Here is a 115343-nt window from a genome sequence, read left to right as displayed (position 1 = left end):
TCGGCATCCGCAGCGCGCAGATCCTGCTCACGCTCGCCCTCGTCTCCGTGGTCGTGATCGGGCTCGTGCAGCTCAAGCTGGTCGTCATCCCGGTGCTCATCGCGCTCATCCTGGCCGCCGCGCTCTCGCCCGTCATCGGCTGGCTGCGCCGCCGGGGCCTCTCGGCCATCCTCGCCACCTGGATCACGCTCATCGGCGGCATCGTCGTGTTCGGCGGCGTCGTCACCCTCATCGTGTTCGCCGTGCGCGGCCAGTGGGAGGAGCTGTCGAGCTCGGCCGTCGAGGGCATCGACCACATCGCCGACTTCTTGCAGTCGGGCTCGCTCCCGATCTCGCAGGAGCAGATCGACGGGGCACGGGATGCGCTGCTCGGCTTCGTAACGAGCAGCCAGTTCGGCACGGGGGCGCTCGCGGGGGTGTCGGCCGCGGCCGAGGTCATCACGGGTGCGCTGCTGGCCGTGGTGGTGCTGTTCTTCTTCCTCAAAGACGGCGACCGCATCTGGGCCTTCTTCCTCCGCCCGTTCACCGGCCGCGGGCTCGAGCGGGGCCGGCGCATCGGCTCCACCGCCGTGCGCACCCTCGGCGGCTATGTGCGCGGCACGGCGATCATCGCGTTCGTCGACGCCGCGGGCATCGGCATCGGGCTCGCGATCCTTCAGGTGCCGCTCGCGCTGCCGCTGGCGGTCATCGTGTTCATCGGCGCGTTCATCCCGATCGTGGGTGCCACCGTGGCGGGCATCCTGGCAGCCCTCGTCGCCCTGGTGGCGAACGGGCCGGTCGTGGCATTGATCGTGGTGGCCATCGTCATCGCGGTGAACCAGCTGGAGGGCAACTTCCTCCAGCCCGTGGTGCAGGCGAAGTCGCTCAAGCTGCACCCGCTCGTCATCCTGGTCGCCCTCACCGCGGGCACCATCCTCGGCGGCATCATCGGCGCCGTCATCTCGGTGCCGATCGCCGCCGTCGCCTGGGCCATCCTCAAGGCCTGGAACCCGCCGACAGAGGCCGCACCGCCCTTCGCCGAGCCCTCGCCCGACGAACGCACCACCACTACCGCATGACTGCCACGCCCTCCCGATCGCCCGAGGTCGACGCCCTCCTCGCCGAGCGCGCCCACCCCCTCGCCGAGAGCATCGACGTCCTCCGTCGTGAACTGCTCGCCCTGCCCGGCGTGGTCGAGAACGTCAAGTGGAACTCCCCGAACTACGCGCTCGCCGACGACTTCGCCACGCTGCAGCTGCGCCGCCCCACCGCCGTCCAGCTCGTGCTGCACACCGGCGCGGCCGCCAAGCCCGATCACCCCGAGATCGTCGTCGACCCGCTCCCGGCCGGCGCGAAGTGGGCGGGCCGCAACCGCCTCGTCGTGACCCTCACGAGCTCGCCCCTCCCCGCCGACGACCTGGCGACCCTCCGCACGACCCTCGCGGCCTGGGTCGCGCAGCTCCACTGACGCCGCAACGCCACGCCTCCCGCGCACCGACCCGCTCCACGCCCCGATCGCGCTCTCGCGTGGCGAAAGCGAAGCGCCGCGCCGACGCGCCGGCGCTCAGAACTCCTTCAGCGTCTCCCGCAGCGTCGCGTGCGGGTACCCGTCGCGGATGAGACCGCGCGCCCGCAGCGCCGGCGCCAGCCCGTCGGTGACCTCCGCAATCGTGCGGCGCGTGAGCGGCAGGCTGATGAGGAACCCGTCGCCGCCCACCTCCTCGGCCACCTCCCCCATCCGCTCGGCCACCGTGTCGGGCGAACCGATCAGCTCCACGCACGAGCGCACCGGATGCGAGGCGTACTCCCGCAGGGTCTGCCCTGCACTCTGCTCCTTGGTGTGCGCGATCGTGCTGCGGCTGGCGTTGGTGGACAGGTGCGGGATGGGCGCGTCGAGGTCGAGCGTGGAGTAGTCGATGCCCGAGTAGTAGGAGAGGAACGCCAGGTTCGCCTCGAGGTTCTGCTCGGTGGCGGCCACCATGCGGTCCCAGCGGCGAGTGGCCTCCGCATCCGTCGCCCCCAGCACCGGCGAGACCAGGAAGACGATCTTGATGTCGTCGGGGTCGCGGCCGAAGGCGGCTGCCCGGGCACGGATGTCGTCGCGGTACTCCTTCATCGCCTCGATGCCCTGCACGTTGCTGAGCAGGATGTCGGCGTTGCGCGCCGCGAAGTCACGGCCCCGCGGCGACCCTCCGGCCTGGCAGAGCACCGGGCGCCCCTGCGGCGACGGCGCCGTGTTGAGCGGCCCGCGCGAGCGGTAGAACGACCCCTCGAAGTCGACGCGCGACACCTTCGTGTGGTCGGCGTAGACGTGCGCCTCCTCGTCGAGCACCAGCGCATCCGGCTCCCAGGAGCCCCAGAGCCGGTTCACCAGCTCCACCCACTCGTCGCCCATCTCGTAGCGGTGGTCGTGCTCGGCCTGGCCGTCGAGCCCGAAGTTCTGCGCGGTGCGGTCGTTGTGGCTCATCACGAGGTTGGCGCCCACCCGCCCCCCGGTCACGTGGTCGAGCGTGGAGAGCAGGCGCGCCGCCAGGAACGGCGGGTAGAACGAGGTGGTGACGGTCGGGATGAAGCCCAGGTGCTTCGTGCCCGCCGCCATCACCGGCACGTAGGGCATGGGGTCGTGCTTGGGGGCCATGAACGCGTTCGAGAGGGTGAACTCGGCGCTGCCCTTGTAGATGTCCTGCACGAACAGCGCGTCTTCGATGACCATGCAGTCGAAGCCCGCCCGCTCCATCGCCTGCGCGGCCTCGACGAACATGTCGGGCGTCATCCACTCGGTGGCGCCGTCGCTGCCCGACCAGGTGCCGTTCCAGGACTGCACCTGGAAGCCGTAGAACCAGCCGAGATGGAACATCGGATGCCCGCCTTTCGTGAAATGAGGGAGTCAGAGGGGTGTCGCGCTCAGAACGCGAGCAGGTTGTCGCGGAAGTGCTCGTGCTCGTAGGCCGACCGCACGGCACCCGCCTTCTTCAGCTGCGGCACCAGCCCGTCGGTCACCGCGGCGATGTGCCGGCGGTCGAAGCCGGCGCTCGTGAAGAGGTAGCCGTCGCCGCCCACGTGCTCCATGGCCTCGGTCATCTGCGCCGCCACCGTGGCGGGCGAGCCCACGAGCCGCAGCGACTCGACGGTGTCGTGCCCGATCACGAGCTGCCGGAGCGTGCGGCCGTCGGCGCCGTCCTTGGCGTAGCGGGTCATCGAGCTCTGGTGCCCGTTCACCTGGCCCGCGAGGTCGGGCATGGGCTCGTCGAGGTCGAACTGCGAGAAGTCGATGCCCGAGAAGTACGACATGGTCGCGAGGCTCGACTCGAGATAGGCCTCGCTGTCGCGCATCGCCCAGCGCCGGGAGTACTCCTCCTCGGCGTCGTCGTCGGTCTCGCCGATGACGGGGTTGACCATGAACATCACCTTGCAGTCGCGGGGGTCGCGGCCGAACCGCCGCATGCGCTCCGAGATGTCGTCGCGGTACTCGCGCATCCCGTCGATTCCGAGCGGCACCGCGATGATGGTGTCGGCGTGCTGCGCGGCGAAGTCGCGGCCCGCGGGCGAGCCGCCGGCCTGGCAGATGACCGGCCGGCCCTGCGGCCCCGGCGGCGTGTTGAGCGGCCCGCGCGAGCGGTAGAACTCGCCCTCGAAGTCGATCTCGTGCACCTTCGTGTGGTCGGCGTAGGTGTTGCTCGCCTCGTCGAACACCACCGCATCCGGCTCCCACGAGGCCAGCAACGCCTCCACCAGCTCCACCCACTCGCCCGCCATGCGGTAGCGCAGGTCGTGCTCGAAGTGCTGGTCGAGGCCGAAGTTCTCGGCGGCGCGATGGCTCGACGAGGTCACCAGGTTGCCGCCCGCGCGCCCGTGCGTGAGGTGGTCGAGCGTGGCGAGCATCCGGGCCGCCATGAAGGGCGGGTAGAACGAGGTGGAGAGGGTCGGGATGAGGCCGATGCGCGAGGTGTGCTGGCTGAGCACGGCCACGAGCGCGGTCGGGTCGTTGCGCGGGCCCTCGAGCGCGTGCTTGAGGTAGGCGCGCATGCTGCCCTCGTAGGCGTTCGGGATCATCAGCCCGTCTTCGAAGATCATGTAGTCGAAGGATGCGCGCTCGAGCGAGCGGGCCAGCTGGATGTAGTTGGAGGCGTCGGTCCAGCTGCGGTCGAAGCTGCCCGCCCAGTCGGAGCCCCACGAGTTGAGGCCGTAGCCGTTGCCCACGAACCAGCCGAGATGGAACATCCCGCTCCCCCTTCATCTGCGCGTCTCGTTTGCGAATCGCCCACCGCGCATCCGCGGGGACCTTCGTCGTGAGACCACCCTGGAGGCGCCGTGTTTCAGCCGCATTCCTCCCCCGTGTCTCCCCGATTACGCCACCTGTTACGTTTGCGAGTCGATTCGCTGGGAGCCGTTGCCTGAACGTTTCCTTTCGTTAACGTGAAAGAGCAGAGCCGTCATCCGTGCACCTCTTCTCCCGAAGGATCCACCCTTGAGCGAGCACCTGAACCACTACCGCCCCTCCGTCTTCCACGCCCGGCGCGAACGCGTGCGCCGTCAGGAGTTCTACGGCCATCGCGCCGAGGTCACCCCGGTCTCCTCCCCGGGCGAGACCTCGGCGCGGCGCGCCTACGAGATGCTGCGCACCCTCCTGCGCTCGGGCGAGCTCACCACGCGCGACGCCCTGGCAGAGGACTCGCTCGCCGTGACGCTCGGCGCGAGCCGCAACGCCGTGCGCAAGGCGCTGCAGCAGCTGGCCGACGAAGGCCTGCTCATCCGGCAGACCAAGAGCGGCACGCGGCTGGTGCACGAGATGATCCACGTCGACGGCGGGCAGGTGGTGCCGCGCGGTATGGCGCTCGGTGCCGACCGGGGGCGGCTGTGCATCGAGCAGACGCGCACCGAGCGGGTCATCCTGTCACCGGTGGTGCGCAAGCGGCTCGAGACCGAGGCGCGCATCGGGGTGCTCTCGGAGTCGCGCTTCCACGTCGACGACGCCCCGATCTCGTTGCGGGTCGGTTACGTGGCCGGCGACCCCGACCTCGTGCAGAAGGCGTTGCGGGCCTTCGGCACCGTCAATCCGCCGCCCTACGAGGAGGCGTTCCGCCAGCTGTACGGCGCGCCGTTCGGGTCGAGTCACTCCACCATCGAGGCGATCCGCTGCGAGGCGCGCACCGCCGCCATCCTCGGGGTGGACGAGGGGGCGCCGATCCTGCTCAACGAGGTGCTGGTGCGGGATGTGGACGGCGTCGCCCGCGAGCTCAGCTACACCTACTACCGCAGCGACCGCGTCGCCATCTCCTCCATGAGCAGCTCCCTCCCCCACGCGGTCTGAGCCCCGCCCTCCCGCGCTGCCCGCCCGTTTCATCTCGATCGGCCCGTCAGTAAGTGCCCCGTCAACAGCATCAGGGGGCACCTACTGACGGGTCGATCGCGGCCAGGTTCTCCGGATGCGCGGGTTGTGCTTTAATCTGCGTATGAATGCAGATAGCGGTAGAGGTGAGGACGGGTGCGCGGGGCGGTGCGGGCGGCTGCCCGACAGCGAGTACGTGGAACTGGCGGTCGAGGTGTTCTCGATGCTCGCCGACGCGACGCGGGTGCGCATCGTGATGGCGCTGCGGGATGCGGGTGAGCTGCCCGTGAACGCGCTCGCCGAGATCGTGGGCAAGAGCCCCGCGGCGGTCTCGCAGCACCTCGCGAAGCTGCGGCTCGCGCGCATGGTGAGCACTCGCCAGGACGGCACGCGCATCATCTACCGGCTGGCCAACGAGCACGCCCAGCAGCTCGTCGCCGACGCCATCTTCCAGGCCGAGCACTCGCTCGGCGGCACGCCCCACCACCACCGCGAGGCCGACAGCGCACCGGATGCGGAGCACCGGCGGGGAGAGGTGACGTGACGGCGCCCGCGGGTCGCGCATCCGGAGTCCAGACCGACGCGAGCGACGCGCCCCCCGCGAGCCCCGTGCGCGACGGCGGGCGTGTGCTCCCCAAGCCGCCCTCGCTCGTGCGGACGGGCTCGCGACTGCCCGAGGTGCGCTGGGCGGCCCTCGCGCTCGCGCTGTTCCTCGTGGCCTGGCCGCTGCAGCTCGCCGGTGCACCCGACTGGACGTGGTGGACGCTGTACCTCGCCTGCTACGCGGCGGGCGGATGGGAGCCCGCTCTCGCCGGCTTGCGGGCGATCCGCGAGAAGACCCTCGACGTCGACCTGCTCATGATCGTCGCCGCGATCGCCGCCGCGAGCATCGGCCAGGTGTTCGACGGGGCGCTGCTCATCGTCATCTTCGCCACCTCGGGCGCGCTCGAGGCGATCGTCACCCAGCGCACGGCCGACTCGGTGTCGTCGCTGCTGACCCTCGCGCCCGAACGCGCCGAGCGGATCGTCCAGACCGAGGTGAGCGCGGAGGGCGGACGCGACGAGACCACCGAGTCCGTCCTCTCGTCCTCTCTCACCCCAGGCGACCTCATCCTCGTGCGTCCCGGCGAGCTCATCAGCGCCGACGGCACCGTCGTGCGCGGCGAGTCGGAGGTCGACCAGGCCGCGATGACCGGCGAGTCGACACCCGTGCGCCGTCGCGCGGGCGACACCGTGCTCTCGGGCACCGTGAACGGAACCGGTTCGCTGCGCATCCGGGTCGACCGCCCGGCCTCGGAGTCGGTGATCGCCCGCGTGGTGGCGCTGGTGGAGAGCGCCTCGGCCACGAAGGCCCGCACGCAACTGTTCATCGAGAAGGTGGAGCAACGGTACTCGATCGGGGTCGTGGTGGCGACCCTGCTCGTGTTCGGGGTGCCGCTCGCCCTCGGCGACGAGTTCCAGGCGGCGCTCCTGCGCGCCATCACCTTCATGATCGTGGCGTCGCCCTGCGCCGTGGTGCTGTCGACGATGCCTCCGCTGCTCGCCTCGATCGCGAACGCCGGACGGCACGGCGTGCTCGTGAAGTCGGCGACCGTGATGGAGCGCCTCGGACGCACCGGCCTCGTCGCGTTCGACAAGACCGGCACCCTCACCGTCGGCGCCCCGGAGGTGCGCTCGGTGCACGCGGTGCCGCCGTTCGACGAGGTCGCCGTGCTGCGGTTCGCGGCTGCCCTCGAAGCCGAGAGCGAGCATCCGCTGGCCAAGGCGATCGTGCGCGCGGCCGCGCCCCACGGTCACCCCGCCGCCACGGGCTTCACGGCCCTGCCGGGGCGCGGGGTCGAGGGGGTGGTCGACGGATGCGCGGTGTCGGTCGTTCAGGAGGCCATGGAACACGAGGAGGACGGCACCGTCGTGGTGGTGACGGTCGACGGGATGCGCGCCGGCACCATCACCCTCCACGACGCCCTCCGTCACGACGCCCCCGCGGCGGTCTCGGCGATCGCCGCCCTCACCGACCACCCCGTGCATCTCCTCACCGGCGACAACGAGTCGACCGCGGCCGCGGTGGCCGACGCGACGGGTATCCGCGAGGTCCACGCACGTCTGCTGCCGGCCGACAAGGCGGATGCGGTGCGCCGCCTCGAGGCCGACGGCACCGCCGTCATGGTGGTCGGCGACGGCGTCAACGACGCCCCCGCCCTCGCGGTCGCGAGCACCGGGGTCGCGATGGGCCGGCACGGCTCCGACCTCGCCCTCGACACCGCCGACGCCGTCGTCATCCGCGACGAGCTGACGGCCATCCCGAACGTCATCCGGCTCTCGCGCCGTGCCCGCCGATTCGTGATCGCGAACCTCGTGGTGGCTGCCACCTTCATCACGGTGCTCGTGGCATGGGACCTCGTCGGCACCCTGCCACTCCCCCTCGCCGTCGCCGGGCACGAGGGCTCCACCGTCATCGTCGCCCTCAACGGCCTCCGTCTCCTCCGCCGACGCGCCTGGGAGCGCTGACGCGGCGGCGCCCACACACCTCATGCCGGCTCCGGCCGGGGGTGACCCCGAGGGGATCACGACACCGGCCGCCGGGGCGCATAGCGTGGGGGAGGCCACCTCCCATTGGAAGGAACCACGCCATGCCCGCTCCCACCATCGTCCTCGTCCACGGGGCCTTCGCCGACTCGGCGAGCTTCGCGCCCGTCACACGGCAGCTGCTCGACCAGGGGTACACCGTGCGCGTGCCCGCCGTGCCCAACCGCAGTCTTCTGGGCGACTCCGCGTACATCCGCTCGGTCGTCGAGCAGATCGAGGGCCCTGTGCTGCTCGTGGGCCACTCCTACGGCGGCGCGGTCATCACCGTCGCCGGGGTGGCGGAGAACGTCGTCGGACTGGTGTACCTCTCGGGCTACGCGCTCGACAAGGGCGAGAGCCTCGGGCAGCTGCAGGGCGGGTTCCCCGACTCCGACCTCGCGGCGAATCTCGTCTACACGCCGTTCCCGGTCGAGGGCGGCGAGCCGGGCACCGACGTGTCGGTGAAGATCGACGCCTTCCCGTCGGTGTTCGCCGCCGGGGTCGACATCGCCGATGCCGAGGTGCTCGCGGTGTCTCAGCGCCCGCTGGCCGCCCTCGCCTTCGGCGAGGCGGCGCCGGTCGCGGCCTGGAAGACGAAGCCTGCCTGGGGCATCGTGTCGTCGGCCGACCACACCATCAACCCCGACGTGGAGCGTTTCGGCTATCAGCGGGCGGGCCTCCGCACCGTCGTCGAGATCGACGCCCCCCACCTCGTCATGCGCTCCCACCCGGCCGAGGTCGTCAAGCTCATCACCGACGCGATCGCCGAACTCGGCTGACCGCCGCCCCGACAGCGGTCAGCGCGGAGTGAGGTTGAAGTTGTCGCGGAAGAGGTTGGCCGGGTCGTAGCGCGCCTTGAGGGTACGGAGCCGCGCGAGGGTGGCGGGCGGGAAGGCGTCGGCGACGCGTTCTGGGCGGAGGTCGGTCTCGAAGCTGAGGTACAGGCCCGAGAAGTGGGGGGCGAGCTCGTCCCAGAGCGCATCGAGGCGCGAGCGGTCGGAACCGAACGCGATCACGGAGAAGTTCGCCGACCGGTTCGCGTAGGCCGTGGCCGAGGGGTCGACGTCGGAGACAGCTCCTCCCACCGACCGGATCTGGAAGAAGTACACCGCCCCGCTCTCCAGCAGGCGGGCGATCGCCGCCGCGAACTCCGGGGTGATGTGCTCGACGAGCCCCGAGCGTGCCGCAGGCTCGCCCTGGGCGTCGTGGTCGCCGCCCTGCGCGTTGGCCATCAGCGCCGCGTAGGGCACGAGCTGCACCGACTGGTCGACGAGCGGCGCCGTCTCGGCCAGCGGCTGCAGGCGCTCCACGATGACGGCGGGGTCTGACGAGTCCACCACGGCCATCACCTGCGCCACCGGCGGACGGCCCGGCCGGGAGCCGCCCATGAGCAGGAAGCTCGTGAGGTCGCGCGGCGCCCCCTCCACAGTGCGCCCCCAGCGCTCGAGGAACCCGGTCGTGTCGCTCGCGTCGAAGGCGAGCTGCGCCCAGCCCACCTCACCCACCTCGTCGACCTCGAACTCGAACGCCACCACGACCCCGAAGTTGGCGCCGGCTCCGCGCACCGCCCAGAACAGCTCGCTGTTCTCGGTGTCGGAGGCGCGCACCACCTCACCCGAGGCGAGCACGATCTCCACCGCCCTCAGGTGATCGATCGTCAGACCGTGCTCCCGCACCAGCCAGCCCACACCGCCCGCGGTGGCGAGCCCGCCCACGCCGACTCCGCCGTAGTCGCCCGAGCTCAGCGCCCAGCCGTGCGCGGCGAGCTCGGCCGCCACGTCCATCCATCGCGCCCCCGGACCGATGCGCACCCGCCGCGTGCTCTCGTCGAGCACCTCGATCGTGTCGAGCGCCGACAGGTCGAGCACGATGCCGCCGTCATTGGTCGACCGCCCGCTGATGCCGTGCCCGCCGCTGCGCACCGCGAAGGCGACCTCCGGATGCGCGCGGGCGAACCCGAGCGCGTCGACGACCTCCTCCACCGACCGCACCCTCAGCACGATGCCCGGCGACCCGCCTCGCAGATAGGTGCTGCGCACCCGGGCGAAACCCGCGTCCCCCGGCTCGACGGCCCGCGCCACGAGCGAGTCGGGCAGGGAGTCGTAGTCGATCCCTCCGCGCCGCTTCGCGAGGGAGATGGAGTTGCGCACCGGCCGCTCGACCCCGTCGACCGCGATCCCGGATGCGCGGAGGGCGAGATCGGCCTGCTCCCGCACCGCGGGCATCACCTCGTCGGCGAAGCGCCGCAGCTGACCCTCGTCGTCGGAGCCCAGGATGAAGGTGCCGATCCCCTCCTCCACGACGAGCTCGACCAGGGTGTCGATCCAGAATCCGCTCGGACCCTCGAGCGGCCCTCCCGAGTACGGAGCCGTCGGGGCACCGCCGCCGACCGTGAGACGACCGCCGATGTTGAGCAGGCGCCTGATCTCGCGCGGGTCGCGTCCGGCCGCCCTGGCCGCCTCGTCGATGGCCGCGTTCCCGCGGGTGAGATCGCCCGGCTGGAGATAGCTGAGGGAAGGGAGCCACCCGTCGCCCTTGCGCCCGGTGAGCCGCAGCATCCGGGGTTTGTAGGCGCCGATCCAGAGCGGGATGTCGTGGGCCGGCGCCGGCCCGCGCTTGGCGCCGTCGACACGATGATGCTCACCGCCCGCGTGGAGCGGCGCCCGGTCGGAGACGTCCCAGATGCCCCGGATGACGTCGATCGCCTCCCCGAGGGCGTCGACGGCCTGTCCCGGCGTGAGGCGAGAGCCGCCCATGGCGACGATCGCGTCCCAGAAGGCTCCCGCACCGAGACCGAGATCGAGGCGGCCTCCGCTCAGCAGGTCGAGGCTCGCCGCCGAACGGGCCAGGACGGCGGGCTGCCGCAGGGGGAGGTTGAGCACGTTGGGGGCCAGATGGATGCGGTCGGTGCGCGCGGCGATCCAGGTGAGCAGGGTCCAGGTGTCGTGGAACGACGGCTGGTAGGGGTGGTCCTGCAGCGTGACGAGGTCATACCCCAGCTCCTCGCTGAGGATCGCACGATCGACCGCTGCCGCGACCGGGGAGTTGAGAGGCGTGACGAAGGTGCCGAAGCGCAGAGCGTGGCCGTAGTGGGGCATGACAGCCATGCTGTCGCGGTCCGGAGGCGGAGGCAACGCCTCCGTGAGTGGCTTATCATGGGTAAGTGACTTCCCCCTCGATGGCTCCAGCGCCCGCCGGCCCTGCCCCCAGCCGCACCCCCGGCCCCGCCCCCCACGACGAGCTCGCCTGGCACCGCATCGACGACGACGCCTGCCGCACCTTCCAGGGCTCGCTCGAGCTGGTGGGCCGCCGCTGGAGCTCGGGCATCCTCCTCGCCATCGCGCGAGGCGCCCACAGGTTCAGCGAGATCGTCGCCTCGGTGGCCGGCCTCTCCGACCGCCTGCTGTCGCAGCGCCTCAAGGAGCTCGAGCTCGCGGGCCTCGTCGAGCGCACGGTGATCGCCACCACCCCCGTGCAGGTGCGCTACGCCCTCACTCCCCGCGGTGCCGACCTCATGCGCTCGCTCCAGCCCCTCGTCGCCTGGAGCCATCGCTGGGACGAGCCTTCGCCCGGATGACGACCGCGGTGCAGGGGCACCTCGCGATCGGCGTCAGCGGGAGCGGGCGGTCGAGGTGATGCCCAACGCCAGCAGCACGCAGCACGCAGTGACCGCGGCGAGCGCCAGCGGGTTCGAGACGGGGAAGAGCCCCACCACGGGCCCGATCGCACCCCCGATGGCGAACTGCCCGAGGCCGAGCAGCCCTGAGGCGGCCCCCGCCCGCTCGGGCTGCGAGCGCATCGCCCAGGTCATGCCGAGCGGCATCACCACGCCGAGCGAGGTCACCATCACGAACAGCGGCGCCGCGAGCGCCCACCACTCCCCCACCCCGGCAAGGCTCAGGATGCCCATGGTCGCGCACGCGGCGAAGGTCACCGGCAGCGTGGTCACCACCACGCGCACCACCCCGAACCGCAGCGCGAGCCGCGAGCCCAGCTGGCTCGCCACCGCGAACCCGGCACCGTTGACCCCGAACAGGATGCTGAACACGGCCGCCGGCACCGCGTACGCCTCGCGGAAGACGAACGACGACGACAGCACGTACGAGAACATCGCCGCGTAAGCGAACCCCACCACGAGCGTCGGCGCCACGTACGACCACGACCCGAGCAACGCCCGGTAGTCGGCCACGAGCCGCCGGAGCCCCGGGGGCCGGCGGCGCGACGCCGGCAACGACTCGCGAAACCGCACCAGCAGGTAGACCAGCAGCGCGCATCCGCCCACCGCCAGCGCCACGAAGATGCCCTGCCAGGGCGCCACGAGCATCACCAGGGTGCCGAGCGACGGCGACACCACAGGTGCCACCCCGGAGACGAGGGCGAGCCGGGAGTACTGCCGCACCAGCTCGTCGCCGTCGGCGAGGTCGCGCACGACAGCTCGCCCGATGGCCATGCCGACTCCGCCGGTCAGACCCTGCACGAGGCGCAGCGCGATCATCACCTCGACCGTCGGGGCGAAGGCGCAGAGCGCGGTCACGACGGTCCACACCGCAAGGCCCACGAGCAGCGGCAACCGCCGCCCGACCGAGTCGGAGAGCGGCCCGGCCACGAGCTGACCCACGGCGAGGCCGATGACGCAGGCCGACAGCGACACCTGTACGGCGCTCTCGGTGGCACCGAGCGACACCGCCATCTCGGGCAGGCCCGGCAGCACGATGCTCATCGAGAGCGGGCCGAGCACCGAGATGGCGCCGAGGAAGACGAGCAGCCCCGGGCCGATGGCCCGCACCCGGGGCTGCTGCGAGTCGATCACGAGTCGATCACGAGGTCGATTCCCGACCGGCTCAGAACGCCAGCAGGTTGTCCTTGAAGTGCTCGAACTCGTACTCCGAGCGCACCAGCCCCCGGCGCCGGAGCGCGGGCACCAGGCCGTCGGCGATGGTGGCGACGCTCCGCCGGTCGATGCTGTTGGCCAGCAGGAACCCGTCGCCGCCCACGTACTCCATCGCCTCGCCCATCTTCTCCGCCACCTGCTCGGGGGTGCCGACCAGCTCGATCGACTCCACGACGTCCTGCCCGAGGGCGAGCTCGCGCAGGGTCTTGCCCTCGCCGTCCTTCGCGTAGCGGGCCATCGAGCTCTGGTGGCCGTTCACCTTGCCGGTGAGGTCGGGCATCGGCTCGTCGGGGTCGAACTGCGAGAAGTCGATGCCCGAGAAGTACGACATGGTGGCGAAGGCCTGGTGCAGGAAGTCGTCGGACTGCCGGGCGGCACGGCGCGCGTCGTAGATCTCGCGCGCCGCCCGCTCGGTGTCGGCGACCACGGGGTTCACCAGGTACATCACCTTGCAGTCCTTCGGGTCGCGCCCGGCCTCGACCATCTGGCGCGAGATGTCGTCGCGGTAGTCCTTCATGGCCTCGAGGCCGAGGGGCACGCACACGATGGTGTCGGCGTTCGCCGCGGCGAACTTGCGCCCGGCCCCCGAGCCTCCCGCCTGGCAGATGACGGGCTTGCCCTGGGGCCCGGGCGGCGTGTTGAGCGGCCCGCGCGACTTGTAGTACTTGCCCTCGAAGTGGATCTGGTGCACCTTCCGGTAGTCGGCGAACACCCCCTTCTCGTCGTCGAACACCACGGCGTCGGGCTCCCACGACGCCAGCAGCTGACTCACCAGCTCGATCCACTCGCCCGCCATGTCGTAGCGCAGGTCGTGCTCGTAGTGCTGGTCGAGCCCGAAGTTCATGGCGGCGCCGTGGTTCGACGAGGTGACCAGGTTGGCACCCGCCCGACCGTCGCAGAGATGGTCGAGCGTGGCGATCATCCGGGCCGCCATGAACGGCGGGTAGAACGACGTCGACATGGTGGGGATGAGACCGATGTGCTTGGTCTCACGCCCCAGGATGCCGATGAGCGCGGTGGGGTCGTTGCGCGGGGTCTCCATCGCCTTGCCCAGGTAGTGCTCCATCGACCCCTGGTAGGTGTCGGGCACGAGCAGGCCGTCCTCGAACATCATGTAGTCGAAGCCGGCGCGCTCGAGCGAGCGGGCCATGTCGATGTAGAGGTCGGCCTTCATCCATTCCTTGCGGCCGACACCCGACCAGGTGTCGTTCCAGGACTGGACGCTGAAGCCCGATCCGACGAACCATCCCAAGTGGAACATGTGGTGCTCTCTCTTTCTGCGTTTCTGCTGTGGCTACTCGACGAAGGTGACGTTCGAGAAGTCGATGACCGCATCCGACCGGTTGGCGTAGCCCGTGATGGTGTTGCTGAAGGCGGGCGACGGTTCGATGAACGCGATCGGCACGGCCGGCGACGCGGCCTGCCAGATCTGCTGCGCCTTGTTCCACGCGACCCCGGCGGCCTCGGAGAGCGCGTCTCCGGCCTCGACACCCTCGGCCACGGCGGCGTAGTACTCGTCGCTGGTCCAGCCGGAGTTGTTGAGCGGGGAGTCCTTCGTGTACGACAGCAGCAGCTCGTAGGGCGGGGACTGGCTGATGGCCTGGTCGCGCTGGATGTACGCGTCGAAGTTCTTCGAGTAGTACTTCTCGTTGGCGGTGGCCACGGGCACGGCGTCGATCGACACGTCGAACCCGGCGTCGGCGGCGTAGGTCTGGATCTGCACGGCGACCTCCTGCGCATCCGGAACCCCGTTCGAGGTGAGGATCGTGATCGGCACCGGCTCGGTGTAACCGGCCGCTTCAAGCACCTCCTTGGCCTTCTCGGGCTGGTAGCTGCCGGGCTCCAGGCCCTCGAGCGTGCCACCCGGGTAGTTCGGGTTGATGAAGCCGGTCATGGCCTCGGCTCGGCCCTTGTAGACCTCTTCGATGATCTGCTCGTAGGGCATGGCGTAGCGGAACGCGGTGCGCACGGCCTCGTCGGCGAAGGGCCCCGAGGTGGTGTTGAGGATGGCGGTGGAGTAGTTGATGGAGTCGGCCAGGAAGGTCTGCGCCGCGCCAGACTCCTCGAGCTCGACGAGGTCGGCGGGGCGCAGCTGCACCGCCACCTGCACGTCGTCGTTGCGCACGAGGTTGGTGCGGGTGCCGGCGTCGGCCACTACGCGCTGGATGACCTTCTTCACCTCGGGCTCGCCGTCGTAGTAGTTCGGGTTCGCCACCAGCACGAGCTCCTCGCCCGGGGTCATGCTCTCGAGCATGTAGGCGCCGAAGCCGTAGTTGCCGTTCTCGGCCGACCAGGCCACGGCGTAGGGGTCGTCGGCCGACTCGTGCTCCTTGAGCAGGGTGCTGTCGAAGATGTCGGCGCTCACGTTGGCCAGCAGAGCCAGCAGGGTGAAGCCGTCGCCGGCGCGGTCGACCGTGATCTGCACGGTGTAGTCGTCGATCTTGCTGAACTGCCGGGCAGGGTCGACGATCGCGGGCGAGGAGAGCAGCGGGGCGACGGAGGCGGTGTTCCACTTGCGCTCGTACGACCAGAGCACGTCGTCGGCGGTGAGCTCGTTGCCCGCCTGGCTGAGCACTCCCTCGCGCAGGTGGAAGGTGTAGGTGAGTCCGTCGTCGCTCACGTCGTAGCTCTCGGCGAGCTCGCCCTCGAAGCTGAAGTAGTCCTGCTGCAGGTCGCCGTCGGCGTTCTCGACGTAGGGGTTGCGGATGAGCTGCGCGTTGGTGTTCACCTGGAACTCGAAGCCCGCGTAGGTGAAGTCGCCGTCGTCGTAGGCGAACGAGGTGGGCAGCGACGGCACCGCCTCGATGACGGTGGCGGTGGCCGGCGTGGCGGCGTCGCTCGAGGCTGAGCAGGAGGCCAGGAGGAGCGCGGCCGCCGAGGTCGCGGCGAGGGCGGCGAGGGCCCGGATGCGCGGGGTGCGCCGTGCGCGCCGGGCGCGGGGTGTGGTCGGGCTGTGTTCGGGCATGACGTTGTCCTATCGGTGAGGGCGCGGCACGGGGCCGCGCGGGCATGACGGCATGGAGCGAGGGAGGTGGAACGGGAGGAGGAGAGTGAAGGTGCAGGGGGTGGATCGATCGGATCGCCGCTCAGCGCCGGGAACCGGCCCGCGGAAAGGCACTGAAGGCGAGCGACACGGCGGCGACCGCGAGCACGAGCGCCAGGGCGGGGAAGGCGCCGGGCCACCAGCGGCCGACCGCCGCATCCGTCGCCCCTCGCGCGATCATCGCGCCCCACTCGGCCGTGGGTGGCGGCAGGCCGGCGCCGAGGAATCCGAGTGCCGCGGTGAGGATGACGCTGACGCCGAAGAGCACCGACATGTTCGCCACCGCGGGGCGCACGGAGTTCGGCAGCACGTGCCGCAGGGTGAGCACCAGCTCGCTGGTGCCCGCCATGCGTGCGGCGTCGAGGTAGGCCTCGCCGCGCACCCGCAGCACCTCGGCGCGCACGAGACGCACCTGGATGGGGGCGAGGATGACGGCGATCGCCACGACGATCGTGCCGATGGAGGCCCCGAAGAACGACACCAGCACGAGACCCACGATCACCGAGGGCACCGCCTGCACGAAGTCGACGATGCGCCCGGTGCCGCGTGCCGTGAGGCCACCCGGGCCGGGGCGTGACTCGTTCATCCCGATGGCGAGACCGAGCACCACCCCGATGAGCGTGGCGAGCAGCACCACGCTCACCGCGATGAACACGTTGAGCTGGGTGGCGGCGAGGGTCTGCGAGAACACGTCGAGCCCCGTGGAGTCGGTGCCGAACCAGTACTCGGCCCCGGGCGCGGTCCCCGAGGTGCCGGAGACGCGGGTGGCCGGGTAGGGGGTGATGAAGGGTCCGATGAGGGCGAGCACGGCGAGCACGGCGGCCGGGACGAGGCGCCACCAGATGACGCGGCGGCGCGGGCGCGCATCCGTGGTCTTGGTCGTGACGGTCGCCTGCGGCGTGGTGGTGGGTGCGGTCGTGGCCGTGGGTTCGGTCGTGGCGGTCATCTCAGGCCTCCGTCTGCGCGCCGGGTCGGCGCCTGGGGTCGAGGAGCATGGTGACGATGTCGACGACGAGGAAGACGACGAGCGACACCGCGGCGATCGCCACGAGGAAGCCCTGCATGGCCGTGAGGTCGGCCCCGGCGAGCGCCTCGGTGAGGTATTGGCCCATCCCTCCGAAGGCGAAGAGGGCCTCCACGATGACCGCGCCGCCCACGAGGTAGCCGAACATGGTGCCCGCCATCGTCACGGCAGCCGGCAGGGACCGCCGGAAGACGCTGAGGGCGACGGTCGCGTGGGAAGCGCCGGTCGAGACCCGGAACAGGGTGGACGGCTTCTGCAACTCGTCGTCGAGCTGACCGACGAGGAGCTTCAGCACCACGGCCGAGTGGGCGATCACGAGCACCCCCACGGGCAGGGCGAGGTGCCAGAGCATGTCGGTGGTGCGTGCCGGGTCGCCCGCGAGGAGGGTGTCGACGAACGGAAGGCCGGTGACCGTCGGCGCGGTGGAGAGCAGCGGCGACAGCCTGCCGAGCGGTGCCGGCGAGAGGTGCAGGGTGGCGTAGAAGAGGAAGATGCCGAGCACGCCCACCGCGAAGTCGGGGATCGCCCCCGCCGCCCGCGCATATCCGCGGATCGCCGCGCTCAGCACCGGTACCGGACGGATCACCGCGAAGTAGGCCGCCACGCCCACGAGCAGCAGCGACACCACGAGGGCCATGGTGGCGAGCTCGAGCGTGGCGGGCAGTCGCTGCCCGAACTCCTCGAGCAGCGGGCGCTGGGTGAGCAGAGAGGTGCCGAGGTCGAAGCGCAGCAGTTGCGCGAAGTAGGCGACGAGCTGGTCGCTGAGGCTGCCCGAGAGCCCCATCTGCTCCTGGATGCGCGCGTACTGCTCGTCGGTGGCCTGATTGCCGGTAACCGTGAGAACGGGGTCGCCGGGGATGAGCCGCACGAGCAGGAAGGCCACGAGCGCGAACAGCAGCAGCTGGAAGGGCAGCGCGATCACCCGCAGCAGCCACCAGCGCTGACGGCGGAACCAGTCGGCCGTGCGCACCGTGGCCGAGCTGCGGCCGTGCTCGGCGGCGGTGCTGCCGGAGAAGGCGGCGGTCGTCATCGGGTCACCTCCCGGGCGATGCCGGCGGACGGCTCCGATGCGGGCACGAGGGGTTCGCTGCCCGCCAGAACCTCGGCGCGGTGCTCCTCGAACCCCGGTCCGCGGTGGGCGTTCAGCAGGTGGCGGGTGTACGGATGCTCGGGCTCGGCGATCACGCGCTCGGTCGGCCCCTGCTCCACCACGACCCCGCGGTACATCACCACCAGGCGGTCGGAGATGAAGGCGGTCGCGGGGAGGCCGTGCGAGATGAAGGCGAGGCCGGCCCCGGTCTGGGCGCAGTAGCGCTTGAGCGAGTTGAGCACCTGCCCCTGCACCGATACGTCGAGTGCCGAGACCACCTCGTCGCACACCACGAATCCCGGTCGCACCACGAGCGCGCGGGCGATCGCGAACCGCTGACGCTGTCCGCCCGACACCTCGTGCGGGTACCGGTCGGCGAAGGCCGGATCGATGCCGAGCATTCCGAGGGTCTCGGCGATGCGGGCATCCGCCTCGTCGATGCTCAGCCCGACGAGCTGTCGGGCGGGGGTGCGGAGAGCGTCGCGCAGGGTGCGCAGCGGATCGAACGACGAGGAGGTGTCCTGGGCGATGAGCTGCACCTCGCGGCGGAACGCGCGGCGACCGGCCTGGGTGCGCATCCGGGGCGCCAGGTCGTCGCCGTCGACCAGCACGCGCCCGCCATTGGGCCGGTCGAGCCCCACCAGCATGAGGCCGAGGGTGGACTTGCCCGAACCCGACTCCCCCACGATGCCCGTGCGCGATCCGGCCGGAAACTCCACGTCGACGGCGTCGACCGCGGTGTGCGCGCGGCGGCCGTGCCCGAAGCGGCGGGTGAGCCGCTCGGCGGCGAGCGCCGTCACCAGGCGCCCGCCTCGCGCAGCCCGGCGAGGGTGGGCAGCTCGTCGAGGCCGGCCGACTCGAGGGTGGGCACGCACTCGATGAGGCCCTTGGTGTAGGGGTGGGTGGCCCGTGCAGCCGCCTCGGCGGCGGGCACGTCGTCGACGATCACCCCGCCGAGCATCACCAGGATGCGGTCGGCGTACTCCTGGCAGAGGTGGATGTCGTGGCTCACGACGAGCACCGAGGTGCCGAAGTCCTCGGTGAGGTCGACCATCAGGTCCATGATCTCGCGGGCGAGGGAGGCGTCGAGGGCGCTGGTGGGCTCGTCGGCGATGAGGAGGCGCGGGCGGCTGCAGAGGGCGATGGCGAGCATGGCGCGCTGGCGCATGCCGCCGCTCAGCTCGTAGGGGCGGGCGCCGAGCACGCGCTCGGTGTCGTGCAGCCCCACCATCCTCAGCCAGTGCTCGGAGCGCTCTCTCACCTGCGACCGGCGCAGCCCCTCGGCGCCGCGCAGCACGGCGGCGAGCTGACTGCCGATGGTCCATACCGGGTCGAGCGAGGTCATCGCATCCTGGAACACCATCGTGATGCCTGGGGTCTTCTGCGGCAGACCCTTCACCGAGCCACGGCGGAGCGGCTCACCCCCGAGCTCGAGGCCGGCGTAGTCGATGGTGACGGCGTCGCCGAGCAGGAACCCGGCGATGGCCAGGGCGAGCGTGGTCTTCCCGCTTCCCGACTCTCCGACGAGGGCGACCCGCTCGCCGTGCGCGATGCGGAAGGTGGCACTGTCGACGGCCCGGTGGGCCGACTCCCCGGAGCCGTAGGTCACGCTCAGCGCGTCGACGGCGAGCACCGTCGAGGCGTGGGCGAAGTCGACCTCGAGCTCGGAGGCGGGGGCGACGGAGGCCTGGGTGGCGGGCATGCGTCGAGTCTCACAGCGCCGTGTTACCGGAGAGGGCGAGAGGTGTAACAGAGCCATTACGCCGACTCGTCACACCGCGACCGCCCCGGAATCACGGGGTGGGGAACGGATGCGCGGGGCCGCGCCGACCGCTATTGCGCCACCCCTGGACCGGGAGCACGGGGTGCCCTCCCCGGAGAGGACTACACGGCTTCGAGCAGCACCGCGGCGCCCTGACCACCGCCGCCGCAGATACCCGAGGCGCCGAGGGCACGGGGCCCGGTCTGGTTCAGGATGCGGGCGAGAGTGCCCACGATGCGCGTGCCCGAGGCGCCGATCGGGTGCCCGAGGGCGATCGCGCCGCCGTGGCGGTTCACGATCTCCGGGTCGACCCCGAGCAGCCGGGTGGAGTGCACCGCCACGGCGGCGAAGGCCTCGTTGATCTCGACCGCGGACAGCTCGCCCGCGCTCCGGCCGGCCCTCGCGAGAGCCGCGGCGATGGCCTGCGCGGGCTGGGCGTGCAGGGTGACGTCGGGGCCGGCCACGGTGGCGGTGGCCACGATGCGGGCCAGGGGTGTGAGGTCCGTTCGCTCGGCCGCGATCCGCTCGCTCATCAGCACCACGGCGGCGGCGCCGTCGGTGATCTGGGACGAGTTGCCGGCCGTGATGGTGCCGCCAGAACCGAAGGCCGGCCGCAACGCGGCGAGCGTCTCGATCGTGGTGTCGGCCCGGAGCCCGTCGTCGGTGTCGATCGTGGTGACGGCGCCCCGTCTGCCGGCCAGTTCGAAGGGCGCGATCTCGCCGCGCTGGAACTCGGCCGAGGCGGCGAGGCGCGCGTGCGACGCGGCGGCCCACGCATCCTGGTCGTGGCGGGAGAGCGACAGACCGTCGTTGCGCTCCTCGGTGGAGACGCCCATCGACCTGCGTTCGAAGGCGTCGGTGAGGCCGTCGTGCTCGAGGGTGTCGATGAACTCGATCGCGCCGTAGCGCATGCCGGCCCGGGAGCCTGGCCAGGCGTGCGGCGCGAGCGACATCGACTCCTGGCCGGCAGCCACGACGATGTCGGCCTCGCCGGCCTCGATGAGCCGGGCGCCGGAGATGATCGCCTCCGTGCCGGAGAGGCACACGGCGTTGAGGGTGAGGGCGGGCACCGTGAGCGGGATGCCGGCGGCGACGGCCGCCTGCCGGGCCGGGTTCTGGCCCGCGGCGGCCTGCAGCACCTGGCCGGCGAGCACCCGGTCGACGTCGCCCGGCTCGACCCCGGCGCGGTCGAGGGCGGCACGGATCGCCGCCGCGCCCAGCTCGGTCGCCGGGACGGCCGCGAACCGGCCGCAGTACTTCGCGAACGGGGTGCGGGCATACCCCGCGATGACGACGCTCATGCCGGTGCTCCTTCGCTGGCGGGCCGGGCGGCGGTGGCCGCGCCCACCCCAGTCTCGTCCATCTCGGCGGTGAAGACGGCATCCGTCTTCGACTCCAGTTCGGCGAGTGTGACGCCGGGGGCGAGTGCGCGCAGCACGAGGTGCGCGGCGACGACGTCGAAGACGGCGAGGTCGGTGATGATGCGGTCGACCACGCCCGCGCCGGTGAGGGGGAGGTCGCACTCGGCGACGATCTTGGGCGAGCCGTCCTTAGCCACGTGGTCGGTGATGACGATGACTCGGGGCGTGCCGGCCACCAGATCCATGGCCCCACCCATCCCCTTCACGAGCTTGCCGGGGATGGTCCAGTTGGCGAGGTCTCCGTTGGCCGCCACCTGGAGCGCGCCGAGGATCGCCTTCGCGACGTGGCCGCCCCGGATCATGCCGAAGCTCGTCGCCGAGTCGAAGTAGCTGCCACCCTCCCGGAGGGTGACGGTCTGCTTGCCCGCGTTGATGAGATCGGCGTCCTCCTCCCCTTCGACGGGGAAGGGGCCCATACCGAGGAGTCCGTTCTCGCTCTGCAGGGTCACGTCGACGCCCGGCGGGAGGTGGTTGGCGACGAGGGTGGGGATGCCGATGCCGAGGTTCACGTACTCGCCGTCTCGGAGTTCGGCGGCGGCGATGGCCGCCATCTGGTCTCGGGTCCAGGGCATGGGGGCTCCTTAACTGTTCGCCATGGTGCGCGGTCGCACGGTGCGCTGTTCGATGTCTTTGACGCGCGGTGCGGCTGCGATGAGGTGCTGTACGTAGATTCCGGGAGTGACCACCGCGTTCGGGTCGAGCCAGCCGTCGACCACCTCCTCGGCCTCGGCCACGGTCATGCGCCCGGCGGTGGCGACGAGCGGGTTGAAGTTGCGGGCCGTGTGACGGTAGACGAGGTTGCCCTCGCGGTCGGCCCGGTAGGCGTGCACCAGGGCGAGATCGGCGACGATCCCGCGTTCCAGCACGTAGCGCTCGCCGTCGAACACCTCGACGGGCTTGCCGTCGGCCACCGGTGTGCCCACCCCGGTCTTGGTGTAGAAGCCCGCGATGCCGGCCCCGCCCGCTCGCAAGCGTTCGGCCAGGGTTCCCTGGGGCACGAACTCCACCTCGAGCTCGCCACGGAGATACTGCTCGGCGAACAGCCGGTTCTCGCCCACGTACGACGCGATCACCTTGCGCACCTGGCGGCTCTCGAGCAGCAGGCCGAGTCCCTTTCCGTCGACGCCCATGTTGTTCGACACGATGGTGAGATCGATCGCACCGAGCTCCCGCACGGCCTCGATGAGCTCGGTGGGGTTGCCGCTCAGGCCGAAGCCGCCGACCGCGATCACGGCGCCGTCGTGGAGGCTGCCCTCCAGCGCGTCGATCGCGCCATGCCTGATCTTGCCCATGGACGCTCCTTCGAGTCACGAGTCGTGGTGTCCAATAGGTGGACACCGAGACAGTAGGCAGGTCGTTCGCCGTCGGTCAACCATCGCGCACCTACAGCCACCACTGCGCGGACGCCACGCGCCGATATGCTCACAATATGGACAAGTCGACATCGGGTCGTGGCGAGGGTGCACCGGGGACCCAGGTGGTCTTCCGGGTCGCGAGCGTTCTGAGAGCGGTCGCCCAGCATCCGGACGGCGCCACCACGCTGGCCGTCTCGCACGCCGCGGGGCTCACCCGGCCCACGGCCCATCGGCTGCTGGCGTCGCTCGCGCGGGAGGGGTTCACCGATCACGACAGCGCCCGGGGCCTCTGGTTCCTCGGGCCCGAGCTCTACCTCCTCGGGGCGCAGGCGGCCGACCGCTATGACGTGTCGGAGGCGGCGAGGTCGAGCGTGCGCGCGCTCGCCCGGGAGACCGGTGAGAGCGCCTTCTTCTCGGTGCGGAGGGGCGATCAGACGGTGTGCCTGCTGCGGGAGGAGGGGAGCTTCCCGATTCGCTCGTTCGTGCTCTACGAGGGCAAGCGGTTCCCGCTCGGGGTCGCGTCGGCCGGTCTCGCGATCCTGTCGCACCTCGACGAGGCGGAGGTCGACGCGTACCTCGACCGCGCACACCTCGAGCGCGAGTGGGGTGCGTCGCACTCGAGGGCGGAACTGCGCGACCGCATCGCCCTCACGCGCGAAGCGGGCTACGCGGTGAACCCGGCGCTCATCCTCGAGGGCAGCTGGGGCATGGGCGCCGCCGTCTTCGACGCCACCGGCCGACCCGCCTGGGCCCTCAGCCTCACCGGCGTCGAGTCCCGCTTCCGCCCCGACCGCCGCCCCGAGCTCGGCCGCCTCCTCCTCGACCACGCCCACACCCTCACCAAGGCCCTCCGCACCCCTCACCCGCGCGGCTGACCCCTCCCGCACAGCTGATTATCCATCCGCGCAGCTGATTTCCATCCGCGCAGCTGGGCCCACCCCGCACCAGGCACCGGCCCACCTCACCCGCCCCCGGCGGTTTGCCACGCGTGACGGTCTTCGGCCCGCCAGAAACGGTGATGTCAGCCAGGAGTGGCGAACCTCGCCCACGATTCGGAGGACGGGCCGCCACGCCCGTGGTGCGTGCAGTTCGCCACGCCAGACGGCCTCCGCCCCCGCTCCGTGCGCCGACTCGCGTCTTGCGTGGCGTTGCGCGCCGCAGCGGGCGGCGGAGGGGTGGGTGTCGGAGGTGGACTCGGGGTGAGCGGAGCCGTACGGGGCAGGGCGCGGTGCCCGACGGGGCAGGGCGGTGCCGAACGGTGCCCGACGAGGCAGGGCGGAGGCGGGGCCTGGCGGTGCCCGACGAGGTGGGACGGAGCAAAGGTCAGCTCAGCGCCGGAGGAGGTCAGCTCAACGCGGGCAGGATGGCGAGGTGGGGTGGGAAAGCGGGGTGGCGCGGCGGGGGTCAGCCCTGGGTGGTGGCCCAGGCGGCGACGCGGCTGGCGCTCTCGGCGGCGGAGAGGTCTTCGACGCGGGTCATGATGGACCAGCGGATGCCGAAGGGGTCGAGCACCGAGGCGAAGCGGTCGCCTGAGACGAAGGTGGCGGGCTGCTCGCGCACGGTGGCGCCGGCCGCCTCCGCCGCGGCCGTGACCGCGTCGACCTCGGGCACGTAGAGCGCCAGCGAGTAGGGATGACCCACCGCGGGATCGAGGGCGACGAGGCCATACTCCTCCAGCGGGTCGCTCAGCGTGAGCATGCCGTGACCGAAGTCGAGCACCGCGTGTGCGACGACCTCGCCGCCGCCCTCGGAGGGGAAGCGCGTGACGTCGACGACGGAGGCCCCGAACACGGAGCGGTAGAACTCGATCGCCTCGGCCGCGGGCGAGACGACGATGTGCGGGGTGAGTGAGGTCGAGCCGTGCGGGAGCCCGTCGGTGGTGTGGTCGCCGGTGACACCGGTCGTGCGTTCTGTGGTCATGGCGGCCACGTTAGGCGGTGGCACGGGCGGGGGTCTTGAACAAGTGCGACACTGTGGAGAAGTCGTCGGGGATCGGGTTCGGTGGAGGAGGAGTCGCCGTGACGCAGCCGCAGTCGCGAGGCCACCTCAACCCGGGCGACCCCTCGGTCGTGTTCGACCGCTTCGAGCTCGGCGCCGGTCTTGAGCACCTAGTGCGCCACGTCTGGGTCGTGAGCTGGGCCCTGCCGGTCGGCACGGAACGCCCCCAGCGCGTGCTCAGCTACCCCGCGGTGAACGTGGTCTTCCAGCCCACCGGCACCGTGCTCGCAGGCCCCGACCCACGCGTCTCCATCACGACGCTCCGCGGCACCTCCTGGGGCGTGGGCGTGCTGTTCCGCCCTGCGGCCACCCTTCTGCTGCAGCAGCAGGAGGCGAAAGAGCTCCTCGGCGCGATCATCCCGTTCCCGGTCCCCGGCACGGATGCGGCGGTGGCGTCGGCCATGCACGGCACCGATCCGAGCACCCGGCGCCTCGCCCTCGTGGCGGCGCTGCGGCGATGGCTCGCCCCGATCGCCGCGCGGATGGGAGAGCGCGGGCTCCTCGCCAACGAGGTGAGCCGCCTCGCCGAGACCGACCCGGGCATTCTGCGCAGCTCAGAGCTCGCCGACCGCTGCTCTCTCTCGGTGCGGTCGCTCGAGCGACTCGTGCGCGAGCAGATCGGCGTGACACCGAAGTGGCTGATCGAGTGCCGCAGACTGCAGGAGGCGGCGACGACGCTGCACGCGCATCCGGAGACCGACCTCAGCGCGCTGGCGGCCGAACTCGGCTACGCCGATTACCCGCACTTCTCGCGGCGCTACATCCGCTTCGTCGGCGAGCCGCCGACGCGCACGACCCTGCACGCGCACGCCCGCCCGGCCTGACGGGCGGCATCGGGCTCAGTGCTCGTCGTACTTGCCCTCGAAGAGGATCTCGGAGACCTCGTTGAACCGGTAGGTCGCCGTGGCCGGACCCTCGGCGCCGTCGGTGGCCGACACGAAGTGGTACACCAGCTGGCCCTCGCTGTAGGGCAACACCAGTTCTTCGGGCGCTCCGTCGTCGAGGGGGATGGTCTGCCCGTCGAGGGGGCCGCCGGACAGGTGCGCGAGCGCGGGTGTAGTCATGCCCCCAGGGTACTCGCGTCGACGGCCGTTGCCGATGTCGGGGGCATGCTCCAGGATGAACGAAGGAGGCCCCATGACAGACACCCGCGAGCTCGCCGCAGCGGCGCCCCGCGGGTCGTTCACCATCGAACCGCGAGGTCCGTTCTCGTTGCGGTCGAGCATCCGCTTTCTCGAGGGCTTCGGCCCGGCGTCGTTCGGCGGGGCCGACGACGACACGGGGCGGCTCGACCTGGCGTTCGCCCTGGAGGGGTCGTGGCGCACGATCGGCGCCAGCCTCGACCAGTCTCCCGACGGCACGGTGCGCGGGCGGCTCTTCGCCGGCAAGCCGCTCACGCGTCCGGAGCTGTCGGCCGCCCGGGCCCAGGTGGAGCGCATCCTGTCGCTCGACGTCGACGGCTCCGGGTTCGAAGCGGTCGGCGAGCTCGATCCCGTGGTCGGCGAGCTGCAGCTGCGCTATCCGGGGCTCCGGCCGGTGTGCTTCTGGTCGTGGTACGAGGCAGCGGCCTGGTCGATCATCGGCCAGCGCACGCGCATGACGCAGGCCGCCGAGGTGAAACGGCGCATGGCTGAGGAGCTCGGCGTCGGGGTGGAGATCAACGGGGTCACGCACTGGGCGTTCCCGTCGCCGTCGGTGCTCAGCGGCCTCAGCGGGTTCCCGGGGCTGACCGGGGCGAAGGTCGAGCGGCTGCGCTCGCTCGGCGAGGCGGCGCGGCGCGGCGCGTTCGACAGCGCCTCCCTCCGCGGCATGCCCCGCGACGAGGCCTTCGCCCTGCTGCAGGAACTGCCCGGCATCGGTCCCTTCTCGGCCGAGCTGATCCTGCTGCGCGGCGCGGGCGACCCCGATCACGCCCCGGTGGGCATGCAGCGCTTCGCCGAGGCGGTCGAGTTCGCCTACCGTCTCCCGCACCGGCCGGGGGCCGAGGAGCTCACCGACCTCTCCGAGTCGTGGGCGCCGTACCGCACGTGGGTCACGCTGCTGCTGCGGGTGGAGTTCGATGCGCACCAGAAGCGGGTGGCGGATGCGCGGTGAGGCGCTTCGAGGTGTGGCGCGTCGCGGGCAGGGCGTCCGCGGTCAGGCCGAGGCCACGTAGGCGAGCGCGAACACTGCGAAGGGAACCCACTCGTCTCCGGAGTCGACCGGGAGGCTCACCCAGTCCTTGAAAGGGCGCTTGGCCCCGCCCGGGTCGAACAGTTCGGCACCGGGCACGGCGAGGGCACCGCTGTGCTCGGGGGTTCCGGCGCCCAGCTTGAGCCCGATCGACTCGCCGTTCAGGCACGCGAACATGGTGCCGGCCCGGCTGAGGATCGGCCGCCCCATCATGCGCCCGCGGGTGATGGCGGGGTCGCCGAGTTCGGCCGCCACCCGGTCGAACAGCGCGAGCGCCTGCTCGGAGGGGACGGGTGCCGCCATGGTCGCTCCTCACGCGGGCCGGTCAGCCCGCGTAGCTCCCCACGAGCCGCACCGCACCGCCGTCGACACCCTTGGCGCCCTGCTCGAACGCCACGTCGCCCGCATCCGGGAGCGCCGTCGTCGACACCGTGCCCACCGGCCAGGTGCGGATGCCCTCGGCCTCGATCGCCGCCGTCACCGCATCCGCCGCCTCGGCCGCCACGACCGCGAAGAACCCGATACCGAGGTTCCAGGTGCCTTCCGCGCTCTCGAGCGAGGTGCCCGCGATCGACGACAGCACACGGAACACCGGCGCCGGCGACCAGCTCGACCGGTCGACCTCCACCCACGACCCGCGCGGCAGCACGCGAGCGAGGTTGGCGGCGATGCCACCGCCGGTCACGTGCGAGAGCGAGTGCACCGCCCCGGCGAGCTCGAGGCGGGCGAGCACGCGCACCAGCGGGCCCGTGTAGAGCCTCGTCGGCTCGAGCAGCACCTCGCCGATCACGCCGCCGAAGTCGTCGGAACGATCGGTGTACGACAGGCCGGCGCCCGCGAGGATGTGCCGCACCAGCGAGAACCCGTTCGAGTGCAGGCCCGACGACTCCAGAGCCAGCACCACGTCGCCGTGCCGCACGCGGTCGGCCCCGAGCACCGCGTCCGCCTCCACCGCGCCGACGGCGGCGCCCGCCACGTCGTAGTCGTCGGGGCCCATGAGGCCGGGGTGCTCGGCGGTCTCGCCGCCGACCAGCGCGGTACCGGTCTCGGCGCACGCTCTGGCGATGCCGGCGACGATCGTGGCGATGCGCTCGGGCACCACCCGGCCGCAGGCGATGTAGTCGGTCATGAAGAGGGGGCGGGCGCCCACCACGACGATGTCGTCGACGACCATGCCCACGAGGTCTTGCCCGATGGTGTCGTGCTTGTCGAGCGCCTGTGCGATGGCGATCTTGGTGCCCACGCCGTCGGTCGAGGTGGCGAGGAGCGGATGCGCGAACGAGCGCAGCGCCGACACGTCGAAGAGTCCCGCGAAGCCGCCGACCCCGCCGAGCACCTCGGGGCCCTGGGTGCGCTGCACCGCGGCCTTCATCAGTTCGACGGCGCGGTCGCCCGCTTCCGTGTCGACCCCGGCCTCGGCGTAGCTGTTGCTCATGCCACCATTCTCGCGGACGCGCGCGGCGAGCACAGCCATTCCCTACGTCGAGCCGGAAGCCCGCCCGGCCCTTCCGGTCACTCCGACTCGAGCAGAGCCACCGCGTCGGCCACCTGGCCGAAGAACCCCGTCTGATCGGCGAGCGCCGCCGGGTCGTCGCTCGCACTCTGGATCGACACGGTGAACGCGCGACCGTCGTCTCGCTCGAGGTACCAGCTGCCCGCCAGCACCCCCACGGAGCTGCCGCCCTTGAAGGCGACGTACGGCCACCTCTCACCGAACACCGCGTCGCCGAGCCCGTCGTTCACGGCGAGGATCTCCCGCACCGGGGCGCCCACCTCGCCCGCCGCAGCCCGCTCCTGCAGACCGCGGTGGACGGCGGTGAGGTCGTCGGCGGTCGTGAACCAGTCGAGGCCCTCCTGCCACACGAGGGTGGTGACAGCCGAGGCCTCCACGTCGATCGGGCCCGTGGGAAGGGCGGCCAGCAGTGCGCGCCGCTGCGTCTCGTCGGCGTGGTTCCAAGCCTCACGCGCTGCGGTCTCCTCCTCGGAGGCTCCCCAGCCGAGCTGGAACAGCGCCCGTGTGGTGAGCAGGGGCACGTTCGCCGACGGGTCGGCCTGACCGAAGTCGGCGAAGGCGCGCTCCACCGCATCCGGGCCCACCGCCTGCACGAGCAGGTCTGTGGCGGTGTTGTCGCTGATCGAGATCATGGCCTCGGCCGCGTCGCGCACCGTCACGACGGTGCCGGCGGGCTCGTTCTGCAGCTCGCCAGAGGGGAGGCTCTTCACGTCGTCGGTGAGCGTGAGCTCCTGGTTCCAGGCGAGCTCGCCCGCCGCGACGGCGTCGGCGACGGCCCCGAGCACGTAGAGCTTGAAGACCGAGCCGGAGGGGAGTGGGTCGCCCGGATCGGTACCGGCGGAGAACACCGGCCCCGATGCGGCATCTGCAGCGCCTGCGGCGGCCACCTCGGTCACCACCAGCCGCGTGGGCGCGGCGAGCGCCTCGACGGCGGACTCGAGCTCGCCCCAGCTCGTGGCGGCGACGCGCTCGGCGGCGGACGGCACGAAGAGCAGCCCCGTGATGCGGTCGTCGGCGTCGAGCACGAGCTGCAGGTCGAGGGCGTCGGCGGTGGGCGAGTGGAGGGTGACGACCGCCTGCGACCCCACCGCCTGCACGGCCGTGGGCGTCCAGGGTCCCTGCGCGGCGAGCTGCTCGAAGACGTCGGCGAGCTCCTGCGGCGAGATCTCGTCGAGCGCGACGCGGGCCAGCCGGTCGGGAGCGGCGATGCGCACCTGGTCGGCGTCGAGCTCGCCGTTGAGAGCGGCCACGACCCAGGCGGCGTGCTCGCCGACCGGGGTGTCGGGGAGGGCGACCGGGTCGAGCACCGCCGTCGCGGTCGTCTGCCCCACCCCTCCGGTCGAGGTGCATCCGGCCAGCACGAGCGCGAGCGCGGTGGCGGCTCCGGCGAGCGCTGCGCGCATCCGTCGCGGTGCCACCGGCCTCGGCCGGGCGGATGGGGCGACAGGCACGGTGTCTTGGGTCATGCCTCCAGCCAAGCGGCGAGGCGAGCAGCGGGCATCCCGCTCGGGTCGGAACCGCCTCCCCCTCGGGAGGGATACCGGCCGCGTGGGGGTGCCGCACGGTTCTGCATAAGAATCCGGGGTGGCATCCACACTATGGAGACGCCACCCCGGATTCTTATGCAGAACTGAGGCTCCTACTGCGAGGGCGGGCCCCCGGAGAAGCCGGAGCCGCCACCCGGGCCGCCCTGGAACGTCATACCCGAGCCGCCCATGGTGGACGAGTCGCCGCCGAGTCCGCTGAGCCCGGTGCTCTCGGTCTCGGAGTCGTCGCCGAGCACGTCGGCGTTGAGGTCGGCGAGCACCACCACGGCGCCCTCGTCGAGGCCCGACGCGATCTCCGTGCGCTCGTCGCCCATGGCGCCGATCTCCACCGGCGTGGACTGCACCTCGCCGCCGGAGAGCACGTCGACCGTGTAGTCCGCGCCCGACCGGTGCACCGCCGAGGTGGGAACGGTGAGCACCGCCACCTGCGAGGCCACCGCCACCTCCACCTGCGCCGAGGCACCGATGAGGAGGGTCTGGTCACCGGTGTCGTCGATCGCGACGGTCACGTCGTAGGAGGGCGTCGAGGAGTCGGTCGACACGTTCAGCACGCCGATCGAGCTCACCACGCCGGTCAGCTCGGCGTCGCTCGAGGCGAGGGACACCGTCGCGGTCTGGCCGACCGCGAGCTTGGACACGTTGGCGAGGGTGACCGTCGAGGTCACGATGTACCCGTCCTCACCGAGGACGGTGACGACGGCCGAGGTCGAGCCCGCCGAGACGGTGTCGCCCGCCGCGATCGAGACGGCCGCGACGGTTCCGGCGATCGGGCTGGTGAGGGTGGCGAGGGTCAGCTCCTGCTGGGCGATGGCGAGCTCCGCCTCGGCGAGGTCGATCGCGGCCTGGTCGGCGACGATGGTCTCGGCCGTGATGGTGCTGCTCGTGCCGCCCGACGACGAGCCGCCGGTTCCGGAGGTTCCCGAGCCGCTGCTCGTGTCGACCGCGGTGACGGATGCGGCCAGCACGATGGTCGTCGCGCTCGACGTCCGCGAGGCGGTCGCCGAGGTGGTGGTGGCCACGGTGTCGCTGTCGTCCGAGTCGGAGTCCGAGTCCTCGGTGCCGGAGTCCTCCGTGCCCGAGTCGTCGGTGGTGGTGTCGTCGGTCGTGGAGTCGTCGGTCGTGGTGTCCTCCGACGTGGTGTCGCCGGACTCTCCGGCGACGGCCGCCTGCAGCGCGGCGACGGCGTCGTCGAGCTGGCTCATGAGGTCGAGCAGGGTGCTCTGGGCGTCGTTCGCCGCGACCTGCTCGGTCTGCACCTCGGTGATGGCCGCCTGGCAGGCCGCGAGGTCCGCCTTGATGGCGTCGAGCGTGGACGTGCCGTCGGAGACCGACCCGTCCGAGGAGCCGTCACCGGCACCCTCGTCGGTCGCGTCGCCCTCGGCGGTCGCGTCCGTCGCAGCGGTCGCGTCGCCGGTGGCGTCACCCGAGTCGTCGCCCGCGGTGATCTCGTCGAGGGTCGCCTCGAGGAACGGCTGGCACGCGGCGTCGCTCGTGGCGATGGTCTCCTGCGTGGCCGCGACGGCCGCGGACGCGGTGTCGTACTGGGCGAGGAGCGCCTCCTGCGCCGCGGTCACGGCCGCGACGGCCGCCTCGACGGCCTCGGTGTCGATGTCCGACCCTGAGTCGCTCGATCCGCCCGAGCCCGACCCGGAGCCGCTCGATCCGCCCGACCCCGAGCCGCCCGACCCCGACGACCCGCCCGACCCCGAGCCTCCGGCGGATCCGCCCGAGGCCGCGCCGCCGGCCGACCCGCCCGAGCTCGACGACGAATCCGTCGTGCTGGTGCTCGACGTCGACGACTGGGCCTCCAGGTCGCTCTCCAGCTGCTCCTCGGCCTCGGTCACCGCCTCCTGCGCGGCGTCGACCGCGTCTTGCAGATCGGTGGTGTCGAGTGCGGCCAGCTGCTGCCCCGCCGACACGGTGTCGCCCACGGCGACCGAGACCGACGACACGGTGCCGCCCACCTGGAACGCGGAGTCGCTGCGGCTCGCCGCCGCCACGGTGCCGCTCAGCGCGAGCGTCTCGTCGACGCCGCCGAGCTCGGCCACCGCGGTCCGGTACTCGCCGCCCGAACCCCGGGTGAGCGCGAACGCCGCTCCGCCACCGGCCGCGACCAGCACGACCGTGGCGGTCACGGCGGCCAGGATGCGTCGGTTGCGCCGCCGCCTGGCCTTCGCCTTCGCGACGCCGCCGGGCTTGGCCAGTGCGGTCTCACCGTCCTCGTCGGCATTGTCGGCCGCTCGGGCGAGCACGCCGCCGCCGGTGGCCTTCGCGACCTCACCCGTCGCATCCTGCCTCGCGAACAGCCCCCCGATCGCGTCGTCGATGGCTTTCGACCGGGCGTCGTCGTCGCGCTCCGCCACGGTCAGCTCCCGCTCGTGGTGCCGTCGGTGCCGGTCGAGTCTCCGGAGCGACCGGGGCCGCCCTGGCCGCCCTCCCCGCCGAAGCCGCCACCGCCGGGGCCGCCCGACCCTCCACCGAACCCGGTGGAGCATCCCTCGTCGCCGGCCTCGGAGACCGCGATCGTGGTGGCCGTCACGGCACCGCTGTCGTCGGACTCACCGCGAGCGGTGACACAGGCGCCCACGACGAGCGCGGAGGAGTCCGCGGTGGTGGTGCGGGTGTAGCTCGTGCTGTCGTCGACCGTCACATCGGCGGTGCTGGTGGCGCCGTCGGCGTCGGTGGTCTGCACGGTGATGGTCGACCCGGAGACCGCGGTCACCAGGCCGCTCGTGGCACCGCCGAAGCCGCCGCCCTGCATGCCGCCGCCCGAGCCGGCGTCAGCCCCGTCGGGGGCGTCCGTGGGCATCCCGCCCTCCGGTGCGCCGCTCGGCGGGGTCGCGTCGGAATCGCCCGAGCCCCCGTCGGCCATGTCGCTCGGCGGGCTGCCGCCGCCCATCGCGCCGCCCATGCCGCCGAAGCCGGCCGAGTCGCACGCGCCGTCGACCGCATCCGAGATGACCACCGACGTCGCGGCGGCGGAATCGGTGTCGGTGCTGGAGTCCGTGCCCGAGTCGGAGTCCGACGAGTCGCCCGGCATCCCCGAGAACGACAGCGTCGTCACGCACACCCCCGCCGTGACATCGCTGAGCGCCGCCGCCACGGTCGAGGTGATGGTGGTGCTGTCGGTGTAGCTGACCGCCGTCTGCGAGTCGGTGTCCTGCACCTGGAGGGTGGTGCCCGTGATCGCGGCGATCTCTCCCGAGACCCCGCCACCGCCCGACTCCTGCATCTGGGGTGCGGCGGTGGCCGCCGGGGTGGAGGTCGACGAGGCCGTCGTGGAGGAGGAGCAGGCCGAGAGGGCGAGTACGCCGGCCGCGGCGAGCACGAATCCCGTTCGGATGGACAGGGTGCGGTTGAGCTTCATGGTGTGGTCTTTCTGAGTGGGGACGGAGGAGGTCACTCGCTGCGGAGCGCGTCGATGGGGGCGAGTCGTGCGGCCCGGGTGGCGGGGTAGACCCCGAAGACGAGCCCGATCGCGATGGCGACGCCGATGGAGACGCCGACCGCAGCGGGCGAGATGACGATGGAGGAGCCGATGACGCCGGGCAGCACCAGGGCCGCACCGATCCCGAGCAGGGCTCCGAGCACGCCGCCGGTGAGGCCCAGGATGGCGGCCTCCGCGAGGAACTGCCTCCGGATGGCCCAGGGCGGTGCGCCGAGGGCCTTGCGCAGGCCGATCTCGCGAGTGCGCTCGGTGACCGACACCAGCATGATGTTCATCACGCCGATGCCGCCGACGAGCAGCGACAGCCCGGCGATGCCGGTGAGCAGCACAGTCAGCGTCTGGTAGATCGAGGTGGCCGTGTCGACCAGCGCATTCTGCGAACTGATGGTGAAGTCGGCCGAGTCGGCGTCGGTGATGGCGTGGAGGTTGAGCAGAACCGACTCGACCTCTTGGTAGGCCGCGGCGAGCTGGGTGTCGGACGCGGCCTTCACGTAGATGGTGGAGACCGAGCTGGAGTCCGTGCCGCCGATGAGCTGGTTCGCCGCTGTGGAGAGCGGCACGATGGCGATGTCGTCGAGGTTCGACGACGAGTCCGAGCCCGCCGAGGCGAGCACACCCACGATCTCGAAGGTGCGCCCGTCGATGGTGACCGACTGCCCCACCACGTTGGTGGTGCCGAAGAGCTCCGTCGCCGTCTCCGAGCCGAGCACGGTCACGGCGGCCGACGACAGCTCGTCGTCCTCGGTGATGAACGATCCCGCCGACAGCTCGCGCGAGCGCACGTCGAGCCACGACTGGGTGGTGCCGGTCACGCTGGTGGTCCAGTTGGTGTCGTTCGCCTCGAGCGAGAGCGAGGTGGTCTTCTCGGCGGCGACACCGGCCACGTCGGGGGCGTTCACGGTGGAGGCGAGCGCCGCAGCGTCGGCCGCGGTGAGCGTCGATCCGGTGCCGAACCCGCCCCGCACACCGGAGCTGTCGGTACTCGACCCCGGCGAGACGATGAGCAGGTTGCTGCCGAGCGAGCTGATCTGCTCGCTGACGTCTTTCTGCGTGCCGAGGCCGAGGCCCACGGTCATGATGACGGCGGCGATCCCGATGAGGATGCCGAGCACCGTGAGCAGCGAGCGCAGGCCATGCGAGCGCACCGCCGCCCAGCTGGTGCCGAGCGTCTCGGTCCAATTCACGCGGCACCCGCCGATCCGACCAGGTGCTTGGCGTCGCCGGAGGGGCCGTCGTGCTTGATCGCGCCGTCGCGCACCCACACGATGCGGCGGGCGCGCTCGGCGACCTCCTGCTCGTGCGTGATGAGCACGATCGTGCGGCCGAGCTCGTGCAGTTCGTCGAACAGCCCGAGCACGTCGGCGGTCGAGACGGAGTCGAGGTTTCCCGTGGGCTCGTCGGCGAGGATCATGGTGGGCTCGCCCACGAGCGCTCGGGCCACGGCCACGCGCTGCTGCTGGCCACCCGAGAGCTCGCCCGGCTTGTTCGCCAGCCGCGACCCGAGGCCCACTCTCTCCAGCGCCCGCTCCGCCCGCTTCCGCCGTTCGGCGGCGGGCACCCGCGCGTACATCAGCGGCAGCTCCACGTTGCGCCACGCCTCGAGCGAGGGCAGCAGGTTGAACTGCTGGAACACGAAGCCGATCTCGCGGTTGCGGATCTCGGCCAGGTCGACCTCGTCGAGGTCGTCGACGTCGTGGCCGGCCAGCCGGTAGTGACCGGTGGTGAGGGTGTCGAGGCAGCCCAGGATGTTCATGAGGGTCGACTTGCCCGAGCCCGAAGGGCCCATGATGGCGACGTACTCACCGCGCTCGATGGAGAGGTCGACGCCTTTCAGCGCCTCGAACTCGATCGTGCCGGAGCGGTAGACCTTGCGCGCGCCGGTCAGCTCGATGACGGGGCGCATCAGTTGCCTCCCGTGGTGCCGCCGGTGCCGCCCGGGAAGCCGCCCTGGCCGCCGCCCATCTGACTCGGGTCGAAGCCCTCCGGCAGCTCGCCGCCGCCCGGGAACTGGCCGGTGCCGCCCTGCTCGGTCGAGCCGTCGGTGCCGCTGTTGCCCGAACCGGGAGTGAAGGTCTCCACCTTCACGAGGTCGCCCTCGGCGAGTCCCTCGGTGATCTCGACGAGAGTGCCGCTGGTCTCACCCACGGTCACGGTGGTGACGGTCTCGGTGCCGTCGTCGGCGACCACCGTCACGGTCGAGGCGCCGTCCGCATCCGTCGTCACCGCCGCGCTCGGCACGGTGAGCACGTCGGTGCGGCGCTCGTAGACGATCGAGGCGGTCACCGAGATGCCGTCGTAGAGGCCCTCCGGCGAGCCGGTGACCGCGACGGTCACGGGGTAGGTCGCCGCACCCGAGGTGGTCGACGGAAGCAGACCGACCTCCGAGACGGTGCCGAAGAAGGCGGTGCCGTCGTCGGTGGAGAGCTCGACCTGGTCGCCCACGGCGACGTTCGCCACGTCGGTCTCACCGACCGAGAGGGAGACCTGCCAGGAGTCGGTGGAGACGATGGTGAACTGCGAGGTGCTCGTGGTGGTGCTCGAGGTCGACCCGCCCGTCGATCCGGTCGCGCCCGACGATCCGCTGCCCGAAGACGACGACCCCGACACCACGTCGCCCACCTCGAGGTTCACCGCGGTGACGAGCCCGGCGACAGGAGCCACCAGGGTCGCGTCGGCGATCGCCGCGGTGGCCTCGTCGGCGTCTGCCTGGGCCACCGCCACGGCCGCCTCGTCGGCGGCGATCTGCGCGGCCGACTCGTCACTGCCGTCGTCGTCCTCCTCGGCGGCGGCGAGGGTGGCCTGAGCCTTGGCGAGGGTCGCCTGAGCCGAGAGCGCCTCGGCGTTCACGGTGAGCGTGTCGACGGTCGCCAGCACGTCGCCCGCGGCGACCGTGGTGCCCGCCACCACGTTCACACCCGTGACGGTGCCCGACACCGCGAAGTCGACGTTCTCCTGCACCGTGGGCGCGAGCGTGCCCGAGGTGTCTATGGTCTTCTCGAGCGTCTCGAGCGCGGCCGCCACCGAGGTGCTCACGGTGGGGGCGCTGGCCTGGGCAGACGACGCGGTGGCCGCGAGGACGGCCCAGGTGGAGCCACCCCCCACGACCACGACGGCGGCGACCCCGGCGATGATCCAGGTGCGGGTTCGGATGCGCCTGAGGCGCGAGGCGAGCTTCATGATCCCCGACGCTAGGAACGCCGGTTATCAGGACCATTGCGCGAACCTTGGACGAGGCTATGAGTGCCCCGCCGGGCACTCCGCGCTCATGCGCTCACCGCGCTCACCGGCAGGCGGTCAGCGACGCCACCCCCGCACCGAGCGAGTTCTGGCCACCGAGCAGCACGACCGTGGTCGCGCCGAGCGAGCGGATGCCGTCGAGCACGCCCTGAGGCACGCAGTCGCCGGGCACCACGTAGAGCGGCGCACCGTTCGCGCCCGCGAGCACACCGCCGGCGAGTGCGTCGGGGAAGTTGGTGCCCGTGGCGAGGTAGACGGTGTCGCTCTCGGTGAAGGCGTCGTCGTTCAGCGCGATCGAGGTGAGATAGCGGTCGGCCGCCGCGACCCGGTCGACGGATGCGGGCACCGCCTTCAGCGAGTCGGCAACACCCCTCGAGACCGAGTTCAGCCCGCCCACGACCGTGATGTCGGTGGTGCTCATGGCGCGGAGCACGTCGAGCGTGGCATGGTCGGCCGACGACGCCGGCCCGTTCACCAGCACCACGGGTTCACCCGCCGCACCCGCGGCGCCCCCGGCCGACAGCGCATCGGGGAAGTTGGTGCCCGTGGCCGCATAGGCGTGCCCGATCACCTGGCCGCCGAAGACCGACTCGACCACGTTCTGACTCGCCACGTACCGGTCGGCGCCCGACAGACGCGTCACCTTCACGCCCTTCACGAGCTTGCCGAGAGCGGTCTGCACACCCGACGACACCGAGTTCGGCCCGCCCACGATCACGATCCGCTCCGGAGCGAGTCGCTTGATCTCGTCTGACACCGAGGTGGGGATCGACCCCTGCGTCACCAGCAGCAGCGGCCCGTCCTCGGCCACGGCCGCGGGGCCCGCGCTCAGCGCATCCGGATAGTTCTGCCCGGTCGCGATGTAGACCACCGGAGCCGTGCCCGGGAAGCCCGCCTGCGAGATCTTCACCGCCCCTTCGTACCGGTCGGCCCCCGCGATACGGTCCACCGTGCCGACGAACAGCGAACCGCTGACCGTCGAGGAGCGCGAGATCGCCTCGCCGAAGCCGAACACGGAGTAGGCGGTGTAGCTGTGCAGGCCCGGGGTGAGCCCCGTGGGCGACAGCTTCCAGCTGCGGTCGCTCGCGACATCGGCGAACTGCACCTCGTCGCCATCGATGCTGATGGCCACGGCGTAGTTGCCGGTGCCGTTCGGGAGGGTTCCCGACACGGTGCCCGAGGTGACGACCGTCGTGTTCACCACCGGCGCCGGGGCACTCACCGAGAGGCCCCAGTTCTCTTCGAGGGTGACGATCGAGCCGTACTGGAAGCCGGGCTCCGAGCCGCCGATCATGGGGAAGATCGCGGTGATCGCGGTGCTGCCCGAGTCGCACGAGCCCTCCTGCCCGCCGGAGATGAGACCCACCGCGTACCCGCCCGACACCACGGCGCCGCCGCTGTCGCCCTGCTTGGTGCACATGCTGCGCACGACGTCGGCGTTGACCTCCTGCCCGCTCACGTTCACGAGCTGATCTACGTCCTTCACGGTGCCACAGCTCCACCCTGTGGTGCGCCCCGACTTGCACACGCTCTGGCCGATGATGGTGTCGCCGTAGTCGCGCACCGCCTGGGGGGTGCCCGCCGTGACCGGTCCGTTGTTGGCGCCCGAGTTCCAGGTGCCCACGGTGCCCTTCGGAGTCCAGCCCGAGTTGGTGGCGATGAGGCCGCCGTCGTACTCGTTGCCGAACTGGAAACTGCCCGAGACCACCGTGCCGAGCAGAGCGCCCGCCGCGTCGACCACGTTCGGCCGTGGCTGCACGGCCTCGAACACGCGGCTGTCGCGGCCGTCGAAGTCGCAGTGGCCCGCGGTCACGAACTGCGCGGCGCCCGAGTCGCGGTCACGGCCGTTGAACGCCGTCGAGCACAGGCCCTGCTCCGAGCTGTTGCCGAAGATGTAGCCCTGTCCGCCCACCAGGTCGGCCAGCGCCTCGAACTCCACGTCGGCGTAGGCCTCGCGGCCCGGCGCCTCGCCCACCTCGGCGGTGGCGTCGACGGCCTCGACCGCCGCCACGTCGGACTCGGACGCGACGGTCACCACGAGCTCGGTGCCCTCAAGGCGCGACGACGCGACCGCGACGCCCGACTCCTCGAGCCCGGCCACCACCTCGACCGCCACGGCGGCCGCATCGGCACCCGCGAGATACTCCTCCGGGGTCTCGCCGAGGTCGTTCGCGATCGCGGTGACGAGTTCGGCCGGCAGCTCGGCTGCCGCGGCGACGTACGACTCCGGCTGGAACTCCGGCATCACGACCCGGCCGTCACCCGCATCCGGGGTCACGGTCGCGGGCACCGAGCCCGACGGCGTGGCGGCAGACGCGGGAGCCGCCGCCGCGAGGCTCGACAGCACGAGGGCCGCGCCGGCCAGCGCGGCGACGGAGGCGCGGCGGGCGCGCGGAGCGGAGCGGGGCATCGGTGCCTCTCAGGTAGGGAACGACGGGTCGGGGCGCCTACGTCGGAACCCCCTCGACCGGCTCAGCATAGAGCACGGAGGCATCCGATCTCGACAACGGTCGAACACCGGATGCGCACCGCCCGAGCAGGGCTGCACAGGCGGTAGACTGGCAGCAATGTGCGGCATCGTGGGCATCGTTTCGGCTGAGCCCGTCAACCAACTCGTCTACGACTCCCTCCTCCTCCTGCAGCACCGGGGGCAGGACTCGACGGGCATCGCCACGGCCGAGGGCAGCATCTTCCACATCGTGAAGGCCAAGGGCCAGGTGCGCGAGGCCTTCCGCACCCGCGACATGCGGTCGCTGCTCGGCACCATGGGCCTCGGCCACGTGCGCTACGCCACGCAGGGCAAGGCCTCGGCCGAGCAGGAGGCGCAGCCGTTCTACGTGAACGCGCCCTACGGCATCATCCTGGTGCACAACGGCAACCTCACCAACACGCGCGAGCTCACCAGCGAGCTCTACAACGTCGACCGCCGCCACCTCAACACGAGCTCCGACACCGAGGTGCTGCTCAACGTCTTCGCCAACGAGCTGCAGTCGCAGATCACCGGCCTCTCGCTCGACCCCGACCAGATCTTCACCGCCGTCTCGCGCGTGCACGAGCGGGTCGAGGGCTCCTACGCCACCATCGCCATGATCGCCGGGCACGGCCTGCTGGCGTTCCGCGACCCCTTCGGCATCCGGCCCCTCACCATCGGCGGCCGGCTGCTCGACAGCGGGCAGATGGAGTACATCGTGGCCAGCGAGTCGCTCGTCATGGAGAGCCTCGGCTTCGACGTGGTGCGCGACGTCGAGCCCGGCGAGGCCGTGTTCATCACGATGGACGGCGAGCTCATCGCGAAGCAGTGCGCACCGAACCCGCGCCTCGTGCCGTGCTCGTTCGAGTACGTCTACCTCGCTCGGCCCGACTCGGTGCTCTCGGGCATCTCGGTGTACGAGGCGCGGCTGCGGCTCGGCAACCGCCTCGCCGACACGGTGGCGAAGTACACGCCGATGGGCGACATCGACGTGGTCATGCCCATCCCCGACTCCTCCCGGCCCGCGGCCATGCAGGTGGCCCAGAAGCTCGGTGTGGAGTACCGCGAGGGCTTCTACAAGAACCGCTACGTGGGCCGCACCTTCATCATGCCCGGGCAGGCGGCACGCAAGAAGTCGGTGCGCCAGAAGCTCAACGCCATGTCGGCCGAGTTCAAGGGCAAGAACATCCTCATCGTCGACGACTCGATCGTGCGCGGCACCACCTCGAAGGAGATCGTCGACATGGCCCGCGCCGCCGGCGCCAACAAGGTCACCTTCGCCTCGGCCGCGCCGCCCGTGCGCTACCCGCACGTGTACGGCATCAACATGCCCTCGCGGCATGAACTCGTGGCGCACGACCGCAAGATCCCCGAGATCGCGGCGGCCATCGGCGCCGACCACCTCATCTACCAGGAGGTCGACGACATGCTCGCGGCCATCACGCAGGGCTCGCCCTTCGTGAAAGACCTCGAGATGAGCTGCTTCACGGGCGACTACGTCACGGGCACGGTCACTCCCGAGTACCTCGCCTGGGTCGAGGCCAACCAGCTGAGCTGAACGCGCATCCGATGGCGGCGACCGGCGGCGACACCAAGACCGACTTCAAGAAGTCGCTCGACGCCTACCGGCCGGGCCGCCACCACGAACTGCGGATGCTCACGGTGCCGCCGACGCGCTACCTCATGGTCGACGGCCACGGCGACCCGAACGACTCGCCCGAGTTCGGCGCAGCCGTGGAGGCAATCTTCCCCGTGGCCTACAAGCTCAAGTTCGCCAGCAAGAAGCTGCTCGGCCGTGACTACGTGGTCATGCCCCTCGAAGGCCTGTGGTCGGCGCCCGACCTGGCGTCGTACACCTCGGCGCGCGACAAGTCGCAGTGGGACTGGACGCTGCTCGTGATGGTGCCCGAGTGGACGACCGAGACGATGGTTCAGGATGCGCGAGCCGCGGCGGCCGGGTCGGGTTCGGGCTCTGCTTCTGGCGCGTCGGTCGCCGGTTCAGCCCCCGTCGTGCGCCTCGAGACCCTCGACGAGGGCCTGTGCGCCCAGACCCTGCACGTGGGCCCCTTCGACGAAGAGGCCTCGATCCTCCAGGAGATGCACGACCGCTTCATCCCCTCCTCCGGCTACACGATGCGCGGCCGCCACCACGAGATCTACCTCAGCGACCTCCGCCGCACCGCCCCCGCCAAGCTCCGCACCCTCCTCCGCCAGCCCATCGCCCTGCTCCCCCGCGGGTAGGCTCGGGGCATGCCGACCCCTGAGTTCGTCCTGGCCCTGCGCGAGAAGATCGGGCACGACCCGCTGTGGCTGTGCGGGGTGACCGCCGTGGTGGCCAGGGGCGACGAGGTGCTGCTCGTGAAGCGCAGCGACAACGCGGAGTGGACGCCCGTGACCGGCATCATCGACCCGGGCGAGGAGCCCGCCGTCGCGGCGGCCCGCGAGGTGCTCGAGGAGGCCGACATCGTGGCGGAGGCGCAGCACCTGTGCTGGGTGCACGTCATCCCGACGGTCACCTACCCCAACGGCGACCAGACGCAGTACATCGACATCACCTTCCGCATGAGCTACCGCTCGGGCGAGCCGTTCCCGGCCGACGGCGAGAACACGGATGTGCGGTGGTTCCCGCTCGACGCCCTCCCGCCCATGAGCGACGAGATGCGCGCCCGCATCGCCCACGCGCTCGACGGGGTGGAGGCGGCGCGCTTCGTTCGCTGAGAAAGCGTCGCGGCACCCCGTCGTCGGCCCACCGCCACCGGCTCAGTCCTCCGCGGGCAGCAGCCCCCGCACGAACGCCGCCTGCCCGGCGTGCTGCAGGTCGTCGCTGATCACGCTCACGAGCCGCACCGCCATCGTCACCGGCGGCGTCCACGACTCGTCCACCACCCGCTCCAGCTCGGCCGCGGCGGCCGACCCGTCGAGCGAGCGCAGAAAGCCGACCGTCGCGGTGTAGACGGCCTCGTGGTAGCCGATCAGCGCATCCGCCGTCACCCCCGGCCCCGCCACCTGCGTCACCTCGGCCGCCGTCTGCCCGTAGCCCGTCGCATCCGGAGCGAACGGCAACCCGAAGCGCTCGCGCCACCCGCCCGACTCCCACACCTGCTCGGTGCCGGCGAGCTCGGAGACGTGGTCGTCCTGCACCCGCGTGAGGTGCCACACCAGCCACGCGATGGTGTTCGCCTCGAGCCCCACCCGGTGGCCGAGCTGGTCGGGGCCGAGGCCTCCGGTGGCTCGGCGAACGGTGTCGCGGATGCGCGTGAAGGCGTCTTCGAGGATGTCGATGCTCTCGGTCATGGGCTCACCCTAGGCACAGCGGCCCCGCGTCGCACGGGTGTGCCGCATGGGGTGTTTCGGCGGGGTGCTCCCAGGCACTTCCCCAAGACCCGCCGTACGCTGGCGCATATGCCCGAAAGTCCCCACCGTCTCGTCAGCTGGTTCCAGCGGCTGATCGACGGCACGAAACGCCCGGTCGGCATGATGCTCGCGCTCAGCATGGTGGCCGCCCTCCTCGTGAGCGTGATGGCCATCCCGGCCGTCGCCGTGACCGGCGTGTACGCATCCCGCTCGGTCGACGTGCTCGACACCCTGCCCGACTCCATCCGCCCCGGCACCCTCGCCGAGGCGTCGCAGATCTACGCCACGAACGCCGACGGCACGAACACCCTCCTCGCCACCGTCTACGACCAGAACCGCCAGGAGGTGGGCTGGGACCAGATCTCGCAGTTCGTCAAAGACGCCGTCGTCTCCACCGAAGACCCGCGGTTCTACGAGCACTCCGGCGTCGACATCGCCTCCACCCTGCGCGCGGCGCTCGGCAACGTGGCCTCGGGCGGCGTGGAGAGCGGGGCCTCGACCATCACGATGCAGTACGTGCGCAACATCCTCGTGCAGCAGGCCGAGATGATGGACACGCAGGCCGAGCGCGAAGCGGCCTACGAGGCGGCCACCACCGAGTCGATCGACCGCAAGCTCTCCGAGATGCGGCTCGCGATCGCGCTCGAGAAGCAGTACTCGAAAGACGACATCCTGCTCGGGTACCTCAACATCGCCAACTTCGGCGGCTCGGTCTACGGCATCGAGGCGGCGGCGCAGTACTACTTCGGGGTGAGCGCGGCGAACCTCACGCTCGCGCAGGCCGCCACCCTCGCCGCCACGGTCAACGAGCCGAACGGCCTGCGCATCGACGAGCCCGAGAACCTCGACGCCAACAAGGCGCGGCGCGACGAGGACATCCTGGCGTCGATGCTGCGGGAGAACTCCATCACGCAGGCCCAGTACGACGAGGCCGTCGCCACCCCCATCACGCCCAACATCACCGAGCCGACCACCGGCTGCCAGGCCGCGGCCGACGGGGCCGCCTACTTCTGCGACTACGTCACCTGGATCGTGAAGAACGACCCCACCTTCGGCGACACCGCCGACGAGCGGTGGCAGCACTTCAAGCAGGGCGGCTACGAGATCTACACCACCCTCAACACCGCTCTGCAGGCCAACGCGAACGAGACCATGCAGGAGTACATCCCGGCGACCTACGAAGACGTCGACCTGGGCTCCACCATCGTCACCGTGCAGCCGGGCACCGGGCGCATCCTCGCGATGGCGCAGAACACCAGCTTCGACGACGACCCGTCGACGGCTCAGCCCGGTGAGACCGCGGTGAACTACAACACCGACATCGACTACGGCGGCTCGTCGGGCTTCCAGGTCGGGTCGACCTACAAGGTGTTCGCGCTCGCCGAGTGGCTGAAGCAGGGGCACACCCTCTCCGAGCGGGTGAGCGGCAACGAGCGCGAGTGGGACATGTCGACCTTCACCAACAGCTGCCAGCAACTGGGCGGGATGTGGGAGCCGGCCAACGACGGCAGCTCACGGCCCGGCACCATGTCGGTGCAGTCGGCGCTCACGAACTCGGTGAACAACGCCTTCGTCGAGATGGCGCAACAGCTCGACCTGTGCTCGATCCGCTCCACGGCCGAGTCGCTCGGGGTGCACCGCGCCGACGGTGCCGAGCTCGACACCCAGCCCTCCTCGGTGCTCGGCACCAACGAGATCGCGCCCCTGACCATGGCGGCCGCCTACGCCGGCATCGCCGCGAGCGGGGTGTTCTGCTCGCCCGTCGCGATCGACCGCATCCTCGACTCCACCGGGGCGGAGATCGCCACGCCGCAGGCCGACTGCCACCAGGCCATGGATGCGAACATCGCGGCCACGGTCGCCTACGCCATGCTCGGCCCCATCCAGAGCGGCACCGCGACGGCGTCGAACCCCTACGACGGCATCACCCACATCGGCAAGACCGGCACCACCGACAACGAGAAGGACACCTGGATGGTCGGCGCGTCGACCGCCGCCGCCACCGCGGTGTGGGTGGGGAACGTGTCAGGCAACGTGTCGATGACGGAGGTGTACCCCAACGACTGGACGGGGTCGTCGGTGCGGCACCGCATCTGGCGCTCCGTGATGACGGCGAACGACGAGGTGCTCGGCGGCGGGGACTTCCCCGACCCGTACGAGCCGCTCGTCAACGGGCGCTCGACGTCGGACGACGATGACGAGCCGACCCCGACGCCCACCCCCACGGCCACCCCGACGCCCACGCCCACGCGTGAGGCGCCGGCTCCCGACCCCGAGACCGATCCGGAGGAGGGCGACGACACCCCGGCCGAGCCGACACCGACGCCCACCCCCGCCGCGGGCACGGGCGGCAGCAGCGGCACCGGCGGCTCGAGCGGCACGGGCGGCGCGGGCGGCGGCACCGGGGGCACGGGCACCGGCGGCTGATCCCGGCTGGCGCGGCCACAACGCCACGCCTGCCGTCGACCGCGCCGCTCTACGCGTCGGTTCGCCGGAGGCGTGGCGTTGTCGCCGTCGCGCCGTCGGGTTGAGAGCGGGCCGGCGGATGCGGGCGCTCGGTGGCGCGGCGCGTCAGGCGGCGGAGAGCTCCGCGAGCTTCTGCTCGATGACGGTGGCGGCGTCATCGATGAGGGCTTCCGAGATGACGACGGAGGGCAGGAAGCGCAGCACGCTGTCCCAGCTGCCGGAGTCGAGCACGATGACCCCTTGCGACGCGGCGTGCTGGATGATCGCCTTCAGCGCCTCGGGATGCGGCTTCTTCGTGCCGGGCAGCACCAGCTCCACGCCGAACATGGCGCCCTTGCCGCGCACCTCGCCCACGATCGGGAATCGCGAGGGCCAGTCGCCGATGCGCTCCACGAAGGCGCGCTCGACGCGCTGCGCCTCGGCGATGAGCCCGTCGCGCTCGATGATGTCGAACACGGCCAGCGCCGCCGCCGTCGACACCGGGTTGCCGCCGAAGGTGCCGCCGATGCCGCCGGGCTGCACCGCATCCATGATCTCGGCGCGACCCGTCACCGCCGCGAGCGGGAACCCGCCCGCGATGCCCTTCGCGCTGGTGACCAGGTCGGGCACCACCCCGTGGTGCTCGATCGAGTACCACGCGCCCGTGCGGGCGATCCCCGCCTGGATCTCGTCGGCCACGAACACGATGCCGTTCTCGGTGCAGAACTCGCTGAGCCGCTTGAAGTAGCCGGGTGCCGGGATGACGACTCCGCCGTCGCCCTGGATCGGCTCGACGAACAGCGCGGCCAGCTCGGTGGCGCCGATGTGGGTGACGATGTAGTCGATGGTGCGCTCCGCTGCCTCTTCGCCCGTCATGCCCTCGGGGTCGCGGAAGGGATAGCTGATCGGCACGCTGAAGATGTCCCCCGGCATCGGGCCCATGCCCGCGCGCTCCGGCCAGGGGCGGTAGGTCATGGCCATGGTGAGGTTCGTGCGCCCGTGGAAGGCGTGGTCGAGCGTGGCGATCACGCGACGGCCCGTGTACTTGCGCGCGATCTTCACCGCGTTCTCGACGGCTTCGGCACCGGAGTTCACGAGGATGGAGTGCTTCTCGAAGTCGCCCGGCGTGATCTCGGCGAGCTTCTCGGCCACCTTCACGTAGTTGTCGTAGGGCGTGACGGTGAAGAGCGTGTGGGTGAGCTTGCTGGCCTGGGCGGCCGCCGCCGCCGCGACCTCCGGATGCGCGTGACCGATGGTGGTGACCCCGATGCCGCAACCGAGGTCGATGATCTGGTTGCCGTCGACGTCGACGAGGATGGCCCCGGAGCCGTGGTCCATGTAGATGTCCGCCAGCGTTCCGGCGCCGCGCGACACGGCCGCGCGGCGGCGTTCGTGCAACTCACGCGACTTCGGGCCGGGCAGCTCGGTGACGAGCTTGCGCTCTTGCGGAACGGAGAATCCAGTCGAGGAGGCCATGCTCCGAGCCTAACCGCTCCCCTGTTTCAGGCCCGTTTCGACTTCGCCGGGCAGCTGTCGACGTGGTCGTCGACCACGCCGGTGGACTGCAGGTAGGCGTAGACGATGGTGGAGCCGACGAAGGTGAAGCCACGCTTCTTGAGGTCTTTACCGAGGGCGTCGGAGAGCGGCGTGGTGGCCGGCAGATCGCCGAGACCGGTCGGGTGGTTGACGATCGGCCCACCGTCGGGCGCCCACCCCCACAGGTAGGAGTCGAAGCTGCCGAACTCCTCCTGCACCCGGCCGAAGGCGAGCGCGTTCTTGCGGGTGCCGAAGATCTTCAGCCGGTTGCGGATGATGCCGGGCTCACCCATGAGCACCTCGAGCTCGTCGTCGGTCATGGCGGCGACGGCCGCGCGGTCGAAGTCGTGGAACGCGGCCGCGTACCCCGCACGGCGGCCGAGGATGGTGGCCCAGGAGAGACCCGCCTGCGCTCCCTCGAGCACGAGCATCTCGAACAGGTGCCGGTCGTCGTGACTCGGCACGCCCCACTCCGCGTCGTGATAGGCCCGCATGGCCGCGGAGCCGTTGGCCCAGCCGCAGGTGCCGTCGTGCGGGTCGAAGGCGGGGGACTCTGAACTCATGGAGGCAGCCTGCCAGACGCCACCGACATCGGCGGCCGGAGACCCCGTCGCACCCTTACTCCACCACGCCGAGCCGCACCGTCCCGTCGGCCTCCACGCTCCATCCCGGGTTGTGCGCGACCTCCCACAGCACCCCGTCGGGCCCGGCGACGTGGGCGTGGTAGCCGCCGAACGCCGCCGCCTGCGGGCTCTTGCGCACCTCGCCGCCGGCCGCGCGCATCCGGTCGACCACCTCGTCGACCTCCTCCGCAGAGTCCACGTTGTGCGACAGCGTGAACCCCGCCGGCCGAGCCGCGGATGCGCGGGGCCCGCTACCCACCCCGGTCGCGTCGTCGCCGAGGTCGCGAGCGAACGCCTCCGCGTCGAAGAGCCCCAGCACGAGGCCGTGCCCCACCTGGAAGAACACGATCTCACCGGGCACGTCGAGCAGCGGCTGCCAGCCGAGACCGTCGCGGTAGAAGGTCCTCACCACATCGAGGTCGGCGGTGGACACGGTGAGGAAGTCGACTCTCTGCTCCATGCCGCCAGTCTCGTCCCGGTGGCGCGGGTGCGCACCTCCACCTCACATCCGGCGGGGCTGCGTCGTCGAGGATGCGACGGCGCGTGTGCGCCCGGACGGACAGGCGAGAGGATGACGGCATGAGGATCGCAGTGGCGGGCGGACGGGGAACCGTCGGGAGGCACGTGGTGCGCGCCGGCGAGGAGCGCGGGCACGAGATGGTGGTGATCTCGCGGCGGGACGGACACGACGTGGTCACGGGGACGGGTCTCGCCGCGGCACTCGCGGGGACGGATGCGGTCATCGACGTGTCGAGCGTGATGACGACTTCGGGGAAGGCGGCGGTGCGGTTCTTCGGGTCGGCCACCGGATCGCTGCTCGACGCGGGCGAGGCCGCCGGGGTGGCGCACCACGTGGCGCTCTCGATCGTGGGCATCGACGGCGTCGACGCCTCGTACTACGCGGGCAAGCTCGCGCAGGAGCGGATGCTCGGGCCGACACTGGCCGTGCGCACGACGCTGCTGCGCGCCGCACAGTTCCACGAGTTCGCCGAGCAGGTGCTCGGCCAGGCGTCGATCGGGTCGCTCTCCCTGGTGCCCAAGGCGCTGATCCGCCCCGTGGCCGCCAGGGAGGTGGGTGCCCGGCTCATCGAGCTCGCCGAGGGCGGCCCCGCCGGGCGCGCGCCCGACCTCGTGGGTCCGCGCGACGAACGCCTCGCCGAGCTGGTGCGACGGATGCTCGCCGCCGACGGAGCGCGCCGCCGGGTTCTCGAGCTGGCTCTGCCCGGCACCTACTGGCGCGCCCTCGCCTCGGGCGCCCTCCGCGGCACGGCCGGCACCCCGCACACCACCGGCACCCTCACCTTCGACGCCTGGCTCCACTCACCCGACCACACCCCCACCCCCTGACCCCTGACGAAGGTCTCCGGCCAGTCGGCGCCGCACGACACCGCAGCTGTGCGCCGCACGCGAAAGCCCCGTCGGCCGACCGGCACGACGACAGTCATGAGCTGTGCGGGTGAACCGACGCGGTCACGGACCGGGAGTGCGTGGCGGGGGCGTGCGCGGCCCGGGAGGACGTGACGACGACCGCGGCGACCACGAGGGCTGCGGTGACGAGGGCGAGGAGGGCGACGAGGAGGAGCGGGAGGTGGCGGCGGAGCGGACGGCGGAGACGACGGTGGAGCATTCGGTGAGCTTACGTCAGGTTCCCCGCACGATGCTACCGTCGAGTCGTGGCTGGGGATGACCGCTCGTTCGAGGTGCTGCTCGCCGAGGGTGGGTCGGTGCCCGTCGACGGCTGGGACTTCGCCTGGTTCGACGGTCGTGCCACGGAGCAGCGGCCGAGCTGGGGATACGCGCGGCTGGCGGCGGCCCGTGTGGCCGACCCCGGCGTCGCCGTGGTCCTCGACCTCCAGACCGGGGGCGGAGAGGTCTACGCCGAGGTGCTGGAGCGCGCGACCCTGTTGCGCGGGAGCCACCCCGCACCGGCCCCCCTCACCGCGCTCGCGACCGAGGGCTGGCCCCCCAACCACGCCCTCGCCACACGCCGCCTCGCCCCCTTCGGCGCCGAGGTAGCCCTCGTCGAAGCAGCCCCGGGCATCCCGCTCCCCCACCCCGACGCGAGCGTCGACCTCGCGCTCTCCCGCCACCCCGCCTACAACGACTGGGCCGAGATCGCCCGCGTGCTGCGCCCCGGCGGCCGCTCGCTGTCGCAGCAGGTCGGCGCGGGGTCGAACCGGGGCCTCTACGAGTTCTTGATGGGCCCGCACCCCGTGGGCGAGAACGACGCCCGCAGCGACGCCAACCTCGCCGCCGGCGCGCGGGCCGCGGGGCTCGAGGTGCTCGACCTGCGCCACGAGTCGACCGCCGTCGAGTTCTTCGACGTCGCCGCCGTCGTGCATTTCCTGCGCAAGGTGCTGTGGACCGTGCCCGACTTCACCGTCGAGCGCTACCGCGAACGCCTGCGCGCACTGCACGCCCACATCGAAGAGAACGGCTCGTTCGTGTGCTCCAGCGAGCGCGTGCTGCTCGAGCTGCGCCGCCCGGCCGAGACGAATTGACCATCGGGCAAGATCCGCCGATCTTGCCACCGCACATCCGTGAAACACCACCCGAAAGACCCGAGAACCTGCCATCCTGACCGCATGGACGACAGCGTCACCCTCCGCTTCCTCGCCGCCCCGCAAGACACCTCGGCGGGCGGCACCACCGTCGCCGCCGGGCGCGTGCTCGAGTGGATCGACAAGGCCGGCTACGCCTGCGCCGTCGGCTGGAGCGCGAGCTACTGCGTCACCGCCTACGTGGGCAACGTGCACTTCACCGGCCCGATCGCCGCGGGCGACATGATCGAGGCGCACGCCCGCATCATCCAGACCGGCCGCACCAGCATGCAGGTGCTCGTGACCGTCTCCACCTCCGACGTGCGCAGCCGTCGCTTCGCGCCCGCGACCCACTGCATCCTGGTGTTCGTCGCCGTCGACGCCGACGGCCGCCCGCGCGAGGTGCCCCCGTGGATCCCGCTCTCCGACACCGAACGGATGCTGCACGAGCGCGCCGAGGAACGCCTCGCCCCGCGCCGGGCCATCCGCGACGCCATGCTCGCCCAGTCCTACACCGCCGAGGGCACCACCCCGCGCACGGTGTTCCGCTTCCTCGCCGCACCGGCCGACGCGAACTACGGCGGCAACGCGCACGGCGGCACGGTGCTGCGCTGGATCGACGAGACCGCCTTCGCCTGCGCCGCCCGCTGGAGCTCGGAGGCCGCGGTGGCGGTGTACTCGGGCGGCATCCACTTCTTCCGCCCCATCCGCATCGGCCACATCGTCGAGGTGGACGCGCGCCTCATCCACACCGGCGAGCGCAGCATGCACGTGGCGATTCACGTGCGCTCGGGCTCTCCCCGCACCCCGCACGAGCTCGAGGTCACCACGCAGTGCATGAGCATCTTCGTCGAGCCGGGCGACGACGGCCGGGCCCGCCCCGTGCGTCCGCTCGAACTGCTCTCCGACGAAGACCGGAGGCTCGACGCCCACGCCGAGGAGCTGATCCGGATGCGCGGGGCGCTCGAGCAGATCCCCGTCGCCTGAGCAGAGGGCAGGGAGCGGGGGCCGTCCGAGGGCCGGGCCGTCCGGCGCGCCGCCGCGTTCTGAGCGCGCTCATAGGCTCGGCCGGATACCCTCGACCCCATGACTCCCGCCCAGTCCGACAAGAGCCTCTACGACGGTCTCAGCAAGAAAGACCGCCAGGCGCTCTCGCGCGAGCTGGCGCGCATCCGCCGCGAAGAGGAGCAGCGCCGTCGCCGCCGCAACCGCGCCATCGCGATCGTCAGCGTGGTTGTGGTCGGCGTCGCCGCGCTGGGTGGCGTGGGCTGGGCGGTCTACAGCGGCATCCGCGCCACCTACACCGGGCCCCTCAACATGCTGAGCGACGGCATCGTGTTCACGGGCGACGGCTCCACCACCACGGCGATGACGACCGCCGCGATCGAGCCGGGCGGCACCCCGATCGCGAGCGAGCTCGACGAGTCGACCGTGCTGCGCATCACCGAGTACGTCGACTACTCCAACGACGACCTCTCCACCTTCGAGACCGCGAACGGCGCCGCCCTGCAGGGATATGTGACGGCGGGCTACGCGAGCATCGAGTTGCACCCGGTGGCGCAGGGCGGTGAGGGGAGCTACGGCGCCCGGGCAGCCAACGCCCTGGCGTGCGTGGCGAACACCCTGCCCGACGCCGCACTCGTGGTGCACAACGCCCTGGTCGCAGCGCAGCCCGACCTGCCCGAGGGCGGCCTCGACGACGAGGCTCTGGTGACCCTGGTCCAGGATGCGGGGGTCACCGACGAGACCATCGCGTCGTGCATCCGCGGCCACGAGTTCTCCGACTGGGTGACCGCGGCCACCGATCGCGCCGAGGCGGGCATCCCGAACTCCGACGTGACGGCGCTCACGACGACGCCCCTCATCATCATGGACGGCACGGCGTACACCGGCGCGCTCGACGACACCGACGCCCTGAACGCCTTCATCACCGAGGTGTTCAGCGCGGCGACCGGGGCCACCGACGACGGCACCTCCACCGACGGCACCGGCACGACCGACGGCACCACCACCGACGGCACCGAGGTCACGCCGAGCGAGTAGCCCCCGCCCGCCGCCGCTGCACGAGCACCGCCGCGGCCAGCACCCCCGCGCCGAGCACCACGTGCACCGCGAGCCCCACGTACCAGAGCGGCGCCCCGAGCTGCGCCACCGGATGCTCGGGCAGCGGCCCCGTGGCGTTCTCGCCGCACTCATCGTCGAGTCGCTCGATCGGCACCGGCGTGTGCGCCTGACGCAGGTCGGTGGCGACAGTGCCGAACCAGTCCCGCGGCTGCCCGTACTCGTCGACGTCGCCCGCCGCGGCGTCTCCCACCACCACGAAGGGGTTGAGCACGAGCACCACCCAGTTCGGCAGCGCCGTGGCGGTGACCTCGGTGGTCACGACCGGGTCGAGGCACACCACGGTCTCGCTCTCCTCGTCGTATTCCGAGGGGATGGTGGTGACGGTCTCGGTGACGTCTTTCACCGTTCCCACCAGGGGCGCGGCCACCAGTGTCACCACGGCGAGCACCGCGACGGCGGCGTAGCCGAGCAGCACGCCGAGAGCCGTGCGCGCGGCGAGCACCGCGAGACCCACCACGAGCGCCGTGAGGACGGCCAGCTCGAGCACGACGACCCCGAGCGCCACGACGAAGGTGCCGATCGACACCCCACCGGCGAGCGCCGCGATCGCGAGCACGGGGAAGGCCGCCGCCACGAGTCCGAGCGTGAGCACGAAGCGCACCATCCAGAGCGCGAGCACGCCCGTGCTGCCGCCACCCGGCACCGTGAGCCCGGCGAGCTCGGCACCGCGCACTCTGCCGAGCAGCGGCACCACGACGAACGCCGCACCCAGCACCAGGTACACGACCCCCGAGAACACGAGCCCCGCCATGTGCCCCGACGAGAGGCCCTCGAACATCCACAGCACCACGGCCGTCACCAGGGAGGCCGCGAGCACGACGCCGTACACCACGTACCATGCGGGCCTCCGCAGTGCGCGCGACAGCCCGCCCGACACCCCGCCCGCTTCTGTCTCCACCGTCGCCGGCCTGCTCATCCGCACCCCTTTCGCCGGCCTCCAGCATAGGGAAGACCCGGATGCGGGCCACGGCGGCCCAGCGACCCGACGGCCCAGCGACCCGACAGCCCAGCGACCCGACGACCCAGCCGCCCGACGACCCAGCCGCCCGACAGCCCAGCCGCCCGACAGCCCAGCCGCCCGACAGCTCAGCCCCTCAGCCCGAGACGCGCCACCGCCGACTCCGCCTCGAGGCGGTTCGACACCCCGAGCTTGCGGTAGGCGCTGCGCAGCTGCGACTTGACGGTGTTCTGGCTCACGAACAGGCGCGCGGCGATGGCCCCGAGCGAGTCGCCGGAGGCGAGCTCGGCGAGCACCGACCGCTCCCGCGGTGTGAGCGCAGCGAGAGGCGCGACGCCGACCGGCTCGGGCAGGAACAGCGGCCGGTCGCCGACGACCTCGCGCGCCCAGTCCGCCTCGGGGCGATCCCGGTTCGCGGCGACCAGAGCATCGAAGTCGGCCCGGGTGAGCACGCGGAAGGCTCCCAGCAGCCCCTCCGCCCTCATCACCCCGGCCGCCTGCCGGAAGTCTTCGGCGGCTTCAGCGGCCTCCCCCAGCCGGATGCGCACCGCGGCCCGCAGCACGAGCGCCTCGCTCACGACACGGGGAGGCGGCGAGGGCTGAGCGGCGAGCAGTGCGTCGAGCGATCGCGCCGCCCCTGCCGCGTCTGCCGAGAGGGAGGCGACGACGGCTCGCGCGAGGTCACGGTAGCTCGCCGCGATCGGGATGTCGGGCACCTCCGACAGGGCGGTGACCGCTCGGGCGGTCTGGTTCAGCTCGATCGCCAGTTCGGCGCGTGCCAGGGCCAGGTAGTAGGCGTTCGCCCCCTGCCGGCTCGCCGCCTCGGTGCGGCTCTGCACGGTGGCGTCGAGCTCGGTGAGCACCTCCCGCGCGTCGCCGCGGTGGCGGGCGAGTCGCGCACGCACGAGGAGGATGGCGGCCCAGTACTCCGGGGCCAGCTTGACGTCGAGCACGCGGTCGGCGAGTTCCGCCGCCGCGTCGAACTCGAGCCGGTCGAGGTGGCCGACGACGCGGCTGAGGTGCGCCGCCATCCCGTATCGGGTGTGCGCCCAGCCCTCTCCGCCCGCCGCCCGCGGCACCCGGGCGAGCCACTCCAGCGCCTCTCCCGATCGCCCGGCGAGCGTGTGCAGCCAGGCGATCCCACCGGCGGCGTTGCGCGCGATGAGCTCGTTGCCCGTGACGACCGCGAGGTCGTAGGCGTCGAGGTACTCCCGGAAGGCCGCGGGCGAGTCGCCGGCGAACTCCCGGGCCTTCGCCCACTGGCAGTGCAGGTCGGGCAGGTTCGGCTGCAGCTCGACCAGGGCCTCCTCGGTGGCCTCGCCCAGGAGCCGGCGCGCATCCGACACCCACACGACGGCGCGCTCGGTCTCACCCGCGTCGCGCAGCGCCGCAGCCCGGCTGGTGTGCTGCACCAGCACGTCGAGCAGTCCTCCCCCGAGCGCGGGCGGCGCGCTGTCACGATAGCGCAGCGGCCGGAGCGCACCGTCGACCGGGAGGTAGGCGAGGTAGTTGCGCGCCGACACCCAGCGCGGCCGGGCGAGCACCACCTCTTCGGGCAGCGCCATCACGGCGGAGAGCAACGCGTCGGGGGCGTCGAGGATGAGTGCCGACCAGTGGCGCTCGATGAGACGTTCGACCTCGGCCCACCCACCCGACTCCGGGGCCGCCGACACAGCCGCGTGAAGGCTCTCGGCGGGTCCGGCACCGCCTCCCCCGCTCGCGTCCACGCGACGAGTGTAGCGCTGGCCCTGTGAGCCGGATGAGGAATGCCACGTTTGACTAGGTAAGCCTTACCTAAATAAGCTCGAAGAGGCTCTGCCCGAGCCCGTACCGCTCGACCGTTCGGACCCATGACCTCGCACACCCGACCCACACCCCGTCTCCGCCGCGCACTCGCCGCCGCCCTCGCCCTCGCCGTGGCCGCCACCCTGGCCGCGTGCACCCCGGGCGCCGGGCACGCGAGCGCCGAGCTGCAGTGCACCTCGAGCGACGTACCGCTGGCCGAGCTCGACCTGGCACCCGACCCCCGAACCCACGTGGGCGAGTCGACGGCCTGCCTCGAAGACACCGGTATCGAGGCGGTCTCGGCCGACGAGGTCGAGGGAGGCGACGCCGCGCCGGTCCTCCCCGCCACGGTGGTCGACAACCAGGGCACCGAGGTGACCGTCACCGACACCAGCCGCATCCTCGCCCTCGACATCTACGGCTCCCTCGCCGCCACCGTGTTCGGCCTCGGCCTCGGCGACCAGGTCGTCGGCCGCGACACCTCCACCAGCTTCGAGGGTGCGGAGGACCTGCCGCTGGTCACCCAGAACGGCCACGAGCTGAACGGCGAGGCCATCCTCGAGCTGGCCCCCACCGTGGTGTTCACCGACTCCTCGATCGGCCCGTGGGACGTGGTGCTGCAGCTGCGCGACGCCGGCATCCCGGTGGTGGTCACCACCCCCGAGCGCAACCTCGACAACTTCGGCGACATCGCGAACCTCGTCGCGGCGGCCCTCGGCGTGCCCGAGCGGGGCGCCGCGCTCACCGAGCGGGTGAACGCCGAGATCACGGCCGAGATGACCGAGATCGCCGCCGTCACGCCGGTCGATCCCGCCGACCGGCCGCGCATCCTCTTCCTCTACGTGCGCGGCAACGCCGGGGTGTACTACATCTTCGGCGAGGAGTCGGGGGCCGATACCCTCATCGAGGCGCTCGGCGGCGTCGACGTGGCGGGCGAGATCGGCTGGATGGGCATGCGCCCGATGACGGCCGAGGCCCTCGTGAAGGCGCAGCCCGACATCCTGCTCATGATGACCAAGGGCCTCGAGTCGGTGGGCGGCGTCGACGGTCTGCTGGAGCGCATCCCGGCGGTCGCCGAGACGCCGGCCGGCCAGAACCGCCGCATCGTCGACATGAGCGACTACGAGATCATGAGCTTCGGCCCGCGCACCGCCGCGGTGCTCGATGCGCTCGCCCGCGCCATCTACGCCCCGGATGCGTCGGGCCCGGTCACCACCGAGGACGCGGTCTCCCCGTGACCCTCACCGAACGGAAGGCCGAGCCGGGCACCGGGGGCGCGAGCAGCGAGCCCCGGAAGGCCACGGCGAAGAGCCGGATGCGCGTGCGCCGCGCCGTTCTCTTCACCGTGCTCGGCGCGCTGCTGGTGGTCGCGGCCCTCGTGGCGGCCGGCACCGGTCAACTCGGCGTAGCTCCCGACGAGGTGCTCGGCTCGATCATGAACCGCTTGGGCATCACCCTCTGGCCGATGCCCTCGCACCCGAACGGCGACAGCGCGCTGTGGACCATCCGGTTCCCCCGCGTCGCCCTCGCCATCCTGGTCGGAGCTGCGCTCGCGGCGGCGGGCATGATCATGCAGGCGATCTTCGGCAACCCGCTCGCCGAGCCCGGCGTGGTGGGGGTGAGCTCGGGGGCGGCTCTCGGCGCCTCGGCCGCCATCGTGTTCGGCGCGAACTTCCTCGGCGACTGGAGCATCGCGGTCGCCGCGTTCGGCGCGGGCCTCCTGGCGACCCTGCTCGTCTACGGGGTGTCGCGGGCCAACGGCAAGACCGAGGTGGTGACGCTGGTGCTCACGGGCATCGCGGTCAACGCCTTCGCGGGCGCGGGGCTCGCGCTGTTCATGTTCCTCGCCGACACGCAGTCGCGCGAGGCGATCGTGTTCTGGCAGCTCGGCAGCCTCAACGGCGCCCGCTGGCCCGACGTGTTCGTGGTGCTGCCCGTGGTGGCCGTGGGCGTGACCGCGGCGCTGCTGCTGTCGCGCCGCTACGACCTGCTGTCGCTCGGCGAGAAGTCGGCCAGGCACCTCGGCGTGAACGTGGAGGCGCTCCGCATCGGCTCCATCGTGCTGGTCGCGCTGCTCACCGGCGCGGCGGTGGCGTTCTGCGGCATCATCGCGTTCGTCGGGCTCGTCATCCCGCACCTCATGCGCATGATCATCGGGCCGGCGCACCTGCCCCTGCTCATCGCCTCCACCCTCGGCGGCGCCCTGCTGCTGGTCTCGGCCGACCTGGTGGCCCGCACCGCCGTGCCCATGGCCGACCTCCCCATCGGCATGCTCACCTCGCTCATCGGCGGGCCGTTCTTCTTCTGGCTGCTGCGCCGCACCCGCAAGCGGGCGGGGGGCTGGGGATGAGCGGGGCCGGCACCGCTCCCGCGCTACGGGTGAGCGCGGCGGGCGTCGAGATCGACGGCACCCGCATCCTCACCGACGTGTCGTTCTCGGCCCACGCCGGCGAGGTGGTGGCGCTCATCGGCCCCAACGGGGCGGGCAAGTCGACGCTGCTCTCGGTGGTCACCGGCGACCAGGCCTCCACCGGGTCGGTGGAGATCGCGGGCCGCGCCCTCGGCGACTGGAGCCTCAAGGAGCTCGGCCGCCGCCGGGCGGTGCTGCTGCAGCAGACCGGGGTGTTCTTCCCCTTCACCGTGCGCGAGGTCGTCGAGATGGGCCGGGCGCCGTGGCAGGGCACGCCCCGCGACCTCGACGACGACCGGGTGGTGGAGGAGTCGATCGAGCTCACCGAGATGACGCGGTTCCGCGACCGTGCCGTGCCCTCCCTCTCGGGCGGCGAGCGCGCGCGGGCGTCGCTGGCGCGCATCCTGGCCCAGGAGACCGGCATCCTGCTGCTCGACGAGCCCACCGCCGCCCTCGACCTCCGGCACCAGGAGGACGTGCTGCGCATCAGCCGCGACCGCGCCCGCGCGGGCGACTGCGTCGTGGTGGTGCTGCACGACCTCTCGCTCGCGGCGGCCTACGCCGACCGCATCGTGCTCATCGACGGGGGTTCCGTCGTGGCCGACGGGCCACCGGATGCGGTGCTCACCGCGCCGCTGCTGAGCCACGTCTACGAACTGCCGGTGGAGGTGATGCGGCACCCCGTGACGGGTACCGCCATCGTGCTGCCGCTGCGCGCCGCGCCCGACGCGGTCGGCGCGCCCGCCCCCACCGTGTCCGCATCCGTTCCACCCCGGGAGACCGCATGACCGCCACCGCATCCGCCACCGCCCCCGCCCGCTTCGCACGCCGCTCGGGCCGCCGCGCACTACGTCTCGTTCTGGCGGCCTCGGTCGCCCTCGCCGCGGCGGCCGTGTCGCTCGTGGCAGCGCCGGCCCCGGCCGCGCACGCCGCGGGGAGCGTGTCGGTGACCGTGAAGGACCAGCCGGAGCTCGTCGGCGTGGCCGACCCCGACTACCTCACCGAGGTCACCGTGACGGGCACGGGGTTCCAGTCGATCCCGAGCGGGTTCGGCGGCATCTACGTGTTCTTCGGCTGGGTGTCGGGCGACGGCTGGGCGCCGAGCCAGGGCGGCGCCACCGGCTCGACCTACCGCTACGTCTCCGACGACGAGACCAACCCCGTGGGGTACCAGCTGTTCGTGTCGTTCCCGGGAAGCTCGACCGAGTACGCCGCGAACGGCGGCGAGGTGGCGGCCGACGGCACCTGGTCGGCGACCATGCGCATCCCGGGCGCCGTGTTCGAGTCGTACGACCGCGAGGGCAACGTCACCACCGTCGACTGCCTGGTGAGCCAGTGCGGCATCATCACCATCGGCGCGCACGGCGTGGTGAACCCGAGCAACGAGACCTTCACGCCGATCAGCTTCCAGAGCCTCTACTCCGACGACGCCGCCGCGCAGGCCGCAGCCGCCGCCCAGGCCGCGGCCGACGCGCAGGCGGCCGCCGACGCGCAGGCCGCAGCGGATGCGGCCGCCGCCGACGTTCCCGCCCCGGTCACCACCACCGTCATCGCCGCGCCGGCCGCTTCGCCCGACGACACGAACCTGGTGCCCATCCTGCTGGGCGCGGTGGCCGGTGTGGGCGTGCTGGCGATCGCCGCGATCGCCTTCCTCGTGTGGGCCGTGCTCAGCTCGCGCAAGCGAGCCCTGGCCGCTGCAGCGCCCGCTACCGGGCCCGCCGCCGCCACCGCACCTCCGGCCGAGCCGAAGGCCTGACGTGACGAGCCCGCTCAGAACGAGGCGACCCCGGATGCGCGGGGCGGCGACGGTGATCGCCGCGGCCGTGCTCGCCGGTGCGCTTCTGCTCCCGGCCGCTCCGGCGCTCGCGGCCGCCGGCGAGATCACGCCGGAGCCCACCGCCACCTCGGAGCCCGCCTCGACCCCTGAGCCGTCCGCATCCGCCGAACCCGTCTCGCCGGAGGGATCCGAGCCGGAGGGATCCGAGCCGGAGGGATCCGAGCCGGAGCCCGAATCCACCGCCCCCTCGGAGCCGGTCTCCACGCCCGACCCGACGGCGACTCCCGCACCCACGGCGACTCCGGAGCCCATCCCCTCGGCCTCCCCCGCCCCCGGCGAAAACCCTGCGCTGCCCGCGATCGACCCCACCCCGCTGCCCGCCTCCACCTGGCAGGCCACCACCGCCCCGACCGCGGGCACCGTGCTCCTGCAGAGCGACCCCGCGGGCATCGACTACGGCGTCGACATCGCCTGGGCTCCCTCCGCCGAGCAGTCCTCGGAGGCCGTCGGCTACCGCGTCGAGCTCTTCTCGGGCCGCAACCCCGACAACGCGAACACCCTCATCTCCCGGGTCGAGGTGGATGCCGACACCCTGAGGTACCGCGTGGAGGGCGTCGCCTTCGGCTCCGCCACGGTCGTCGCCCGGGTCACCGTGCTCGACGGCGCCGCCGCCGTGGGCGACCGCCTCGTGAGCACACCCCTCACCCTTCCCCCGTCGAGCACGGGGGTGCTCTCCTCCGTCGGCGTCGACGCGCCCACCCTCTCCGGGCCGACCGCGGACGGCCTCACCGTCACCTGGAACGCTGCCGACGACAGCGCCTCCCCCGCTCCCGCCGGCTACGCCCTGCGCGTGCTGGAACGCCGCCACGACCAGCTGGCCACGAGCGCGAACTCGTACCTGGTCGGCACCTACGACGTCGGCACCCCCGTCACGGGCGGCGACGGCACGCTCTCAGCCGAGCTCACGGGCCTCGAAGGCTCGAGCCGCTACCTGGTGGCGGTCGTGCCCTACGACGTGGTCGACGGCGTGCTGCGCTTCCGCGGCAGCTCCGCCACCAGCACGCCCCCGCCGTCGTGGGCCGCCGACTACCTGGCGCAGACACTCGGCTCGCGGGCACCGCTGACGGAGTTCTCGAACCGGCCCGCGACGCCCGAGGCCACCTCGGCGCGCGTGGTCTCCTGGAGCGGCACGGCCACAACCGGGCGTTACACCGGGGGCTCGCCCGTGACCGGCTACGTGGTCGAGCTGCACGCCGCCGGCACCGGCCTCGTGACGAGCCAGACCGTGACCGTGACCGACGCCGCCGAGGCGCCGGCAACCGTGTTCCGGGGCCTGCAGCCGGGTGCCCGCTACTCGGTGCGGGTCGCCGCGGTGAACGCCGACGGCGTCGGCGAGCTCTCCGACTTCAGCGCCACCGTCACGACACCGACCGCCTCCGACCCTGGGAGCCGACCGCCGGCCTACGCCGACCGCGCGGCGGTCGCCGCCGCTGTGGGCGACGGGTCGCTGCAGGAGGCCGCGTCCGTCACCGTGCAGAAGGGCACCGCGCTCGCGGTCGACGTCCCTTGGACCGGTGCGCAGTCGGGCGAGGCCTGGTGGTACGGCGACGCCGTCTTCGCGCGCACGGTGACCACCCCCGTATCCGGCACCACCTCCGTCGAGGTCGACACCTCGGCACTCGCGGTCGGCACCCAGTGGCTGCTGCTCGTGAGCGACGACGAGCTCGACGGCCGCGCCGCGCCCACCGGGGCGCCCCCGGTCGTGGTGCGGGTCGAGGTCACCGCCCCCGCGAACAGCACGCTGCAGCTCGAGAACGCGGTGCTGCGCTGGGGCCTCAACGACGAGAGCAACAACGGCGCCTACTTCGGTGGCTGCAACTTCCTCTCGGCGGGCCTCACCCCCGACCCGGGTGGCTCGGCGCTGTTCGCTCCGGCGCAGTACTCGGCCAAGAGCGGCACCGTGAGCATCGAGAAGCCGGATGCGAGCGGCGCGTACGTGCCCGCATCCTGGGACACCAAGTGCCTCGACCGCACAGGCACACCTCTCAGCTCGGGCACCTCGACCCCCTACGGCGGCAACCAGTTCGTCATGACCGGCGGCACCGGCGAGGTCGACCGCGCCACCGGTTCGGCGAGCATCCGCTGGGACGGCGACGTGACCGTGGTGTACTACGGCGGCCTCACCTTCTGGTACCTCAGCGACCCGGTGCTGACCGTGGAGAACGGCGTCGGCACCCTCACGGCCACGGGCAGCGGCTTCGGCACCGACATGGACGACCAGACCAAGTGGCAGCCCATCGCGCCCCGCACCATCACCCTCGCCACCTTCTCGGGTGTGCAGGTGGGTGCCGACGGCTTCACGGTCACCCCCGACTACCGCGGCGTGGCGGTCTCCCTCCCGGCCGACGCCACCCCGCAGTCGCGCACCGGTGCCGACTGGGGGTCGTTCCCCCAGTCGTTCGTCGACTTCCAGCGCGCCACCGGCCAGGCGGCCTACTGGTACTCCAGCGGGGGACAGGCGGATGCGGCCAAGCCGGCCACCCCGTTCGTGGTCGGTTACGACGCGGCCACCTTCACGGCCCCGGCGGCCGAGACCCCCGCGGCCACCGAGCAGGCCGGGGCCCGTGTGCCCTCGGCGAAGCTGCCTCCCGCGCGCGTTCCGGTGGTCGTGGCACCCGTGACCGCGGCGACGGCGCTGGCGAGCGGAGCGGCGACGGCGGGAGCGTCGGTGGTGATCGTGGAGTCGGCCTCGGCGAGCGCCCTCGGCGAGACGGAGCTCGTTCTGCTGCTCGCGCTCATCGCGGCGCTGGGCCTGATCGTCGTGGTGGTGGGCGCCGGTGGAGGCGCCGTGGTGCTGCTGGAACGCAGGAACCCGGGGCGCTGACGGACCGCATCCGATCGGACCGCGCAGAAATAGTTAGGTTCTGCTTACCTTAATAAGGATAGGCTGACCTTATCCCTTTCTGACGTGATTCGGAGTTTCCCGTGATACAAAAACGCTCTCGTGCGCGCAGCTGCGCCGCGCTGGCGGGCGGCCTGACGGCCGCGCTCGCCCTCTCGGCCCTCGCGGCCGCCCCCGCCTCCGCGGCCACCGTTCCCGCGGCGGCCGCCGCCGAAGGCTCCTCGATCACCGGCGCGGTGTTCACCTGGAGCCTCACCGACGAGGCCAACGCCAAGGCGTTCGCCCCCGGCACCGTGAACATGCTGAGCGCCGGCAAGGTCGCGAAGACCAGCGCCTCCGACTCGATCACCGAGGCGGACTGGATGGCCACCGACGGTGACGTCACGATCCAGAAGGAGCAGGCTGACGGCAGCTACGCGACCGGCACCTGGGCCGGTCTGTTGACGACACCCGACGGGTCACCGCTGAGCGGCACCAAGGTCGGCACCCCGAGCGGCAACCGGGTCTCGATCGCGGCCGGGAGCGGCACGGTCGACCCCGACAACGAGAGCGCCGACATCACGTGGACCGGCGATTTCACCGTCGCGCTCTACAGCGGCCTCACCCAGTACTCCGTGAGCGACCCGCACCTCGTCGTCGAGGACGGCGAGGGTACCGTGACCGCCACACTCAGCGGGTACGGAACCGAGATGGACGACCCCGAGGCGTTCGTGGTGCTCCCCGACACCGAGGTCACGCTCGCGACCCTCAGCGGCGTCGACGTCACCGCCACCGGCTTCACCGTCGACCCCGAGTACCTCGGCGTGAGCGTCGACCTTCCGGCCGGCGCCACGGCGCAGGTCACCTCCGGCGACACCTGGGGCTCGTTCCCTCAGAGCTTCGTCGACTACCAGCTCCTCACCGGGCAGTCGTCGTACTGGTACTCCAGCGGGGGCCAGACCGACGCAGCCAAGGTCGCCGAACCGATCGGCGTGAGCTACACCGTGGCCACCACCCCGACCGTGACGGTCTCGAAGACCGAGGGACTGAACCCCGACGGCGAGACCATCACCATCACGGGCACGGGCTTCCTCCCGAGCCCTCCCGCCACCACGGGCGTGTACCCGCCGCTGGCGGGCCAGTTCACCGGGGCCTACGTGACCTTCGGCTCGTTCCTCGACACCTGGAAGCCGTCTGACGGTGCTCCCGGCAGCGCTCGGGCCACCGACCGCTCGGCCACCAAGTGGGCCGTGCTGGCCGAGCAGCTCCCCGTCATCGACCCCTCGGGATCGGGCGCGGGCATCGAGCTGAGCGCCGACGGCAGCTTCAGCACCACCATCACCGTGTCGAAGAACTTCGCGGGCTCGCTCGCCGACGGCAACTACGGCATCTACACCTACGCCGCCGGCGGCGCGGTGTACGCCCCCTTCGAGACCTACACGCCGATCGAGTTCACCACCAACGTCGACCGCCTCGCCGGCGCCGACCGGGTGGCGGGCGCCGTGGCCGTCTCGCAGGAGGCCTACCCCGAGGGCACCGACGTGGCCTACGTCGTCTCGGGCTACACCTTCGCCGACGCCCTCTCCGCCGCTCCGGCCGCGGTGAGCGAGTCGGCTCCGCTGCTGCTCACCACGCCCGACTCGCTGCCGGCCTCGGTCGGCGACGAGATCGAGCGCCTCGGCGCGTCGACGATCGTCATCGTGGGCGGCCCGAACTCGGTGAGCACCGCGGTGCAGTCGAGCCTCGAAGACCTCGCCGACAACGTGACCCGCGTCACGGGCGCCGACCGCTACGCCACCTCGCTCGCGGTCGCCGACTACGCCTTCGGTGAGGAGGGTGCCACCAGCGCCTACGTCGCCACCGGCGCGAACTTCCCCGACGCCCTGTCGGCGAGCGCCGCCGGCGGCGCGTACGGCCGCCCGGTCGTGCTCGTGGCCGGTTCGGAGAACACCGTGAACAAGGCCACCTCGAGCCTGCTCAGCGATCTGGGTGTGGAGGAGGTGCTGATCGCCGGCGGGCCGAACTCGGTCTCCACGGGCATCCAGACCTCGCTCGGCACGGTCTCGGGCGTCACCGCCGTCGAGCGTCTCGCCGGAGCCGACCGCTTCGCCGCGTCGATCGCCATCAACAACGACGCCTTCGACCGTGCGGCCGAGGTCTACCTCGCCACGGGCCTCAACTACCCCGACGCCCTCGCCGGCGCGGCCCTCGCCGGCCTGCGGGGCGCCCCGCTCTACGTGGTGCCCGGAGACTGCGTGCCGACCGGCGTGCTGAGCGCCATCGACACGCTCGGCGCGGGGACGGTCACCCTCCTGGGCGGGCCGAACTCGCTGAGCGCGGCGGTCGAGAGTCTCACCGCCTGCTCGTTCTAGCAGCACCCCGCACCACCTCGTGGGCCGCCCGGAAGGGCGGCCCACACTTCTCCATCCGCACCATCACTCAGGAGCATCTGTGACACAGAGACATCGAGCGCGCCTCGGGGCCGCTCTCGGGGCCGGACTCGCGTCGGCCCTCGCCTTCTCGTGCCTGGTGGCCGCCCCCGCGACGGCCGCCCCGGCACAGACACCCGCAGTCACCACCACGGACACCACCTCCGACACCGTGGCCGTCGACGGCGCCCAGCTCGAATGGGCCTACAGCCGCTACGCGCAGTACGGCGTGTTCGGCGCCTGGTCGATGACCGCCTCCGGCGACCGCGTCTCCACCGGCACCGTGAACGGCCAGACCGTCACGGGCCTCGACGCCGACGCCGCGAAGGAGTTCAACGTCGGCCGCTTCGAGGGTGGCACCGGCGAGCTCGACGCCGTCACCGGCGCGGGTACCGTCACCTGGGCCGACACCGGCGACTGGGTGCTGAACGCCTACAACGGCCAGTACGGCGCCCCCGACGAGACACTCCGCGACCCGATCCTCACCATCGACGACGACGGCACCGGCGAGCTGAGCTTCGAGGTGTTCATCCCCGAGGGCCTCGACATGTCGGGCAACCCGGCACCGGCCGCGGGCCCCGACCGCATCACGCTCGCCACCTTCTCCGAGGTCTCGCTCGACGACGGTGTCATCACCGCCGTGCCCGAGTACGCGGGCCGCGAATACGTCGTCTCCGACACCACCACCGGCAGCCCCTGGGCGGCCTGCGACGGCGCGGGCGGCTCCTGGCCGCAGGCGTGGATCGACTTCCTGCCGAGCTCGGTGCGCGCGCACTACTACTCCACCTCGTGCTCGGGTCTCAACCTCATGAAGCCCCCGGTGAACGTGACCGTCTCGCTCGGCGAGATCGACGCCGCGTTCGTCACGCAGCCCGTCGGCGCCTCGGTCGACGCCGGCCAGACCGCGAGCTTCTCCGTCACCGCCACCGGCAACCCGCTCGCCTACCAGTGGCAGCGCAGCACCGACGGCAGCACCTGGACCGACATCGCGGGTGCGACCGACTCGCGCCTGCAGCTGCCGACCGTCCCCTCCGACGACGGCGTGAAGATCCGCGCCCTCCTCAACGGCGAGCTGGCCTCCGACGAGGTCACCCTCTCCGTGCGCTCCGAGGCTCCCGCCCTGCTCTACAGCGGGCAGGACACCGTGGCCTACGAGGGCTCCTACGTCGCGTTCGGCACTTACGCCAGCGGCGTGCCCGAGCCCACCAAGCAGTGGCAGCTCAGCCGTGACGGCGGTGCGACCTGGGTGGCCAGCGGCGAGCCCGTCGGCGTCTCCGAGCAGTTCGCCCTCGTCCCCTCGCTGAGCGACGACGGCCTGCTCGCGCGCACCGTGTTCAGCAACGGCGTCGGCGACGACGTCACGAGCGACCCCCAGGAGCTGACCGTGGTCGCCTACAGCGGCCCGAGCACCATGTGGGTCGAGGGCACACCCGTCACCGAGCAGCAGATCGCCGACTGGAACGTCAACCTGCGCGCATCGTTCGCCGGCTTCACCGTGCCCGAGGGCTCCACCACCGACATCCAGGCCGTGCTGGTTCCCGAGAGCGCCCTCGAGGGCACGAACACGCCCGACAAGGCCGACGCCGTCTGGTACGAGACGCTCTACGCCTCGAACCTCGGCCCCTCGAACGGTCACCAGCCGAACCAGCTGGTGCAGCCCTGGGCCCAGCTCGACGCGAGCCAGCGCTACTACCTCGTGACCTACTCCACCGACCTCACCGACCGCTCCTACGACTCGCGCCTGCTGGTGCCGATCGAGGGGCAGAGCGACGTCGAGGGCGAGATCACCGCGGCCACGATCGAGTTCGGCTTCAACGCCGTGCACCAGGGCGCCTCGCCCGCCGGCGGCTGCAACTACTTCGTGGCGGGAGCCGTGACCGGTCTCGGCGACGACTACCAGTCGGTCGACGGTGACGTCTACGTCATCAAGAAGCACAGCGACGGCACCTCACAGGTCGTCGACGTCGCGAGCCGCTGCACCCCGGCGGAAGGCTCCTCCGACTCCATCAACCAGCGCTTCCTGTTCACCGCGGGCGAGGGCAGCTCGACCGAGGAGGGAACCACCATCCAGTGGACCGGGGCCGGAACGGTCAACGCCTACGGCGGTCTCGTGAGCTGGTACTTCGAGAACCCCGAGCTCGTGCTCGACGAGAACGGCGACGGGCAGATCACCGCCCGCGTGGGCGGCTTCGGCAGCTCGATGGAGGACCCCACCGTCAAGGTGCCGCTCGACCCGCGCGAAGACGTGGTGATCGCGGATGTGCAGGGTGCGCAGGTGGTCGACGGCCGGATCGAGATCGACCCGGTCTGGGCGGGTGTGGACTACTTCCCGCTCACCGACCCGCTGAACCCCGATTCGGAGCGCAAGAGCGTCTCGGCGGTGCCGCAGGCGGCCAAGGACGCCAACCCGGACTGGGGTTCGTGGCCGGAGTCGTTCGTCGACTTCCAGTACGCCACCGGGCTGTCGAGCTACTGGCACACCAGCGGGCTCTCCGCAGACCCGCTGAAGCCGCCGATGGCGATCGACGTGGCGTTCTCGGGCTCCGCGCCCGAGTACGACGTGCTCATCTCCAGCCAGCCCGCCTCCGCCTCCATCGTGGAGGGCCAGGACGTGACCTTCACCGGTGGGGCGACCGCCGCATCCGGTGACGTGTCGTTCCAGTGGCAGGCGAAGAAGGCCGGCGGCGACTGGGCCGACATCGAGGGCGCGACCGACAGCTCGCTCGTGCTCACCTCGGTGCTCGCGGCCGAGTGGAACGGCGCCGCGGTGCGGTTCGTGGCCGGCTCGTCGGTGAACAGCGTGGTGTCGGCCGAGGCGACCCTCACGGTCACCGCGTCGGCCGCCCCCGTGTTCACCCAGCAGCCCACCGACTACGAGGCGCTGGTCGAGCAGGGCTCCTACTTCTCGGCGATCGCCAGCGGCTACCCGCTGCCGACGATGCGCTGGGAGATCAAGGGCGCCGACGGCAGCTGGTCGCCGGCACCCGGCGACTCGAACTCGTGGGCCGAGAGCAGCCAGTCGGTCTACGGCTACGCCACCCCGCCGGCGACGCTCGGCGACTCGGGCTCGGTGTTCCGCGCCGTGGCCGAGAACGACTACGGCGTCGCGTACTCCGACGAGGTGACCCTCACGGTGGTCACGCAACCGGCCGGCATCAACTACCAGCCGAGCGACGTGCCCGTGTTCGAGGGAGCCTCGAGCTACCTGCTCGTGGGCGTCGAGGGTGCTCCCTACCCGACGGTCGTCTGGGAGACCAGCACCGACGGCGGGGCCACCTGGAGCGAGTCGGAGTACACCGGCGAGATCTTCGAGTTCACTGCGACCGCGGAGCTCGACGGCGTGCAGTACCGCGCCGTGGTCGAGAACGAAGGCGGCCGCGTGGTCTCCGACGTCGCGACGATCCACGTCGTCCCCGCCTCCGAGGGCCCGATCTACGCCATGCCCGGCCTGATCGACCCCTCGGTGGACAACGCCATCACCTGGACCCTCGGGCAGCAGCCCGAGATCTCGTGGAGCGAGCCGGGCGTGTTCCTCAGCGGACTCGTCGACGCCTCGGTCTGGCAGCCGGGTGAGGACTCCGTGACGGCCGACGACTTCGTCGCGGGCACCGTCAACCGGTGGGGTGCGGGCGACTGGTCGTTCCGCCGCGACACCGTCACCGTGCCCGCCGGCACGCTCGACCCGTCGAAGCAGTACGGCTTCGCCTGGCTGTGGAGCCCCACCGACGGCGGCCGCGAGCTGCGCGAGTTCGACGGGTTCGCCCCGATCGCGCTCGGCAGCGCGCCCGTGATCGACGCCCAGCCGGCGGCGGTCTCGACCTCGGTCGGCGGCACCGCGACGTTCACGGTGAGCGCCTCGGGCAGCCCCGAGGTGGCCTACCAGTGGCAGTCGCAGCCCGCGGGCGGCGAGTGGGCCGACCTCGAGGGCGCCACCTCGGCGAGCTACGAGGTCACCGCGAGCTCGGCCGCCTCCGGCTCGCTCTACCGGGTCGTGGTGTCGAACGGGCTCGGCTCGGTCGTCTCCGCCGAGGCCGCTCTCACGGTGTCGGCGCTCCAGCCGACGGTCACGGTCTCGAAGACCGAGGGCCTCGACGCCGACGGTGAGACGATCACCGTCACCGGCTCCGGGTTCCTGCCCGACGGGGCGGCCACCACGGCGGTGCGACCGCCGCTGGCCGGGTCCTTCGGCGGCGTCTACGTGGTGTTCGGCCGTTTCGACTCCACCTGGAAGCCGAGCGAGGGCGCCGCGTCGTCGGCGCGTTCGGGTCTGTCGACCGTGTGGGCCGTGAACGCCGCCGACATGGCCACGATCGGCGGTGCCGAGCGCGGTGCCATCGAGCTGGAGCCCGACGGCACCTTCACCGCCACCCTCACGGTGGCCGGAGGCGCCTACGACAAGGCCGGCGAGTACGGCGTCTACACCTACGCCGGTGGCGGTGTGGTGTACGCGCCCTACGAGACGGCCACGCCGGTGACACTCGACGAGAGCGCCCCAGCGCTCTCCGGCCAGCCGGCCGACCTCTCGGCGCCGATGGCCGCGGGCACCCCGACCGCCTCGTTCACGGTCCAGGCGACGGGCTCGCCCACGCCCACCGTGCAGTGGGAGCGCCAGGGCAGCGACGGCGAGTGGGCCGCCCTCGACGGCGCGACGGAGTCCACGCTCCGGCTGCCGTTCGACGAGTCGGACTCCGGCGCCGTGGTGCGTGCGGTGGTGACCAACGGCCTCGGCTCGGTCACCTCCGACGAGGCGGTGCTCACGGTCGTCGCCCCGGTGGACGCGCTCACCCCGCTCACCGACGAGGAGCTCGCCGCGGCCGCGGCGGGCGACGCGACGGTGCTCTCGGTGGACGGCTCGGTCGTGACCGTGTCGCTCGGCGACGAGGACCGGGCCGCCGAGCTGGCGGGCAGGTTCGTGGGCGCCGAGGTGCACTCCGATCCGGCCTTCCTCGGCTGGCAGCAGGTGAGCGCCTCCGGCACCGTCACCGTCACGCTGCCGACCGGGCTCGCCGCGGACACCCACCACCTCGTGGTGCGCGCGGTCGACGGATCGGTGATCGGCTGGGTGGCCGTGGAGGTCGCCGCGACCGACGGCGGTGTCACCCCGGCTCCGTCGGACGGCGGCAGCACGGGCGGCACCGACACCGGCACGGGCACGGCCGACGGCACGGACGGCACCTCGGTCGCCGCTCTGCCGAACACGGGCTACGAGCTCGGCGGCTGGCTGGCCGGCGCTCTGCTCCTGCTCCTCGCCGGCGCGGGCGTCACCCTCGCCACGAGCCGCCGGGCACGCCGGGGCTGATCGCCCAGCACCCCGCAACCTGAAGGGGCCCGGATGCGCACCGCGCGCATCCGGGCCCTCGTCATCACGGCACCCGGTGCAGCCGCCGAAACGCGGCGTTCGCCACCACGAAGCCGAGCGCCATGGCGAACACGGTGAGCACGGCCTGGGTGGCATCGTCGACGGCACCCACGAGCAGCAGAGGCGCCTCGGCGGGCGCGGCGGAGGGCAGCTGGGTGAGAGCGCTCAGCGCCCGGAACACCAGCACGCCCGGCATGAGCGCCACCACCGAGGCGAAGCCGATGGCCGAGAACGGCAGGTCGAAACGCTCCGCGACGGGCAGCAGCACCGACGCGGCCACGAGGCACGCCACACCGGCCGAGAGCGCGGGCGGGACATGCCCGAGCTCGACCGCGATCCAGTGCAGCGCGTGCACGCCCGCCCCCACGACGAACGGCCAGTACAGGATGCGCAGCGGCGCGCTGTAGAACACCCCGTAACAGACCGCGGCGAGGCCCGCGCACAGCGCGTCGAGCCAGAGCGGCGCAGCCTCGGCCGGCGGGTCGACCGGCAGGCTCGCGCCACCGAGGGCGAGCCCCACCACGAGTCCGGCGCCGACCGAGAAGAGCACCACGCCCGCGAACGCGAGGCGGGCGAGGCCCAGCGGGATGCGCAGGGCGGCCAGGTCGAACGACCCGTTGAGCAGCTGCGGGCCGGGCACCAGCACCATGCAGGGGCACACGGCGGCGAGAACGAGGGCGGAGTGCAGGCCGAGCCCGAGCGACACGGCGCCGACGAGGCCGGCCACGAGGGCGGCGAGCGCCACCTGCGCGAACACCGATCCGCCGAGTCGGCCGACACCGCGACGCAGCAGAGCCCCGGCGCCCGCCGCCAGCGCGACGAGCGCGAGCTCGAGCGGGTCGTCGGCTCCGAAGATGACGGCCAGCGACGTCGCCCCCACCGCGCAGGCCAGCACGAACAGCCACAGCCGCACCGGCGGGAGCGCCGCCGCAGCCCGCAGAGCGGCTCGCGCCGCGGCGAGGTCGAGAGTGCCCCGCACCACCCCTGCCACCGCACGGTCGACGGCATGCACCCGGTTCATCCCGATCGCCGCGGGCACGCCGCGCACCACGAACTCGGCCCACCGGCCCACGCCGCCACCATCACCGCCGCCACCGTCACCGCCGGCCGACGACCTCACACCCACGATCGACCGCCCCCAGCCGAGATCGAGGCGCACCTCGCGGCCGAGCGCGGCGGCGAGCCTGCCGACGCGCAGCGCCGTGCGATCCGCACCCGCCCCGTTCAGGTGCAGGGCGGTCACCGCCGCCACGATCAGTTCGTCCGCGGCGCCTCCGTCGCCCGCGGGCCCGCCCTCACCGCGCATCCGCACCCCCTCGCCCAGATGCTACCCGCGACGGGCGGGATGCGCGGCCACCGGCGGGCGGGCGCGGGTCAGAACTCGGTGAGCGTGCCGCGCACCGTCGGCTGGGCGTACTCGGTGCGCACGCGGCCGAGGCGCTGCAGCTCGGGCACGAGCCCGTCGACCACCTCTGTGACGTAACGGCGGGTGGGGTTGAGCGAGGTGAGCAGGAATCCGTCGCCGCCCACCTCGTCCATGAGCCCTGCCATCTTGGCGGCCACCGTGGCGGGGGTGCCCACGAGGTCGGCCTCGTCGGAGCCCGCCCACGCCCCCACCGCGAGCTCGCGCAGCGGCCGGCGCGAGCGCACCATGTCGGCCAGCTGGCCCTGGTGCCCGTTGGTGGTGAGCCCGAGCGGCAGCGGCTCGTCGGGGTCGAAGGTGGAGAAGTCGGTGGCCGTCACGCTCGCGAGCGAGCTGAGCCCGAAGTCGAGCAGCCGGTCGCGCTCGGCCGCCACGCGCTGCTGCCTGGCCCGCGCATCCTCGTCGGTCTCACCGAGGATCGGCTCGACCAGGAAGAGCACCTTCACGTCGTCGGGGTTCCGCCCCGCGTCGGCGGCGTGCTGCTTGATGCTGGCGCGCAGCTCGCGCATCCCGTCGATGCTCGACCCGGTGGCGATCACCGAGTCGGCGTGCCGCGCCGCGAACTTCTGCCCGCGCGGCGACACCCCCGCCTGCACCAGGATGGGGTGCTTCTGTGGCCCCGGGATGGTGTTGAGCGGCCCGCGGGTGCGGTAGTAGGTGCCCTCGAAGTCGACGTCGGAGACCTTCGAGGCGTCGACGTACACGTTCGACTCCACGTCGGCGATGACGGCGCCGTCCTCCCACGAGTCCCAGAGCGCCCGCACCGCCTGGATGAACTCGTCGGCCATGTCGTAGCGCTGGTCGTGCGGCGGCTGCGCCTCGAAGCCGAAGTTCTGCGCGGCGCGGTCGTTGCTGCCCGTCACCACGTTCCAGCCGATGCGCCCGCCCGACACCCCGTCGAGGGTCTGCATGAGCCGCGCCAGGCGGAACGGCGAGATCTCGGTGGTGGCGAGGGTGGTGATGATGCCGAGGTTCGAGGTGGCGGCCGCGATGAGCGTGGCCAGCACGGCGGGGTCGTGCTTCGGCGCCCGCTGCCCGTACTTGAGGTAGACCTCGGTGCTGCCGCCGTAGACGTCGGGCACGTAGTTGGAGTCTTCGAGCATGATGTAGTCGAAGCAGCCGCGCTCGAGGTCGCGCGCCATGTCGACGTAGAAGCGCCCGCTCACCCAGTCCTGGGTGGAGGTGCCCGACCAGTCGCGGTTCCAGGCCGGAACGCGGAAGCCGTCGACGAACCAGCCGAGGTGGAACTTGTCGCTCATGGGTGAGGTCCTTTCAGAGGGGTCGAGCGGATGCGCGGGGCGCGCGGTGCGGGCGGTACGCGCGGCTCAGAACGCGAGCAGGTTCTGGCGGAAGGTGGGCTCGTCGTACGACTCACGGATGAGCCCCCGGCGGCGGAGCGCGGGCGCCAGCCCGTCGGTGATCTCGGCGATCTTCGTGCGCCGGGTCGACCCGAAGATGAGGTAGCCGTCGCCGCCCATCTCCTGCATCACCTCGTCCATCTGCGCCGCGACGGAGTCGGAGGAGCCGATGAAGTCGTACCCGTACTTGTTCGGGCCCATCACCCGGTCGCGGAGCGTGACGGTGCCCGCGCCCTCGAGCAGCGCCTTCATGGTGGTGGTCTCGCCATTGCCGAGGGTGTCGGGCAGCGGCGCGTCGAGGTCGAGTGTGGAGTAGTCGACCACGCCGCCGCTGGCGTAGCTCATGGTCCAGAGCTGACGCACGATCCCCTCCTCCGAGAAGCGCACGGCCTCTTCGGCGGCGTGGGTGCGACGGGCGTCGTCGTCTGTCTCGCCGAGGTAGACCTGGCACATGAAGAAGATCTTGAAGTCGTCGGGGTTGCGCCCGTAGCTGCGCAGCCGCCGGTGCATGTCCTCGCGGATCTCCTTCATGCCCTCGGGGGTGTTGGCGAGCGCGAGCATCATGTCGGCGTTGCGGGCGGCGAGGTCGCGCCCCGGGCCTGAGTTGCCGGCCTGCGCCACCACCGGGCGGTGCTGCGGTCCCGGCACCGTGCTCAGGGGGCCGCGGGTGCGGAAGTACGTGCCCTCGAAGTCGACCGTGTGCACCTTCGTGTGGTCGGCGAACATCGGGGTCTCCTCATCGAGCACGAGGGCGTCGGGCTCCCACGAGTTCCAGAGCGCCCCCACCGCGTCGAGCCACTCCTCGGCCATCGCGTAGCGCTCGGCGTGCGGCAGGTGCTCGTCGAATCCGAAGTTCTGGGCCACCCGGTGACTCACCGAGGTCACCACGTTGAAGCCGAACCGACCCTCGGTGAGGTGGTCGAGTGTGGCGCCGAGACGGGCGGCGAGGAAGGGGTGGTACTGGATGGTCGAGACGGTGGAGACGAGCCCGATGTGCTTGGACTGGTGCGCCAGCAACGGCACCAAGGGCATGGGGTCGTTCTTCGGCGCCATGATGCCGTACTTGAGTGCGGCCTCCATGCTGCCGCCGTAGGTGTCGTCGATCATCGTGGTGTCCTCGATGAACAGGGCGTCGAAGCCGGCGCGCTCGAGCGAGCGGGTGAGGTCGACATAGAGGTCGGGTTTCGCCCACTCGGTCTTGTTGATGCCGGCGTAGTGACCGTGCCAGTGCGACACGGAGTACCCGTTGAGGAACCATGCGAGGTGGAACATTGACACCCTTTCCCGATCAGTCGAGATGAATTTACATAATCGATGTTTCCAGCGCGTTACTTTTGCACATGTGCCGTAACTGAAGCCGACACTTCCGGGCGATGGGCTATCGTCGAGGCGAAGGAAGGTTGCTAAGATCGCCGCTACACTGATGCGCGCGCCGCTGGGCGCGCCCGCTGCGAGGGGTGCCGTGGAGCGCTATCTGGTCGACGACACCGATCTGAAGATCCAGGCCCTGCTGCGCGACGACGGGCGCATGGCGTTCGCCGACATCGGCATGGCCGTCGGGCTCTCCGCCGACGCGGTGCGCACGCGCGTGGGCCGGCTCGTGAGCGACGGGGTGCTGCGCATCATCGGCGCCGTGCATCCGAGCACCCTGGGCTACTTCGCCATCGGCACCGCCTGGCTGAGCTACCCCGGCCGGGTCTCCGAACTGGCGCTCCGGCTGCAGCGGATGCCCAACATCACCTACATGACCGAGGTGCTCGGCCCCTACAACGTGCTGCTGGAGATCGCCGGGCACGACGACGACGAGCTGGCCCGCACGCTGCAGGAGATCACCGACCTCAACCCCGACATCCGTGTGCGCGACGTGTGGCGCACGCTCGAGTACCACAAGTGGCACAGTCAGGGCCGGCCCGACGAGCCCGGGCCCGACTCGAGCTCGGCCATCCCCCACGACCAGCTCTCGGAGTCCGACATCCGGCTGCTCCGGGTGCTCGTGCAGAACCCCAGGGCGAGCTACCGCGAACTCGCCGCCGAGGTCGACGAGTCGTACTGGAACGTGCGCCGCCGCGTGCAGCAGCTGTTCTCCACGCACACCATCCGACCCACCGCGATGCTCGACCGCACCGCGACGGGGCGCGCCGTGGTGGGCAACATGGGCATCCGCCTCGCGGGCGACGTGGACTCCGCGCTCCGCACCATCGCCGACATGGACGAGGTGAACATCGTGTCGTGGCAGACCGGCATGTTCAACACGCTCGCCGAGTTCGCCTGCCGCAGCCAGGAGGACGTGGGGCGGCTCAGCCGCGCCATCGCCTCCATCCCGAGCGTCACCGAGGTGCAGGTGTGGCCCTACGTGCGCACGCACATCGCGGCCACCCCGTGGCTGCTCGAGGACTCCGTCACCCGCTGACAGCACTCCGGTCCCTCAGAGCCGTTCGCCCAGATCGCCGGTCGTCGGCAGCACCCACTCGTATCCCCGCGCGGTGGTCACGTATTCGGGCCACGGCAGGTCGACCGGCGGCGCGAAGTCGGCCGGCAGCATCGGCGCGCGGTACTCCTCGGGCGCCGCACCGAAGCGGGTCGCGTACTCCTCGGTGGCGGCGGCCAGCAGGGCGGGGTCGTCGATGAGCCGCAGTGCCGTGGCGGCGATGATCTTCGCGCCGTAGACCCAGGTGGGGTCGATCGCCTCGGCCAGCCCGTTCATCGCGTTGTTCGACCAGTGGCTGAGCTCGGGCACCTGCTTCAGCAGGGGCTTCGCGGTGAAGAACCGCACCGTCGGCGCGTGCCAGCTGTACTCCGAGTAGTCGTCGGCTCCGGTGCAGTCCTGCCACGGCGGGATGGTCTCGCGGATGCGCGCGTCGCGCACCTCGATCGGGGTGATGGTGTCGAGCACCCCGAGGAAGGGCTGCTCGCTCACCGGCAGCCCGAGCGCGCGCTCGAGGTCGCGTCCGAACTCGGCCACGCTCTCGTCGCGGGCGGGCGGGCCGAGCGAGGTCATGATCTCCTCGGTCGCCCTGGCGAGCTCGAGGTTGGGCAGGGCGGGCCGGATCTTGGTGACCCAGCGCACCGACGCCACCGTGTTGGTGATGCCGGCGACGTGCTTCGCGCAGCGGGCGAGCACGTCGTAGATCTGCTCCTGGATGCCCACCAGCGGCGAACGCCACGAGAACTGGATCTGCGAGATGCGCGGCGCCTGGTTGTCGGCCGTGGCGTTCGCGCCACCGAGCACCACCTCGTTCAGCGACCACAGGCCCGTGCGCGGGAACATGTTCTCGCGCGTGGCCTTCGTGGTGGAGATCATGAGCGCGAGCGCATCGACGGCGCCGGGTGAGCGCACCGAGTTGTGCTGGCTCGCCTCGGCCGAGTCGAAGCGGTCGACGGTCAGCCACGGCTCGTCGTCGGTGCACTCGAAGGTGAACACGGCACTCCAGTAGAGGCAGCCGCCGAGCTCACCCACGACGGTGTTGTCGGAGAGCGGGTGGAACGAGATGGCCGCGTCGAGCGGGTCGTAGTAGCCCTTGGCCGCGTGCACCGACTTCGAGCCGCACACCTTCTCGGCGGGTTCGCCGAAGAAGTGGATGGTGGCGCCGCCGCCCGCGCGCTCCAGCGTGCGCTTGAGCGCCACCGCCCCGGCGAGCGCGCCGACCCCGAGGGCGCTGTGCGCATCCGTGAAGCCCGGCGCCCACGGATGCAGGCCCTCACGGGGCTGCCGGTAGGGCACGGTCTCCTGCGAGGCGCCCGGCGAGGCGTCGTACTCGGCGTAGAGCCCGATGCTCGGCCCGCCCGAGCCCCAGGTGGCGTGGAACGCGGTCGGCATGTCGCCGGAGCCCTCCTCCACCTCGAAGCCCTCCTCGCGCAGCTTCGCCACGTAGGCGGCCACCGAGCGGTACTCGCGCCAGGCCGGCTCGGCGTAGCCCCAGATCTCGCGGTGGAAGGCGGAGTAGTCGGGCAGGAGATCGTCGACGATGCCGATCGCCTCGAGCTGACGCTCGGTGAAGTCCATGGTGGTTCCTCGTGTCTGGATGGGGGTGCGGATGCGGGTGGTACGGATGCGGGTGGTACGGATGCGGATGGTACGGATGCGGATGGTACGGATGCGCTCAGGACCGCGCGAGCAGCAGCGCGTCGGTGCGCCGCCACGACACCTCGACGCGGTCGCCGGTGGCGACGGTCTGCAGCAGCTCGGAGTCGGCGCGTACGACGACGGGATCGCCCTGCTCCAGCTCGACGTGGAGCTTGCAGGAGTCCCCCGCGTAGATGGCCGCGGCGACGCGTCCGGTCACGGTGCAGCGGTCCTCGCCCGCCGGGGCCGACCCGGCCGGCGCCACGTGCATCCGGTGCGGGCGGATGAACACGGAGGCCTGCTCTCCCGGCACCGGGTCGGTGGAACTGTCGGGCAGTCGCACCGACTCCCCCGCCACGTCGATCTCCCAGAGCCCGGCGCGCTGCCGGGGCACCCCGCTGAAGATGTTCGACTCGCCGAGGAACCGTGCCGCCACCTCGCTGCCGGGCCGGGCGTAGAGCTCGTACGGCGTGCCGTACTGCACCAGCCGCCCGCCCGCCAGGAGGGCGATGCGGTCGCTCATGGTGAGCGCCTCCTCCTGGTCGTGCGTCACGTTGATGACAGTGAGGCCGAGCTCGTGGCTGAGCTGTCGGATCTGCACCTGCAGCGCCTCGCGCAGCCGGCGGTCGAGCGCACCGAGCGGCTCGTCCATGAGCAGCAGGCGGGGCTTGGCCACGATGGCGCGGGCGAGCGCCACGCGCTGCTGCTGCCCGCCCGAGAGCTCGGTGGGCATGCGCCGCTCGAAGCCGGTGAGCTCCACCGCCTCGAGCGCCTCGGCGATCAGCCGCGGCCGGTCGGCGCGCGGCACCCGGCGCCTCGCGAGCGGGAACTCCACGTTCTTCTGCACCGTCATGTGCGGGAAGAGGGCGTAGTTCTGGAACACCATGCCGATCTCCCGCTTGTGCACGGGCACCCGGGTGAGGTCGCGGCCGTCGAGCTCGATCGCCCCCGACGAGGCGTCGAGGAAGCCGGCGAGGATGCGCAGGAGCGTGGTCTTGCCCGACCCGGAGGCACCCAGCAGGGTGACGAACGAGCCCGGTTCGATCTCGAGCGACACGTCGTCGACGGCGGCGAAGGAGCCGTAGTACTTGCTCACGCCGCGGATCGACACCGCGGCGCCGGCCGTCGTGAGGTCGGCGACATCGTGCTGCAGGGCGGTCATCGGGAGCCTTTCTCGGGGGCGGAGGTTGCGGTGTCGTCGGCCCTGGCCTTGGTGGCGGCCAGGCGACGACGGCGGGCGAGCAGGGCCGAGACCCCGCCCACCACGAGCATGAGCAGCAGCGAGAACACCGTCACCACGGTCGCGACGGCAGAGGTGGAGGGGTCGGCCCCAGTGCGCACCTGCGCGAAGATGAGCACGGGAAGGGTGCGGAAGCTGGGCGAGGTCATGAACCCGGCGACGATGACCTCATCCCACGAGGTGATGAAGGCGAGCAGCCCGCCCACGAGCGCCGCGGGCGCGATGGCCGGCACGGTCACCCGGAGGAACGCGCCGAGCTGCGTGGCCCCGCTCACCCGGGCGGCCTCCTCGGTGCTGCGGTCGACCGAGGTGAGCGCGGCGAGCACCCCCACGAACACATACGGGGCGCCGAGCGCCGCGTGCGCGAGCGCAAGTCCCACCACACTGCCGGTGAACCCGAGGTTCACCGCCACGATGTAGAAGCCCACGCCGAGCACCACGCTCGGCACCACGATCGGGATGACGGCGAGTCCCGTCACCGCGGCCGAGGGCAGGATGCGGCTGCGGGCGGCTCCCATGGCGAGCAGCGTGCCCACCACGATCGCCAGCGCCGCCGCGAGGAGGCCGACGGCCACGCTGTTGCCGAACGCGCGCATCCACTGCGGGTCGCCGAACACGTCGTCGTACCAGCGCAGCGAGAAGCCCTCGGGCGGGAAGGAGATGAAGCTCGAGTCGGAGAACGACGAGCCGACCACCACGATCGTGGGCGCGATGAAGACGACGGCCATCACGACCGCGACGGTGATCGAGAACCAGCGAGCCCTCATCGGTCTCCCCTCCTGATGCCGAGGATGCGGCCGAGGCCGACGAAACGGCCCACCAGCAGCAGCACCGCGACCACCATCACGAGCAGCACGATCGACATGGCGGCCCCCGTTCCGGAGTTCAGCAGCACCTGGATCTGCTGCACGATCACCGACCCGAGGTAGAGCTCGCGCGAGTTCCCGAGCACCTCCGGCGTGATGTAGAAGCCGAGCGACAGGATGAACACGAGCACCCCGCCCGCGGCGGCGCCGGGCAGCGAGAGCGGAAGCGTGATGCGCCAGAACACGGAGGTGGGGCTCGCGCCGAGGCTGGCCGCGGCCTGCTCGACCTCGGGCTTGATCGAGGTGAGCTGCGTGTAGAGGGTGAGGATGGTGAAGGGCGCCAGGATGTGCGCCATGCCCACGTAGACCGCGAAGTCGGTGCGGATGAGCGGGAGGGGGTCGGAGATGAGCCCCGAGTCGATCAGGAAGCTGTTGATGACGCCGGTGTTGTTGAGCAGGATCTGCCAGGCGTAGGTGCGCACGAGCGTGCTGGTCCAGAACGACAGCAGCACCGCGCCGAGCAGCACGATGCGCACCGCCTTCGGGCCACGGGCGAGCGCCCAGGCGTAGGGGTAGCTCACCAGCAGGCACACCGCGGTGACGCAGACGGCCATGCGGAACGTCGTCCAGATCGAGCGAAGGAAGATGTCGCTCGTGACGGCGTCGGCGTAGGTGGCGGGCGACGGGTCGGTGAGGCTGCGCACGAGGATCACGATGACCGGCACGAGGAACACCGCCACACCGAAGAGCACGGCGGGCGAGGCGAGCACGGTCGCGAAGTCGACGCCGAAACGCCGGCGCGGTGCGGGGGGAGTCGTCATGGCGCTCCTCGGGAGGGGTTCGGGAAAGGGTGGCGAGGCGGGGCCACCGGGGCCCCGCCTCGCCGGGCGGATCAGGAAGCGGCCCAGGCGGTGAGCTGCTCGACGACCGAGTCGAAGTTCTCGGTCCACCAGGTCTGGTCGGGCACGATCGGGGCCTGGTCGCCCTCCTCGGCGTTCTCGGTGGGAACGTACGACAGCCACGGGGAATCGGTGTCCACCGGTGCGTTCGGGTTGATCGGGCCGTAGGCGATCTGGCTGGCGATGGCGCCCTGGTTCTCGACGATATAGGCGACCAGAGCCTGCGCGTTGGCGAGGTTCGGGGTGCCCTTGGGAATGTAGATGTAGTCGGCGAGCATGGTCTGCTGGCCCCAGGCCGCCGCGACCGGCTGGCCCTCGTCGGCGGCGAGGCCGACGCGGCCGTTGTAGCAGATGCCCATGGCGGCCTCACCCGAGGCGACCTGGCTGATGCACTGGCCGTCGTCGGTCATGATGACCATCTGGTCCTTGATGCCGTCGATCACCGATAGCGCCCGGTCGACGTCGAGGGGGTAGAGGTCTTCGCGGGCGACGCCGTCGTAGAGCAGCGCGGCCTCGAGCTGGCCGGCCCAGGCGTTGCCGCCGATGCTCGGCATGAGGCGCAGACCCTCGACCGAGGGGTCGAAGAAGTCGGCGTAGCCGGAGGGCGCGTCGTCACCGAAGGTGTCGGTGTTGTAGGCCACCACCTGCGAGAAGGTGAACAGCGGCACCGCCTGCGGGTAGATGGGGAAGGCCGCGTCGTCGAAGGCGGCGCAGTCGACCACGTCGCAGTCGATCATCTCGAGGTCGGGGTTGTCTTCGACACCCTGGGTGATGCCGCCCTGGGCGACGTCCCACACCACGTTGTCGGCCGCGACCATCTCCTGCACGCGCGCCCAGGTGACGGGGCTGTCGTTCAGCACCTCGACCCCGGTCTCGGCGGTGAAGGGGTCGAACCAGGCCGCGCGGGCGGCCTCCTCGCCCGTGCCGCCGTAGCCGGCGAAGGTGACGGAACCGCTGAGCTCGCCGTCGGCGGCTGCGGTGGAGGTGCCGGCCTCGCTCGACGAACTGCAGGCGCTGAGCGCGAGCAGGGCGGCGACCGAGGTCAGCGCGGCGATCGCGTGCCTCTTCTTCATGGGGTGTTCCTCTCGTGAGGTGGTGCTCCGGTGTGGGGGGAGGTGCGTGTGGTGCGGGGTGGTGCGGTCGGGAAGTCGGGTCGGCGTGCGGATGCGCGGGTCGGGATGCGCGAGCCGTGGGTCAGAAGTCGAGGAGGTTGTCGGTGAACCGCTCGTGCGAGTACTCGGTGCGGGTGAGGCCACGGCGCTGGAGCGCCGGCACCAGCCCATCGGCCACCTCGGCGAGCGTCTTGCGGTTGAGCTCGCCGCTGTAGAAGAGGAAGCCGTCGCCGCCCACCTCCTGCATCACCTCGTCCATCTGCGCCGCGATGGTCTCGGGCGTGCCGACGAAGGGCACCGCACCGTTCGCACCGAGACTGCCGACGGCCGCCTCGCGGAGCGTCTTGCCGCGGTTGGCGGAGATGAACTGGTCGAGGCTCTGTTGGTGGCCGTTCGTGGTGAGCTCCTGCTCGCCGAGCACGGCGTCCAGGCCCAGCACCGAGAAGTCGATGTTGGTCACCTTGGAGAAGTGGGCGAGCACGATCTCGGCCTCGTCCACCGCCGCGGCCTCGCGCTCGGCGAGGCGCTCCTGCGCATCCCGCTCGGTGCGGCCGATGACCGGGTTGACCAGAAAGAGCACCTTGCAGTCGTCGGGGTTGCGGCCGAGCGAGGCCATCCTGGCCCGCACGTCGTCGCGGTAGGCCTTCATCGCGTCGATGCCCTTCGCATCCGTCACGATCGTGTTGGCGTACTGCGCGGCGAACTGACGCCCGCGAGGCGAGCCGCCCGCCTGGGCGATGGCGGGCCGCCCCTGCGGCAGCGGGCCCGAGTTGAGGGGGCCGCGCACGCTGTAGTACTCGCCCTCGAAGTCGATCGTGTGCACCTCGTCGGCGTCGGCGAAGATGCCGGTCTCGAGGTCGGCCCTGATCGACGAGGGCGACCAGGAGTCCCAGAGACCGTTGACGACCTGCATGTACTCGTCGGCCATGTCGTAGCGCTTGTCGTGCTCGGCCTGGTCGGCGAGGCCGAAGTTCTGGGCCGCGCGGGTGGAGCTGCCGGTCACCATGTTCCAGCCGGCCCGGCCGTTCGAGACCTGGTCGAGCGTGCCGACCAGGCGGGCGAGGATGTAGGGCGGGTAGGCGAAGGTGGCGAGCGTCGGCACGATGCCGATGCGCGACGTGGCCTGCAGCATGAGGTTGGCCACCACGGCCGGGTCTTGCCGGGGGGTGGCGATGGCGTTCTCGAGGTAGATCTTCATCGAGCCGCCCCAGACGTCGGCCACGTACGACGAGTCCTCGATGAGCACGTAGTCGAAACGCGCCCGCTCGAGCGTGCGGGCGACGTCTTCGGAGAAGTCGGGGCGCATCCAGTCACGGCCGATCGCGCCGGTGAAGGGCTTGCCCCACGCCTGGGGGCTCGCTCCCTCGAAGAACCAGCCGAGGTGGAAACGCGCTGCGCTCATGCCTGATCGAAACCCTTCTGTTGCTCCCCCGGATCCCGGGCGATACCCCCAGCCTCTCTCGCGAATGTTTCGAGTTTGCTACGCCACGTGTTCAAGCATGTAACTTTTGCATCTGGCGTTCCTTTGGCTCACGTAATTTGCAAATGGAGGAGAGTCGGCCCCGGCGCAGTGAGTGCGTCGGCCACGGCAGCCGCAAGTTCTCCCACCCCGTCCACGCTCCGGAAGGCGACTCCGACGGCGTGTGCGAAGGCCTCCATGCCGAGCGGTGCGTAGTCGACGGCCAGCGGCGGCATGCCCGCATCCGTCATGTTCTGGCGGATCTCGGCGAAGCCGGCGTTGTCGACCACGACGATCGGGAGGGGCAGCCCGAGCTCGCGCGCCGTGAGCACCTCCTGCGCACTGAACAGGAACGCTCCGTCGCCGACCAGGCACACGACCGGGGCCTCGGGAAAGGCGAGCTTGGCGCCGATCGCCGCGGGCAGGGAGTAGCCGAGGGTCGAGAAGCCCGTGGTGACGAGGTAGTGACGCGGCTCCGCGAAGCGCCAGAACGGACCGGTGCCGAGATAGGAGACCTGGGAGCTGTCGCCCGTCACGATGGTGTCGGCGGGCAGCGCGGCGGAGAGCTCGTCTTGAATCGCCCGCCAGCGGCCGATGGCCGCCTCCATCCCCTCGAGGATCTCGGCGCGCACCTCCGCGACGAGCTCCACCCGGCCGGTGTGCTCGCGCGCCTCGACGGCGCCGAGCAGGGCCCTCGCGAACAGGTCGGCGTCGGCGTGCACGGCCACGTCGGCGCGGATGTTCTTGTGCAGCTGGGCGGGATCGATGTCGACACGCACACGCGGTGTGGTGACCCCGCCCCACACCTCGGGCACGGCGATCTCAGTGCCGATCGCGAGCACCAGGTCGGCGCGCTCGAGAAGGGAGGAGACGGCGGTGTTGGTGGCGAACTCGCCCACGCAGAGCGGATGCCGCTCGTCGAGCACGCCCTTGCCGAGCGTGGTGGTGACCACGGGCGCGGCCAGCCGTTCGGCGAGGAGGGTGAGCGACTCGGAGGCGCCGACGGCACCGCCGCCGGCCACGATCACGACCAGTGGAGAGGCCTCGACGAGCTCCGCAGTGCGGGCGACGGCCTCGGGAGCCGGGGCCGCTGGCGACGGGGTCCTCCACGGGGCGAGGAGGGCGTCTTGCGAAGGGTCCCACTCCGCCTCGAGCACGTCGAGCGGAACCTCGATGTGCACGGGGCGGGGGCGTTCCACCGCCCACCGCGCGAAGGCTTCGTGCACGGCGTCGACCGCGGCGGCCGGCGTGCCGGCGCGTACGCTGCGGGTGGCGATGTTGTCGACCGCCGCCCGCTGGTCCTTCATTTCGTGCAGCCAGCCGATGTCGGAGCGCTCCTGACCGGTGGGGATCGCGGGCGAGATCACGAGCATGGGCACGGAGTCGGCGTACGCGTTGGCCATCCCGGTGAGGGCGTTGGTGAGCCCCGGACCCGAAGTCGTGACCACCACACCGGGCCGGCCGGTGGCGCGCGCATAGCCGTCGGCCGCATAGGCGGCGCCCTGCTCGTGCTTCGTGAGCACGTGACGGATGGTGGTCGACCGCTCCAGCCCGCGATAGAGCTCGATGTTGTGGGTGCCGGGGATCCCGAGCACGAGCTCGACCCCGTTGCGCTCGAGGGCCTGGATCATGGCGGTACCGGTGGTTCTGCGCTCATCGTTCACGAGACGCAAAGTTACCGGGCTCTCGGGCGTCAATCTCACCAATTGACAAGCTTGAAACGTGGCTGTCTGTAAAGTTCACGTGAGACCACGCCTAGAGAGGACCGCCATGAGCACCAAGTGGGAGATCGCCGAATTCGTCGTGACACCGGGGTCGGAGGAGAAGTTCGCCGAGCTCGTCGAGCTGTCGCTGCCCATCTTCGAGGCAGCCGAGGGCTTCCACTCCCTCACCCTCGACCGCGCCGTCGACAAGGACTCCACGTTCCTGCTGCGCATCGAGTGGGAGACTGTGGCGCACCACACCGAGATCTTCACCGCGAGCGAGGGCTTCACCGTGTTCGTCGACCGCGTCACGCCCCTCTACGCCGAGCCCCCGCGGGTGTATCACACGGAGCTGCTCTTCTCGGTCCCGGCCTGAGCCACTCCCGCCTGGGCCGTCGCCTGCCCGCCATCGAACCCCTCGGCACCCGGCAGGCGATTGCGTCAGAACGGTGGCGGATCATCGCGACGCGGCTCATGCCCGGTCGCACCACCCACCCCCGACGCCGCGACGATGAAATCTCGCTTGCGCGGCGGCGGCGATGGCGGGTGGTCGTGGCCACCGATGTCACGAAAGACGGGTCTTCGGCTCTCTGCGACCAGCCTCGCGCACGAGCGACCCGCCAGTGATGAAGAGCGCGACGGCGCCCGGGGCGCGGGACGGGGCCACGGGGATGCAGGCGGACTCGAGGGTCGGGTCTCGTAGCGGCGACCCGTCGGCGAGGTCCAGCGCAGGGTGCGATCACGACCCGCGGTCACACGCCACCCCGTCCCATCGTGCTTCATGTGGTGATGCCGCACACACAGATGATGCAGATTGACCCTTGACGTCTCACCCCCGCTCGCCCAATCCTCCGTGTGGTCGAGCTCACACTGCGACGCCCTCCGGGCACACCCGGGGAAGCGGCAGAACTCGTCGGCGAGCTCCAACGCGAGCCGCAGATCAGCCGGAGGGCGGTACCGCATCCGCCCCACCGAGACCGTCTCACCCGTCTCCGGATGAGTCAGGATGCGCACGAAACTCGGAGCCCTCGCCGCGAGACGGCGTGCGGTCGGCAGATCGATCGGCCCATACCCCTCCAACCGCGCCTGACCCGCATCATGCCCCAACAACGACAACGCAGGCACCGTGAGCACCACCGTCGGCACGACACGATCCCATCCGTCACCCACCGCGCCAATCTCGGCACCGGTACCAGTGCCGTCGGCAGTGCGGAGCAACAGATCACCCAACGCATCCGCCCGCAACTGCGCATGCGTACGCACCTCGTCACCCGAGCGTGCCGCCCGCGCGAGACGGTCCAGCCGGTCATCCACCGCCACAGCCACCACCGCCGGCAGATGACACACCAACCACGCCATCCCATCCACATCCGCCTCGAACCGCACACACCGCTCCGCCCGCGCGGCCACCGTCCGCTCCTCGATCGACTCCGGATGCACCCGCTCCCGCACCCGCCGCACCACCCGCTCGAACCGAGACGCCGTCACCACCCCCGCCTCCGGCAGCACCACCCGCTCGAACGCGGCGCGCGCCTCGACCGGAACACTCACGGCGTGCCGCACCACCACCTGCGCATGCCGATACGACACCTGGCCCGACGACAACGCCTCCAGCGTTCCCGGCAACGACCCCACCAGAACCTCGGCCTCATTCACCAACCGCGCGACCGTCCCCTCCGACACCCGCGTCGCGCATCCGATCTCGGCCACCAACGACCGCATCGCCAGCCCCTCCGACCCCCGCACCGCCTGCGCCAACCGCACCGCCGTGGCCTCGGCCAGCAACCGCACCCGCCGCGCCGCACACCGCGCCAACTCAGCCTCCACCTCGACGAGCTCATCGAGGATCTCATCAAGGCGAAACATCCGGTCATCCATGAGCATCAGTCAACACCATGCCACCGACATCGCCGCTCTGGCACTTGCGCTTAAGGTAAGGCTTACCTAAATTAGCTGCATGGAGACCTTTTCGCTCCGTGACGGCGAGTCCGCTCACGTGCTGCTGGCCGGCGACACCGGTGACCTGCCGTCCATCCGCCGCATCCTCGACGAGTTGCCCGACGACGCCTACGGGCAGGTGTACCTCGAGATCGTCTCGCCCATCCAGATCCGGCCCATCGACCGCCCCGAGGGCGTGAGCCTCACCTGGCTGCGGCGCGACCTCGTGCCGCACGGGCTCCGCGAGATCGCCCCCCGCGGCGAACTCATCCGCTCGGCGGTCAGCGCCTGGGTCTCCGAGTGGATGCCCGAAGCGCCCGCCGAGGGCGGCGACCGCATCCACCTCTGGGTCGGCTGCACCGCCAGCCCCCGCGTCGGCACCCTCTACCGCGAGCTCGCTTCGAAGCTCTCCAGCGGCGCCTCCGACGACCGCTAAGTGGCGTGCCCGGCGCTCCGGGAGCGCCACTCGATGACGGCGACCCGCGCCGCCTCGTTCACCGCCACAAGCAGCAGCGCGAGGCCCACGGTGGTCGCCAGCGGTGCGTCGAGTCGTTCCCCCAGGAATTCCGCGCCGTAGCGCGAGGCGAGGGTCACGGCCCAGAGCAACGCCCCGATCCATCCGGTGCGGAGCTCCACGACCGGAAGGGGACGGGGCTTCCTCCGTCGTCGAGCTCCGCGGCGACGGAGTTCTTCACCGGCCGTCTCCGAGAGCGGCCGGAACCGCGCGGCCCGCCCGGCCAGGGCACCGCACGCCAGAGCGACCAGGACGGCCGCGACCACGAGCATCCACTCGACGGCCGTGGCGCCGAGCAGACCCGTGTTGAGAAGGCTGACGGCTCCGATGACGCCCAGGATCGTGGGGGCTCCCCATTCACCGCCCTGCCGGAGCGGCCTCCACCTCAGCTCTTCAGAGACGGAGTAGATCACGTAGAGGATCGCGCCGAGCTCTTGCAGGCGACCGGTGACCTCGAGCAGTTCGAGGATCATGGCGCGACCCGCCCCACGGCACCGTCGCTGGAGCGATCGACCCCCGAGAGCACCACCGCCAGCTGCCGCTCGAACCGCCCGTCGTGATCGGAGTCGGCACGGGCGTATCCCGCCTCGACCACCAGCGGGGACTCCTGCCCGAGTCGCAGCTCGCGCCGGCCCGGCTCGTAGCGCGCCGGGTCATCCGCCGAGCGGCGGCGCTCCTGCTCCTCGATCACCGAGCCGGTGACGAAGGCGGTGACGACGTCGAGGGCGTCGAACGCCGCCTCCGCGCTCACCCCGGAGGCGACCCAGCGCCGCAGCCAGGGCTCCTGCGCTGTGAGCACCGCACGGTCGGTGACCAGCGTGCCGCTGAAGGTGCGGGCACCGTCACGATGCACGAGGTACTCGTCGCGCAGGGCTCGGGCGTAGGCGGCGAGGTCGCCGAGCCAGCCGCCCACACCGCCGCCGGACGCCACCCTGTCGACATCCGCCTCCCTCTCGGCCAGCGTCGCGACCACCCGGCGCAGGATCTCGGTGCCCATCTCGTCGAGCAGGTGCTGCTTGCTCCCGACGTGGTAGTACAGCGCCGGCGCCTGCACGTCGAGCCGTGCAGCCACGGCGCGCACGGTGACCGCGCTCGCACCCCCGTCGTCGAGCACGGCGAGCGCCGCGTCGACGATCGCCGCCTTCGTGATCCTCGGAGCCATGACGCTGTTTAACTTAGTTCAAATGTGCATCCCGGGCAACGCGCATGGTGTCGCCGGCCCGGGCGGCGAACGCCGTGGCCGTCGCCGCGATCGTGCGCTGCATCACGCTCACGGCCGCCGTGGGCGCCACGCCGTCGGGCCGGGCCAGACTGATCGTTCGCGTCAGCGCCGGTGCGCCCCGGTCGGTCAACCGTACGGCGCGGAGCCCCGGCCGGTCGATCAGCACCATTGCCGGCACCACCGCCACCCCGAGCCCTCGTTCGACGAACCGCAGCACCGCATCCATCTCGGCCCCCTCGAGCACCACCTCGGGCACCAGCCCCGCCGCCTCGAAGGCCGCGTCGGTGGCCCCGCGCAGGTCGTAGCTGCGGCTGAACACGATCTGCGGCAGCGCGGCGACGTCGGCGATGGAGAGCGCCCCGCCCTCCGACAGCGCAGGCGCCCCGGCCGACGACACCACCACGAGCTCCTCCACGAGCAGCGGCGCCACCGTGAAGCGGTCGGCCGAGCTCTCGTCGCTCGTGGTGATGAGCGCGAGGTCGAGTTCGCCTCCCGCCAGTTCGGCGAGCAGCCGTCGCGAGCCGTGCTCGGAGAGGTGCAGCTCGATGGCCGGATGCGCGGCATGGAAGGCACTCAGCACCTCGGTCACGAGGCTGATGCAGAGCGTGGGCGTGGCGCCCAGTCGCACCCGCCCGCGCTCGAGGCCGGCCAGTTCGGCGAGCTCGCGCCGCACCGACTCCGCATCGGCCAGCATGCGGCGCGCCCACGGCAGCAGCGACTCCCCCGCCGTGGTGAGACTGCTGCCGGCACGAGACCGGTGGAACAGCTCGGCGCCGAGATCGTGTTCGAGAGCGGCGATCTGCCGGCTCAACGACGGCTGGGCCAGGTGCAGCGATTCGGATGCGCGGGTGAAGTTGCCGAGCCGCGCCACCTCGGCGAAGGAGCGGAGCTGGTCGAGGTTCACGTTCGATAGCCTATGCGCATCGCGGTGACGAAATATATGCATTGGAGTAATCCAACGCGGCTGCGTAGCGTGCAGGGCATGACCTCTCGCGAACGCCAGATCTCCACCACCGTCCTCGTCATCGGCACCGGCGGCTCGGGCCTGCGCGCCGCCATCGAGCTCGCCGAGGCAGGGGTCGACGTGCTCACCGTGGGCAAGCGCCCCAAGGCCGACGCGCACACCTCCCTCGCGGCCGGCGGCATCAACGCCGCCCTCGCCACTATGGACCCCGACGACAGCTGGCAGCAGCACGCCGCCGACACCCTCACCGAGAGCTACCTGCTCGCCAACCCCCATACCGTGCAGATCGTCACCGAGGGCGCGGCGCAGTGCATCGACGACCTCGAGCGCTACGGCATGCCCTTCGCCCGCGAGGAGGACGGCCGCATCTCGCAGCGGTTCTTCGGCGCTCACACCTACCGGCGCACAGCATTCGCGGGCGACTACACCGGGCTCGAGATCCAGCGCACCCTGGTGAACCGGGCCGCGCTGCTCGACATCCCGATCCTCGACCGGGTGTACATCACGCGCATCCTGGTCAACGACGACGGTGCCGTGTTCGGCGCCTACGGATTCGACCTCGAAGACGGCACGCGGTTCCTCATCCACGCCGACGCCGTCATCCTCGCCGCCGGCGGACACAACCGCATCTGGCGGCGCACCTCCTCGCGACGCGACGAGAACACGGGCGACTCGTTCCGCCTCGCCGTCGAGGCAGGCGGACGGCTGCGTGACCCCGAGCTCGTGCAGTTCCACCCGAGCGGCATCATCGAGCCCGAGAGCGCGGCCGGCACGCTCATCTCCGAAGCGGCGCGCGGCGAGGGCGGCATCCTGCGCAACGGCCTGGCCGAGCGCTTCATGCACAAGTACGACCCCGAGCGGCAGGAGCTCTCCACCCGCGACCGCGTGGCGCTCGCCTGCTACACCGAGATCAAGGAGGGGCGCGGCACCCCCAACGGCGGTGTGTGGCTCGACGTGTCGCACCTGCCACGCGAGACCATCATGACCCGGCTGCCGCGGGTGTACCAGACGATGCTCGAACTCCAGATGCTCGACATCACGAAGGAGCCGATCGAGATCGCGCCCACCGCGCACTACTCGATGGGCGGCGTGTGGGTGCGGCCCGAAGACCACTCCACCGACGTGCCCGGGCTCTACGCCATCGGCGAGGCGTCGTCGGGCCTGCACGGGGCGAACCGGCTCGGCGGCAACTCGCTCATCGAGCTGCTCGTGTTCGGCCGCATCGTGGGGCAGGCGGCCGCCGAGTACTCCGCGTCGCTGCCCGCGCAGAAGCGGTCGCCCGCCGCGGTGGCGACGGCGCGTGACGAGATCGCGGCGCTGCTCGCGGCCGACGGGCCCGAGAACGTGCGCGCCCTCCAGCGCGCCATCCGCAACACCATGACCGAGCACGCCGGCGTGGTGCGCGACGAGGCCGGTCTGCGGGCGGGCCTCGCCGAGCTCGACGCCATCGAGGCGCGCATCGGCGAGGTGGGCGTGCATCCCGACATCGCCGGCTACCAAGACCTGGCGCACGCCTTCGACCTCAAGTCGTCGGCGCTGGCCGCCCGCGCCACGCTCCTCGCCGCCCTCGAGCGCCGCGAGACCCGTGGCTGCCACAACCGCAGCGACTACCCCGAGCTCGACCCCGCGCTGCAGGTGAACCTCGTCTGGTCTCCCTCCACCGGCGTCGTGCGCGAGTCGATCCCGCCCATCCCCGCCGACATCTCCGCCCTCATGCGCGAGGTCTCCACCACCGGCAAGCTCGTCGAGTGAGCCGAGCCGCGCCGGGCTCCGCTACTGCAGCGACGAGGTGAGGCGGGAGAGGGAGTCGACGACCTTGCCGCCGACGGGGCGGGCGAGCCACTCGTCGAGCGTGAGTGGGCGGGAGGCGGCGCGGTAGGAGTCCTCGATGGCGCGCATCCTCTCCACGAAGGCGGCGCCGTGCACGAGCACCGACACCTCGAGGTTGAGGCTGAACGAGCGGATGTCCATGTTGCTCGACCCCACCACCGCCACCGACTCGTCGACCGAGAAGTGCTTGGAGTGCAGCACGGTCGGCGGAGGGTAGAGCCAGATCGCCACCCCGGCCCGCAGCAGCGCCTCGTAGTAGGAGCGCTGCGCGTGATGTACGAGCACCTGGTCGCCCTCCTCCGACACGAACAGTTCCACGTCGAGCCCGCGCGAGGCCGCCGTCACGATCGCGAGCAGCACCGACTCGTCGGGCACGAAGTACGGGCTCGTGATGCTCACCCGCCGCTGCGCGCTGTGGATGAGCGCCGCGAATAGCTTGAGGTTGTTGTCGTTGTCGAAGCCCGGCCCGCTCGGCAGCACCTGGGCGTCGACCACGACGGCACCCGCAGCATCCAAGCCCCCGGATGCTCGCGGCCCGCCCGCGGGCGCCGACACCTCCAGAGGCAGCAGGTCGCCGGTCTCCGAGAACCAGTCGGTCACGAACACCGCGTCGAGCTCCCGCACCGCGGGGCCCTCCACCCGCATCATCACCTCGTGCCAGCGCAGCCCCCTGGCCACGTTCTTCTTCTTGAGGTACGAGGCGTCGATGAGGTTCTGCGACCCGGTGAACCCGACCGCCCCGTCGACCACCACGATCTTGCGGTGGTTGCGCAGGTCGGGCCGCCGCCACTGCCCGCGCAGCGGCCGGAGCGGCAGCATGGCCCGCCACGCGATCCCCGCCGCGGCCAGGAACGCGAGCGTCTCCGTGCGCCGCGGTGAGAGGAACCCGGCGAGGTGGTCGGAGAGCACCCGCACGGTCACCCCGCGCTGCACCGCCCGCGCCATCGCCTCGAAGAACGGCCGCGTGGTGTCGTCGAGCACGAGGATGTAGAACTCCACGTGCACGAACGACCGCGCTCCGTCGATCGCGGCGGTCATGTCGGCGAGCGACCCGTCGTAGTCGTCGGTGAGCGTCACCCGGTTGCCCGCGGTCATCGGCAGTGCACCGAGAGCGGAGTTCAAGTGCACCACCGGCGCGAGCCATGACGGCCAGGCGTCGTCGGCCGGCCGCACCGCCGCATCCGGAACCCGCGCCGCCAGCCGCTCGTTCATCTCGCGCTGGGCCGCGCGACGCGCCGCCGGCAGCCGGGAGCGCCCCACGAGCAGGAACGCGAGCGCGCCGAGGAACGGGATGAACACGATCGTGAGCACCCACGCGATCGCCGCGGAGGGGCGCCGGTTCGCCGACACCAGCACGGTCGCCACGAACCCGAGCACCACGTGCAGCGCGATCGCGGCGAGCGCGATCGTCTCGCCCAGCTCGAGCCCGGTCACTCGCCCGCCACTCTCATGCCAGGTTCTGCCGCGGCACGACGACCTTCTTGATGATGAGCAGGATCGACGCGGTCACCGGGCACGCGATGAGCGCCCCCAGCAGCCCCAGCAGCGTGCCCCCCACCATCGCCCCGATCAGCACGAGCGACCCCGGGATGCTGATGGCCTTGCCCACGATGCGCGGCGTCAGCACGTAGGCCTCCACCTGCACGTAGACGAGCATGACGATCCCGACGACGAGCGCCGCCGTGGGCGAGGTGAACAGCGACACGGTCGTGACGATGGCGAGGTTGATCACGCTTCCGACGAGCGGGATGAGCGTGATGGGGAACGCGAGCGCGGCCAGGATGCCCGCGTACCGCACGCCGCACACGGTGAGCAGGATGAACGTGAAGACCGCGTTCATGGCCGCCAAGATCACCATGCCGCTGAGGTAAGACCCCACCGACTTCGTGATCTCCTCCGAGATCTCGACGAACCCCGCGCGCTTCGACGCCGGCACCAGCGTGTAGACCGAGGCCTTGATCGACTCCAGGCTCGCCACGAAGTAGAGCGTGAGCACGATCACGAAGATGACGTTGAAGGTGCCGTTGAGGATGTTCACGCCGACGCGCAGCGCTCCCCCGCCGACGGTGACCCACGTGTTGGGGTCGGCGACCGTCGTCTTCAGCCAGTCGAGAGCGGGCACGAGAGCACCGCCGAACTGCTCGTTGAGGCTCACGAACCAGTCCTGCTCGGAGATGTCGTTGAACCCGGCCGGTAAATAGGTGAAGAGCTCGGTGAGCTGATCGACGACGACCGGGATGATGAGCCACAGCAGCAGGAGCACCACCACCACGAACCCCGCCATCACGGTGAGCACCGCCATCGCCCGGGAGAAGTGCCGCCGTTCGAGCCACTGCACCACGGGGTAGAGCCCGAGGCACACGAACAGCGCCACGAAGATGAGGGTGAGCGCGGTCGCCAGCGACGACACCGCGAGCCCGAGCAGCAGGGCGAGCAGCACGCCGAGGGTGGCGACGAAGCCGAAGCGGAAGGGTCCGGCCTGAAGGAGTCGCGGCATCTGCATGTCAGCGCACCTTCTCGAAGGTGAGCGCGAGCTCGGCCAGGAGGCGGGTGCCGAACCCGGTGGCGCCCTTGGGCCGCCAGGAGTCGTCTTTATCGGAGTTCATGGTGCCCGCGATGTCGAGGTGCGCCCAGGGCAGCCCGTCGACGAACTCGTCGAGGAAGAGCGCGGCGATCGTGGCCCCGGCGTACGGGCCTCCCATGTTGGAGAGGTCGGCCACGTCGGAGTCGAGCTGGGGGCGGTACTTGCGCTCGAGCGGCAGCTGCCACACCGGCTCGTCGACGGCGGCGGCCGCGGCCTTGACCTGCTCGGCCAGCGCCTGATCGTTGGCGAACACGGCCGCGGTCGCGGTGCCGAGCGTCATCATCGCGCTGCCGGTGAGGGTGGCGATGTCGACGATCGCATCCGGCTTCTGCTCGGCCGCGAGCGCCAGGGCGTCGCTCATCACGAGCCGGCCCTCCGCATCCGTGTTCTTCACCTCGACCGTCTTTCCGCCGCGGATGGTGAGCACGTCGCCGAGTTTGGTGGCCGAGCCGGAGGGCATGTTGTCGGTGCACATGAGGTAGGCGGTGACCGCCGTCGTGCTGCCGAGCGCCTGGAGCGCGGTCATGGTGCCGACCACGGCCGCGGCTCCCGCCATGTCCATCTTCATGAGGGCGTGCATCGGGTTGGAGGGCTTCAGCGAGATGCCGCCGGAGTCGTAGGTGATGCCCTTGCCCACCAGGGCGAGGTGAGCGGATGCCTCGGCCGGCGTGTAGCGGATGACCACCATCCGCGGCTCCTCCACGCTGCCGGCGTTCACCCCGAGCAGGCCGCCGGCGCCGAGTTCGATGAGCGCCGCCTTGTCGAACACCTCCACCTCGAGGCCGTGGCCGGGGCCGAGGGCGGCCACCGTGTCGGCGAGGTCGGTGGCGGTGAGGTGACCGGGCGGGGTGTTCGCCAGGTCGCGGGCGAGGTTCTCGGCTGCCGCTAGCACGAGGCCGCGTGCGATGCCGGCGGTCGCGGCTTCGCGGGCGGGCTCGTCGGCGGTCAGCAGCAGTTCGGCGCGCTCGAGCGGCTCGCCCTTCGGCTTCGCCTTGAGGCCGGCGTAGCGGTAGCGGGCGAGCGCGAGGCCCTCGGCGACGGCCTGGCCGACGAGCTCGGGCGTGGTGAGCTCGGCAACGTCGAGCACCAGGCCGACGGAGCCGAACGAGGTCGTGGCGCGGGCGAGCGCCGCAGCGAGATCGCGGATGCGCGTGGTGGCGGCCGCCGGGGACTCGCTGTCGTCGGGGACGCCCGCACCGATCGCCACGAGCACCGGCCCCTCGGCCTGCGGGAGCACCAGGGTCTGGCCGCGCTTGCCGGTGAAGCCGGCGCGGGCGAGCGCGGCGGCGTCGAGCCCGAGCGCGACGGGCACGGCCCCCTCGGCGACCCCGTCAGCGGTGCCGGGGACCACGTGGCCCACGGCGCCGAGGTCGGGCGAGAACGCGGTGACCACGTCGACGGAGGGCACGGCCCGCCTCGACGGGACGGGATCGAAGGTGTCGGGGATGAGCTTGAAGGCGCTGGGCATGTCCGAAGGCTAGCGCCTTCCACCCGGTGCACGCGCGTGTGCGGGAATTAGTTGTGGCTACAAGTGTTTTACTTGTCACCATGACCGCAGCAGACCTCCTCGCCCCCGACACCACGATGGGCGCCGTCACCCTCAGGGTGGGCGACCTCGACCGCATGATCGCGTACTACCGCGATGCCGTCACCCTCGACGTGATCGCCCAGGAGGGCGACACCGCCGTGCTCGGCCGGGGCGGTGTGCCTGCCCTGGTGCTGCAGCACGCGCCCGAGCTGAAGAACCCCGAGCCGCGCTCGGCCGGGCTGTTCCACACCGCGGTGCTGTTCGAGTCGGAGGCGGCTCTCGCCGCGGCCGTCTACTCGGTGGCGACGCGGTTCCCGAACTCGTTCACGGGCTCCTCCGACCACCTGGTGTCGAAGGCGTTCTACTTCAGCGACCCCGAGAACAACGGCGTGGAGCTGTACTGGGACCGCGACCGCACCCAGTGGAGCTGGGCCCACGGGCAGATCGAGATGTCGACCCTCTACCTCGACCCGAACGCCTTCCTGCAGGAGCACCTCACCGACGAGATCGTCGCGAACCCCCGGGTGGGCGGCGCGAGCATCGGCCACGTGCACCTCTCGGTGGGCGACGTGCCGCAGGCCCGCGACTTCTACGTCGACAAGCTCGGCTTCGAGGTCACCACGACCTATGGCCCGCAGGCGCTGTTCGTGTCGGCCGGCGGCTACCACCACCACATGGCCATGAACGTGTGGAACTCGCTCGGCGCGGGGCGGCGCCAGCAGACACTCGGTCTCGGTCAGGTGGAGATCGTGCTGCCCACGGCCGACGAGGTGGCCGCCACCGACGAGCGCCTGCGCCACCACGGCCTCCAGACCGCCGACGACGGCCGCAGCGTGACCGTGAGCGACCCCTGGGACAACACCATCCTCCTCCGCCCCGCCTTCGCCGCCTGACCCCGGCCGGCCCGGCGGCGGAAGGTCAGTCGCGGGGGGAGAGGAGTTCGCGGGCCGCGGCGCGGCCCTCGGGGGTGAAGTCGTAGACGCGGCGCCGGTGGAGCTGGGTGGTGACGCTCTCCTCGACGGTGGAGACGATCCAGCCCTGCCGTTCGAGGCGCTCCAGGATGGGGTACACGGTGCCCGAGGGGCGGCCCGAACGCTTCATGAGCTCGAGACCGAACACCGGGCCCGGGCTCTCGAGCATCAGCCCGAGCAGGTCGAGGGTGGGGGCGGTCACGCGCTTCAGCGGCTCCATGCCCCCACCGTATCGACCTACGCCGTGCGGTGGCGCGACTACTGCTGGATGAACGCCAGCAGGTCGGGGTTGATCACCTCGGCGTGCGTGGTGAGCATGCCGTGCGGGTAGCCCTCGTAGATCTTGAGGGTGGCGTTCTGCAGCAGCTCGGCCTGCTTGAGCGCCGCATCCTTGTAGGGCACGACCTGGTCGTCGTCACCCTGAGTGACGAGCACGGGCACCGAGATGGCCTTGAGGTCTTCGGTCTGGTCGGTCTCCGAGAACGCCTTGATGCCCTCGTAGTGGGCGAGCGCACTGCCCGTCATGCCCTGGCGCCACCAGTTGGCCACCACGGGCTCCGACAGCGTGACGCCCTCGCGGTTGAACCCGTAGAACGGACCGGAGGCCACGGCCTGGAAGAACTCGGCGCGGTTGGCGGCGAGCGCCGCGCGGAACCCGTCGAACACCTCGATCGGGGTGCCGTCGGGGTTGGCGTCGGTCTTCACCATGAGCGGCGGCACGGCCGACACGAGCACGGCCTTCGCCACGCGGCCCTGGGGCTCGCCGTAGCGGGCGACGTAGCGGGCCACCTGGCCGCCACCGGTCGAGTGGCCGATGTGCACGGCGTTGGTGAGGTCGAGGTGCTGCACCACGGCGTCGGCGTCGGACGCGTAGTGGTCCATGTCGTGACCGGTGCCGATCTGCGACGAGCGGCCGTGGCCGCGGCGGTCGCTGGCGACCACGCGGAAGCCCTTGCCGAGGAAGTACAGCATCTGGGCGTCCCAGTCGTCCGACGACAGGGGCCAGCCGTGGTGGAACATGATGGGCTGGGCGTCGCGGGGGCCCCAGTCCTTGTAGAAGATCTCCGCGCCGTCGTCGGTGGTGATGAAGGGCATGTCTCGCTCCGCGTCGTCATGCCGACCGGGCTGAGCGCGGCCGGCGGGTGGTGGTGTCCCGCAGCCCGCGGGACCACCTCCACGCTAGCCCTCGGACGCGCTCGGCACACCGGGTTTCCGGGCCCTGACGGTGACCCCGCCAGGGCCCGGATGCAGCCCGCCTCAGGCGGGCAGCGGCGCCACGTGCGCCAGCGGCGTCAGCAGCGAGGCCACGCGGGCCGAGAGGTCGGCGTCGACGTTCGCCCAGTACTCCAGCACCCGCACCCGGAGCTCGGGGATGGTGACCTTCGACACGTGCCCGGCGATGTTGTTCGCGAGCCGCTCGCGGGCGGCGTCGTCGAGCACCTCGCGCACCAGGGTGCCCGCCTGGCCGAAGTCGTCGTCCTCGGGGTGCAGCGTCGCCGCCGAGCGCACGAGCTCGCCGTCGGACTCCCAGCCCGAGTCGTCGCCGTGCGCCGCGGGCGACGCGTGCGGGCCGCCGAACGAGTTCGGGGCGTACACGGGCGCCGAGGCGTCCCGGAAGCCGAACCGCATCGCGCCGTCCTTCGAGTACGAGTTCGAGTGCAGGGGCGCGTTCACGGGCAGCTGGGCGTGGTTGGTGCCCACCCGGTAGCGGTGCGCATCCGCGTAGCTGAAGATGCGCGCCAGCAGCATCTTGTCGGGGCTGGCCGCGATGCCGGGCACGAAGTTCGAGGGCGCGAAGGTGGCCTGCTCGATCTGCGCGAAGTAGTTCTCGGGGTTGCGGTCGAGCGTCATGGTGCCCACCTCGATGAGCGGGTAGTCGGCGTGCGGCCACACCTTGGTGAGGTCGAACGGGTTGAAGCGGTAGCTCGCCGCATCGGCATAGGGCATGACCTGCACCGAGAGGGTCCAGGTGGGGAACTCGCCCCGCGCGATGGCCTCGGAGAGGTCGCGGATGTGGAAGTCGGCGTCCTCTCCGGCGATCTGGTCGGCGGCGGCCTGCGACAGGATCTCGATGCCCTGGTTGGTCTTGAAGTGGTACTTCACCCAGAACTTCGCGCCGGCGGCGTTGATCCACTGGTAGGTGTGCGACCCGAAGCCGTCCATGTGGCGCCAGGATGCGGGCAGTCCGCGGTCGCCCATCAACCAGGTGACCTGGTGGGCCGACTCGGGCGAGAGTGTCCAGAAGTCCCACTGCATGTCGTGGTCGCGGAGGTTGGTGCCGGGCAGGCGCTTCTGCGAGTGGATGAAGTCGGGGAACTTGATGCCATCGCGGATGAAGAACACGGGGGTGTTGTTGCCGACGAGGTCGTAGTTGCCCTCCTCGGTGTAGAACTTCAGCGCGAAGCCGCGCGGGTCGCGCCAGGTGTCGGGAGAGCCCTGTTCGCCGGCGACGGTGGAGAAACGGGCCAGCATGTCGACCTTCGCGCCGGGCTGGAACAGCGAGGCACGGGTGTAGGCGCTCACGTCGCCGGTGGTCACGAAGGTGCCGAACGCGCCGCCGCCCTTCGCGTGCACGACCCGCTCCGGCACCCGCTCGCGGTTGAACTGCGCGAGCTTCTCGACCAGGTAGTGGTCGTGCAGCACGACGGGGCCGTCGGCCCCGACGCTGTGGGAGTGGTCGTCGCTCGCGACGGGGGCTCCGGAGTTGGTGGTGGTGACGTTGTGGTCGGTCATCGTTCCTCGGTTCCGTATGTCATCGTTCGGGTGATTCGGTGGTGGCGGACTTCTGCGACTGGCACTCGGGGCACAGCCCCCAGAAGGTGATCTCGGCGGTGTCGATGGCGAACCCGCCGGTCGACGAGGGCGCGAGGCAGGGCGCGGCACCGTGCACGCAGTCGATGTCGCCGACCGCCCCGCATCCGGTGCACACCACGTGGTGGTGGTTGTCGCCGATACGCCGCTCGTAGAGCGCGGGCGAGCCTGCGGGTTCGATGCGGCGGATCAGCCCGGCCTCGGTGAGCGCGCCCAGCACCACGTAGGTGGCCTGCAGCGAGATGCCGGGCAGCTGCTGCTGCACCCGGCGGTGCACGGTGTCGGCGTCGGAGTGCGGCATGCCCTCGAGCGCGCCGAGCACCGCCAGTCGCTGACCGGTGACCTTGAGGCCGGCATTCCGGATGCGCGTCTCGAGCTCGGTGGTCATGAGAACGACGATACCCCCAATTATGAATGATTCATAATTAGGAGGTATCGCTCAGGAAGGGTTCACCACTGCCTGGTCAGCTGCCGGGCACCGACGACGCCCTCCTCCTCGAGCAGGACGGCGAGCTGCAGAGTGCTCAGATCGGCCAGGTACGGTCCCATGATCTGGGCACCGATCGGGAGCCGGCTCTCCCGGCCGAGACCGATCGGCACCACGGTCGCCGGAGCCCTCGGCACATTGGTGAGCTTGCTCCACGCCGCGTGGAAGTCCATGGCCCTGGTGCGCGTGCCGTGGAACTCGACCCAGCGCTCGTCCTCCGGCTGCTCCGACAGGGGCGGCGCCGCGCCGAACGTGGCGGGCGCCACCACGAAATCGAGGGTGTCGAAGAGACCGGTCCATCTCTCGCTCAGCCGCTGCTGCTGCTCCCAGGCCGCCCACACCGCCGCGACGTCGAGCCGGCCGCGCCCTGCCGCGGGCTCCAGATTGTGCGCCAGCTCGATGTCTTTCAGCACGTCGAGCAGCTCGAGGGTCGCCGCGGAGCTGAGCGGGGTGCCGCGCAGCTCGGTCACCACGCACCCGGCGTCGCGGAGCGCCCCGGCCAGGGCGGCGAAGGCGGCCCCGGTCTCCTCGTCGATCGGGGCGGACGGCTCCTCGATCCAGAGACCGATCCTGATGCCCCTCAGGCTCCGGTGCCGGGCGGCCGGCAGCACGAGCGACCGACCAGCCGGCACCGGCGTCTCGAGCCCCACCAGTGCCTGGAACAGCAGGAGCAGGTCACGCGGGTGGTCGGCCATCGGCCCCACGGTCGACAGCGACGGCTCCAGTCGCGCATCCGGTCTGCCCGGCATGTGACCGAGCTTCGAGATCAACCCGTTCGTGGGTCGATGACCGTAGATGCCGCACCAGGCCGCGGGCATGCGGATCGACCCGTAGAGATCGCTGCCCAGATCGGCGACGGACATGCCCGAACTCACCGCGACCGCGGCCCCGCCAGACGAACCTCCAGGGGATCGTGAAGGGTCCCACGGATTGCGGGTCACCCCGAAGTCGGCATTGCTCGACTGGTAGTCGTCGAGCATCACGGGCACGTTCGTCTTGCCGAGGATGATCGCTCCGCTGTCGCGGAGACGACGGACCACGGGTGCATCGTGCTCCGGCATCCGGGCGTCGGAGGCGCGGCCGACCGTGGTGCGGAACCCGGCGACGTCGAAGGAGTCCTTGACGGTGACGGGCCAGCCGGCGAGCGGGCTCTGAGGCACCCCGCGGGCGCGGTCGCGGTCGAGCCGCTCCGCCGCTCGCACGGCGGAGTCGAGGTCGCGATCGGTCAGCGCTCCCAGCAGAGGGTCGAGCGAGTCGATCCGGGAGATGCGCTCCGTCACGACCTCCACCGCGGAGAGGTCGCCGCGCCGCAGCGCTGCCGTGATCTCGAAGCCGGCGGGCAGCTCCTCCACCGCGACCCGGGAGCCACGTGCGGCACCCGTGTCGCCGACGACCCGGCTCATCCGTCGCCCAGCTGCCCGAATCGAGCCCGGAGCACCTCGTCGAGCACGGTCGCCGACGCGTACGCCACGGCGGTCACCACGGTGATGAGCACCATGGCCGACCACATGAGCGTGTAGTCGAAACTGCCCGACGCCCGGGAGATCGCGCCGCCCAGGCCGTCTCCGGTGGCGAGCCACTCGGCGAGCATCGCGCCGGTGACGGCGATCGGGATCGCGACCCGGAACGAGGCCGAGATCGAGGGAACCGCGGCGGGGAGACGGAGCCTGACCAGCAGGCCCCACGACCCGCTGCCGTAGGCCTCGAGCAGATCCAGCTGCTCCCTCCGGGCACTCCGCATGCCCTGCAGCATGAGGAAGACGCAGGGGAAGAACACGGCCAGGAAGACGATGACCACGACCGCCCCGAGGCCATTGCCCACCACGATGGTGATCACGGGCGTGAGCACGACGACGGGGACGGTACGGAGCACCAGGAGCAGCGGCGTGAGGGCCGTCTCGAGCAGCTGCACCATCGCGAACGCCGCCGCGAGCAGGAAGGCCGAGACCATTGCGGCCAGCAGACCCACCGACGCGTGGGCGAGGGTCTCGCCCAGTTGCCCGAGCAGCACGGCCCGCCTGCCGGCTCCTTCGGCGCCGTCGGACAGGTAGGCCCAGACGGCCCAGGGCCGTGCCCCGAGCAGCGGGCTCACCCGGAACGATTCCAGCACGGCGATCCAGAGGCCCGTCGCCGCGACGGCCGACACCGCGATGAGGAGGAGCTGGCGCAGAGCGGCGGCGACACCCCGGCTCATGCCCGGACCCGGGCGTACCCTGCCCACGGGGTGAGCATCCGTTCGGCCACTGCGGCGACCAGGTAGGCGAGCAGGGTGACGGCGACCGTGACGAGGGCCAGGTTCCACAGCCGCGCCACACCCATCTGGTACTGCGCGGAGCTCATGGCGACCCCGAGCCCGGTGCTGATGCCCCCGAGGTACTCGCCGATCACGGCGCCGAGGACGGCGGCGGGTACGGCGATCCTGAGGGCCGACAGCATCGACGGCAGCGCGGTCATCGCCCTGACGATCCTGAGCTGCGACAGCCGCCCACCGCCGTAGGCGCGCACCAGGTCGATCGAGGCCGGCGACGCCGACTTCGCCCCCGCGATCACGGAGATGAGCGTGGGGTAGGAGACCAGGAGAGCCGAGAGGAAGACGGCCGAGGCCTCGCCCCCGAAGATGATCATGACGAGCGGACCGATCGCGACCAGGGGAAGGCACTGCGCGATCACGGCGATCTGCAGCACGTGGTGCTCGATGCCGGGGATGACGAGCACGAGGAACGCGGTCAGGAGGGCCACCCCGTTCCCCACGACGAAGCCCAGAGCCGCCCGGCCGAAGGTCGCCGCCGCGTGCAGGGCGTAGAAACCGGGGCCGTCGGCGACGAACTGCTCGGCCAGGCGCGGCGGAGAGGCTAGCGCGGTGACGCCGAAGAGGTCGGCGACGGCCCACCAGGCACCCGCCGCGACGACGGCGACGGCCAGCGGGAGCGCGAGGCGCGTGGCGGTCGCCGTCATGCGGCGCCCGCCGCACCGGGCTCGCCCGATCGTCCGGCGAAGAGGAGTTCGGACAGACGGTCGAACAGCTCGTGGAACTCGGGGCTGCGCATCGTCTCGAGCGTCCGAGGCCGCGGCAGGTCGACGTCGACGATCTCGACGATGCGGCCGGGCCTGGCCGACATGATCGCCACCCGGTCGGAGAGCAGGATGGCCTCGCCGATGCCGTGGGTGACCATGAGCGTGGTGATGCGGCGTTCCATCCAGATGCGCTGGAGCTCCAGGTTCAGCCGCTGGCGCGTCATGTCGTCGAGTGCGCCGAACGGCTCGTCGAGGAGGAGGATCGACGGCTCCGACACCAGCGACCGCGCGATCGACACCCGCTGCCGCATGCCGCCGGAGAGCTGAGCCGGCTTGGCGTGCTCGAAGCCGCCGAGGCCCACCAGGTCGATCAGGTGCTGGATGCGGGCGGGGTCGGCCTTCATCCCGGCCACCTCGAGCGGCAGGCGGATGTTCGAGGTGACGTCGCGCCAGGGCAGCAGCGCCGAGTCCTGGAACGCGATCCCGAGGTGCTGTCGCCGCCAGGCGGCGGTGATCGCCTCGCCGTTCACCGCGAGACGGCCGGAGGTGGGGGTGTCGAGACCCGCGAGCATGCGCAGGATCGTCGACTTGCCGCATCCGGAGGGCCCGATCAGCGAGATGAAGGCCCCGGAGGGCGCCTCCAGGGAGACGCCCTCCACGGCGACGACGGTGTCGCGCCGCACCCGATACGATTTCGACACCGCGTCGAGCAGGATGCCCGGCATCGCGCCCGGCGAGGTGGCGGTCGGCGTGCTCGAGGCAACCGACGGTGTGGTCATGGCGGTGCTCATGGTCTCAACCGAGAAGGTCGGGGTTCTCGGCGTAGATCTCGGCGATCAACGATCCGTCGAACAGCTGCTCCGCGGTGACGTCGAGACCCGCCTCCTGGATGAGTGCGGCGTTGGCGGCGGTGAGCTCGGGGGTGAGGGAGAGGATGCCCGCCGCGGCGGTCTCGGGGGTCTCGATGAGCGGGATCTGGGCGTTCATGGCGAGCATCTGCGAGGCGTCGTCGTAGTTCTGCTCGGCCGCGTACACGCTGTTCGTGATCGAGTTGGCCTCCTCCGGGTGGGCGAGCGCCCAGTACCAGCCCTCGATGGTGCCGGTGAGGAAGGCCTTCAGTTCGGCACGATGGGTCTCGAGCAGGGTGCGGGTGGTCACGATCGGGTCGCCGTAGAGCGGCAGCCCGTTGTTTGCGAGCAGGAACTCCTGGGTCTGGAAGCCGAGCGAGTTGAGCAGGCTCGAACCGACAGTCGTGTACGTGAGCAGGCCGTCGACCTGGCCCGAGGTGAGGATGGAGGAGTCGAAGGTGTAGGGCACGGTGCTGACGGTCGACTCGTCGATGCCGTTCGCGCGCAGGAACTCCTGCCACTGGAGGGTGTCGGTGTCGGGCAGCGCGATGGTCTTGCCGACCAGGTCGGCGGGGGTGTCGATCGGGTTCGACGACATCGAGATCAGCGCGAACGGGTTCTTCTGGTAGGTCGCGCCGATGACGACGAGGTCCCCGCCCTGCTCGATGGCGGCCGCGGTCTTGAACACGTCGCCGATGCCGAGAAGGGCGCTGCCGCTCGTGACCGCCGCCTCGGCCGCCGTGGCCGAGGATCCGCCGGGCGTGAGGGTGACCTCGCCGAGACCGGCCTGCTCGAAGTAGCCCTGCTCGAGGCCCATGTACTCCCCGGCGAACTGGTTGTTGTCGATCCAGCCCAGCTGCATCGTCACGGAGCCGAGGGTGTCGTCCCCGGCGGGTTCCGACGTGGCGGCCGAGGCGCATCCGGTGAGGCTGAGCGCTGCGGCGGCGGCGAGCGCGAGGACGGGTGTGCGGGTGAGTCTCATGGAGGGTCTTCCTGTGCGATCCGGTCGAAGCCGGGAGGGTGAGGTGCAGGACTCCTCTATCCGAACAAACCCGCACGCCCTGCCGTCACGGCACCGCGACGGAATCAGAGCGTGTGGGCGAGCATCCGTTTGTGAATTCTGCGCATGGGGTTTCGCCCGTGTTTCGTCTCTGTTGCCGATGTGCGCGCGAGTCTCAGCCGTGCACGGAGAGCGCGAGCGCGAAGTCCAGACGGTCCTCGGGCGAATCGAGCCTCCGCCCGGTCAGCTCCTCCACCCTCCTCATGCGGTAGCGCAGGGTGTTCGGGTGGATGTGGAGCGCCTCGGCGGCCGTGAGCCACACGCCGTTGGTGGAGAGGAACGTGCGGAGCGACTCGATCAGGGCGCTCCCGTGCCGGCGGTCGTACTCCTCGAGCACACCGAGGAGCGCCGCGTGGAAACTGCTCACCCGATCGGCGTCGATCAGCCCGAGCAGGGATCGGTGGGTCTGCGCCGTCGCGTCCACCCCGAGCACGATCTGCCCGTCGTCGACGATCCCCCGCAACCGGTCGCCCGCTTGCGCGAGGGCCTCGGGCAGTTCGCCGACGTTGCGCACCACGTCGCTCACGCCGACGCGCAACCGCGACCCGCCGAGGAGCCCCCGCGCGTCGCCGAGACGTGCGGCCGCCCGGTCGAGTTCCTCCGCGCCGAGGCGTTCGGGACCGTTGACGAACACGATCGCACGACGGTCGACCGTCGTGCCCAGGGTGACGCCGGGGCCGTCGAACGCCGCAGTCACCATCGCCAGCACGGCCTCGGCGGGGAGGGTGGCATCGCCCGCGGCCGCCACCACCACGCAGGAGGGACGCGAGGGGTTGGCGCCCTCGCTTCGGTAGTGCGCGAAGAGGTCGATCGCGGTCACGCCCTCCTGCCCGAACCGTTGCACCAGCCGGCGCACCCCCTCCCGCGCGCGGGTCTGTTCGAACTGCAGCTCGGCCAGGGCCGCCTCGAGCACGTTGCGCAACGAGAGCACCAGCACGGAGTCGGGCTGGGGCAGCCGCTCGGGGTCACGGTGCCTCACACCGAAGTGAGCGGCCGCCGTGGTGTCTCGCGAGGCGAGCGTCCACACCCGCGTGGCGTCGCCGCCGAGCGCGAGATCGACAGCGTGCGACGGCGAACGCCGTGCCGCGTGCCAGGCAGCGACGGCATCGTCGGCGGCCAGGGGCGCTCCTGCCGAGCCGATCACGGCACCCGCCGCATCCATCAGCCAGCAGTCCACCTCGAACTCGGCCGCGAACTGGCGGAGCACGCTGTCGAGACGATCCGCACCGAGGGGCTGCACCGCGAGCCGCCGCACGAATCCGAACTCCTGGGCGATGGTGCGCGCCACGTCGGACTCCAGCGACTCCAGGATGTACGCGGCGACCTCGCTGTACGCCACGTCGTCGCCGGTCACGATCAGCGGGATGTCCAGGGCGCGGCAGCGGGCGATCACCGCGTCGGGCACGCTCCCGATCTCGAGCAGCCCGATGACGAGCGCCGTCGCCCCGGCGGCGGCGAGAGCCGTCGTGAAACGCTCGACCCCCTCGGGGCTCCGCGCCCACTGGCCGTTGCTGAACACCACGACCCCGTGACCCAGAAAGCGGCCGGGGTCGGTCAGGTCGGTGAGGAACGCTCCCTCGGCTTCGCGCTGAAGCGCCTCCTCGGTGCCGGCGAGCACAGTGAGGTCGAACCCGCTCTCCCTCACGAGCTGTGCGATCCTCACACGGCATTCTCTCGCATCCGGAGCTCGTGAACGCGAGAACCTCCCGGCACCGAGCGGGTACCGGGAGGTTCTCGTCGAGAGGCGGTCAGCGGGTCAGTCGCAGACCGCGAGCTCCTCCACGGCCGGCGACAGGGTGTTCTCGCCACCGAGCAGCGTCACGCCCGTGGCACCCAGCGCGGTGATCTGCGCCAGGGTGTCGGCCGGGATGCACGTGCCGGGCACCGTGAACAGCGGGGCGTCCCACTTCGGGGCCAGGCCCGAGCCCGAGAGCGCGTCGGGGAAGTTCACGCCCGTCGCCAGCAGCACCTGGTCGGCGCTGTCGAAGAAGTGGGCGTTGATGAGCCGCGACGACTCGTAGCGGTCGACCCCGCCGAGGCGCACGGCGTCGGCGATGTCGGAGACGTCGTCGAAGACGCCGGCCGAGACCGAGGTCTCGCCGCCGACGACGGCGATCTCGTCGGCGCCCAGGCCCTCGAGCAGGGCGGTGGTCGCCGCGTCGAGGGTCGAGGCGGTGCCGTTCACGAGCACCACGGGACCGGCGCCGTCGATCGCCGCGCCGGCCGAGAGTGCGTCGGCGAAGTTCGCTCCGGCGGCCACGACGGCCTCGGGGGCTCCCTCGCCGAACGCGGACTCCGCCACGAGGCGCGAGGTCTCGAACCGGTCGGCACCCTGGATGCGGGTCACCGGCGCGATCGCCGAGAGCGCCGTCTCGACACCGGCCGACACCGAGTTCGCCCCTCCGACGACCACGATGCTCTCGGGGTCGAGGCGCGCGATCTCGTCGGCGACCGTGCCCGGCAGCGAGCCCGCCGTCGTGAGCAGGATGGGCGCATCCGCACCGGCCGCGGCCGGCGACGCCGAGAGGGCGTCGGGGAAGGTCTCACCCGCGACGACGTAGACGGTGGATGCGCCCGTGGGCCAACCGGACTGCGAGGCGGCGACCGCCGTGTCGTAGCGGTCGGCGCCCGCGAGGCGGTCGGTCGACGGGAGACCGTCGGGCACCGTGACCGCGACCCGGACGACGGTTCCGCTCGGCTGCGCGGTGAGCACGAGCTCGCTCGCGATGGTGGCGTCGGCGGGCACCTCGGCGGTGACCGTGGCCGCACCGTCGGTGACGGGCACGTCGGCGAAGGTGGCGGCCGAGCCCTCCCAGCTCACCTCGAGCGAGGTGTTCTGGGGGCTGCCGAGCGAGGTGAGGTCGAGACCCGACACCGTGGCGGAGACGTCTTCGCCGATCGAGGCCGACTCGGTCGCATCCGTCAGCCCCACCGCGTGGCGGGCGAAGTCGGGCGCCAGGCCCGGGTTGGCCTCGAGGTAGGCGATCCACGCGTCGCGGTCGATGAGACCGGAGTCGCGGGTGTCGGTGCCGGCCGTGAACTCACGGAAGTTGTCGCCGCCCTGGAGCAGGAAGTTGAACGACCCGATCCGGTAGGAGGCGGCGGGGTCGATCGGCTCGCCGTCGATCCAGATGCCCGTGATGTGCGAGCCCTGCGCCGCGGCGGCGTCGTAGGTGTAGCTCACGTTGTCGGAGAGGCCGAGCTGCAGGTAGGGGCGCGACGGGATGGTGCCGTCGGCGTTGGTCTGCCACTGCTGCTCGAGAACGGTCTTGAACTGGGCGCCGGTGAGGCTCGTGGTCCAGAGGTTGTTCACGAAGGGCAGCACCGCGTTGGCCTCGGCGTAGGTGATGACGCCGTCCTCGCCCTCGAAGAGCTCGGCGCGGAGACCACCGGGGTTCACGACGCCGATCTGGGCGCCGCCGCGGTCGGCCGAGCCGAGGCTCGACACGAGCGAGTTCGCCACGAGGTTGCCGAGGGTCGACTCGGAGGCGCGGTCGTCACGGGTGCCGCCGGTCCACACGCCGTCGACGTACGATCCGCCGCCGAACGCGGTGGTGATGTCGGCCGTGACCGAGCCCTTGGGCTGGCTGCCGATCACCTCGGCCGCGGCGAGCGCCGCGTCGACCGTGGCCTTCACCTCGGCCACGCGCGGGTACTCGGCCACGAGGGCGGCGTCGTCGACCGTGGTGCGGGCGACGTTCTGCGCCGTGTAGCTCTCCAGCGTGCCGGTCTCGGCGTCGAGGGTGAGCACCACGTTGCCGATGTTCTCGCCGTAGCTGCCGGTCTGCAGCACGGGGCGGGTGACGCCGGTCTCGCCGGGCAGGGGAGCGTCCCAGGCGTACTGCTTGTGGGTGTGGCCGGTGAAGATCGCGGCCACCTTGGCCGAGGTCTCGGTGACGATGGAGGCGAAGGCGCCGCCCGCGGCGACCTCCTCCTCGAGGGTCGCGCCGTCGGGGGTGCCCGCTCCGGCGCCCTCGTGGTAGGCGGCGATGATGACGTCGGCCTCGCCGTTGGACTCGTCGCCGTCGGTGAGCTGGTCGGTGACGCGGTTCACGGCCGCGACCGGGTCGCCGAACGAGAGGGTGGAGATGCCGCCGGGCGACACCAGCGTCGGAGTCTCCTCGGTGACGGCGCCCACGATCGCCACGGTCAGGCCGTCGACCTGCTCGAGCGCGAACTCCGGCAGGGCCGGGGTCTCGGTGCCGGCGAGGTAGACGTTCGCGCCCAGGTAGTCCCACTCGGCGTTGGGGCCGTCGCCCACGATGCGGTCGGTGAGGTCGGCGAAGCCGCGGTCGAACTCGTGGTTGCCCACGGCGCTGGCCGAGAGCTCGAGCTCGTTGAGCACGTCGATGGTGGGCTGGTCCTCGGCCGACGCCGAGGCGAACAGCGAGGCGCCCACGTTGTCACCGGTGGAGATGAACAGCGAGTTCTCCTCGCCGCCCTGCTCGCGCAGCTGCTCGATGGTACCGGCGAACTTCACGGTGTTGGCGTCGATGCGCCCGTGGAAGTCGTTGATGTCGATCAGGTTGAGCTCGACCGTTCCCTCGGCCGGCGCCGCGGATGCGGACGAGGCGAACCCGACGAGGGGCGCGGCGAGCAGCGCACCTCCGAGGAAGGTCGCGAGCGCCGCCTTGAGCGGCCTCGTGGGTGGCTGTGACATGTGTCTCCTCATCGCTTTCTCGTGCAGTGGTCCGGGTGAGTCAGTGGTCGGGTGGGTCGGGATGCTCAGCCGACGGCGCCGCAGGCGTCGAGCTCGGCGACGGCCGGCGTGAGCGTCGACTCGCCTCCGAGCAGCGTCACCTGGCCGGCGCCCAGCTCGGCGATCAGGTCGAGGGTCTCGAGCGGCACGCAGTCGCCGGGCACCGTCAGCAGCGGAGAGCCCAGGTGGGCCGCCAGCGCCGAGCCGGCCAGCGCATCCGGGAACGACAGCCCGGTCGCGAGCAGCACCCGGTCGGCCGCGTCGAAGAAGTGGGCCGTGATGACGCGTGACGAGTCGTAGCGGTCTGCGCCGCCGAGCCGCTCGGCCGGGGCGATGACTCCCGCCTCGGCGAGGATGCCGTCGGAGACCGAGGCAGGACCGCCCGCGATGTCGATCTCGTCGGCACCGAGCGCGGCGAGCAGCTCGACCGTGGCGTCGTCGAGCCCGCCGGCGGCTCCGTCGACCAGCAGCACGGGGCCGGCCGAGCCGACCGCGGCACCCGCCGAGAGAGCGTCGGCGAAGTTGGCGCCCGCCGCCAGCACGGCGACCCCGGCCCCGTCGGCACCGAAGGCCGCCTCGGCCACGGCGCGGGAGGTGGCGTAGCGGTCGGCGCCCTCGAGGCGGGTGACCGGCGCCACCAGCCCGAGGCTGTCGGCCACCGCGGGCGACACCGAGCTCGCTCCGCCCACCACCACGATCGACGACGGTTCGAGGCGGGCGAGCTCGGCCTGCACCGCGGCGGGCACGCCGCCCTGCGGCACGAGCAGCACGGGTGCACCCGCCGCGGCGGCGGCCGGAGCCGCGGAGAGCGCATCCGGGAACACCTCGCCCGACACCACGTAGACCGTGTCGGCACCCTCGGGCCAGCCCGCGAGCGAAGCCGCGACCGCGCTCTCGTAGCGGTCGGCACCCGAGAGGCGGTCGGTCACCGGCTCACCGGGCTCCTCCGGCCCGGTGCCGGTGAGCTCGTAGCCCACCACCACGGGGTCGTGGTCGCTCGAGCGGTAGACGCTCTCGTCGTAGAAGTCGGTGGCGTTGTAGTTGTAGCGGCTGTACTCCTTGGCGATCGACTCGCCCGAGTTGATGTTCCAGATGTCGACACCGGTCACCTTCTCGGCCGCGGTCGGCGAGGCGTAGACGTGGTCGAGCGAGCCGCTCTGGCCGCTGAACGAGTAGCTGTACTCCGCGGCGCCGTCATCCCCCGTGCCCGCACCGAGGTCGGTGTAGCCGGCGTCGGTGATCGCCACCGCCGGGTCCTCCATCGTGTAGGCGTTGAAGTCGCCGATGAGGAAGACGTCGGTGGTGCCGAGCTCGGTCTGCAGCCCGTCGGAGAAGGCGAGCAGGGCGTTCGCCTGCGCCACCCGCGAGGCGTTGGATCCGCCCTGGCCGTCGCCCTGGTCGGCGTCGGCACCCTCGCCCGAGCTCTTCGACTTGAAATGGTTCACGATCGCGAGGAAGGCATCGCCGCCGCCCGCCGGCTCGAACTCCTGGGCCAGCGGTTGACGTGCGTTGTCGAACGCCTCATCGAGAAGAACCCGGGATGCGCCCACCGGCGACACCGCGGACGGCTTGTAGATGAAGGCGGTGCGGATGACGTCTTGCGCCTCCACGTCGGGCAGCGCCGACGCCTCGGGCGAGGCCACGTAGGCCCAGGCGTCCTCGCCGTCGGCGAGGCCCGCGTTGAGCGCGTCCACGAGCGCGGCCAATGAGGTGTCGCGGTCGTCGCCGAACTTCACCGAGTTCTCGATCTCCTCGAGCGACACCACGTCGGCACCGAGGCCGTTGATGGCGGCCACGATCTTCGCCTGCTGCCGCTCGAGGTCGTCGGCCTCCGCCGCACCGCGGGCGTCGCAGCCGTCGTCGACGGTCACGTTCGCGCCGTCGCGGTCGGTGTAGAAGGTGCAGCCCTCGAGCGAGTCGCCCGTGGTGGTGAAGTAGTTCAGCACGTTGAAGCCGGCGATGCGGATGTCGCCGCCCACCTCACCCGGAGCCGCCGGCCGCACGTCGGTGAACTCGGCGGGCAGGGTGCCACCGGCCACGAGCTGGGAGGTGGGCTGGAACTTCCAGGCACTGAAGCGGTAGTCGAGCACGACCGGCTCGGTGAAGGTGGCGGTGGAGCCGACGGTGATCGTGGGCACGTCGGTGAGGTAGGGGAGCGGGATGTCCTTGTTGGCGTCGGCGCCGAGGAAGTCGATGCTCGACCCGTCGTCGAGGGTGACCGCGCGGGCGGCGTTGTCGGCCACGGCGGCGTCGTAGGCCGCCGTGCCGGGGCGGGCGATCTCGGTGGGCGTGATGAGCGGGGTGTCCCCGACCGCGAGGCCGATCTCGGCGTACTGGTTGGTGCTGTAGGTGTTGGAGACGGTGAAGTCGCCCTGCGGCAGCAGCAGCATGCTCTCGAGGGTCTCGCGGCCGGCGGCGTCGCCGGGCAGCACGATCTCGGCGGGGAGCACCGGCTCGGCCTCCTCGTCGAGCACCACCGCGTCACCCGCGCCGACGGTGAGCTCGGTGAGCCCGAAGTACTCGGAGACGACGCCCGTGACCTGCACGTAGTCGCCGATCTCCACCTCGCCGACGGTGGCGGAGGAGTAGACGAAGATGCCGTCGGAGGCGGTGTGCGCGGCGAGATCGAGTTCGCCGCCCGTCCCCGGCGTCTGGAGGGTGTAGCCGCGGAAGCCGCCGGTGGGGTAGGCGGCGGTGACGATGCCGGAGGTGGTGACCTCGGGCTCGTCGTCGGTGGCGAACGGCGAGGAGTCGCCCGTGCCCTGCAGCTCGGCGATGGTGTGGGTATCGCCCGCGGCGGCGACCGCGGCAGCCGGGGCTGCGGCCGCCGCTGCGGGCGCGATGCCCGGCAGAGGGGCGGCGGATGCGGGGGCGACGGCCCCGAGGCAGGCCGCGAACAGCACTCCCCCGGCGATCGACGCTGAAACGGCCAGGTGCGGTCTCCGTGAGGGCAGCTGCATGCGGCCCATGCTAGGAGGGTTCGATAACGAAAGAAAGACTAAACATTTCCAGCAGGTTAACTCAATAAAACTGAATGAACGTCACCCCTATGGGGGGCATCAGGCTAATGGGCTCGAGGGGCCGCGTGCAACCCCTTGCGCCCGGCTGATGCCGGGTAGACTTGAGCGGTCCTCCCCGCCGCCCCGCCGAAAGCTGGAGTCCCCGTGCCGAAGATCGTCGTCGACGTGATGCCCAAAGCCGAGCTGCTCGACCCCCAGGGCAAGGCCGTGGCAGGAGCCCTCGGGCGCCTCGGCCAGAGCGCCTTCACCGACGTGCGGGTGGGCAAGCGCTTCGAGCTCACGGTCGACGGCCCGGTCGACGAGACGGTGCTCGCCAGCGTGCGCGAGATCGCCGACGAGCTGCTGTCGAACCAGGTCATCGAAGACGTCGTGAACATCACCGTCGTCGACGAGGCCGGTGCCCACAGCGCGAGCGGCGCATCCGGAGCCCTCGCGTGACCCGCGTCGGCGTCGTCACCTTCCCGGGCTCGCTCGACGACCGCGACGCCCAGCGCGCGGTGCGCTTCGCCGGCGCGGAGGCCGTCGCCCTCTGGCACGGCGACCACGACCTGCAGGGCGTCGACGCCGTCGTGCTGCCCGGCGGCTTCAGCTACGGCGACTACCTGCGCTGCGGCGCCATCGCCTCGCACTCGCCGATCATGCGCGAGGTCGTGGCGGCGGCGGAGCGCGGCGTGCCCGTGCTCGGCATCTGCAACGGCTTCCAGATGCTCACCGAGGCGCACCTGCTGCCGGGCGGACTCATCCGCAACGACCACGGCTCGTTCATCTGCCGCGACCAGGTGCTGCGCGTCGAGAACACCTCCACCGCCTGGACGAACGGGTACACCGCCGGCCAGGAGATCACCATCCCGCTGAAGAACGGCGAGGGCGGCTACATCGCCTCGGCCGAGACCCTCGAGCGGCTCGAGGGCGAGGGGCGCGTGGTGTTCCGCTACGTCGGCGTGAACCCCAATGGCTCCCTCCACGACATCGCCGGCATCGCCAACGAGCGCGGCAACGTGGTGGGCCTCATGCCGCACCCCGAGCACGCGATCGAGGCCGGCTTCGGCCCCGACACCCCCGCCGCCATGCGCTCGGGCGTCGACGGCCTCACCATGTTCACCTCTGCCCTCACGGCCCTCCTCGCCGCCTGACCTCGGCCCCACCGCCTGCGCCGCACCACCCGCGGCTCCGCCGCGCCCACTTCGCCACGCCAGACCGCACCCGGCGCCATAGTGGGCCCGATCGCCGTCTCACGTGGCGAAGTCGTCGCCCAGCGAGACGCGCGTCACTCGCCGGTGGCGCCGTCGAGGAGTTCGCGGAGGATGTCGATGTGGCCGAGGTGGCGGGCCGTCTCCTCGGTGAGGTGCAGCAGGATCCAGCGCAGGGTGAACCGCCCTTCCTGGGCGGCACTGCGGTCGTCGAGGTGGAAGCGCGCGGCGACCTCGCGCGACTCGGCGCAGGCGGCCTCGTAGTCGGCGATGATGGCGGCCAGGCTGTCGTCGGCCGTCACCCGGAACTCGCCGTCGGGGTCCTCCTCCGACCATCGGTACGGCACGCCCTGCTCCCCCGCCAGGTCTTCGCGCATCCACGAGCGCTCGACGTCGGCGAGATGCCTGATGAGCCCCGATACCGTCGTGATGCTCGGCAGCAGCTGCTTCGCCGCATCCGCGTCGCTCAGCCCGGTGGCCTTCCACACCACGGAGGCGCGCTGGAAGTCGAGGAAGCCCTCGATCGACTCCCGTTCGCCGCCTCGCTCGGGCGCCTGCGGGCGGTCGTCGTCGGGGAGGGTGCCGGTGCTCGTGCCGCCGCTCGTCATGCCTCGACCGTACCCGCCGTCGCGCGCATCCGGAACCGTGTGTTCCGTTCACCTGCGACCTGCATAATGTGCCTCATGGCGAAGAAGACGAAGACCGCACTGAAGGAGCTCGTCAAGGCTCTCGAGAAGCACGTCGAGGTGCTCGACGACCCGAAGAGCACCCGCGGCAAGCGCGACCGCGCTACCGCCCGTGTGCGCAGCGCCGCGATCGCGTACTCCTCGGTGCTGCACTCGCGCACGGGGAGCGAGAGCCCGTTCCTCGACATCCCCGATCCCGGTCTCGACGCCCAGACGGTCGCGTCACTCAAGGCCGAGAAGGATGCGCTGGTCGCCAAGCGGTCGTCCAAGCACTCCTCCTGAGCGGGCCCGATCGTCCAGGCCGACCTGTTCGGGAAGGTCTCGGCCGGCTCGTGGTTGTATCAATACGTAAGTATTGAAATGCCCGGATGCGCGCGGCTGGTCGTCGCGGGTGGTCCGGGTCGACACGAGTGAGGAAGTGGTCGTCGTGGCCAGGTTCGACAACAAGGTGGCGATCGTCACCGGCGGTGGAAGCGGAATCGGAGCGGAGATCTCACGCGAGCTCGCCGCACAGGGCGCCGCCGTGGTGGTCACCGACATCAAGCTGGAGGCCGCCCAGACCGTGGTCGACGAGATCACCGCCGCCGGAGGCAGGGCAGCGGCCTTCGCGCAGAACACGGCGAAGTGGGAGGACTCGGAGGCGGCCGTCGCTTTCGCGCAGGAGACTTTCGGCGGCCTGCACCTCGCCGTGAACAACGCCGGCATCGGCGCGGCGCCCCAGCCCATCGGCGAGTACGACATCGCCGCCTGGGACCGCGTGCGCGCGGTCGATCTCGACGGCGTGTTCTACGGCCTGCGCTTCCAGCTGCCGGCCATCGTCGCCTCCGGCGGCGGCGCGATCGTGAACATGGCGTCGGTGCTCGGCTCCGTGGGCATCGCGCAGAACGCCGCCTATGTGGCGAGCAAGCACGCGCTGCTCGGGCTCACCAAGGTGGCCGCGCTCGAGTACACCGCCCAGGGCGTGCGCACCAACGCGGTGGGCCCCGGCTTCATCGACACCCCGCTCGTGCGGGCGAGCCTCACCCCCGAGGCGCTCACCGCGCTCGAGGCCGAGCACGCCACCGGCCGCCTCGGCACCGACAAGGAGGTCGCGGCGCTCACCCTCTTCCTCCTCAGCGACGAGGCCTCGTTCATCTCGGGCAGCTACCACCTCGTCGACGGCGGCTACTCCGCCCACTGACCGGTCGGCGGATGCGCGGTCGCCACACCGCGCATCCGCCGGGCCCGCCCGAACACGAGGGTGCGCTGCACGGCGAAGCCCGCGAGGTAGAGCGTGAGCTCGACTCCGACCTTGGCCACGAGCAGGGGCACGCCGAGCGCGACGGCACCGCTGAGCAGCGCGTAGTTCGCCGCGAGCAGCACGACGGCGAGCGCCGCGTACCGCAGGGCGGCATCGGCGAGCGAGCGTCGGCCGGCACCGGGTCGGACACCAGGCCCCGAGAACACGAGCCGCCGGTTCACCGTGAAGTTGACCGCGGCGCTCACCAGCCGCGCCCCCACCACCCCCACGAGCAACGACCCCGTGGTGGCCACGAGCAGCTGCAGCATCAGCAGGTCGATCGCGAACGCCGTCAGCGACGACAGCACGAACCGTGCGAACGGTCGCAGCACCCGCACCGAGTCGACGACCGGCCTGAAGTGCGACGAGGCGTTGTGCTCGAGGTACACCGTCTCGATCGGCAGTTCCTCCAGCCGCACACCCTCATCACGCGCAGCGAGCAGCATCTCGAGCTCGTACTCGAACCGCTCGCCCTTCACGGTGAGCAGCCACGGCAGCACGCTCGGCGGGTACGCCCGCAGGCCCGTCTGGGTGTCGTGTACCCGGATGCCGGCGGCCGCCGAGAACAGACGCCTCGAGACGGCGTTGCCGAGCCGGCTGCGCGCCGGCACGCGGCCCGAGAACCGCCGCCCGCCGAGCACGATCACCCGCTCGTCCGCGGCGCCGTCCGGGGGCTGCGCTTCCGGCGCGTGCTCGAGCCCGCCGACGGCACCGCCGCCGCCACCGCGACCGCCCGCACCGCCGCCCGCACCCCCGCCCGCGCCGCTCGCCACGAGCATCCGCTCCACCCGCACCGGCGCATAACTCTCCGCCCGCTCGGCGACCCGCACGATGTCGGGCACCCGGTGCTGCCCGTCACTGTCGGCGCACACCACGGTCTCGCCCGGGTGGTGCTCCAGCACGTGCGCGAAGCCCGCCTTGAGCGCCGCCCCCTTGCCGCGGTTGACGGCGAAGCCGATCACCTCGGCCCCGCGCGCCCGCACCGCGTCGAACACCAGCCCGTAGCCCGGCCCGCTGCCGTCGTCGACCACCACGACCGTCGCCTCCGGCACCGTGGCGACCAGCTCGTCGACGAGGTCGAGCAGCCGCGCATCCGGCTCGTAGGAGGGCACGAGCACGATCACGACGCGCTCCCGGCGATGTAGAGGATGTCGGAGGTGCCCCGCTCCTCGCCCTTGCCGAGCGGATCGTTCACGAGCTCGCCGTCGAAGTACATGGTCGACGAGCCGCCGCCGTCGAGGTTGTAGGCGGTGGTGGCGCCGAGCGACTGCATGATCTCGGCCAGCCCGGTCATGGTGACACCGGTGCTGTAGCCGGGGCTGCGCCCGTCGACCACCACGAAGACGAGGTGGTTCTCGTCGATCACCCCCACCGCCGTGCGCGGCTGCTCGCCCTGGATGGAGTGGTTGCCGAAGTTCGTGTCGACCTCGACGTCTTCGATGCCGTCGACGATCTCGCCGTCCTCGACGATCGCGGGGCCGAAGCTCAGCGTGTTCCACACCCCGTCGGCCACCAGCTGCTCGGCCGTGGTGGTGGTCTCGTCGTACACCTCGACGGTGCCGTCGGTGT

97 protein-coding genes and 2 pseudogenes (2 of these 99 cut by a window edge) are annotated in these 115343 nt (G+C 71.5%); 34 read left to right on the top strand and 65 right to left on the bottom strand.

The annotated features are described in order from the left end of the window. Both N1031_RS09850 and N1031_RS09845 read left to right on the top strand, forming a co-directional pair. Positions 1 to 1058: the 3' portion of an AI-2E family transporter gene (locus N1031_RS09850; RefSeq protein WP_259479456.1), read on the top strand. 88 nt of this gene lie to the left of the window's left edge; only the last 1058 of its 1146 coding nucleotides appear in the window; its start codon lies off the left edge, out of view; the stop codon is at positions 1056 to 1058. Then, positions 1055 to 1447 carry a DUF1801 domain-containing protein gene (locus N1031_RS09845; protein WP_259479455.1) on the top strand — a complete coding sequence of 131 codons (393 nt, stop codon included), beginning with the start codon at positions 1055 to 1057 and terminating at the stop codon, positions 1445 to 1447. The genes N1031_RS09850 and N1031_RS09845 overlap by 4 nt, the downstream gene beginning before the upstream one ends. Before the next feature lie 96 nt (positions 1448 to 1543). Here the strand turns inward: N1031_RS09845 and N1031_RS09840 are convergent, their stop codons facing one another. Next, positions 1544 to 2836, bottom strand: a complete 1293-nt coding sequence (locus N1031_RS09840) for an NtaA/DmoA family FMN-dependent monooxygenase (protein ID WP_259479454.1) — start codon at positions 2834 to 2836, stop codon at positions 1544 to 1546. A gap of 47 nt (positions 2837 to 2883) precedes the next feature. Continuing rightward, positions 2884 to 4200 (bottom strand): NtaA/DmoA family FMN-dependent monooxygenase, encoded by a 1317-nt coding sequence (locus N1031_RS09835; protein WP_259479453.1) that lies wholly within the window; start codon positions 4198 to 4200, stop codon positions 2884 to 2886. A 247-nt stretch (positions 4201 to 4447) separates the two neighbouring features. On the opposite strand from N1031_RS09835, the gene N1031_RS09830 reads away from it, so the two are divergent. From N1031_RS09830 to N1031_RS09815, 4 genes are all read left to right on the top strand, one after another. Beyond that, positions 4448 to 5290, top strand: coding sequence for a GntR family transcriptional regulator (locus N1031_RS09830; RefSeq protein WP_259479452.1), 843 nt, complete (start codon positions 4448 to 4450; stop codon positions 5288 to 5290). A gap of 214 nt (positions 5291 to 5504) precedes the next feature. Then, positions 5505 to 5852, top strand: a complete 348-nt coding sequence (locus N1031_RS09825; protein WP_375163631.1) for an ArsR/SmtB family transcription factor — start codon at positions 5505 to 5507, stop codon at positions 5850 to 5852. Then, positions 5849 to 7816, top strand: a complete 1968-nt coding sequence (locus tag N1031_RS09820) for a heavy metal translocating P-type ATPase (protein ID WP_310795679.1) — start codon at positions 5849 to 5851, stop codon at positions 7814 to 7816. Before N1031_RS09825 ends, N1031_RS09820 begins: the two co-directional genes overlap by 4 nt. Before the next feature lie 122 nt (positions 7817 to 7938). Further along, positions 7939 to 8652, top strand: coding sequence for an alpha/beta hydrolase (locus N1031_RS09815; RefSeq protein WP_259479450.1), 714 nt, complete (start codon positions 7939 to 7941; stop codon positions 8650 to 8652). An 18-nt stretch (positions 8653 to 8670) separates the two neighbouring features. Here N1031_RS09815 and N1031_RS09810 read toward each other — a convergent pair whose 3' ends face one another. Then, positions 8671 to 10971 carry an LLM class flavin-dependent oxidoreductase gene (locus N1031_RS09810; RefSeq protein ID WP_259479449.1) on the bottom strand — a complete coding sequence of 767 codons (2301 nt, stop codon included), beginning with the start codon at positions 10969 to 10971 and terminating at the stop codon, positions 8671 to 8673. Positions 10972 to 11036: 65 nt separating this feature from the next. Here N1031_RS09810 and N1031_RS09805 point away from each other — a divergent pair, with 65 nt between their 5' ends. Further along, positions 11037 to 11450 (top strand): winged helix-turn-helix transcriptional regulator, encoded by a 414-nt coding sequence (locus N1031_RS09805; protein WP_259479448.1) that lies wholly within the window; start codon positions 11037 to 11039, stop codon positions 11448 to 11450. A gap of 33 nt (positions 11451 to 11483) precedes the next feature. On the opposite strand, the gene N1031_RS09800 is transcribed toward N1031_RS09805, so the two are convergent. From N1031_RS09800 to N1031_RS09755, 10 genes are all read right to left on the bottom strand, one after another. Next, the gene (locus tag N1031_RS09800; RefSeq protein ID WP_259479447.1) at positions 11484 to 12683 is read right to left on the bottom strand and encodes a multidrug effflux MFS transporter; all 1200 of its coding nucleotides are present in this window, start codon (positions 12681 to 12683) and stop codon (positions 11484 to 11486) included. Between the two features lie 31 nt (positions 12684 to 12714). Next, positions 12715 to 14025, bottom strand: coding sequence for an NtaA/DmoA family FMN-dependent monooxygenase (locus N1031_RS09795; RefSeq protein WP_259479446.1), 1311 nt, complete (start codon positions 14023 to 14025; stop codon positions 12715 to 12717). 33 nt (positions 14026 to 14058) lie between these two features. After that, positions 14059 to 15729 (bottom strand): ABC transporter substrate-binding protein, encoded by a 1671-nt coding sequence (locus N1031_RS09790; RefSeq protein ID WP_259479445.1) that lies wholly within the window; start codon positions 15727 to 15729, stop codon positions 14059 to 14061. A 121-nt stretch (positions 15730 to 15850) separates the two neighbouring features. Further along, positions 15851 to 16753 carry an ABC transporter permease gene (locus N1031_RS09785; RefSeq protein ID WP_259479444.1) on the bottom strand — a complete coding sequence of 301 codons (903 nt, stop codon included), beginning with the start codon at positions 16751 to 16753 and terminating at the stop codon, positions 15851 to 15853. A 1-nt stretch (position 16754) separates the two neighbouring features. Then, positions 16755 to 17861 (bottom strand): ABC transporter permease, encoded by a 1107-nt coding sequence (locus N1031_RS09780; RefSeq protein ID WP_259479443.1) that lies wholly within the window; start codon positions 17859 to 17861, stop codon positions 16755 to 16757. Next, complete coding sequence (locus N1031_RS09775; protein WP_259479442.1) at positions 17858 to 18721, bottom strand: ABC transporter ATP-binding protein; 864 nt, start codon at positions 18719 to 18721, stop codon at positions 17858 to 17860. The genes N1031_RS09780 and N1031_RS09775 overlap by 4 nt, the downstream gene beginning before the upstream one ends. Next, positions 18718 to 19623: an ABC transporter ATP-binding protein gene (locus N1031_RS09770; RefSeq protein WP_259479441.1), complete on the bottom strand. Its 906-nt coding sequence runs from the start codon at positions 19621 to 19623 to the stop codon at positions 18718 to 18720. Before N1031_RS09770 ends, N1031_RS09775 begins: the two co-directional genes overlap by 4 nt. 182 nt (positions 19624 to 19805) lie before the next feature. Beyond that, on the bottom strand, positions 19806 to 20984 hold the full coding sequence (locus N1031_RS09765) for an acetyl-CoA C-acyltransferase (protein WP_259479440.1): 1179 nt from the start codon (positions 20982 to 20984) through the stop codon (positions 19806 to 19808). Next, the gene (locus tag N1031_RS09760; protein ID WP_259479439.1) at positions 20981 to 21676 is read right to left on the bottom strand and encodes a CoA transferase subunit B; all 696 of its coding nucleotides are present in this window, start codon (positions 21674 to 21676) and stop codon (positions 20981 to 20983) included. Before N1031_RS09760 ends, N1031_RS09765 begins: the two co-directional genes overlap by 4 nt. 9 nt (positions 21677 to 21685) lie before the next feature. Then, entirely contained in the window at positions 21686 to 22396 is a 711-nt protein-coding gene (locus tag N1031_RS09755) for a CoA transferase subunit A (RefSeq protein ID WP_259479438.1), read from the bottom strand. Between the two features lie 137 nt (positions 22397 to 22533). Here N1031_RS09755 and N1031_RS09750 point away from each other — a divergent pair, with 137 nt between their 5' ends. Continuing rightward, on the top strand, positions 22534 to 23334 hold the full coding sequence (locus tag N1031_RS09750) for an IclR family transcriptional regulator (RefSeq protein WP_259479437.1): 801 nt from the start codon (positions 22534 to 22536) through the stop codon (positions 23332 to 23334). A 529-nt stretch (positions 23335 to 23863) separates the two neighbouring features. Here N1031_RS09750 and N1031_RS09745 read toward each other — a convergent pair. Then, positions 23864 to 24379 carry a VOC family protein gene (locus N1031_RS09745; protein WP_259479436.1) on the bottom strand — a complete coding sequence of 172 codons (516 nt, stop codon included), beginning with the start codon at positions 24377 to 24379 and terminating at the stop codon, positions 23864 to 23866. A gap of 98 nt (positions 24380 to 24477) precedes the next feature. On the opposite strand from N1031_RS09745, the gene N1031_RS09740 reads away from it, so the two are divergent. Beyond that, positions 24478 to 25281, top strand: a complete 804-nt coding sequence (locus N1031_RS09740; protein WP_259479435.1) for a helix-turn-helix domain-containing protein — start codon at positions 24478 to 24480, stop codon at positions 25279 to 25281. 15 nt (positions 25282 to 25296) lie between these two features. Here the strand turns inward: N1031_RS09740 and N1031_RS09735 are convergent, their stop codons facing one another. Next, positions 25297 to 25521: a response regulator gene (locus N1031_RS09735; RefSeq protein WP_259479434.1), complete on the bottom strand. Its 225-nt coding sequence runs from the start codon at positions 25519 to 25521 to the stop codon at positions 25297 to 25299. A gap of 73 nt (positions 25522 to 25594) precedes the next feature. On the opposite strand from N1031_RS09735, the gene N1031_RS09730 reads away from it, so the two are divergent. Next, positions 25595 to 26551 carry a DNA-3-methyladenine glycosylase family protein gene (locus N1031_RS09730; protein WP_259479433.1) on the top strand — a complete coding sequence of 319 codons (957 nt, stop codon included), beginning with the start codon at positions 25595 to 25597 and terminating at the stop codon, positions 26549 to 26551. Between the two features lie 42 nt (positions 26552 to 26593). Here the strand turns inward: N1031_RS09730 and N1031_RS09725 are convergent, their stop codons facing one another. From N1031_RS09725 to N1031_RS09685, 9 genes are all read right to left on the bottom strand, one after another. Next, positions 26594 to 26932, bottom strand: a complete 339-nt coding sequence (locus N1031_RS09725) for a hypothetical protein (protein WP_259479432.1) — start codon at positions 26930 to 26932, stop codon at positions 26594 to 26596. Positions 26933 to 26954: 22 nt separating this feature from the next. Beyond that, positions 26955 to 28064 carry a phosphoribosylformylglycinamidine cyclo-ligase gene (purM, locus tag N1031_RS09720; protein ID WP_259479431.1) on the bottom strand — a complete coding sequence of 370 codons (1110 nt, stop codon included), beginning with the start codon at positions 28062 to 28064 and terminating at the stop codon, positions 26955 to 26957. 77 nt (positions 28065 to 28141) lie between these two features. Beyond that, entirely contained in the window at positions 28142 to 29608 is a 1467-nt protein-coding gene (locus N1031_RS09715) for a serine hydrolase (protein ID WP_259479430.1), read from the bottom strand. Positions 29609 to 29781: 173 nt separating this feature from the next. After that, entirely contained in the window at positions 29782 to 32052 is a 2271-nt protein-coding gene (locus tag N1031_RS09710; protein ID WP_259479429.1) for an efflux RND transporter periplasmic adaptor subunit, read from the bottom strand. A gap of 2 nt (positions 32053 to 32054) precedes the next feature. After that, on the bottom strand, positions 32055 to 33056 hold the full coding sequence (locus N1031_RS09705; RefSeq protein WP_259479428.1) for a DUF5666 domain-containing protein: 1002 nt from the start codon (positions 33054 to 33056) through the stop codon (positions 32055 to 32057). A gap of 32 nt (positions 33057 to 33088) precedes the next feature. Continuing rightward, the gene (locus N1031_RS09700; protein WP_259479427.1) at positions 33089 to 34321 is read right to left on the bottom strand and encodes an ABC transporter permease; all 1233 of its coding nucleotides are present in this window, start codon (positions 34319 to 34321) and stop codon (positions 33089 to 33091) included. Further along, complete coding sequence (locus tag N1031_RS09695; RefSeq protein ID WP_259479426.1) at positions 34318 to 35040, bottom strand: ABC transporter ATP-binding protein; 723 nt, start codon at positions 35038 to 35040, stop codon at positions 34318 to 34320. Before N1031_RS09695 ends, N1031_RS09700 begins: the two co-directional genes overlap by 4 nt. After that, positions 35040 to 36314 (bottom strand): efflux RND transporter periplasmic adaptor subunit, encoded by a 1275-nt coding sequence (locus N1031_RS09690; RefSeq protein ID WP_259479425.1) that lies wholly within the window; start codon positions 36312 to 36314, stop codon positions 35040 to 35042. The genes N1031_RS09695 and N1031_RS09690 overlap by 1 nt, the downstream gene beginning before the upstream one ends. 103 nt (positions 36315 to 36417) lie before the next feature. Beyond that, positions 36418 to 38784 (bottom strand): cell wall-binding repeat-containing protein, encoded by a 2367-nt coding sequence (locus tag N1031_RS09685; protein WP_259479424.1) that lies wholly within the window; start codon positions 38782 to 38784, stop codon positions 36418 to 36420. 157 nt (positions 38785 to 38941) lie between these two features. Between N1031_RS09685 and purF the strand changes: the two genes are divergently transcribed. Genes purF through N1031_RS09670 form a run of 3 tightly spaced genes read left to right on the top strand, consistent with a single transcriptional unit; the run spans position 38942 to position 41562 of the window. Then, positions 38942 to 40402 carry an amidophosphoribosyltransferase gene (gene purF / locus N1031_RS09680; RefSeq protein ID WP_259479423.1) on the top strand — a complete coding sequence of 487 codons (1461 nt, stop codon included), beginning with the start codon at positions 38942 to 38944 and terminating at the stop codon, positions 40400 to 40402. An 11-nt stretch (positions 40403 to 40413) separates the two neighbouring features. After that, positions 40414 to 41085, top strand: coding sequence for a GyrI-like domain-containing protein (locus N1031_RS09675; protein WP_259479422.1), 672 nt, complete (start codon positions 40414 to 40416; stop codon positions 41083 to 41085). Positions 41086 to 41094: 9 nt separating this feature from the next. After that, the gene (locus N1031_RS09670) at positions 41095 to 41562 is read left to right on the top strand and encodes an NUDIX hydrolase (protein ID WP_259479421.1); all 468 of its coding nucleotides are present in this window, start codon (positions 41095 to 41097) and stop codon (positions 41560 to 41562) included. A 42-nt stretch (positions 41563 to 41604) separates the two neighbouring features. Here N1031_RS09670 and N1031_RS09665 read toward each other — a convergent pair whose 3' ends face one another. Beyond that, positions 41605 to 42138 (bottom strand): mycothiol transferase, encoded by a 534-nt coding sequence (locus N1031_RS09665; protein WP_259479420.1) that lies wholly within the window; start codon positions 42136 to 42138, stop codon positions 41605 to 41607. A 108-nt stretch (positions 42139 to 42246) separates the two neighbouring features. Between N1031_RS09665 and N1031_RS09660 the strand changes: the two genes are divergently transcribed. Continuing rightward, positions 42247 to 44625, top strand: a complete 2379-nt coding sequence (locus N1031_RS09660) for a transglycosylase domain-containing protein (protein ID WP_259479419.1) — start codon at positions 42247 to 42249, stop codon at positions 44623 to 44625. Positions 44626 to 44769: 144 nt separating this feature from the next. Here N1031_RS09660 and N1031_RS09655 read toward each other — a convergent pair whose 3' ends face one another. From N1031_RS09655 to N1031_RS09645, 3 genes are read right to left on the bottom strand one after another with little or no spacing between them, the layout of a single operon-like run. Continuing rightward, entirely contained in the window at positions 44770 to 46119 is a 1350-nt protein-coding gene (locus tag N1031_RS09655; protein WP_259479418.1) for an aminotransferase class III-fold pyridoxal phosphate-dependent enzyme, read from the bottom strand. A gap of 26 nt (positions 46120 to 46145) precedes the next feature. After that, entirely contained in the window at positions 46146 to 46742 is a 597-nt protein-coding gene (locus tag N1031_RS09650; RefSeq protein ID WP_259479417.1) for a DNA-3-methyladenine glycosylase I, read from the bottom strand. A 55-nt stretch (positions 46743 to 46797) separates the two neighbouring features. Beyond that, complete coding sequence (locus N1031_RS09645; protein WP_259479416.1) at positions 46798 to 47262, bottom strand: VOC family protein; 465 nt, start codon at positions 47260 to 47262, stop codon at positions 46798 to 46800. A 119-nt stretch (positions 47263 to 47381) separates the two neighbouring features. On the opposite strand from N1031_RS09645, the gene N1031_RS09640 reads away from it, so the two are divergent. Beyond that, positions 47382 to 48149 carry an SDR family oxidoreductase gene (locus N1031_RS09640; protein ID WP_259479415.1) on the top strand — a complete coding sequence of 256 codons (768 nt, stop codon included), beginning with the start codon at positions 47382 to 47384 and terminating at the stop codon, positions 48147 to 48149. A 94-nt stretch (positions 48150 to 48243) separates the two neighbouring features. On the opposite strand, the gene N1031_RS09635 is transcribed toward N1031_RS09640, so the two are convergent. Continuing rightward, on the bottom strand, positions 48244 to 48429 hold the full coding sequence (locus N1031_RS09635) for a hypothetical protein (protein ID WP_259479414.1): 186 nt from the start codon (positions 48427 to 48429) through the stop codon (positions 48244 to 48246). Between the two features lie 46 nt (positions 48430 to 48475). Between N1031_RS09635 and N1031_RS09630 the strand changes: the two genes are divergently transcribed. From N1031_RS09630 to N1031_RS09620, 3 genes are all read left to right on the top strand, one after another. Then, positions 48476 to 49303: a class I SAM-dependent methyltransferase gene (locus N1031_RS09630; RefSeq protein ID WP_259479413.1), complete on the top strand. Its 828-nt coding sequence runs from the start codon at positions 48476 to 48478 to the stop codon at positions 49301 to 49303. Between the two features lie 84 nt (positions 49304 to 49387). Next, the gene (locus tag N1031_RS09625) at positions 49388 to 50329 is read left to right on the top strand and encodes an acyl-CoA thioesterase (protein WP_259479412.1); all 942 of its coding nucleotides are present in this window, start codon (positions 49388 to 49390) and stop codon (positions 50327 to 50329) included. A gap of 99 nt (positions 50330 to 50428) precedes the next feature. After that, on the top strand, positions 50429 to 51385 hold the full coding sequence (locus N1031_RS09620) for a DsbA family protein (protein ID WP_259479411.1): 957 nt from the start codon (positions 50429 to 50431) through the stop codon (positions 51383 to 51385). On the opposite strand, the gene N1031_RS09615 is transcribed toward N1031_RS09620, so the two are convergent. Both N1031_RS09615 and N1031_RS09610 read right to left on the bottom strand, forming a co-directional pair. Next, a complete protein-coding gene (locus N1031_RS09615) occupies positions 51369 to 52382 on the bottom strand; it encodes a hypothetical protein (RefSeq protein ID WP_259479410.1) in 1014 nt (337 codons plus the stop codon). The two genes, N1031_RS09620 and N1031_RS09615, sit on opposite strands and share 17 nt — an antisense overlap. 170 nt (positions 52383 to 52552) lie before the next feature. Next, positions 52553 to 54151: a LuxR family transcriptional regulator gene (locus N1031_RS09610; RefSeq protein ID WP_259479409.1), complete on the bottom strand. Its 1599-nt coding sequence runs from the start codon at positions 54149 to 54151 to the stop codon at positions 52553 to 52555. A gap of 123 nt (positions 54152 to 54274) precedes the next feature. Between N1031_RS09610 and N1031_RS09605 the strand changes: the two genes are divergently transcribed. The 7 genes from N1031_RS09605 (at position 54275) to N1031_RS09575 (ending at position 69005) form a co-directional block, all read left to right on the top strand. After that, the gene (locus N1031_RS09605; RefSeq protein ID WP_259479408.1) at positions 54275 to 55447 is read left to right on the top strand and encodes a heme/hemin ABC transporter substrate-binding protein; all 1173 of its coding nucleotides are present in this window, start codon (positions 54275 to 54277) and stop codon (positions 55445 to 55447) included. 77 nt (positions 55448 to 55524) lie between these two features. Further along, entirely contained in the window at positions 55525 to 56559 is a 1035-nt protein-coding gene (locus N1031_RS09600) for a FecCD family ABC transporter permease (RefSeq protein ID WP_259479614.1), read from the top strand. After that, positions 56556 to 57407, top strand: a complete 852-nt coding sequence (locus N1031_RS09595; protein ID WP_259479407.1) for a heme ABC transporter ATP-binding protein — start codon at positions 56556 to 56558, stop codon at positions 57405 to 57407. Before N1031_RS09600 ends, N1031_RS09595 begins: the two co-directional genes overlap by 4 nt. Beyond that, the gene (locus N1031_RS09590) at positions 57404 to 58375 is read left to right on the top strand and encodes a hypothetical protein (RefSeq protein ID WP_259479406.1); all 972 of its coding nucleotides are present in this window, start codon (positions 57404 to 57406) and stop codon (positions 58373 to 58375) included. The genes N1031_RS09595 and N1031_RS09590 overlap by 4 nt, the downstream gene beginning before the upstream one ends. 34 nt (positions 58376 to 58409) lie before the next feature. Next, a complete protein-coding gene (locus tag N1031_RS09585; RefSeq protein WP_259479405.1) occupies positions 58410 to 61280 on the top strand; it encodes a fibronectin type III domain-containing protein in 2871 nt (956 codons plus the stop codon). Between the two features lie 101 nt (positions 61281 to 61381). Then, entirely contained in the window at positions 61382 to 63649 is a 2268-nt protein-coding gene (locus tag N1031_RS09580) for a cell wall-binding repeat-containing protein (protein WP_259479404.1), read from the top strand. Positions 63650 to 63728: 79 nt separating this feature from the next. Further along, positions 63729 to 69005 (top strand): immunoglobulin domain-containing protein, encoded by a 5277-nt coding sequence (locus tag N1031_RS09575; RefSeq protein WP_259479403.1) that lies wholly within the window; start codon positions 63729 to 63731, stop codon positions 69003 to 69005. 64 nt (positions 69006 to 69069) lie between these two features. Here the strand turns inward: N1031_RS09575 and N1031_RS09570 are convergent, their stop codons facing one another. The 3 genes from N1031_RS09570 to N1031_RS09560 form a co-directional block, all read right to left on the bottom strand. Then, a complete protein-coding gene (locus N1031_RS09570; RefSeq protein ID WP_259479402.1) occupies positions 69070 to 70371 on the bottom strand; it encodes a threonine/serine exporter family protein in 1302 nt (433 codons plus the stop codon). A 68-nt stretch (positions 70372 to 70439) separates the two neighbouring features. Then, positions 70440 to 71747 carry an NtaA/DmoA family FMN-dependent monooxygenase gene (locus tag N1031_RS09565; RefSeq protein WP_259479401.1) on the bottom strand — a complete coding sequence of 436 codons (1308 nt, stop codon included), beginning with the start codon at positions 71745 to 71747 and terminating at the stop codon, positions 70440 to 70442. Between the two features lie 66 nt (positions 71748 to 71813). Further along, complete coding sequence (locus N1031_RS09560; protein ID WP_259479400.1) at positions 71814 to 73118, bottom strand: NtaA/DmoA family FMN-dependent monooxygenase; 1305 nt, start codon at positions 73116 to 73118, stop codon at positions 71814 to 71816. Positions 73119 to 73269: 151 nt separating this feature from the next. Here N1031_RS09560 and N1031_RS09555 point away from each other — a divergent pair, with 151 nt between their 5' ends. After that, the gene (locus tag N1031_RS09555; protein ID WP_259479399.1) at positions 73270 to 74256 is read left to right on the top strand and encodes an Lrp/AsnC family transcriptional regulator; all 987 of its coding nucleotides are present in this window, start codon (positions 73270 to 73272) and stop codon (positions 74254 to 74256) included. Between the two features lie 15 nt (positions 74257 to 74271). On the opposite strand, the gene N1031_RS09550 is transcribed toward N1031_RS09555, so the two are convergent. The 7 genes from N1031_RS09550 to N1031_RS09520 form a co-directional block, all read right to left on the bottom strand. Beyond that, on the bottom strand, positions 74272 to 75849 hold the full coding sequence (locus N1031_RS09550; protein ID WP_259479398.1) for a zinc-binding metallopeptidase family protein: 1578 nt from the start codon (positions 75847 to 75849) through the stop codon (positions 74272 to 74274). 97 nt (positions 75850 to 75946) lie between these two features. After that, complete coding sequence (locus tag N1031_RS09545; protein WP_259479397.1) at positions 75947 to 77071, bottom strand: ABC transporter ATP-binding protein; 1125 nt, start codon at positions 77069 to 77071, stop codon at positions 75947 to 75949. Next, the gene (locus N1031_RS09540; protein ID WP_259479396.1) at positions 77068 to 77916 is read right to left on the bottom strand and encodes an ABC transporter permease; all 849 of its coding nucleotides are present in this window, start codon (positions 77914 to 77916) and stop codon (positions 77068 to 77070) included. Before N1031_RS09540 ends, N1031_RS09545 begins: the two co-directional genes overlap by 4 nt. Beyond that, positions 77913 to 78776: an ABC transporter permease gene (locus N1031_RS09535; protein WP_259479395.1), complete on the bottom strand. Its 864-nt coding sequence runs from the start codon at positions 78774 to 78776 to the stop codon at positions 77913 to 77915. The genes N1031_RS09540 and N1031_RS09535 overlap by 4 nt, the downstream gene beginning before the upstream one ends. A 71-nt stretch (positions 78777 to 78847) precedes the next feature. Next, positions 78848 to 79927 (bottom strand): extracellular solute-binding protein, encoded by a 1080-nt coding sequence (locus N1031_RS09530; RefSeq protein ID WP_259479394.1) that lies wholly within the window; start codon positions 79925 to 79927, stop codon positions 78848 to 78850. A gap of 121 nt (positions 79928 to 80048) precedes the next feature. After that, positions 80049 to 81368 (bottom strand): NtaA/DmoA family FMN-dependent monooxygenase, encoded by a 1320-nt coding sequence (locus N1031_RS09525; protein WP_259479393.1) that lies wholly within the window; start codon positions 81366 to 81368, stop codon positions 80049 to 80051. A 128-nt stretch (positions 81369 to 81496) separates the two neighbouring features. Beyond that, positions 81497 to 83089: a thiamine pyrophosphate-binding protein gene (locus N1031_RS09520; protein ID WP_259479392.1), complete on the bottom strand. Its 1593-nt coding sequence runs from the start codon at positions 83087 to 83089 to the stop codon at positions 81497 to 81499. A 106-nt stretch (positions 83090 to 83195) separates the two neighbouring features. Between N1031_RS09520 and N1031_RS09515 the strand changes: the two genes are divergently transcribed. Continuing rightward, positions 83196 to 83504 (top strand): antibiotic biosynthesis monooxygenase family protein, encoded by a 309-nt coding sequence (locus N1031_RS09515; RefSeq protein WP_259479391.1) that lies wholly within the window; start codon positions 83196 to 83198, stop codon positions 83502 to 83504. Between the two features lie 65 nt (positions 83505 to 83569). Here N1031_RS09515 and N1031_RS09510 read toward each other — a convergent pair whose 3' ends face one another. Next, positions 83570 to 85006, bottom strand: coding sequence for an HNH endonuclease signature motif containing protein (locus tag N1031_RS09510; RefSeq protein WP_259479390.1), 1437 nt, complete (start codon positions 85004 to 85006; stop codon positions 83570 to 83572). Between the two features lie 79 nt (positions 85007 to 85085). Between N1031_RS09510 and N1031_RS09505 the strand changes: the two genes are divergently transcribed. After that, entirely contained in the window at positions 85086 to 85502 is a 417-nt protein-coding gene (locus tag N1031_RS09505) for an SIP domain-containing protein (RefSeq protein WP_259479389.1), read from the top strand. Here the strand turns inward: N1031_RS09505 and N1031_RS09500 are convergent. Genes N1031_RS09500 through N1031_RS09490 form a run of 3 tightly spaced genes read right to left on the bottom strand, consistent with a single transcriptional unit; the run spans position 85499 to position 87706 of the window. Next, a complete protein-coding gene (locus N1031_RS09500; protein WP_259479388.1) occupies positions 85499 to 86053 on the bottom strand; it encodes a hypothetical protein in 555 nt (184 codons plus the stop codon). The two genes, N1031_RS09505 and N1031_RS09500, sit on opposite strands and share 4 nt — an antisense overlap. Further along, positions 86050 to 86742, bottom strand: a complete 693-nt coding sequence (locus N1031_RS09495; RefSeq protein ID WP_259479387.1) for a TetR/AcrR family transcriptional regulator C-terminal domain-containing protein — start codon at positions 86740 to 86742, stop codon at positions 86050 to 86052. The genes N1031_RS09500 and N1031_RS09495 overlap by 4 nt, the downstream gene beginning before the upstream one ends. 13 nt (positions 86743 to 86755) lie before the next feature. Continuing rightward, entirely contained in the window at positions 86756 to 87706 is a 951-nt protein-coding gene (locus N1031_RS09490; protein ID WP_259479386.1) for a LysR family transcriptional regulator, read from the bottom strand. A gap of 78 nt (positions 87707 to 87784) precedes the next feature. Here N1031_RS09490 and N1031_RS09485 point away from each other — a divergent pair, with 78 nt between their 5' ends. Beyond that, positions 87785 to 89518: an L-aspartate oxidase gene (locus N1031_RS09485; RefSeq protein ID WP_259479385.1), complete on the top strand. Its 1734-nt coding sequence runs from the start codon at positions 87785 to 87787 to the stop codon at positions 89516 to 89518. Positions 89519 to 89539: 21 nt separating this feature from the next. On the opposite strand, the gene cls is transcribed toward N1031_RS09485, so the two are convergent. The 3 genes from cls to N1031_RS09470 are packed head-to-tail and all read right to left on the bottom strand — an operon-like array spanning position 89540 to position 93648. After that, positions 89540 to 91030 carry a cardiolipin synthase gene (cls, locus tag N1031_RS09480; RefSeq protein WP_259479384.1) on the bottom strand — a complete coding sequence of 497 codons (1491 nt, stop codon included), beginning with the start codon at positions 91028 to 91030 and terminating at the stop codon, positions 89540 to 89542. A gap of 13 nt (positions 91031 to 91043) precedes the next feature. Beyond that, on the bottom strand, positions 91044 to 92099 hold the full coding sequence (locus N1031_RS09475) for an AI-2E family transporter (RefSeq protein ID WP_259479383.1): 1056 nt from the start codon (positions 92097 to 92099) through the stop codon (positions 91044 to 91046). A gap of 1 nt (position 92100) precedes the next feature. Then, positions 92101 to 93648, bottom strand: coding sequence for a leucyl aminopeptidase (locus tag N1031_RS09470; protein ID WP_259479382.1), 1548 nt, complete (start codon positions 93646 to 93648; stop codon positions 92101 to 92103). 80 nt (positions 93649 to 93728) lie between these two features. Between N1031_RS09470 and N1031_RS09465 the strand changes: the two genes are divergently transcribed. Beyond that, positions 93729 to 94601, top strand: coding sequence for a VOC family protein (locus tag N1031_RS09465; RefSeq protein ID WP_259479381.1), 873 nt, complete (start codon positions 93729 to 93731; stop codon positions 94599 to 94601). Between the two features lie 25 nt (positions 94602 to 94626). Here the strand turns inward: N1031_RS09465 and N1031_RS09460 are convergent, their stop codons facing one another. From N1031_RS09460 to N1031_RS09400, 14 genes and pseudogenes are all read right to left on the bottom strand, one after another. Next, the gene (locus N1031_RS09460) at positions 94627 to 94899 is read right to left on the bottom strand and encodes a PadR family transcriptional regulator (RefSeq protein ID WP_259479380.1); all 273 of its coding nucleotides are present in this window, start codon (positions 94897 to 94899) and stop codon (positions 94627 to 94629) included. Between the two features lie 38 nt (positions 94900 to 94937). Beyond that, the gene (locus tag N1031_RS09455) at positions 94938 to 95774 is read right to left on the bottom strand and encodes an alpha/beta fold hydrolase (protein ID WP_259479379.1); all 837 of its coding nucleotides are present in this window, start codon (positions 95772 to 95774) and stop codon (positions 94938 to 94940) included. Positions 95775 to 95936: 162 nt separating this feature from the next. Further along, a complete protein-coding gene (locus tag N1031_RS09450) occupies positions 95937 to 97412 on the bottom strand; it encodes a catalase (RefSeq protein ID WP_259479378.1) in 1476 nt (491 codons plus the stop codon). Positions 97413 to 97431: 19 nt separating this feature from the next. After that, positions 97432 to 97878: a Fur family transcriptional regulator gene (locus N1031_RS09445; protein ID WP_259479377.1), complete on the bottom strand. Its 447-nt coding sequence runs from the start codon at positions 97876 to 97878 to the stop codon at positions 97432 to 97434. A gap of 62 nt (positions 97879 to 97940) precedes the next feature. Beyond that, on the bottom strand, positions 97941 to 99380 hold the full coding sequence (locus N1031_RS09440; RefSeq protein WP_259479376.1) for an amidase family protein: 1440 nt from the start codon (positions 99378 to 99380) through the stop codon (positions 97941 to 97943). Beyond that, on the bottom strand, positions 99377 to 100171 hold the full coding sequence (locus tag N1031_RS09435; RefSeq protein ID WP_259479375.1) for an ABC transporter permease: 795 nt from the start codon (positions 100169 to 100171) through the stop codon (positions 99377 to 99379). Before N1031_RS09435 ends, N1031_RS09440 begins: the two co-directional genes overlap by 4 nt. Continuing rightward, positions 100168 to 100932: an ABC transporter permease gene (locus tag N1031_RS09430; protein ID WP_259479374.1), complete on the bottom strand. Its 765-nt coding sequence runs from the start codon at positions 100930 to 100932 to the stop codon at positions 100168 to 100170. The genes N1031_RS09435 and N1031_RS09430 overlap by 4 nt, the downstream gene beginning before the upstream one ends. Then, on the bottom strand, positions 100929 to 101783 hold the full coding sequence (locus tag N1031_RS09425; RefSeq protein ID WP_310795678.1) for an ABC transporter ATP-binding protein: 855 nt from the start codon (positions 101781 to 101783) through the stop codon (positions 100929 to 100931). Before N1031_RS09425 ends, N1031_RS09430 begins: the two co-directional genes overlap by 4 nt. A gap of 4 nt (positions 101784 to 101787) precedes the next feature. Next, complete coding sequence (locus N1031_RS09420) at positions 101788 to 102822, bottom strand: ABC transporter substrate-binding protein (protein ID WP_259479373.1); 1035 nt, start codon at positions 102820 to 102822, stop codon at positions 101788 to 101790. Positions 102823 to 103015: 193 nt separating this feature from the next. Then, entirely contained in the window at positions 103016 to 104563 is a 1548-nt protein-coding gene (locus tag N1031_RS09415) for a helix-turn-helix domain-containing protein (protein WP_259479372.1), read from the bottom strand. A 93-nt stretch (positions 104564 to 104656) separates the two neighbouring features. Continuing rightward, positions 104657 to 104944: a cell wall-binding repeat-containing protein gene (locus N1031_RS20515; RefSeq protein ID WP_344444402.1), complete on the bottom strand. Its 288-nt coding sequence runs from the start codon at positions 104942 to 104944 to the stop codon at positions 104657 to 104659. A gap of 42 nt (positions 104945 to 104986) precedes the next feature. After that, a pseudogene (locus N1031_RS20555) lies at positions 104987 to 105229 on the bottom strand (cell wall-binding repeat-containing protein); the annotation flags it as partial. 54 nt (positions 105230 to 105283) lie between these two features. Next, positions 105284 to 107455 (bottom strand): annotated as a pseudogene (locus N1031_RS09405) (5'-nucleotidase C-terminal domain-containing protein); the annotation flags it as partial. 170 nt (positions 107456 to 107625) lie between these two features. Then, on the bottom strand, positions 107626 to 110559 hold the full coding sequence (locus tag N1031_RS09400) for an ExeM/NucH family extracellular endonuclease (protein ID WP_259479371.1): 2934 nt from the start codon (positions 110557 to 110559) through the stop codon (positions 107626 to 107628). A 204-nt stretch (positions 110560 to 110763) separates the two neighbouring features. Here N1031_RS09400 and purS point away from each other — a divergent pair, with 204 nt between their 5' ends. Continuing rightward, complete coding sequence (purS, locus tag N1031_RS09395; RefSeq protein WP_259479370.1) at positions 110764 to 111057, top strand: phosphoribosylformylglycinamidine synthase subunit PurS; 294 nt, start codon at positions 110764 to 110766, stop codon at positions 111055 to 111057. Further along, positions 111054 to 111752, top strand: coding sequence for a phosphoribosylformylglycinamidine synthase subunit PurQ (purQ, locus tag N1031_RS09390; RefSeq protein ID WP_259479369.1), 699 nt, complete (start codon positions 111054 to 111056; stop codon positions 111750 to 111752). Before purS ends, purQ begins: the two co-directional genes overlap by 4 nt. A 134-nt stretch (positions 111753 to 111886) precedes the next feature. Here purQ and N1031_RS09385 read toward each other — a convergent pair whose 3' ends face one another. Then, positions 111887 to 112417 carry a DinB family protein gene (locus N1031_RS09385; protein WP_259479368.1) on the bottom strand — a complete coding sequence of 177 codons (531 nt, stop codon included), beginning with the start codon at positions 112415 to 112417 and terminating at the stop codon, positions 111887 to 111889. 75 nt (positions 112418 to 112492) lie between these two features. Here N1031_RS09385 and N1031_RS09380 point away from each other — a divergent pair, with 75 nt between their 5' ends. Together N1031_RS09380 and N1031_RS09375 are read left to right on the top strand one after the other, a co-directional pair. Continuing rightward, positions 112493 to 112777: a hypothetical protein gene (locus N1031_RS09380; RefSeq protein WP_259479367.1), complete on the top strand. Its 285-nt coding sequence runs from the start codon at positions 112493 to 112495 to the stop codon at positions 112775 to 112777. A gap of 145 nt (positions 112778 to 112922) precedes the next feature. Next, positions 112923 to 113675, top strand: a complete 753-nt coding sequence (locus N1031_RS09375; RefSeq protein ID WP_259479366.1) for an SDR family NAD(P)-dependent oxidoreductase — start codon at positions 112923 to 112925, stop codon at positions 113673 to 113675. Here N1031_RS09375 and N1031_RS09370 read toward each other — a convergent pair. Then, positions 113660 to 114898 carry a glycosyltransferase gene (locus tag N1031_RS09370; RefSeq protein WP_259479365.1) on the bottom strand — a complete coding sequence of 413 codons (1239 nt, stop codon included), beginning with the start codon at positions 114896 to 114898 and terminating at the stop codon, positions 113660 to 113662. The genes N1031_RS09375 and N1031_RS09370 overlap by 16 nt on opposite strands. After that, positions 114895 to 115343, bottom strand: partial view of a phosphodiester glycosidase family protein gene (locus tag N1031_RS09365; RefSeq protein WP_259479364.1) — the 3' portion only. Its footprint extends 583 nt past the window's final position; the window shows 449 of its 1032 coding nt (coding positions 584–1032); its start codon lies off the right edge, out of view; it ends in the stop codon at positions 114895 to 114897. The genes N1031_RS09370 and N1031_RS09365 overlap by 4 nt, the downstream gene beginning before the upstream one ends.

Source organism: Herbiconiux moechotypicola (genome assembly GCF_024979255.1).
Classification (GTDB): domain Bacteria; phylum Actinomycetota; class Actinomycetes; order Actinomycetales; family Microbacteriaceae; genus Herbiconiux; species Herbiconiux moechotypicola.
The sequence above is the reverse complement of the archived record's forward strand: the minus strand, read 5'-3'. Positions and strand labels throughout refer to the sequence as shown.

Excerpts from the sequence above, each read along its gene's own strand:
- N1031_RS09845 (WP_259479455.1), top strand. The coding sequence starts at position 1,055 with ATGACTGCCACGCCCTCCCGATCGCCCGAGGTCGACGCCCTCCTCGCC.
- N1031_RS09840 (WP_259479454.1), bottom strand. The coding sequence starts at position 2,836 with ATGTTCCATCTCGGCTGGTTCTACGGCTTCCAGGTGCAGTCCTGGAAC.
- N1031_RS09835 (WP_259479453.1), bottom strand. The coding sequence starts at position 4,200 with ATGTTCCATCTCGGCTGGTTCGTGGGCAACGGCTACGGCCTCAACTCG.
- N1031_RS09815 (WP_259479450.1), top strand. The coding sequence starts at position 7,939 with ATGCCCGCTCCCACCATCGTCCTCGTCCACGGGGCCTTCGCCGACTCG.
- N1031_RS09810 (WP_259479449.1), bottom strand. The coding sequence starts at position 10,971 with ATGCCCCACTACGGCCACGCTCTGCGCTTCGGCACCTTCGTCACGCCT.
- N1031_RS09795 (WP_259479446.1), bottom strand. The coding sequence starts at position 14,025 with ATGTTCCACTTGGGATGGTTCGTCGGATCGGGCTTCAGCGTCCAGTCC.
- N1031_RS09790 (WP_259479445.1), bottom strand. The coding sequence starts at position 15,729 with ATGCCCGAACACAGCCCGACCACACCCCGCGCCCGGCGCGCACGGCGC.
- N1031_RS09785 (WP_259479444.1), bottom strand. The coding sequence starts at position 16,753 with ATGACCGCCACGACCGAACCCACGGCCACGACCGCACCCACCACCACG.
- N1031_RS09780 (WP_259479443.1), bottom strand. The coding sequence starts at position 17,861 with ATGACGACCGCCGCCTTCTCCGGCAGCACCGCCGCCGAGCACGGCCGC.
- N1031_RS09770 (WP_259479441.1), bottom strand. The coding sequence starts at position 19,623 with ATGCCCGCCACCCAGGCCTCCGTCGCCCCCGCCTCCGAGCTCGAGGTC.
- N1031_RS09765 (WP_259479440.1), bottom strand. The coding sequence starts at position 20,984 with ATGAGCGTCGTCATCGCGGGGTATGCCCGCACCCCGTTCGCGAAGTAC.
- N1031_RS09760 (WP_259479439.1), bottom strand. The coding sequence starts at position 21,676 with ATGCCCTGGACCCGAGACCAGATGGCGGCCATCGCCGCCGCCGAACTC.
- N1031_RS09755 (WP_259479438.1), bottom strand. The coding sequence starts at position 22,396 with ATGGGCAAGATCAGGCATGGCGCGATCGACGCGCTGGAGGGCAGCCTC.
- N1031_RS09750 (WP_259479437.1), top strand. The coding sequence starts at position 22,534 with ATGGACAAGTCGACATCGGGTCGTGGCGAGGGTGCACCGGGGACCCAG.
- N1031_RS09745 (WP_259479436.1), bottom strand. The coding sequence starts at position 24,379 with ATGACCACAGAACGCACGACCGGTGTCACCGGCGACCACACCACCGAC.
- N1031_RS09735 (WP_259479434.1), bottom strand. The coding sequence starts at position 25,521 with ATGACTACACCCGCGCTCGCGCACCTGTCCGGCGGCCCCCTCGACGGG.
- N1031_RS09730 (WP_259479433.1), top strand. The coding sequence starts at position 25,595 with ATGACAGACACCCGCGAGCTCGCCGCAGCGGCGCCCCGCGGGTCGTTC.
- N1031_RS09725 (WP_259479432.1), bottom strand. The coding sequence starts at position 26,932 with ATGGCGGCACCCGTCCCCTCCGAGCAGGCGCTCGCGCTGTTCGACCGG.
- purM (WP_259479431.1), bottom strand. The coding sequence starts at position 28,064 with ATGAGCAACAGCTACGCCGAGGCCGGGGTCGACACGGAAGCGGGCGAC.
- N1031_RS09715 (WP_259479430.1), bottom strand. The coding sequence starts at position 29,608 with ATGACCCAAGACACCGTGCCTGTCGCCCCATCCGCCCGGCCGAGGCCG.
- N1031_RS09705 (WP_259479428.1), bottom strand. The coding sequence starts at position 33,056 with ATGAAGCTCAACCGCACCCTGTCCATCCGAACGGGATTCGTGCTCGCC.
- N1031_RS09695 (WP_259479426.1), bottom strand. The coding sequence starts at position 35,040 with ATGCGCCCCGTCATCGAGCTGACCGGCGCGCGCAAGGTCTACCGCTCC.
- N1031_RS09690 (WP_259479425.1), bottom strand. The coding sequence starts at position 36,314 with ATGAAGCTCGCCTCGCGCCTCAGGCGCATCCGAACCCGCACCTGGATC.
- N1031_RS09685 (WP_259479424.1), bottom strand. The coding sequence starts at position 38,784 with ATGCCCCGCTCCGCTCCGCGCGCCCGCCGCGCCTCCGTCGCCGCGCTG.
- purF (WP_259479423.1), top strand. The coding sequence starts at position 38,942 with ATGTGCGGCATCGTGGGCATCGTTTCGGCTGAGCCCGTCAACCAACTC.
- N1031_RS09675 (WP_259479422.1), top strand. The coding sequence starts at position 40,414 with ATGGCGGCGACCGGCGGCGACACCAAGACCGACTTCAAGAAGTCGCTC.
- N1031_RS09670 (WP_259479421.1), top strand. The coding sequence starts at position 41,095 with ATGCCGACCCCTGAGTTCGTCCTGGCCCTGCGCGAGAAGATCGGGCAC.
- N1031_RS09665 (WP_259479420.1), bottom strand. The coding sequence starts at position 42,138 with ATGACCGAGAGCATCGACATCCTCGAAGACGCCTTCACGCGCATCCGC.
- N1031_RS09660 (WP_259479419.1), top strand. The coding sequence starts at position 42,247 with ATGCCCGAAAGTCCCCACCGTCTCGTCAGCTGGTTCCAGCGGCTGATC.
- N1031_RS09655 (WP_259479418.1), bottom strand. The coding sequence starts at position 46,119 with ATGGCCTCCTCGACTGGATTCTCCGTTCCGCAAGAGCGCAAGCTCGTC.
- N1031_RS09650 (WP_259479417.1), bottom strand. The coding sequence starts at position 46,742 with ATGAGTTCAGAGTCCCCCGCCTTCGACCCGCACGACGGCACCTGCGGC.
- N1031_RS09645 (WP_259479416.1), bottom strand. The coding sequence starts at position 47,262 with ATGGAGCAGAGAGTCGACTTCCTCACCGTGTCCACCGCCGACCTCGAT.
- N1031_RS09640 (WP_259479415.1), top strand. The coding sequence starts at position 47,382 with ATGAGGATCGCAGTGGCGGGCGGACGGGGAACCGTCGGGAGGCACGTG.
- N1031_RS09635 (WP_259479414.1), bottom strand. The coding sequence starts at position 48,429 with ATGCTCCACCGTCGTCTCCGCCGTCCGCTCCGCCGCCACCTCCCGCTC.
- N1031_RS09625 (WP_259479412.1), top strand. The coding sequence starts at position 49,388 with ATGGACGACAGCGTCACCCTCCGCTTCCTCGCCGCCCCGCAAGACACC.
- N1031_RS09620 (WP_259479411.1), top strand. The coding sequence starts at position 50,429 with ATGACTCCCGCCCAGTCCGACAAGAGCCTCTACGACGGTCTCAGCAAG.
- N1031_RS09615 (WP_259479410.1), bottom strand. The coding sequence starts at position 52,382 with ATGAGCAGGCCGGCGACGGTGGAGACAGAAGCGGGCGGGGTGTCGGGC.
- N1031_RS09605 (WP_259479408.1), top strand. The coding sequence starts at position 54,275 with ATGACCTCGCACACCCGACCCACACCCCGTCTCCGCCGCGCACTCGCC.
- N1031_RS09600 (WP_259479614.1), top strand. The coding sequence starts at position 55,525 with ATGCGCGTGCGCCGCGCCGTTCTCTTCACCGTGCTCGGCGCGCTGCTG.
- N1031_RS09595 (WP_259479407.1), top strand. The coding sequence starts at position 56,556 with ATGAGCGGGGCCGGCACCGCTCCCGCGCTACGGGTGAGCGCGGCGGGC.
- N1031_RS09590 (WP_259479406.1), top strand. The coding sequence starts at position 57,404 with ATGACCGCCACCGCATCCGCCACCGCCCCCGCCCGCTTCGCACGCCGC.
- N1031_RS09585 (WP_259479405.1), top strand. The coding sequence starts at position 58,410 with ATGCGCGGGGCGGCGACGGTGATCGCCGCGGCCGTGCTCGCCGGTGCG.
- N1031_RS09570 (WP_259479402.1), bottom strand. The coding sequence starts at position 70,371 with ATGCGCGGTGAGGGCGGGCCCGCGGGCGACGGAGGCGCCGCGGACGAA.
- N1031_RS09565 (WP_259479401.1), bottom strand. The coding sequence starts at position 71,747 with ATGAGCGACAAGTTCCACCTCGGCTGGTTCGTCGACGGCTTCCGCGTT.
- N1031_RS09560 (WP_259479400.1), bottom strand. The coding sequence starts at position 73,118 with ATGTTCCACCTCGCATGGTTCCTCAACGGGTACTCCGTGTCGCACTGG.
- N1031_RS09555 (WP_259479399.1), top strand. The coding sequence starts at position 73,270 with ATGCGCGCGCCGCTGGGCGCGCCCGCTGCGAGGGGTGCCGTGGAGCGC.
- N1031_RS09550 (WP_259479398.1), bottom strand. The coding sequence starts at position 75,849 with ATGGACTTCACCGAGCGTCAGCTCGAGGCGATCGGCATCGTCGACGAT.
- N1031_RS09545 (WP_259479397.1), bottom strand. The coding sequence starts at position 77,071 with ATGACCGCCCTGCAGCACGATGTCGCCGACCTCACGACGGCCGGCGCC.
- N1031_RS09540 (WP_259479396.1), bottom strand. The coding sequence starts at position 77,916 with ATGAGGGCTCGCTGGTTCTCGATCACCGTCGCGGTCGTGATGGCCGTC.
- N1031_RS09535 (WP_259479395.1), bottom strand. The coding sequence starts at position 78,776 with ATGACGACTCCCCCCGCACCGCGCCGGCGTTTCGGCGTCGACTTCGCG.
- N1031_RS09530 (WP_259479394.1), bottom strand. The coding sequence starts at position 79,927 with ATGAAGAAGAGGCACGCGATCGCCGCGCTGACCTCGGTCGCCGCCCTG.
- N1031_RS09525 (WP_259479393.1), bottom strand. The coding sequence starts at position 81,368 with ATGAGCGCAGCGCGTTTCCACCTCGGCTGGTTCTTCGAGGGAGCGAGC.
- N1031_RS09515 (WP_259479391.1), top strand. The coding sequence starts at position 83,196 with ATGAGCACCAAGTGGGAGATCGCCGAATTCGTCGTGACACCGGGGTCG.
- N1031_RS09510 (WP_259479390.1), bottom strand. The coding sequence starts at position 85,006 with ATGGATGACCGGATGTTTCGCCTTGATGAGATCCTCGATGAGCTCGTC.
- N1031_RS09505 (WP_259479389.1), top strand. The coding sequence starts at position 85,086 with ATGGAGACCTTTTCGCTCCGTGACGGCGAGTCCGCTCACGTGCTGCTG.
- N1031_RS09500 (WP_259479388.1), bottom strand. The coding sequence starts at position 86,053 with ATGATCCTCGAACTGCTCGAGGTCACCGGTCGCCTGCAAGAGCTCGGC.
- N1031_RS09495 (WP_259479387.1), bottom strand. The coding sequence starts at position 86,742 with ATGGCTCCGAGGATCACGAAGGCGGCGATCGTCGACGCGGCGCTCGCC.
- N1031_RS09485 (WP_259479385.1), top strand. The coding sequence starts at position 87,785 with ATGACCTCTCGCGAACGCCAGATCTCCACCACCGTCCTCGTCATCGGC.
- N1031_RS09475 (WP_259479383.1), bottom strand. The coding sequence starts at position 92,099 with ATGCAGATGCCGCGACTCCTTCAGGCCGGACCCTTCCGCTTCGGCTTC.
- N1031_RS09470 (WP_259479382.1), bottom strand. The coding sequence starts at position 93,648 with ATGCCCAGCGCCTTCAAGCTCATCCCCGACACCTTCGATCCCGTCCCG.
- N1031_RS09465 (WP_259479381.1), top strand. The coding sequence starts at position 93,729 with ATGACCGCAGCAGACCTCCTCGCCCCCGACACCACGATGGGCGCCGTC.
- N1031_RS09460 (WP_259479380.1), bottom strand. The coding sequence starts at position 94,899 with ATGGAGCCGCTGAAGCGCGTGACCGCCCCCACCCTCGACCTGCTCGGG.
- N1031_RS09455 (WP_259479379.1), bottom strand. The coding sequence starts at position 95,774 with ATGCCCTTCATCACCACCGACGACGGCGCGGAGATCTTCTACAAGGAC.
- N1031_RS09450 (WP_259479378.1), bottom strand. The coding sequence starts at position 97,412 with ATGACCGACCACAACGTCACCACCACCAACTCCGGAGCCCCCGTCGCG.
- N1031_RS09445 (WP_259479377.1), bottom strand. The coding sequence starts at position 97,878 with ATGACCACCGAGCTCGAGACGCGCATCCGGAATGCCGGCCTCAAGGTC.
- N1031_RS09440 (WP_259479376.1), bottom strand. The coding sequence starts at position 99,380 with ATGAGCCGGGTCGTCGGCGACACGGGTGCCGCACGTGGCTCCCGGGTC.
- N1031_RS09435 (WP_259479375.1), bottom strand. The coding sequence starts at position 100,171 with ATGAGCCGGGGTGTCGCCGCCGCTCTGCGCCAGCTCCTCCTCATCGCG.
- N1031_RS09430 (WP_259479374.1), bottom strand. The coding sequence starts at position 100,932 with ATGACGGCGACCGCCACGCGCCTCGCGCTCCCGCTGGCCGTCGCCGTC.
- N1031_RS09425 (WP_310795678.1), bottom strand. The coding sequence starts at position 101,783 with ATGAGCACCGCCATGACCACACCGTCGGTTGCCTCGAGCACGCCGACC.
- N1031_RS09420 (WP_259479373.1), bottom strand. The coding sequence starts at position 102,822 with ATGAGACTCACCCGCACACCCGTCCTCGCGCTCGCCGCCGCCGCAGCG.
- N1031_RS09400 (WP_259479371.1), bottom strand. The coding sequence starts at position 110,559 with ATGCAGCTGCCCTCACGGAGACCGCACCTGGCCGTTTCAGCGTCGATC.
- N1031_RS09385 (WP_259479368.1), bottom strand. The coding sequence starts at position 112,417 with ATGACGAGCGGCGGCACGAGCACCGGCACCCTCCCCGACGACGACCGC.
- N1031_RS09380 (WP_259479367.1), top strand. The coding sequence starts at position 112,493 with ATGGCGAAGAAGACGAAGACCGCACTGAAGGAGCTCGTCAAGGCTCTC.